This is a genomic window from Kitasatospora sp. NPDC101108 (assembly GCF_055584725.1).
The window spans coordinates 1-115,038 of record NZ_JBVJLM010000021.1 but is presented as its reverse complement, the minus strand read 5'-3'; the positions used below and the strand labels follow the sequence as shown (position 1 = coordinate 115,038).

Sequence of the window (115,038 nt, the reverse complement as noted above, 5' to 3'; positions counted from 1 at the left end):
GCGAGGTGACGCCGCGCGCGCCGCGCTGCACCGGCACCCGGCCGGGGACGCCGGAGGGCGCCGCCGGGTAGGCGGGCGCGCCGCCGAAGCGGCCGGTGCCCAGCTGGCCGTCGGCGAGCAGCGGGGCGTGCTTGCGGAAGCCGCCGACCAGCAGCGAGCGCCGGGTCTGCTGCCAGCCGCGCAGCGGGCGCAGCAGCGGCATGGACTGGTCGACGGCGCGCAGGCGGGCGCCGACCGCGCCGCGGCGCTCGGCCTCGTAGCCGTCCAGCAGGGAGCCGCCGGGCTGGGGGCCGCCGGAGTGGAGGTGCCAGGCGAGGGCGAGCCGCCAGGCGAGGTTGTCGGCGTCGCGCAGCCCGTCGGCGAGGTTCTGCATGCCGAGTGCGCCGTGCAGGTGGGCGGCGTCGCCGGCCAGGAAGCAGCGGCCGCTGCGGAAGCGGGCGGCGAGGCGCTGCTGGGCGGTGTGGTCGGCGGCGGCGAGCAGCTCGTAGCGGGGGAGTTCGCCGCACCAGCCGGTGAGGGTGGAGGTCACCCGGGTGAGCAGGGTGTCGCCGGTGACGATGCCGGGCCAGGTGGCGTGCGGGTCGACCGGTTCGGTGGGGGCGGGCCGGCCCGGGGGCAGCCGCCAGTCGAACCGCCAGACGCCGTCCGGCAGCGGGCGGGCGGTGGCCTCGCGGTCGCCGCGCCACGGGGGTTCGCGGTGCAGCCGGGCGCCGTCGAAGGGCAGGTCGACCCGGACGGTGGCGATGGCGTTGCGGTCGACGGCGGGGCGGCCGGGGAAGCGGATCTTCAGCAGCTTGCGGACGGTGGAGCGGGCGCCGTCGCAGCCGACCAGGTGGCTGCCGCGCCACCAGGTGCTGGAGCCGTCCTGGGTGCCGTGGGTGCGGACGCTGACGCCGTCCCGGTCCTGTTCGAGCTCGACGACCCGGTTCAGCGGGACCAGCCGCACCAGCGGGGTGCCGGTCAGGGCGTCCCGCAGGCCGCGCTGGAGGCGGTGCTGGGGGAGGTGGAAGGTGGGCGAGTCGGTGAGGTCGATCCGCAGCACCTCCTGGCGGCGGCGCCAGATGGCGAAGGAGTCCCACAACGCAGAGTCGGAGACGGCCCGGGAGTAGCCGATCCGGGTCAGGAAGGCGGTGGCGTCGGCGCTGAGGACGACGCTGCGGGGGCCCTCGGGGCAGAGCCCGGAGCCCTCGTCCAGGACGACGGTCGGCACCTCGTGCCGGGCCAGCGCGAGGGCCAGGGCCAGACCGACCGGTCCGGCCCCGACCACGATCACCGGGTCCATGCGGGGACCTCCGGGCGCGAACCGGCCCATGGGCCGGCGTCAGTTACCGCTGCCGCATATGCCGCGTGGATGCTCCCGGGAGGTGTCACGAACAGCAATGCAACAGTTCACCTGCGTGTCCGTCAAGCAGCAGCTGAAGTGCGCCGGTTCGCGCCGCGACGGCCGCGTGCTTCGATCCACCGCGCGAGCGCGGTCAGCAGCAGGCACAGCGCGATGTAGATCGGCGCGATCACCAGCACCACGGGGATGTAGGGGAAGCCCGCGGCGTTCATCGGCTGGCTGGCGATCTTCTTGCCCATGAACAGCAGCTCGTTGTACGTGATGATGTAGCCGAGCGAGGTGTCCTTGAGGGTGACGACCAGCTGGCCGATCATCGACGGCAGCATCGAGCGGACGGCCTGCGGCACCAGGATGGTGGACATCACCTGGGTCTTGCGCATCCCGAGGGCGTACGCCGCCTCGCCCTGGCCGCGCGGCACGGCGTTGACGCCGCTGCGGATGATCTCGGCCTGGACCGAGCCGTTGTAGAGCGTGAGGCCGAGGACCAGTGCCCACATCGGGTCCTTGGCGAAGAACGCGTAGTAGAGCGCGACGATGAGGATCAGCAGGGGCATCGCCCGGAAGAACTGGACGATCGCCGTGCAGACCCAGCGGACCGGCCGGTGGTCGGAGAGCGTGCCGGAGGCCAGCAGCGCGCCCAGGGTGAGCGAGAAGGCGGCCGCCAGGCCGAAGGCCTTCAGGGTGGCCAGCAGGCCGTCCACGATCATCTGCTGGACGAAGTTGTACTGGAACGGGTCCCAGAGGTCGGCGTCGAACTGGCCGTTGTCGGCGAGCGCGCTGACGGCGTACCAGAGGAGACCCGCGATGCCGAGCAGGGAGAGGACGCCGAACAGCCGGTAGCGGGCGCGGGTCCGGGGGCCGGGGATGTCGTAGAGGACGCTCGCCGAGCCCTGCCGCTGACGCTGGAGCATGCTCATGCGCCCACCTCGCTACGCTCGGCAGGGGCATTCGCCCACGCGCACCTCTTGATCATGTGCTCGCTGCGCTCGCTCATGCGCCCACCTCGCTACGCTCGGCAGGGGCATTCGCCCACGCGCACCTCTTGATCATGTGCTCGCTGCGCTCGCTCATCGGACCACCGCCAGTCGGGATTCCAGGAAGCGGAAGAAGGAGGCGACCGTCGCACTGATCAGCAGGTAGGCGCAGGCCACCCAGAAGAAGATCGAGAAGATCGAGTAGCCGCGCTCGGAGAAGGTCTGCTGGGCGCTGTACAGCTCACTGACGCTGAACGCGCCGGCGATCGCCGAGTTCCTGGGCAGCGCGATGAAGACGCTGCTCATCGGGCCCAGCACCGTCCGGGAGGCCTGCGGCAGGATCACCAGGGTGAGGGTCTGGAAGAAGTTCATGCCCAGGCTGCGGGCCGCCTCGGCCTGGCCGAGCGGCACGGTGTTGACGCCGGAGCGGATCACCTCGCAGACGAACGAGGCGGTGTAGCCGCCGAGCGCCAGCACCGCGAAGGTGAGGTGGCTGAAGTGCACCCCGAGCGGCGGCAGGCCGAAGGTGACGGCGAAGAACAGCAGGGTCAGCGGGGTGTTGCGGAACAGCGTCACCCAGGTGGTGCCGAAGGCGCGCAGGACCGGCACCGGGGAGACCCGGAAGGCCGCCAGCAGGGTGCCCAGCAGCAGGGCGAGCAGGGCGCTGAGCGCGCTCAGCTCGATCGTCTGCAGGAAGCCGTCGCGGAACAACGCGAAGTTGTCCTGCTCGAACAGGAACCCCATCCGGCGGCCCTCCTCTCACAGATGGTCGGGAAGCGGGGGTGGATCAGTAGCGGTCGAGGGTCGGGATCGCCGGGGCGGCCGAGCCGGACGCGCCCAGGGTCGCGTCGTAGGCCTTCTTCCAGTCGCCGTTGTCCTCGTGGGCCTTGAGGGCGTCGCTGATCGCGTCGCGCAGCGCCTTGTCGTCCTTGCCCAGGCCGACGCCGTAGTTCTCCTTGGTGAACGGCTTGCCGACCACCTTGAGCTTGGGTGCGTACTTGGAGGCGTAGCCCTTGAGGATCGCGTCGTCGGTGGTGACCGCGTCGACCTCGCCCGACATCAGCTTCTCGACGCAGGCCGAGTAGGTGTCGAACTGGGTGACCTTCGGGTTGTACGGCTGGATGTTCTTGATCGAGGTCGAGCCGGTGGCGGTGCAGACGTTCTTGCCGCTGATGCTCTCCGGGCCGGTGATCGAGGTGTTGTCGCTCTTCACCAGGAAGTCCTGGCCGGCGATGTAGTACGGGCCGGCGAAGGAGACCGTCTTCTTGCGCTCGTCGTTGATGCTGTAGGTGCCGACGTAGAAGTCGATCTGGCCCTTGGCGATGGCCGGCTCGCGCTGCGAGGACACCAGGGTCTGCCACTTGATCTGCTGCGGGGTGAAGCCGAGGTCGGCGGCGACCATCTTGGCGATCTCGATGTCGAAGCCGCTGCGGTCACCGCTGGCGACGTCCTCCCAGCCGAGGTTCGGCTGGTCGGCCTTGGCGCCGATGATCAGCTGGCCGCGCTTCTTGGCCTCGGCGATGACCGGGGAGTCGACCTTGGCGTCGGTCTTGACCGTGTAGGTCGGCAGCGCCGGGGCGTTGCTCGCGGTCGCCGCGTTGGAGGCGGGGGTGCCGTCCTTGCCACAGGCGGCGGTGGCGGTGAGCGCGACGGCACAGAGCGCGACGGCGAGGGTGCGGGAAGTCCTCATGGGGGTTGTACTCCTGGGGCTGGGCCACGGTGCGGACCGGGCTCTGGCGTCTGGAAGTCGTACACGGGCAGGGCCGTCCGGCGCCGTTGCCGGAGGCGGCCCCGCGTGGTCTCGAAGCGTCAGTGGTGCAGGATCTTCGAGAGGAAGTCCTTGGCGCGGTCGGAGCGCGGCGCGGTGAAGAACGCGTCCGGGGTGTTCTGCTCGACGATCTTCCCGTCGGCCATGAACAGCACCCGGTTCGCGGCGGAGCGGGCGAAGCCCATCTCGTGGGTGACGACGACCATCGTCATGCCGTCGGCGGCCAGCTGGCGCATGACCTCCAGCACCTCGTTGACCATCTCCGGGTCGAGCGCCGAGGTCGGCTCGTCGAAGAGCATCACCTTCGGCTTCATCGCCAGCGCCCGGGCGATCGCCACGCGCTGCTGCTGGCCGCCGGAGAGCTGGGCCGGGAACTTGTCCGCCTGCGCCCCGACACCGACCCGGTCGAGCAGTTCGCGGGCGGTCTTCTCGGCGTGCGAGCGGATCACCTTGCGGACCTTGACCTGGGCCAGGACCACGTTCTCCAGCACGGTCTTGTGCGCGAACAGGTTGAAGCCCTGGAACACCATGCCGACCTCGGCACGCAGCTTGGCCAGCTCCCGGCCCTCGGCGGGCAGCGGGCGGCCGGAGAGGGTGATCGTGCCGGAGTCGATGGTCTCCAGCCGGTTGATCGTCCGGCAGAGCGTGGACTTGCCGGATCCGGACGGACCGATCAGGACGACCACCTCGCCCTGCCTGATCTCCAGGTCGATGTCCTGGAGCACGTGCAGTGCGCCGTAGTGCTTGTTGACGTTGCTCAGCACGACCAGCGGGGCGGCTGCGGGGGTGGAGTCCTCGACCGGGCTCTCGGTCATCGCGCCTGCTCCCTAACTGTGTCGAACTGGGTCGTTTCGTGCCTACCCGGAAGTCCCAACTCCCTTGGACGGCAAAGGTGGTGCGAATCCGGGAGCCGCGACCGGCGGAGCCGCAGCCCCCGGTGGGGTGACCTTAGGAGCGCTGACGCTGCCCCGTCAGCCGATCTGAGCGGAACTTGAGGATCACGAAACGGCCACACGGTGCGTACGCACTGTTCGCGAGTGGGCCCGCGGGGCACGTCACAGCGGGGATCCGTGCCGGTGCTCGCCGTCCCCCACGGGCCCGGTACGCGGTCGAACCTGGCGCCGGGCCGCGCACTGGCCCATACTGCGCAGGACCGGGCCCCACCGAATCGGCCCGGCGACCACGTGGGGGAGGGAGGAGAACGGGATGCGACTGCTGCTCGTCGAGGACGACGAACGCGTGGCCGCGGCGCTGGTCGCGGTGCTCGGACGGCACGGCTTCCAGGTGCGGCACGCCCGCAGCGGGCACGAGGCGCTGGACGCCCTGGTGCCGGACGGCAACGAGCCGTACCGCGTCGTGCTGCTCGACCTCGGGCTGCCCGACCGCGACGGCTTCGAGGTGTGCAGCCGGATCCGGGCCGGCAGCGGCGTCCCGGTGATCATGGTGACGGCCCGCGCCGACGTCCGCTCCCGGATCCACGGCCTCAACCTGGGCGCCGACGACTACGTCACCAAGCCGTACGACATGGGCGAGCTGCTCGCCCGCATCCACGCGGTCGCCCGCCGCGGCGCCCAGCCGTCCTCGGTGGCGGCGCCCGCGCCCGACGCCGTACCGCAGCAGCGCGGCCCGCTGGAGTCCCGCGGCATCCGGATCGACCGGGAGCGCCGCCGGGTCAGCGTGGACGGCCGCGACGTGCCGCTCACCCGCAAGGAGTTCGACCTGCTGGCGCTGCTCGCCCAGAGCCCCGGCGTGGTCTACCGGCGCGAGCAGATCTTCAGCGAGGTCTGGCGCAGCGGCTGGGAGGGAAACGGCCGCACCCTGGAGGTGCACATCGGCTCGCTGCGCAACAAGCTCGCGCTGCCGGGCCTGGTCGAGGCCGTGCGCGGCGTCGGCTACCGGCTGATCCCCGACGGCCCGACCTCCACCGCGGCCGACCAGGCCCCGTCCGCCCCCGCGGCCGCCCAGGCCCCGTCCGCCCCCGCGGAGCACTGACCGCACGTGCGCACCCGCCTGCTCGGCATCCTGATCGCCCTCATGCTCTGCGTCCTGGCCGCCCTGGGGCTGCCGCTCGCGGCGGCGTTCGCGGCGGCCGAGCAGAGCAGGGTGGTGGTCGACCGGCTCGACGACGCCGCCCGCTTCGCCCAGGACCTGCCCACCTCCGGGGCCGCCGCCCTGGACTCCGCGCTCAAGGCCGACCCCGAGCCCGCCCCCGGCGACCTCAGCCGGCGGCACGCGATCGAGGCCGAGGTCCAGCGCTACTTCGACCTGTACGGCGTGCGCCTGGGCATCTTCCAGCGCGACGGCGCGCCGATCGCGGTCGCCCCGCGCGACTGGCGGGTGCCCGCCGTCGGCTGGGGCGCCCAGGCCTTCCAGGAGGCGCTGGACGGGCGGCGCAGCCACAACCCGCCACAGGTCTGGCCGTGGTCCGAGGAGCGGACGATCACCGTCGCCGCCCCGGTGGTGCGCGACGGCGACGTGGTCGCGGTGGTGCTGAGCGAGTCCCCCGCTGGGGCGCTGCGGGCCCGGGTGCTGCACAAGTGGCTGGTGCTCGCCGGCGGTGAGGCGGCCGCGATGGCCGTCGCCGTGCTGCTGGCCGTGCGGCTCACCGAGTGGGTGCTGCGCCCGGTGCGCACCCTGGACCGGGCCACCCACGACATAGCGACCGGCCGGATGGCCGCGCGGGTCGCACCCGGCGGCGGACCGCCCGAACTCCAGCGGCTGGCAAGGTCGTTCAACGAGATGGCGGACCACGTGGTGCACGCCATGGACCAGCAGAAGGCCTTCGTCGCGGACGCCTCGCACCAGCTGCGCAACCCGCTCTCGGCCCTGCTGCTGCGGGTCGAGGTGCTCGGCCTGGAACTGCCCGAGGGGCACGAGGAGGAGCTCGGCGGCGTGCGGGAGGAGGGCTCCCGGCTGGCCCGGGTGCTGGACGACCTGCTGGGGCTGGCCACCGCCGAGCACGCCCGCCCCGAACCCGAGCAGACCGATCTCGCCCAGCTGACCCTCGCCCGGGTGGACGGCTGGCGGCCGGTGGCCGAGCAACGCGGGATCGACCTGCGCTGGGACGGCCCGGCGCTGGCGATCGGCATGGTGGACCCGATCGGCTTCGGCTCCGCGCTGGACGCCGTCCTGGACAACGCGCTCAAGTTCGGCCCGTCCGGCAGCGAGGTGCGGCTGCGGGTCGCGGTGCGCCGGGACGAGGTCGCGGTGACCGTCAGCGACGCCGGGCCGGGGCTGACCGAGGACGAGCTGTCCCGGGCCGGGGACCGGTTCTGGCGCAGCGCGCGGCACCAGAACGTGGACGGCTCCGGGCTGGGCCTGTCCATCGCCCGCACCCTGCTGGCGGCCAGCGGCGGCACGCTCGGCTTCGCCCCGGTCAAGCCGACCGGGCTCGCGGTGACCCTGGCGGTGCCGCGGCCCGAACGACCGTGAGGCCCTAGGGTTTCACCGACCGGTAGTAGCGCGCCGCGCCCTCGTGCAGCGGGAGCGGGTCGGTGTAGACGGCGGTGCGCAGGTCGACCAGCTGGGCGGCGTGCACCTGGGCGCCGATCTGGTCCCGGCTGTCTATCACCGCCCGGGTCATGCCCTCCACCAGGCCCGGGTCCACGTCGTCCCGGGTGACCAGCAGGTTGGGCACGGCCATGGTGGCGACCGGGTCCTTGGGCTCGGCGTTCGGGTAGGTGCCCTTGGGCATGGTGGCCGCCCGGTAGGCGTCGACGCCGTCGCCCTCCGCCTTGTGCAGCGCCTCGGACAGGTCGGCCAGCGGGACGACCCGGATCCGGAAGTGCTCGGAGAGGTCGGTGAGCGCGCTGGTGGGCAGGCCGCCGGACCAGAAGAAGGCGTCCAGCTTGCCCTCGCGCAGCTCGTCCGAGCCGTCGCTGACGCCCGCCGGGACGGCGGTGATGTCGCGGTCCGGGTCCAGCCCGGCCGCGGTCAGCAGCCGCCTGGTCACCACGTTCACCCCGGACTTCGGCAGCCCGACGCCGACCCGCAGGCCCTTGAGGTCGGCGGTGCGGTGCACCGGGGAGTCGGCCGGGACGATCAGCTGCAGGTAGTCGTCGTACAGCCGGGCGATCGCCCGCAGCCGCTCCTTGCCGGGGCCCTGGTAGGTGGCGACCGCGTCGGCGGTGGCGATGGCGAAGGTGTCCTGGCCGTTGATCACCCTGGTCAGGTTCTCCACCGAGCCGTCGGTGCTGTCCAGGGCCAGCCGCACCCCCGGCATGGTCTGCGAGACGTGGGCCCGCAGCAGCTGCCCGTACCGGTCGTAGACCCCGCGCGGGACGCCGGTCGCGAAGCGGGTCTCCCCGCGCGGGTACCCGGGTGAGCGGCCCGCCGACAGCCACCAGCCGCCGAGGCCGGCCACCAGCAGCACCAGGACCAGCACCGTCCGCCACAACGGGCTGCGGGCCGCGCGGCGGACGGCGGCGCCGAGACGTGATGGTTCGGTGGGGGTCATGCAGGGATAGTGCCAGGCGCTCCGGCCGAACGGGAGGGGAACGGACCGGCGAAGCTGCGGGAGCCGACCGGCGAAGCCCCGGGACCGCCGCGGTGAAGCTCCGGAAAAACCGGCTCGCGGCTGCCCGTACCCTGGTCTGGTGAGCGGTGAGAGCGGATTGAAGAGCTACAAGGTCGTCACGCACGGCTGTCAGATGAACGTCCACGACTCCGAGCGGCTGTCCGGCCTGCTGGAGGACGCCGGGTACGTCAAGGCCGGCCCGGACGGCGACCCGGACCTGGTCGTGTTCAACACCTGTGCGGTGCGCGAGAACGCCGACAACAAGCTGTACGGCAACCTCGGGCAGCTCGCGCCGGCCAAGAGCCGCCACCAGGGCATGCAGATCGCCGTCGGCGGCTGCCTGGCCCAGAAGGACCGCGAGACCATCGTCAAGCGCGCCCCCTGGGTCGACGTGGTGTTCGGCACCCACAACATCGGCCACCTGCCGGCGCTGCTGGAGCGGGCCGCCGTCGAGCGCAGGGCCCAGGTCGAGATCCTGGAGTCGCTGGAGACCTTCCCCTCCACGCTGCCCACCCGCCGCGAGTCCGCGTACGCGGCCTGGGTCGCCATCTCGGTCGGCTGCAACAACACCTGCACCTTCTGCATCGTCCCCGCGCTGCGCGGCAAGGAGGAGGACCGCCGCCCCGGCGACGTCCTCGCCGAGATCGAGGCGCTGGTGGACGAGGGCGTCATCGAGGTGACCCTGCTCGGCCAGAACGTCAACGCCTACGGCTCCGACCTGGGCGACCGCGAGGCCTTCTCCAAGCTGCTGCGCGCGGCCGGCGGGATCGAGGGCCTGGAGCGGATCCGCTTCACCTCGCCGCACCCGCGCGACTTCACCGACGACGTGATCGCCGCGATGGCCGAGACCCCGAGCGTGATGCACCAGCTGCACATGCCGCTGCAGTCCGGCTCGGACCGCGTCCTCAAGGCGATGCGCCGCTCCTACCGGCAGGATCGCTTCCTCGGGATCATCCGCAAGGTCCGCGAGGCGATGCCGGACGCGGCGATCTCCACCGACATCATCGTGGGCTTCCCCGGCGAGACCGAGGAGGACTTCGAGGAGACGATGCACGTCGTCCGCGAGGCCCGCTTCACCAACGCCTTCACCTTCCAGTACTCCAAGCGCCCCGGCACCCCCGCCGCGGAGATGGCGGACCAGGTGCCGAAGGAGGTCGTCCAGGCCCGCTACGACCGGCTGATCGCGCTCCAGGAGGAGATCTCCTGGGACGAGAACAAGAAGCAGGTCGGCCGCACCCTGGAGGTCCTGGTCGCCGAGGGCGAGGGCAAGAAGGACGACCGGACCCAGCGGCTGTCCGGGCGCGCGCCCGACAACCGGCTGGTGCACTTCACGAAGCCCGAGGAGCCGGTGCGCCCCGGCGACATGGTGACCGTCGAGATCACCTACGCCGCTCCGCACCACCTGCTGGCCGAGGGCCCGGCCCTGGCCGTGCGCCGCACCCGGGCCGGCGACGCCTGGGAGAAGCGCCAGGCCAAGCCCGCCGACAAGCCGGCCGGCGTGATGCTCGGCCTGCCGAAGATCGGCGCCCCGGCCGAGCTGCCGCTGGCCGCCCCGGCGGGCGGCGCCTGCTGCGGCGACTGACGCCCGCGTCCTGACGGCGGCCCGGTGGGAGCACCTGCGCTCCCGCCGGGCCGCCGTCGTCCCCGGGCCCGGGTCGCGGGCGGAGGGCCTAGAGTGATCAGCATGCTGGTAGCCGCCGCCGTGTGCCCCTGTCCGCCGCTGCTCGTCCCCGAGGTCGCCGCCGGGGCCGCGCCCGAGCTGGACGCGCTGCGCGCCGCCTGCGACGAGGCGCTGGCGGCGCTGGTCGCCGCCGAGCCGCAGCTGGTCGTGGTGGTGGGCGCCGGGCCGGAGGCCGAGGTGTGGACCGAGGGCGGGGCCGGGTCCTTCCACCGCTACGGGGTGCCGCTGGTCGCCAAGCTGCCCGGGGCGCGGGTCGAGGGGCCGGAGCTGGCGCCCTCGCTGACCGTCGGCGCCTGGCTGCTGGAGCGCGCCGGGGTGACCCTGCCGACGCACGCCTGCGCGGTGCCCGCCGACGCCCCCGCGGACCGGATGCTCGGCCTCGGCCAGGGCCTGGCCGGCCTCGCCGACCGGGTCGCCCTGCTGGTCCTCGGCGACGGCAGCGCCTGCCGCTCGCTGAAGGCGCCCGGTTACCTGGACGAGCGGGCCGAGGGCTTCGACGCCGCGCTGGCCGCCGCCCTGGGCTCCGCCGACCTGCCGGCCCTCGCCGCCGTCGACCCGGCGCTGGCCGCCGAACTCAAGGCGGAGGGCCGGGCGCCCTGGCAGGTGCTGGCCGGCGCCGCCGAGGGCGCCGGCCTCACCGCGCGGCTGGGGTACCAGGACGCCCCGTACGGCGTCGGGTACTTCGTGGCGTCCTGGTCCTGATCGGCTACGGCTGCGGGGGCCGGGGGGTCTGACCCTCCTCGCCGCCCGGCCTCGGCTTGTGGGCGAAGTCGCCGACCGCGTCCTTGGCCTTGCCGGTGCCGTGCTCGATCTTTTCGCTGTACTTGCCCTTGGTGGCCTTGTCGATCGCGTCGCCGGCCTTGTCCACGAACTGGTCGATCTGGTCGCTGTGCTTGCCCGCGAGCTCGCTGGCCTTCTCCTTGAGCTCCTCGGCCTTGCCCTTGAGGTTGTCCATCAGACCCATGGCGATCTCCTTCGTTCCCTTTCCCCCTGCACAACGCACCCGACGGGTAAAGCGTTCGCAAAAGCGGCGGTCGACCGCGGAGACGGCCGGAGGCGGTCCGGGGAACAGTCATATCCTCGCGCAGTCGGGGGCGGGCGGCAGCCCGGTCCCGGCCGCCGCGGCGGTTTGCGAGACTGGAGCGGTGAGCAGCTCCCGTGTGATCAGCATCGTCGGCGCGACCGCCGCCGGAAAGTCCGACCTGGCCGTCGCCATCGCCCGCAGCCTCGGCGGCGAGGTGATCAACACCGACTCGATGCAGCTGTACCGGGGCATGGACATCGGTACCGCCAAGCTGACCATGGACGAGCGCGGGGGCGTGCCGCACCACCTGCTGGACGTCTGGGACGTCACCGAGGCCGCCAGCGTCGCCGAGTACCAGCGGCTGGCCCGGGCCGAGATCGACCGGCTGCTCGCCGCCGGGCGCACCCCCGTCCTGGTCGGCGGCTCCGGGCTGTACGTCCGGGCCGCGATCGACGAGATGGAGTTCCCCGGCACCGACCCCGGGGTGCGCGCCCGGCTGGAGGCCGAACTGGAGCAGGCCGGCCCGTACGCGCTGCACCGGCGGCTGGCCGAGCTGGACCCGGCGGCCGCCGAGGCGATCCTGACCGGCAACGGCCGGCGGATCGTCCGCGCCCTGGAGGTCATCGAGATCACCGGGCGGCCGTTCACCGCCAACCTGCCGAGCAACACCGCGGTGTACGAGGCGGTGCAGATCGGCGTCGCCGTCCCGCGCCCCGAGCTGGACGAGCGGATCACCCTGCGGGTGGACCGGATGTGGGAGGCCGGGCTGCTGGACGAGGTGCGGGAGCTGGAGAAGGCCGGGCTGCGGGAGGGCCGGACCGCCTCCCGGGCGCTCGGCTACCAGCAGGTGCTCGACCACTTCGCCGGCGAGTGCACCGAGGACGAGGCGCGGGCCGAGACCGTCCGCGCCACCAAGCGCTTCGCCCGCCGTCAGGAATCCTGGTTCCGCCGGGACGACCGCATCCACTGGCTCTCCCGGCCGGCCGGCACCGACCCGGTCGAGTTGCTGGACCGCTCCCTCGAACTGATCGGACGTCAGGGAGTTCCGGCCGCGTAGGACGGGTTCCGGCCAATTCGGCGGTGCACCTGCGCGCGCAGGTGACCGTGCAGAGCGCACCGGGGGTCACGGCCCGATCACGTGATGGCCACGGATCACCCGAGGACCCCGGTCAGGCCCCGAACGTCCCCTCTGGACATGCCATCATCGATGCCATAAGGGTCGGCCCGCGCGGGTCGACCGTGCCCGGCCGCGAGTCCGCTCGTGTCGAACTGTCAGGGGAGGCCGTGTGTCGACGGGTACCGGCCCCGAACCCGGCCAGAGCGGGAGCGTCACCGCACCGGCCGAGGAGTTCGACGAGTCGACGATGGGCGACCTCCCCGTGCTGACCGGCCTGGAGGCGCCGACCTCCTACGCCTCCGCGGTGCCCGCGCTGGACACCCGCACCCCGCCGGACGCCGCCGTGCACGAGCGGGAGATCCGGCCGCTGCGCCGGCTCCGCTGGTGGCAGACCCTGCCGATCGCGCTGCTCGGCACCCTCGGCTCGCTGATGTTCGCCTTCCCGCTCGCCTTCGGCTCCGCCGGGGCGCGGGCCACCATGATCGGGATGCTCGGGCTGCTGTTCACCGCCGCCTCGTTCGGCTGGGGTGCGATGGCCGCCCGGCACGCCGGCTACAAGTGGCCGGGGCTGCCGCGCCGGGGCTCCGGGCAGCGGGCCGGCTGGAAGGCCATCGTGGTCTACACCCTGATCGCGCTGGCCGCCTGCGCGCTCGCGGTCTGGCGGGTCGCCTACCTGCGCTGAGCCGGGCGGGGCCGCTTCCCGCCCGGTGGCGGGCGGGCGGGCATCAGTACCATCGGAGGGGTGAGCGCATCCTCTCCCCAGCAGACCTCCTCCCAGCGGGCCGGCCTCCCCTTCTTCAAGGGCCACGGCACCCAGAACGACTTCGTGATCGTGCCGGACCCGGACGGCGTGCTGGACATCGGCCCGGAGGCCGTCGCCGCGCTGTGCGACCGGCGGGCCGGCATCGGCGGCGACGGGCTGCTGCGCGTGGTGCGCGCGGCCGCCGACCCGGCCGCCGCGGACCAGGCCGACCGGGCCGAGTGGTTCATGGACTACCGCAACTCCGACGGCAGCATCGCCGAGATGTGCGGCAACGGCCTGCGGGTCTTCGCCCGCTTCCTGGTCGGGACGGGCCTGGCGAAGCCGGGTGAGCTGGCGATCGCCACCCGCTCCGGGGTGCTCACCGCGAAGGTCGCCGAGGACGCCGGGGACGGCACTCCCGGTGAGGTCACCATCGACATGGGCCGCGCCCGGCTGCCCGGCCCGGACGGCATCGAGGTCGCGGTCGGCGAGCGGCGCTGGCCCGCGCTGAACGTCAACATGGGCAATCCGCACGCGGTGGCCTTCGTGGAGAGCCTGGACCACGCCGGGGACCTGCACACCGCGCCGCTCACCAGCCCCGAGGGGGCGTACCCGGAGGGCGTCAACGTCGAGTTCGTGGTGGACCGCGGCCCGCGGCACGTCGCGATGCGGGTGCACGAGCGCGGCTCGGGCGAGACCCGCTCCTGCGGCACCGGCGCCTGCGCCGTCGCGGTGGCGGCCATCCGCCGGGACGGCGTGGACCCGGCGGTCACCGGCGAGGCGGTCTCGTACACCGTGGACGTGCTGGGCGGCCGACTGGTCATCACCGAGCACCCGGACGGCCGGGTGGAGATGACCGGACCGGCGGTGATCGTGGCCGAGGGGCGGCTCGACGAGCGCTGGTGGGCGGCCCTGACCCAGGCCTGACGGCCCGGTTTGCCCAGTTCGCGCGGTGACGAATCCCCCCGATCGGGTGATACCGCTCGCGGACGGGAATCACCGCGTCGCGGAACGTGCTCTGCTCGGTAGCATGGACCACCGGGTCGATCACCCCACGGGGAGGGGCAGCGCCCGGCGACGTTGCCGGAGGTGCCGATGACCATCGAAGCCGGGCAGCCCCCTCTCGCGGGGCAGCCGACGAGCGCACGGCAGGGCGGGGCCAGGAGGCCCCTCGGGGAGCTCGGCCGGGCCGCCCTCGGCCGGGCCGGGCGGGCCGCCTTACTGGCGACCGGGCGCCCGCCCGTGCCGGACGCCCTGGAACCGCTGGTCCGGGTGCACCGGCAGCACCATCCGCAGGCGGACCTCGCCCTGCTGGCCCGGGCGTACCGGCTGGCCGAGGCCAGCCACCGCGGCCAGAAGCGCAAGAGCGGCGAGCCGTACATCACCCACCCGCTGGCCGTCACCATGATCCTGGCCCAACTCGGCGCCGGGACGACCACCTTGGTCGCCTCGCTGCTGCACGACACGGTCGAGGACACCGAGTTGACGCTGGACCAGGTGAGCGCCGGGTTCGGCCCGGAAGTCGCCTACCTGGTCGACGGGGTGACGAAGCTGGAGAAGGTCGACTTCGGCGCCGCCGCCGAGGCCGAGACCTTCCGCAAGATGCTGGTCGCCACCGGGGACGACGTCCGGGTGATGGTGATCAAGCTCGCCGACCGGCTGCACAACATGCGCACCATCCGGCACATGAAGCCGGCCAGCCAGGTGCGGATCGCCAAGGTCACCCGGGACGTGCTGATCCCGCTGGCCGAGCGGCTCGGCATCCAGGTGCTCAAGGCGGAGCTGGAGGACATCGTCTTCGCCACCCTGCACCCCGAGGAGCACGCCCGCACCCGCGCCCTGATGGCCGCTCACGAGGCCGAGCCGGACGCCCTGCTGGAGCCCTTCGCCCGCCGGCTGGCCCGCCAGCTGGCCGAGGCCGGGATCGCCGCCGAGGTGACGGTACGGCCCCGGCACTGCGTCTCGCTGCACCGGGTGCTGGTCAAGCGGGCCGCCGCGCCCGGCCCGGACGGGCAGCCGCAGCGGCCGCAGCCGGCCGACTTCGGGCGGCTGCTGGTGGTGGTCGAGGAGAACGCCGACTGCTACGCCGTGCTCGGTGAGCTGCACACCTGCTGGACGCCGCTGCCGGGGGAGTTCAAGGACTTCGTCGCCGCCCCCAAGTTCAACCTCTACCAGTCGCTGCACACCGCCGTGGCGCTGGACGGCGCGGTGGTGGAGGTGCTGGTCAGGACCCGGCGGATGCACGAGGTGGCCGAGACCGGGGTGGTCGCGCTCGGCGACCCGTCCCGGGCCGGCGCCGCCCAGGACGCCGACGAGCTGGACCGCACCGACCCGGCCCGGCCGGGCTGGCTGAGCCGGCTGCTGGAGTGGCAGCAGGAGACCCCCGACCCGGACGCCTTCTGGTCCGCGCTCACCGCCGACCTGGCCGGCGACCGCGAGATCACCGTGGTGACGGAGAGCGGTGAAACGCTTCAGCTCAGGGCCGGGGCCAGCTGCGTGGACGCCGCCTACCTGCTCGGCGAGGAGACCGGCCACCGATGTATCGGCGCCCGGGTCAACGGCCGGCTGACCGCGCTGTCCACCGTGCTCCAGGACGGGGACGTGCTCGCGGTGCTCACCGAGGGCCCGCCGGCCGGGAGCGGCCAGCGCGGCGCCGAACCCTCGGGGCCCTCCCCGGAGTGGCTGGCGCACGCCCGCACCCCCGCCGCCCGGCTGGCCATCGAGCGCTGGCTCGCCGACCACCCGGCCCGGCTGCCGGTGGTGCGCACCGGACCGGCCGGCGGCCAGCCCGCCCCGCCCGCGCACCCGGCGGGCGAGCGGCGGTCCGCCCCGGTCGCGGTGGCCGACCGGCCCGGGGCGACGGTGCGGCTGGCCCGCTGCTGCACGCCCGTCCCCCCGGACGAGGTGGCCGGCTACCCGATCCGCGGCGGCGCGGTCGCCGTGCACCGCACCGGCTGCCCCGCCGGGCAGCGGCTGCGCGCGGACGGGCGCGCCGAGCTGGAGGTCCGCTGGCAGCCGGAGGACGCCCCCGCGGCCGGCCACCGGCCGACCCTGCTGCGGGCCACCCTGCGGGCCGAGGCGCTGAACCGGCCCCGGCTGCTCGCCGACCTCACCGCGGCGATCTCCGCCGAGGGCGTGGGCATCGTCTCCGCCGAGGTCGAGCCGCCGCAGGAACTGCGGGTCCGGCACACCTACACCGTCGAGCTGCCCGAGCCGGGTGCCCTGCCAGCCCTGATGCGGGCGATGCTCAGGGTCTCCGGGGTGTACGACGTGAGCCGTCCGCACGCCCCCGAGGGGACGCAGGCCCGGCACTCCGGTGGAAATGGGGGTGACCCGCCCCCGCCGGGCGTGGGACCATCATGGGGAATTCACGGTCGGTCCACGGCGTTCCCAGAGCACAGGGGCTCTGGCGGGACCCAAGGGCCTCCGCCGCAGCATTCCAGCGACCAAAGGACAGAATGACCTCCACGTTCGACACCCGCGACCACGCCGACGCCCCGCGCCGCCTCGACGGTCTGCGGGCGGAAGCCCTCATGGACGAGGACCTCGCGGCCATCGACGAGGACCTCGGCCACAACTACGACGGCGACCAGTACGACCGCAGCGAGCGCGCAGCCCTGCGCCGGGTCGCCGGCCTCTCCACCGAACTCGAAGACGTCACCGAGGTCGAGTACCGCCAGCTCCGTCTGGAGCGCGTGGTGCTCGTCGGCGTCTGGACCGACGGCACCCTGGAGGAGGCGGAGAACTCGATGGCCGAGCTCGCCGCCCTCGCCGAGACGGCCGGCTCCGAGGTCCTGGACGGCGTCATCCAGCGCCGCGACAAGCCCGACGCGGCCACCTACATCGGCTCCGGCAAGGCGCAGGAGCTGCGCGACATCGTCGCCTCCAGCGGCGCCGACACCGTGGTCTGCGACGGTGAGCTCACCCCCGGCCAGCTGATCCACCTGGAGGACGTGGTCAAGGTCAAGGTCGTCGACCGGACGGCCCTGATCCTGGACATCTTCGCCCAGCACGCCAAGTCCCGGGAGGGCAAGGCGCAGGTCTCGCTGGCGCAGATGCAGTACATGCTGCCGCGCCTGCGCGGCTGGGGTCAGTCGCTGTCCCGGCAGATGGGTGGCGGTGGCTCCGGCTCCTCGGGCGGCGGCATGGCCACCCGTGGTCCCGGTGAGACCAAGATCGAGACCGACCGGCGCCGGATCCGCGAGAAGATGGCGAAGCTCCGCAAGGAGATCGCCGACATGAAGAAGGGCCGCGACACCAAGCGCCAGGAGCGCAAGCGCCACCAGGTGCCGTCCGTGGCCATCGCCGGGTACACCAACGCCGGCAAGTCCTCCCTGCTCAACCGGCTCACCGGCGCGGGCGTGCTGGTGGAGAACGCGCTGTTCGCCACCCTGGACCCGACCGTGCGCCGGGCCCAGACCCCGAGCGGGCGGCTGTACACCCTGGCCGACACCGTCGGCTTCGTCCGGCACCTGCCGCACCACCTCGTCGAGGCCTTCCGCTCGACCATGGAGGAGGTCGCCGACGCGGACCTCATCCTGCACGTGGTGGACGGCTCGCACCCCGAGCCGGAGACGCAGCTGGCCGCCGTCCGCGAGGTCATCGTCTCGGTCGACGCGCAGAACGTCCCCGAGATCGTGGTGATCAACAAGGCGGACGCCGCCGACCCGCACGTGCTGCAGCGCCTGCTGCGCCGCGAGCCGCACGCCATCGTGGTGTCGGCCCGCAGCGGGGCGGGGATCGAGGAGCTGCTGAAGCTCATCGACGACGAGCTGCCGCGTCCGGCCGTCGAGGTGCGGGCCCTGGTGCCCTACACCCAGGGCGCGCTGGTCTCCCGGGTGCACAAGGAGGGCGAGCTGCTCGCCACCGAGCACACCGGCGAGGGCACGCTGCTGCACGCCAAGGTGCCGGCCGAGCTGGCCGCCGAGCTGGAGCACTTCACGGTCGCCCTGCAGGGCTGACCGGCCCGCTGGAGCAGCCCCCGGACGACTTTCGTCCGGGGGCTACTTCACGTTCTTGGCGAAGTAGTCGAAGGCCTGCTTCGCCTGCTCCTGGAGGGACGGCCCGGCCAGGTAGCCGGCCGGGTTGCGGTTGCCGATCGAGCTGACGCTGACCAGGTTGGGCTTGCCGTCCCTGGTGATGAACCAGCCGCCGCCGCCCGCGCCGCCGGTCATGGTGCAGCCGATCACGTACATCGGCGGGCGGGCCGGGTCGAAGGACAGCCGGCCCGGCGCGGCGGCGGAGTCGCAGCGCTGCAGCTCGGTGCCGTCGAAGGGCCGCTCGACCGGGTAACCGAAGACGGTGGCCGAGGTGATCCGCTCACGGGGGGCGTCGAACCAGACCGGGACGGAGCCGCCGACGGTCTCCTCCAGGGAACGGCCGGAGTCGGACTCCCCGCGCACCCGGACGATCCCGTAGTCGTACTGGTCGTGGGCGCCGACGCCGCCCTCCTGGAGCCAGGTCGGCGACACCAGCGCGCGCACCGCCGTCCAGCGGCCGTACGGGGCGGCCTGCCGGTCGTCGTACGGCTTGCCGCGGGCCGCCCGGCCGTCCCGGTTGAAGGCGGGCACGAAGACCAGGTTCTTGACCCAGCCGCCGCCCTTGCCGTCGTGCAGGCAGTGGGCGGCGGTGTAGACCAGGTCACTGCGGCCCGGGTTGAGCGGGTCGGAGACCACCGTGCCGGAGCAGACCGCGTCGCCCTGCGAGGTGGTCATCAGCAGCTTGCCGACCAGGGCGGCGTCCGGGCCGTACGGGTGCGGCTGCGGACGGGCCTGGACGGCGGCCGGCGGGGTGTCGCGCTGAACGGCGGCCGGGGAGGCGGCGCTCAGCGAGTACTCGGGGGTGGGCCGGGCCCTGGCGGCCTCCGTCCGGGCGGCCGTCCAGTAGCCGGGGGCCACCTGGTTGCTGAATCCGCTGTCGGCGACGTACCGGGCCCAGTCCTCCAGCTTCCAGCCGCTCAGGTCGCCCAGGCTGGTCGGCGCGGCCCTGGGCAGCGCCGCGGGCGGGGCGACCGGGGTGGCGGGGCCGTCCGGGCCGCAGGCGGCCGCGGTGAGCGTCAGGGCGGCGAGCAGCGCGGCGCCGGCCGTGGCGGCCCGCCGTGCCCTGGAGTTCCCGGCGCCGGTGTCGCTCGTGGTGCTGGTACCGCTGGTGGTGCTGGTGTTGCTCATGGTGCTGTCAATGCTGGTGGTGCGGATGGTGCGCAAGCTGAGGAGACTCCCGTGGTGGTGCCGGTCACTGCTTCCTGGAGATCCAGTCCAGGGCCTGCTTGGCGACCGTCTCCAGGTACGGGCCGCTCAGCGAGGTGTGCTCCTGGGTGCCGATCGAGGTGTTGCTGACCAGCGCGGTCCGGCCGTCCGGCATGGTGGCGAACCAGCCGCCACCGCTGGCGCCCTGGGTCATGTTGCAGCCGACGGTCAGCATGGACGGGCGCTTGGCGTCGAAGGACAGCCGGGTGGGCTTGCCCCCGTCGCACCTGTACAGCTCCTGGCCGTCGAACGGCTTGACCAGCGGGTAGCCGACGGCCGACACCTTGAGCTGGTCGCGGGGCGCGTCGAACCACACCGGGGCAGCCGAACCGACCGTCTCCTCCAGGGACTTGCCGGTGTCGTTCTGGTTGTGCACGCGCATCACGGCGAAGTCGTACTGGTTGGCGGCGTCACCGGTCGCGCCGCCCTCGACCATCCACTGCGGGGAGGTGACGACCTGGTCGGTCCACCAGGTGCCGAGCGGGGCCAGTTCGGACAGCGGGGCCTTCCTGCCGCCGCTGGAGGCACCGGAGTTGTTGTACGCGGGGACGAAGACCAGGTCCTTGTAGAAGTCGCCGCCCTTGCCCTGGTGGACGCAGTGGGCGGCGGTCCAGACCAGGTTGCTCCTGCCCGGGTGCTGCGGGTCGGCGATCACCGTCGCCGAGCAGTTGCCGCGGCCGCCCTGGGCGGAGAAGAACACCTTCCCGGAGGGCTGCTTGAGGTACGGGCGGGGCACCTGGACGGCCTTGACCACCGGCGGCTCCGGGTCGGTCACGCCGTTGTCGGCGGCCGGCTTGGCGGTCGGCGGGGCCGGGTCGGCGGGCTTGGCGTCGCCCATCTTGTCCGGGTTCCAGAAGTCCTTCACCACCGGGTTGTTGAAGACGTGCTTGGACGCCCACTGGTCCCAGTCGTCGAACTTCCACTTCTTCAGGTCGTCCCAGCTCTTCGGCAGGCCCTCCAGGAGACTGCTCGGCAGGCCGGACGGCAGGGTGATCCCGCCGATGACGCCGCCGCCCGGGCTCGTCGAGGCGCTCGCGTCCGTGGCGGGCGGCGGCGCCGCGGTCCGGTCGTCGCCCGCCGGGCCGTCCGGTCCGCAGGCGCTCGCGGCCAGCAGTGTTCCGGTGACCAGGGCGGCGGCCAGGGCCGACCGGTGGATCGATGGCATCTGTGCGCTTCCCCCTGTGCTCGGTGCGGACTTCGGTAGGCTCGCCGCCCTGGAGTCTTCCATCGACGGCAAGGACGGCGGCGGCCGCCCCCCGGGTTCCGGAACTGACCGGTGGTCACCGGTCCGTGACGCGTGGCCGTTCCCCTCGTTGGCACAGCAGGGCTGCAACGCCCGTTGGTGCACTATCCCCGGTCTTCACCCGGACGAGTGATCCATCCTTGTGATCTCCCGTCAGGGATAGGTAACCCTTACCTGACGCGACGGTGCGAGCGCCCGCCCACCTCCTCCGCCACCAGCGCGCGTCCGCACCTCCACGCGCACCAAGGAGCAGCCTTGAGCACCACCCTCACCGGAGCCCCGCCCGTACCGCCGCCGACGGCGGGCCGGGCCGCCCCGCCCGACCCGCTGCTGCACCCCGACCCCGCCGTCGCCGCCGAACAGGCCGCTCTGGAGGCGCTGTTGAGGTGCTGGACGCGGGAGACCGGTGCCCGCCCCGGAGCGGACGGCCGACTGCGGATCGACGTCCTGGGCGGTGCCGCCCGGCTCACCGCCCCGGTCCGCTACTGGTCGTCCGGCGGCTGGCACCGCTTCGGGCCGGCCACCCTCTCCGCCGGCGAGGGGACCGCGGCGGCCCCGGTGGACGCCGTCACCGCCGCCGCGCTGCTCGCCGCCGCGGCCGCCGAACGGCCCGACCCCGGACAGGTCGCCGACCTCGCCGCCCGGGTCGCCGACTCGGTGATGCGCACCGCCGAGATCCTCGCCCACCGCCGCACCGGCGCCGAACCCGGCGGGCCGGAGAGCTCCCACTTCCTCTCCGCCGAACAGTCCCTGCTGCTGGGCCACCCGCTGCACCCCACCCCGAAGAGCCGCGACGGCCTCGGCCCGGCCCAGAGCGCCGCCTACTCGCCCGAACTCCACGGTTCCTTCCAGCTGCACTGGTTCGCCGTGGACCGCGCACTCCTCGCGACCGGCTCGGCCGTCGCCCGGAGCGCCGACCGACTCACCGCCGCCCTGCTCGGCGGCGGTGCCGCCCTGCCGCCCGGCACCGCCGCCCTGCCGCTGCACCCCTGGCAGGCCCGCGAGCTCGCCCACCGCCCGGCCGTCGCCGCCCTGCTCGCGGACGGACTGCTGCACGACCTCGGCCCGGCCGGCGAACCCTGGTACCCCACCTCCTCGGTGCGCACCGTCTACCGGCCCGGCACGCCGTGGATGCTCAAGCTCTCGCTCGGCCTGCGGATCACCAACTCCCGCCGGGAGAACCTGCGCAAGGAACTCCACCGCGGCCTGGAGGTGCACCGGCTGCTGGAGAGCGGGCTCGCCGCCGAGTGGCGCGCAGCCCACCCCGGCTTCGACATCGTCCGCGACCCGGCCTGGATCGGCGTCGACCACCCCGACCTCGGCGACCCCGGCGGCCTGGACACCGTGCTGCGCGCCCAGCCCTTCGCGCCCACCGAGCGCGCGCTGTGCGTGGCCGGGCTGGTCGCCGAACAGCCGCGCGGCACCGGTACCACCGTGCCGTCCCGGCTCGGCGACACCCTGCGCTCGCTCGCCGCCCGCACCGGCCGCCCGCTGCCCACCGTCGCCGCCGAATGGTTCCTGCGCTACCTGGACGCCGTCGTGCTGCCCGTCCTCTGGATGGACGGCCGGGGCGGCGTCGCGCTGGAGGCGCACCAGCAGAACAGCATCGTCCTGCTGGACGCCGAGGGCTGGCCCAGCGGCGGTCGCTACCGCGACAACCAGGGCTACTACTACCGGGAGAGCGCCGCCGAACGGCTCACCGCGCGACTGCCCGGACTCGGCGCGCAGAGCGACACCTTCCTGCCCGACGCCGTCATCGACCACCACTTCGCCTACTACCTCGGCATCAACCACGTGCTCGGGCTGATCGGCGCGCTCGGCTCCCAGGGGCTCGCCGACGAGAGCGTGCTGCTGGCCGGGCTGCGCCGGTTCCTGGCCGGCCCGCGGGCCGCCGCCACCGGCTCGGCGCTGCCCGCCCTGCTGCTGGACGCGCCCGTCCTGCCCTGCAAGGCCAACCTGCTCACCCGGATCAACGGCCTGGACGAGCTGGTCGGGCCGGTCGCCACCCAGTCCGTGTACGTGGACATCCCCAACCCGGTGGCGAGCGGCTGATGCTGGACGACCTGCCCGGGTGGGGCGAAGTCCCCACCCCGGCCGGCCGGTTCCGGCTCAGCCCGGTCCGGCTGCCGGCCGACCTGGAACTGCTCACCGGCTGGATGAACGACCCCGAGATCGACGAGTTCTGGGCGCTCGCCGGGCCGCCGGCCGTCACCGAGCGGCACCTCCGGGCCCAACTCGACGGCGACGGGCGCAGCGTGCCCTGCCTCGGCCTGCTCGACGGCGCCCCGATGAGCTACTGGGAGGTCTACCGCGCCGACCTCGACCCGCTCGCCGCGCACTACCCGGCCCGGCCGCACGACACCGGCGTGCACCTGCTGCTCGGCCCCGCCGCCAGCCGGGGCCGGGGCCTCGGGGCCCAGCTGCTGGCCGCGCTCGCAGAAATGATTCTCCGCCGACTGCCCGACTGCGGACGGGTGGTGGCCGAACCGCACGTCCGCAACCGCCGCTCGGTCCGCGCCTTCGAACGGGCCGGGTTCCGGGCCGTCGCCGAACTCGACCTGCCCGGCAAGCGCGCCGCCCTGATGATCCGTGACCGCGACGCAGGGCCTGTCCTGCAGGCCCGACTCCCCGCCTAGGAAACGCCAGTGGACACCCTCCTCCCGCACGACCCCCCGTACGACCTGCTCGGCGTCGGCATCGGCCCGTTCAACCTCTCGCTCGCCGCCCTCGCCGATCCCGTACCCGGCCTGCGCACCCTCTTCTGCGACCAGCGCCCGGAGTTCCGCTGGCACCACGGCATGCTGGTGGACGGCGCCCGGATGCAGGTGCCCTTCCTCGCCGACCTGGTCTCACTGGTGGACCCCACCAACCCGTGGTCCTTCCTCAACTACCTGCGCGCCCAGGACCGGCTCTTCCCGTTCTACTTCGCCGAACGCTTCCAGCTGCCCCGCCGCGAGTACGACCACTACTGCCGCTGGGCCGCCGAACGGCTGCCCAACTGCCGCTTCGGCACCGAGGTCACCGCCCTGCACCGGGAAGGCGCGCTGTTCCGGGTCGAGCTGAGGGACACCGCGACCGGGCGGCGCACCGAGGCCAGGGCCCGCAACCTCGCGCTCGGCGTCGGCACCCGGCCCGTGCTGCCCGACGCCTTCGCCGCCCTGGCGGACCACCCGCGGGCCTTCCACTCCGCCGAGTACTTGGACCGCCGCGCCGACCTGGCCGGCGCCCGGGACATCACCGTGATCGGCAGCGGCCAGTCCGGCGCCGAGGTCTTCCTCGACCTGCTCCGCCGCCACGAGGGCGACGGCATCCGGCTGCGCTGGCTCACCCGCACCAGGGCGCTCGCCCCCATGGAGTACTCCAAGCTCGGCCTGGAGCACTTCACCCCCGACTACACCCGCTACTTCCACGGCCTGCCCGGGCCCGTCCGGGACGCCCTGGTCACCGCCCAGTGGCAGCTGCACAAGGCCGCCAGCGCCGAGACCCTCGCCGAGATCCACGACCACCTCTACGAGCGCACCATCGGCCGCCCGATCGACGCCGCCCCGGTCGAGATCACTCCCGGCACCGCCGTCACCGACGCCCGACCCGGCCCCTGCGGCGGCCTCGAACTCCACTGCCGGCACACCGACTCCGGCGCCGAGCACGTGGTGCGCACCGACGCCGTGGTGCTCGCCACCGGCTACCGCGCCGCCCGCCCGGCCGCCCTCGAACCGCTCGCCCACCTGATCGACTGGGACGAGTCCGGGCGCTACCGGGTCGACCTCGACCACCGGGTCGCCACCCGGCCCGGGCTCACCGGCGGGCTCTACGTGCAGAACGCGGAGCTGCACACCCACGGCGTCGGCACCCCCGACCTCGGCCTCGGCGCCCACCGGGCCGCCGTCATCCTCAACGCCGTCACCGGGCGGACCGTCCACCGGCTGCCCGACCGCACCGCCTGGACCGGCTTCGCGCCGCCCGTCCCCGCCGCCCCCACCCGCTCGGCCGCCGGCGCCGTTCCGACCGGCGCTGTTCCGACCGGCGCCACCGCCCGGCCCGAACACCCCGCCCCCGTCGTCCCCCGCCCCCAGGAGCTGACCCGTGCCGCAACCGTCGGCCGCTGAACCGCCGCTCTACCTGCCCCCGCACCTCACCGCCGGGCACTGGCAGCGGGCCGGCCGCGCCCTGCTGGCCAAGATGCTCGGCGAGTTCGCCTACGAGGAACTGCTCAGGCCCGTCCCGGGCGCCCTCGACGGCGAGTACCTGCTGAAACTGCCCGAGGCCGAGTACCGCTTCGCGGCCCGGCGCGGCGCCTACGACAGCTGGCAGGTCGACCCGGAGTCGATCCGCTGCTCCCGACCGGACGGCCTGGACCCGCTGCGCTTCCTCCCGTACGCCCGGGAGACCCTCGGGATGCGCGGCGAGACCACCGCCCACCTGATCCGTGAACTCTCCGCCACCCTGACCGCCGACGCCCGCCAGCTCGCCACCGCGCTCACCGCCGCCGAACTCGCCGACCTCGACCACCCCGCGCTGGAGGGCCGGCAGGGCGGCCACCCGTGGATCGTCCCCAGCAAGGGCCGGATCGGCTTCTCCGGCACCGACGCCGCCCGCTGGGCCCCGGAGGCCCGCAGCCCCCGGCCGCTGCCCTGGATCGCCGTCCACCGCCGGCTCGCCCAGTACCGCGGCGTACCCGGCCTGGAGCACCCCGAGCAGCTGTACGCCCGCGAGCTGGACGACGTCGACGCGCTGCGCGCCCCGCTCGGCGCCGACGCCGACGACTACCTGCTGCTGCCCGTCCACCCCTGGCAGTGGGACGAGACGGTCCTGCCGCTGTTCGCGCCCTGGATCGCCTCCGGCGAGATCGTCCCGCTGGCCTCGGACGGCGACCCACGGCTGCCCCAGCAGTCCATCCGCTCCTTCTTCAACACCGCCCACCCCGAGCGCTGCACGGTCAAGCTGCCGCTGTCCATCCTCAACACCCTGGTCTGGCGCGGACTGCCGGTCGAACGGACCCTCGCCGCGCCCGCCGTCACCGCCTGGCTGCACCGGCTGCGCGACGCCGACCCGTACCTGCGGGACGAGTGCCGGGTGATCCTGCTCGGCGAGATCGCCTCCGTCACGGTCGACCACCCCGTCTACCGGGAGATGCCCGAATCCCCGTACCAGTACAAGGAACTGCTCGGCGCGATCTGGCGCGAACCGCTCGGCCCCTTCCTCGCCCCGGACGAACGCGCCCGCACCCTCGCCGCCCTGCTACAGACCGGCTCCGACGGGCGCGCGCTCGCCGCCGAACTGATCACCCGCTCCGGCCTCACCCCCGCCGAGTGGACCGGCCGGCTGTTCGCCGCGATGCTGCCGCCGCTGCTGCACTTCCTCCACCGCTACGGACTCGTCTTCTCCCCGCACGGCGAGAACGCCATCGTGGTCTTCGACGACCGCGGCACCCCGACCCGGCTCGCGGTCAAGGACTTCGTCGACGACGTCAACCTCAGCGACCAGGATCTGCCCGAACTGCGCGACCTGCCCGCGGAGGTCGCCGACGTACTGCTGCGGGACGACCCCCAGGGCCTGTGCCAGTTCATCCACTCCGGGCTGTTCATCGGCGTCTTCCGCTACCTCGCCCCGCTGCTGGAGGCGCAGACCGGACTGCCCGAGACCGAGTTCTGGGCCCTGCTGCGCGCCGAGATCCACCGCTACCAGGACCGCTTCCCCGAGCTGCGCGAGCGCTTCGAGCTGTTCGACCTGTTCCGGCCCCGGATCGACCGGCTCTGCCTCAACCGCAACCGGCTGATCATGGACGGCTACCAGGACCGCCCGCACCGCCCGCACGCCGTCCGGCACGGGACGGTGCCGAACGCCCTGGTCGCCGTGGAGGTCCGGGTTCCGGTCGAGCGGGACCGGATTGTCACCCCCGCCCCGTAGGGTGGAAGGGTCATGACGAACGACTCCGAATCCCACGACTTTGAATCCCAGGGGGCGACGGACCTCGGCGACGAGGCCGAGGACGCCGTCGCCGTCCCGCGCTCGCGGATCCCCGAGCTGCTCCACGCCGCGGTCGAGTCCGTCGGCGGCGTCGAGCGCCCCGGCCAGGTGCGGATGGCCGAGGCCGTCGCCGACGCCGTCGACCACGGCGAGCACCTGCTCGTCCAGGCCGGCACCGGCACCGGCAAGTCCCTCGCCTACCTGGTGCCGGCCCTCGCCCACGGCGACCGGGTGGTGGTCGCCACCGCCACCCTGGCGCTGCAACGCCAGCTGGTGGAACGGGACTTGCCGCGCACGGTCGAGGCGCTGCACCCGGTGCTGCGCCGCCGCCCGCTGTTCGCGATGCTCAAGGGCCGCTCCAACTACCTGTGCCTGCACCGCGCCAACGAGGGCACCCCGAGCGACGAGGGCGAGGGCCTGTTCGACCCGGTGGACGCGCTCGGCGGCCCCGCGGGCAAGCTCGGCCAGGAGGTGCTGCGGCTGCGCGACTGGGCGGAGGAGACCGAGACGGGCGACCGGGACGACATGAGCCCCGGCGTCTCGGACAAGGCCTGGGCGCAGCTGTCCGTCACCTCCAAGGAGTGCCTGGGCGCCACCCGCTGCGCGTACGGGCAGGAGTGCTTCGCGGAGAAGGCCCGGGAGCGGGCCAAGCTGGCGGACGTCGTGGTCACCAACCACGCGATGCTCGCGATCGACGCGATCGAGGGCGCGCCGGTGCTGCCCGAGCACGGGCTGCTGATCGTGGACGAGGCGCACGAGCTGGTCAACCGGGTCACCGGCGCGGCCACCGCCGAGCTGACCGTCGGCGCCGTCAACCGGGCGGTGAAGCGGGCGGCCCGGCTGGCCAACGAGAAGGCCGTGGACCTGCTCCAGGCCGCCGCCGAGAACTACCACGGCCTGATGGAGACCGCCCAGCCCGGCCGGGTCGAGGAACTGCCCGAGTACCTGGCGTACGCGGTCACCGCGATCCGGGACGCCGCCCGGCAGGTGATCACCTCGCTCGGCGAGACCAGGGACAAGGGGCTCAGCGACGAGGACGCGGTTCGCAAGCAGGCGATGGCCTCGGCCGAGACCCTGCACGAGACGGCCGAGCGGCTGCTGGAGGACTCCGAGTACGACGTCGTCTGGATCGAGCGCAGCGACCGCTACGGGCTGGGCACCGCCTCGCTGCGGGTCGCGCCGCTGAGCGTCTCCGGGCTGCTGCGGGAGGGGCTCTACAAGGAGCGCTCGGTCGTGCTCACCTCGGCCACCCTCAAGCTGGGCGGGGACTTCAACGGCGTGGCCGGCTCGCTCGGCCTGCCCAAGGAGACCAGGCTGCCGGACCGGCGCACGCCCGGCGACAATCCGGAGCCGGGCTTCGGGGAGGACGCCGTCCCGTACTGGCGGGGGATCGACGTCGGCTCGCCGTTCAAGTACCCCAAGCAGGGCATCCTGTACGTCGCCAAGCACCTCGCCGACCCCGGGCGCGATCCCGAACGGCCGGACATGCTGGACGAGTTGGAGGAGCTGATCGGCGCGGCCGGCGGGCGGACGCTCGGTTTGTTCTCCTCGATGCGCGGCGCCCAGGCGGCCGCCGAGGCGATGCGGGAGCGGCTGGACCACCGGATCCTGCTCCAGGGCGAGGACACCCTGGGCGAGTTGATCCGGGACTTCGCCTCGGACGCGACCACCTGCCTGTTCGGCACGCTCTCGCTGTGGCAGGGCGTGGACGTGCCCGGCTCGGCCTGCCAGCTGGTCGTGATGGACCGCATCCCCTTCCCGCGGCCGGACGACCCGCTGATGAGCGCCCGTCAGAAGGACGTCGAACAGCACGGCGGGAACGGCTTCATGGCCGTCGCGGCGACGCACGCGGCGCTGCTGATGGCGCAGGGCGCGGGCCGGCTGGTGCGTGCGGCGGACGACCGGGGCGTGGTGGCGGTGCTCGACCCGCGGGTGGAGACCAAGCGGTACGGGGGCTTCTTCCGGTCCTCGATGCCGGAGTTCTGGTACACCACGGACCGCAACCAGGTGCGCCGCTCACTGGCGGCGATCGACGCGTCGGCGCCGCCGGTGCGGCCGGTGGCCAAGCGGGGCTGAGTGGGCTGAGCGGGGCGAGTGGGGCTGAGGGGGCTGAGTGGGGCTGAGCGGCCCTCGCGGCCTCGGCCCTCCGGGCGTTGCCCCGGGAACGCCCGGAGGGGCTCCCCGCCGTGGCGGTGGAGCCCCTCTCCGGTGGGTGGGTTGCGCGGGCGTCGTCAGAGGCGGCGCAGGACGGCGACGACCTTGCCGAGGATGGTGGCGTTGTCGCCGTTGATCGGCTCGTAGGCCGGGTTGTGCGGCATCAGCCAGATCCGGCCGTCCTCGCGCTTGAGCCGCTTGACGGTGGCCTCCCCGTCGATCATCGCGGCCACGATGTCGCCGTTCTCGGCGACCGGCTGGCGGCGCACGGTGACCCAGTCGCCGTCGCAGATGGCCGCCTCGATCATCGAGTCGCCGCGCACGGTGAGCGCGAACAGCTCGCCCTCGCCGACCAGCTGGCGGGGCAGCGGGAAGACGTCCTCGACCGTCTGCTCGGCCAGGATCGGGCCGCCGGCGGCGATCCGGCCGACCAGCGGCACGTAGGAGGTGGAGGGACGGCCGGCCGTCTCGGCGGTGTTGGGGCGGGCGACCTCGACGCCGCGGACCTCGTAGGCGCGCGGGCGGTGCGGGTCGCGGCGGAGGAAGCCCTTGCGCTCCAGGGCCATCAGCTGGTGGGCGACCGAGGAGGTGCTGGACAGGCCCACGGCCTGGCCGATCTCGCGCATGGACGGCGGATAGCCGCGGCGCTGGACGGAGTCGCGGATGACCTCGATCACCCGGCGCTGGCGCTCGGTGAGGCCGGCCTCGTCGGTGCGGATGCCGGGTGGGCGGCCGGGCATCGCGCGGGCCGGGGAGGCGTGGGTGTCGTCCATCGCGGGGGAGTGTTCGATCGGCTGGTCGGGGACGCGGCCGGTGGTGGAAACGGCCGGGCCGGAGAGGCGGTGGTCTTCGCTACGGTCCATGCTGATGTCCACGCTCTGCTGATTCGTGGTGCGCTGCCCCACCTTGAACTGGGAGTGTTCCTGCACCGGGATGGTGTTGCTTTCGATGGTGTTCACGGCGGCCCCTCTCGACGGCTGTCCTCTCCCTTTTCCAGCCCAACGCACCTCCTATCGAAAGGTTGCGCCAAACACACGTTCGAGTGAATTATTCGGGAGTTGGCTGACTCGATCAAGGCTTTGTTGTACATCGAGCAATTGTTCGACCGGATGTCGACCCCGGAAGTCTAATCGGCGTCGACACGCCATGGGTGTCGCATCCCCCGAAGACCTACATGTAGTGGCTAGAGTCCTCTCCGTGCCCAGTACTAGTGGTCGCGTCGCATGATCAGCTTGCCGAGGCCGGGGGCGCATCGCATAGACTCAACCGGTCCGCACGTCCTGCCAGGGAGGGATCCCCAGGTGCACTGCCCCTTCTGCCGGCACTCCGACAGCCGCGTTGTCGACAGCCGGACCACCGAGGACGGCAGCTGCATTCGCCGTCGTCGACAGTGCCCGGACTGCGGCCGCAGATTCACCACCGTGGAGACGGCCGCGCTCATGGTCGTCAAGCGCAGCGGCGTCACCGAACCCTTCTCCCGCCAGAAGGTGATCACCGGAGTCCGCAAGGCCTGCCAGGGCCGCCCGGTCACCGAGGACGCCCTCGCCCAGCTCGGGCAGCGGGTCGAGGAGTGCGTACGCGCCAGCGGCAACGCCGAGCTGACCACCCACGACGTCGGGCTGGCCATACTCGGCCCGCTGAAGGAACTCGACCTGGTCGCGTACCTGCGCTTCGCCAGCGTGTACCAGGCCTACGACGGACTTGAGGACTTCGAGGCCGCCATCGCGGAACTCCGCGCCGAGCGGCCCGCCACCGAGGCGGACGGCGCCTGCGTGCCCGTTACCGCCGCCGCGCCCTAGGAGGCGCGCCGGGCCCCCTCGGGCCCGCCACGAGCCAACGCGACGACGGTCCCCAGCGGGCCGTCAGCACCACAGGCCCCGCGTGGGCCCACGCGTGCCCGAAAACGGGGCACGGAACACTACAAACCGTGCGTGAGCGGGCGGGGTCCCCCCTGCCCGCACACCGGAAGAACGAACCAGCGGTGCCCGGATTTTTCGGGGCACTTCGGGCGTTTGCCCAGGAGGAGGAGCGAGAAGTGACAGACACCACGAGCGGTTCCGCACGCGGGTCGAAGTCCGAGAAGGCCGCGGCCAAGGGCGCCAAGGCCCCGAAGGGCGGTCTCCGGATGGAGCGCATCTACACCACCCCTGGCGTGCACCCGTACGACGAGGTCCGCTGGGAGCGGCGCGACGTCGTCATGACCAACTGGCGCGACGGCTCGATCAACTTCGAGCAGCGGGGCGTGGAGTTCCCGGACTTCTGGTCGGTCAACGCCGTCAACATCGTCACGTCCAAGTACTTCCGCGGCGCCGTCGGCACCCCGCAGCGCGAGTGGAGCCTCAAGCAGATCATCGACCGCGTGGTGCTCACCTACCGCGCCGCCGGCGAGAAGCACGGCTACTTCGCCACCAAGGACGACGCCGAGATCTTCGAGCACGAGCTGACCCACGCCCTCCTCCACCAGGTGTTCAGCTTCAACTCGCCGGTCTGGTTCAACGTCGGCACCAAGCAGCCCCAGCAGGTCAGCGCCTGCTTCATCCTGTCCGTCGACGACTCCATGGAGTCGATCCTCGACTGGTACAAGGAAGAGGGCATGATCTTCAAGGGCGGCTCCGGCGCCGGCCTCAACCTCTCCCGCATCCGCTCCTCCAAGGAGCTGCTGTCCTCCGGCGGCAACGCCTCCGGCCCGGTCTCCTTCATGCGCGGCGCCGACGCCTCGGCCGGCACCATCAAGTCCGGTGGCGCCACCCGCCGCGCGGCCAAGATGGTCGTGCTCGACGTCGACCACCCGGACGTCGAGGCCTTCATCGAGACCAAGGTGAAGGAGGAGGAGAAGATCCGCGCCCTGCGCGACGCGGGCTTCGACATGGACCTCGGCGGCGACGACATCGCCTCCGTCCAGTACCAGAACGCCAACAACTCGGTCCGCGTCAACGACGAATTCATGACCGCCGTCGAGAACGGCACCGAATTCGGCCTGCGCGCCCGGATGACCGGCGAGGTCATCGAGACCGTCGACGCCAAGAAGCTGTTCCGCAAGATGGCCGAGGCCGCCTGGGCCTGCGCCGACCCCGGAATCCAGTACGACTCCACCATCAACCACTGGCACACCTGCCCGGAGTCCGGCCGCATCAACGCGTCCAACCCGTGCTCGGAGTACATGCACCTGGACAACTCCAGCTGCAACCTCGCCTCGCTGAACCTGATGAAGTTCCTGCGCGACGACGACAGCTTCGACGCCGCGGCCTTCGCCAAGGTCGTCGAGCTGGTCATCACCGCGATGGACATCTCCATCTGCTTCGCCGACTTCCCGACCGAGAAGATCGGCGAGACCACCCGCGCGTTCCGCCAGCTCGGCATCGGCTACGCCAACCTCGGCGCCCTGCTGATGGCCACCGGCCACGCCTACGACAGCGAGGGCGGCCGCGCCCTGGCCGGCGCCATCACCTCGCTGATGACCGGCACCGCCTACCGCCGCGGCGCCGAACTCGCCGGTGTGGTCGGCCCGTACGACGGCTACGCCCGCAACGCGGCCGCCCACCAGCAGGTCATGAAGCAGCACGCCGACGCCTCCCTGGACGCGGTCTCCTTCGACGACCTGGACGCGCCGGTCTGGCTCGCGGCCAACAAGTCCTGGCAGGACGTGCTGCGCATCGGCGCGCAGAACGGTTTCCGCAACGCCCAGGCCTCGGTGCTCGCCCCGACCGGCACCATCGGCCTGATGATGGACTGCGACACCACCGGCGTCGAGCCCGACCTGGCCCTGGTCAAGTTCAAGAAGCTGGTCGGCGGCGGCTCGATGCAGATCGTCAACGGCACCGTCCCGCGCGCCCTCAAGCGCCTCGGCTACCAGGACGAGCAGATCGAGGCGATCGTCGCCCACATCGCCGAGCACGGCAACGTGGTGGACGCCCCCGGCCTGAAGACCGAGCACTACGAGGTGTTCGACTGCGCGATGGGCGAGCGCTCCATCTCCCCGATGGGGCACGTGCGGATGATGGCGGCGATCCAGCCGTGGATCTCCGGCGCCATCTCCAAGACGGTGAACATGCCGGCCGGCGCGACCGTCGAGGACGTCGAGGAGATCTATTTCGAGGCGTGGAAGATGGGCGTCAAGGCGCTCGCCATCTACCGCGAGAACTCGAAGGTCGGCCAGCCGCTCTCGGCCAAGAAGAAGGACTCCGAGGGCAAGGCCGAGGAGACCGCCGCCGTTCCCGCCGCGGTCGAGAAGGTCGTCGAGTACCGCCCGGTCCGCAAGCGCCTGCCCAAGGGCCGTCCGGGCATCACCACCTCCTTCACGGTCGGTGGCGCCGAGGGCTACATGACCGCCAACTCCTACCCCGACGACGGCCTCGGCGAGGTCTTCCTGAAGATGTCCAAGCAGGGCTCGACCCTCGCGGGCATGATGGACGCCTTCTCCATCGCCGTCTCGGTCGGCCTGCAGTACGGCGTGCCGCTGGAGACCTACGTCTCGAAGTTCACCAACATGCGCTTCGAGCCGGCCGGTCTGACCGACGACCCGGACGTGCGGATGGCCCAGTCGATCGTCGACTACATCTTCCGCCGCCTGGCGCTGGACTTCCTGCCGTTCGAGACCCGCTCGGCGCTCGGCATCCACTCCGTCGAGGAGCGCACCCGCCACCTGGAGACGGGCTCCTACGAGCCGCTGGAGGCCGAGGAGCTCGACACCGAGTCGCTGGCCCAGTCCGCCCCGGTCGCCGCGGCCAAGCCGGCCCCGGCCGTCGAGGCGCCCAAGCCGGCCCCGAAGCAGGCCCACAACTCCACGGAGCTGATGGAGATCCAGCTCGGCCTCAACGCCGACGCGCCGCTCTGCTTCTCCTGCGGCACCAAGATGCGCCGCGCCGGCAGCTGCTACCTCTGCGAGGGCTGCGGCTCCACCAGCGGCTGCAGCTGATCGCCGGACCGACCCCGCGCGGGTGAGCCACCGCTGAGGCGGGGCGAGGACTTGACGTCCTCGCCCCGCCTCTTCGCGTTGCCCGCGGGAGCCGATGTCACGAATGCGGGCGGTGTCCGGTCAGTAGGGGCGACGGCGTGTTCCGAGAGGAGTGGTGCGGTGATGGCGACGGTGCTGGTGACCGGGGCGACGGGGACGTTGGGCCGGGAGGTGGTGCGGCTGTTGGTGGCGCGCGGGGTGGCGGTGCGGGGGCTGAGCCGGCGGGCGCGGGCGGCGGGGGACGGCGTCGAGTGGGTGGTCGGGGACCTGGTCACCGGGGAGGGGATCGCGGCGGCGGTCGCCGGGGTCGGGACGGTGGTGGACTGCGCGACCACCCAGGGGAGGAAGGACGTGCCGGCGTTCGGGCGGCTGGTGGCGGCGGCCCGGGAGGCCGGGGTGCGGCACCTGGTGTACGTCTCGATCGTGGGGATCGACCGGGTGCCGATCGCGTACTACCGGGCGAAGCTCGGCTGCGAGCGGGTGCTGCGGGAGTCGGGGCTCGGCTGGACGGTGCTGCGGGCGACGCAGTTCCACGACCTGCTGCTGAAGGCCTTCGACCTGAGCGCGAAGCTGCCGGTGTTCCCGGTGGTGAGCGGCGCGCTGATCCAGCCGGTGGAGGTCCGGGAGGTGGCGGAGCACGTCGCCGGGCTGGTGGGGCGGGAGCCGGCCGGGTTCGCGCCGGAGGTGGGCGGGCCGCGGGTGCGGTCGTACCGGGAGCTGGCCGAGGCGTACCTGCGGGCGTCGGGCCGGCGGCGGCCGGTGCTGCCGCTGCGGATTCCGGGGGCGGTGGGCCGGGCGCTGCGGGCGGGTGGGCTCACGGCGCCGGAGCGGGCGGTGGGACGGGGGACGTTCGAGGAGGCGCTGGCCCGGCGGTTCGGGTGAGCTCCGCGGCTGAGCTCCGCCGCCCGTGGCCGGCAGCTCGTGGCCGAAGCTCCGCAGCTGTCAATCAGGGTTGACATTTCCTCGGATGTCAACCAGAGTTGACGGCATGAGCGAGAGCGGAGAGCTCGCGGCCGCCGCGAGCAGTCGTGACCCCGCCGTGGGGCTCCGGGCGGTCCGCGCCCTGCGTGATCTGGCGGACCGCCTGGAGACCCTGCAGGTGGAGAACGCCCGGTCGCAGGGCTGGTCCTGGCAGGACGTCGCGGTCTGCCTCGGGGTCACCAGGCAGGCGGTGCACAAGAAGTACGCACGGCGGACGCCCGGCAAGGGCGAGGACGGGGGCTGAGCGGTGTTCGAGCGTTTCACCGAGGCGGCGCGGCAGGTCGTGGTCGGCGCGCAGGAGGAGGCGAGGGGGTTGCGGCACGGCTACGTCGGGACGGAGCACCTGCTGCTGGCGCTCCTGGCCCGGCCGGACGACCGGGCGGCCGCGGTCCTGACGGGGATGGGCCTGGACCACGAGGCGGCGCGCCGCCTCGTGGTCCGGCTGCTCGGGCCGGGGGACGACGCCCAGGTGCTGGCCTCGATCGGCGTGGACCTGGACGCCGTCCGGGCCGCCGTGGAGTCGGCCTTCGGGGAGGGCGCGCTGGACCCGCCGGCGGACGAGGAGCCCAGGCGGCGGAGCTGGTTCCGGTCCGGCGGGTCGAAGCCGGCGCGCAGCCCATTCGGCCCGGGGGCGAAGAAGGCGCTGGAGCTGTCGCTGCGCGAGTCCCTGCGGCTGAAGTCGGGGGAGATCGCGGTGGGCCACCTGCTGCTCGGGGTGCTCCGGGTGGAGGACGGCCTCGGGCTGCGGGTGGTCACCGACCACGGGCTGGACCCGGCGGCCGTGCGGCGGGCGGTGGAGGCCGGACTGTCCTGAGCGACCCCGGTCAGCGGAATGAAGGAGATTGGCTGTCAACTAGCGGGTTGAGGCCAATGTCTGAATCGATATGATCGGCCGAAAGCGTGAACCGATCAGCCGCCCGTCGACGTTTCGCGACGTCGCCGGGCGGTCTGGTATGCGCCCGACCAGCTGTCGGCGGCCGCGACCGTCGCCGACCCGCCGCCCGCGCCGCCGCCCGCCGACGTTGCCGAGGACCGCACCGATGAGAGAAGCCACCAGCCCCGACGGTCGGCCGCGCCGCCGACCGGCGCCACGCACCGCCGCCCTGACCGCGGCCGCCGTCCTGCTGGCGATGGTCGCCGCACCGGTCGGGATCGCCCGGGCCCTGCACGCGCACCAGCCGCTCACCGCCGTCGCCGTGGCCGCCGTGGCGGTGCTCTGGCTGATCGCGGTGGGCGTCGCCGCGACCGGCGCCGAGCGCGCCCGCCGGCTCGCCGAGGAACTGGCCGCGCAGCACGAGGAGACCCGGGCCGCGCTGGTCGCCGCCGGCACCGCCCGGCAGGCCGAGACGGCCGCCCTGGACCGGGCCGCCGCCGCGCTCGCCGAACGGGACGCCGCCCGGGCCGAGCAGGCCCGCGCCGAGGCAGAGCTCGCCGCCGCCCACACCGAGCTGGCCGGACTGCGGATCCGGCTGGACACCGAGCGGGCCGAGGCGGAGTCGGAGCGGGAGCGGGCCGCCGCCGAGCGGGCCGAACTGGAGCGGATCCCCGAGGCCGTACTGCCCGAGGTGGTGAAGAAGCTGCGCGGGGGCGCGGCCGTGGACAGCGCGCTGGCTGCCCACCGCAAGCACCCCCAGTACGCGCTGCTGCGCGCCGTCGGTGAGGAGATCGGCCGGGGCGAGCGGCTGCGGGCCGCCGCACTGGCGGTCTGCGCGACCGCCGCCGGCCGGGTCCAGGCCCTGGCCACGAGCATGCACGCGGAACTGCGCGAGATGCAGCACCGGCACGACGAGGAGGTCCTCGGCGACCTGCTGCGACTCGACCACTCGACCGCCCAGGCGGGCCGGATGGCGGACAGCATCGCGGTCCTCACCGGCGCCCGCTCGGGCCGCCGCTGGGCCAAGCCGATCGCGGTGGAGTCGGTGCTGCGCGGCGCGCTCGGCCGGATCAGTGCCTACCAGCGGGTGCGGCTGCACAACGCCAGCACCGCCGCGGTCGCCGGCTTCGCGGCCGAGGGCGTGATGCACGCGCTGGCCGAGCTGCTCGACAACGCCACCAACTTCTCCGCTCCGCCGTCCGAGGTGCACGTCTACGTCGAGGAGGTGCCCGCCGGTCTGGTGGTCACCGTCGAGGACAGCGGGCTGGGCCTGGGAGACAGTTGGCTGCGCCGGGCCGAACGCGCCGTCTCCGCCGAGCCGCTGGACCTCGCCACGCTCTCCGCGGGTACCCGGCTGGGCCTCGCGGTGGTCGGCGTGCTGGCGCGCAAGCACGGCCTGCAGATCTCCTTCCGGCCGTCAGCGCGCGGTGGCACCGGTGTGGTGATGCTGATCCCGCAGCAGCTGGTCACCCACGTCGCTCCGGCCCCCGCCGCAGCTCCCGCCACGGCGCCCGCGCCCGCGGCGGAGGCCGTGCGCCCCGCGCTCACCCCCGCCCGCCCGGCGCCCGCCTCACTGCCGCCCGCTCCCGGCGCGCCCGACGCCGCACCGGCTCGGGTGCCGACCGCCGTACCGGCCGGCGCGGCCGTCCCGGCACCCGCCGTCCCCGCCCAGGCCCCGGCCGCGCCCGCTCGGATGACCGACAGCGGCCTGCCGCAGCGCCGCCGCGGGCAGACCCTGGCCACCACCACCTCCGCCGCGGCCCCGGTCGCCAAGCCCGTACGGACCGACGCGGCCCGCGCCGCCGCCCGCTTCGGCGCCTTCCGCCGGGCCGCCCAGCCGGCGCTGCCCGCCTCCGGGCCGACGCCGACCGCCTCCGGGCCGACGCCGACCGCGGACACCGACCCCACGCCCGACGCCTCCCCCGTCACCGAGAAGGACACCTGATGAGCAGCGCCCCCGACCGCGACCTCGACTGGCTGTTGGAAAACCTGCTGGCGGCAACCCCCGGCACCCGGCACGCCCTGGTTCTCTCCGCCGACGGCCTCAAGCTCTGCCACACCGCCGGGCTGAGCGCCGACCAGGCCGACCAGCTGTCCGCGATCGCCTCCGGTCTGCAGAGCCTGGCGCACGGCGCCTCGATCGAGTTCGGCGACGGCAGCGGCGGTGTGCGGCAGTCGATGACCGAGTTCCACGGCGGCATCCTGTGCATCGTGGCGGCCGGTGAGGGCGCCCACCTCGCGGTGGTCACGGACGACGACGCGGACGTGGGCGTGGTCGGCCACAACATGCACGGCCTGATCGAGCAGATCGGCATCCACCTCAGCGCGCCCGCCCGGGGCTCGGACTCCGGCGAGGCCGCCGCGCAAGAGAGCGCCGGGATATGACCGGCGGGCCGGTGCTGCCGGGCCGGGACGACGACCCGGACCGCCTCTACACCATCACCGGGGGCCGCAGCCGCGCCCCGGAGAACGCCTTCGACCTGGTCACCCTGATCGTCGCCGAGCGGCAGCCGGCGCCGGGGATGCAGTCGGAGCACGCCCGGATCCTGCGGATGTGCGAGGCCCCGACCGCCGTCGTGGAGGTGGCGGCGGAGCTGTCGCTGCCCGTCTCGGTGGTGAAGATCCTGCTCGGCGACCTGCTGGAGTCCGGGGCGGTCACCGCCCGCCATCCCCGGTTCGCGCCGAACAAGGCCCGGCTGCCCGATCTCGACACGCTGAAGCAGGTGCTGCATGGCCTCCAACGGCTCTGACGTCCCGCCGGTGGGGCGCACCCCGCTGCGGGCGACCGCCGACAACGCGCTGAAGATCGTCGTGGTCGGCGGCTTCGGGGTGGGCAAGACCACCCTGGTCGGCTCGGTCAGCGAGATCCGCCCGCTGAACACCGAGGAGGTGATGACCCGGGCGGGGGAAGGCATCGACCCGGCCGGCAGCTGGGGCAAGCGCTCCACCACGGTCGCCTTCGACTTCGGCCGGATCACCCTGTCCGAGCGGCAGGTGCTGTACCTGTTCGGCGCGCCCGGGCAGGAACGTTTCTGGTTCCTCTGGGACCGGCTGTTCAGCGGCGCCCTGGGAGCGGTCGTCCTGGTGGACACCCGGCGGCTGGAGGACTCCTGGTACGCGATCGACCGGCTGGAGCACCACGGCACCCCGTTCATCGTCGCCCGCAACAACTTCGGCGAACCCGGCCACACCCTGGAGCAGGTCCGTGAGGCCCTGGACCTGCCGCCCGAGGTCCCACTGGTGGACTGCGACGCCCGCGACCGGGAGTCCGGCAAGCGGGTGCTGATCGAACTGGTCCAGCACCTGGCCGCCCTGGCCGGGGCCGAGACCCCGTTGACGTACGAGGAGAGCACCCCGTGACCGAGCCCGCCGTCACCCCGCCCCCGGGCTGCCCGGCGCACGCCGGCGCCACGCCGCTGTACGGGCCGCGCTTCCAGACCGACCCGGCCCAGCTCTACCGCGAGCTGCGCGCCGCCCACGGGCCGGTCGCCCCGGTCGAGCTGGCCGGCGGCGTGCCCGCCTGGCTGGTCATCGGCTACCGGGAGCTGCAGCAGGTCACCGGCCAGCCGCAGCTGTTCGGCCGGGACTCCAGCCGCTGGCACGCCTGGGACACCCTGCCGGCCGACTGGCCGCTGAAGCCGATGATGGCCCCGGTGCCGTCGGTCCTCTACGCCGAGGGCGAGGAGCATGTCCGCCGGTCCCGGGCCGTCACCGACGCGCTGGCCGGGATCGACCCGTACGAGCTGCGCAAGCACTCCGAGGAGATCGCCGACCGGCTGATCGACGAGTTCGCCGGGCGCGGCGAGGCCGACCTGGTCGCCGAGTACGCGCACCGGATGCCGTTGCTGGTGCTGTGCCGGGTCCTCGGCCTGGACGAGGAGCAGGCGCCGCAGCTGATCGCGGCGCTGCTGGCGATGCTGGACGGCGGCGCGGACGCCCCGGCCGGTGCCCAGCGGCTGCTGGAGCTGATGCTCGCGCTGGTCGAGGAGAAGGCCGAGCACCCGGGTGCCGACGTGACCTCGCGGATGCTGGAGCACCAGGCCGGGCTGACCCACGACGAGGTGATGCGCGACCTGCGGGTGCTGTTGATCTCCGGCCACCAGCCGAGCTCGTACTGGATCTCCAACGCGCTGCGCCTGATGCTCACCGACGAGCGCTTCGCCGCATCGCTGGCGGGCGGACGGCGCAGCATCAGCCAGGCGCTCAACGAGGCGCTCTGGGAGGACACGCCGGTCCAGATCTTCGCCGGTCGCTGGGCGGTGCGGGACACCCAGCTCGGCGGCCAGCGGATCGGCGAGGGGGACATGCTGCTGCTCGGCTTCGCCGGGGCCAACGCGGACCCGGCGGTGCGCCGGCCCGACGGCCGTCCGGCCGAGGGCAACCGGGCGCACATGAGCTACTCGTACGGCGAGCACGGCTGCCCGTTCCCGGCCCAGGAGGCGGCCGAGGTGATCGCCACCACCGCGATCGAGGTACTGCTCGACCGGCTGCCGGACCTGCGGCTGGCGGTGGCCGAGCACGCCCTGGTCTGGCGGCCCTCGGCCTGGGTGCGCGGGCTGGTCGCGCTGCCCGTCTCGTTCACCCCGGGCTACTGACCACCGGGCCCACGCCCGAGTCGACCCGATGTCCCCGTACGCGAAGGAGAGTTGCCGCCGATGACCGCTGCCCCGGCCCCGATCGCCCTCGACCCGCTGGCCCGCGACAACGCCGCCGAGGGCGCCCTGCTGCGGGCCGCCGGCCCGGCGGTGCCGGTGGTGCTGCCCGGTGGGGTCTCCGCCTGGGCGGTGACGCGGCACGCGGCCGCGCGGGACCTGCTCACCGACACCCGGCTGGTGAAGGACGCCCGGCACTGGGCGGCCTACCAGCGCGGCGAGGTGCCGAAGACCTGGCCGCTGATCGGCCTGGCGGTGCCGGGCCCGAGCATGGTGACCACGGACGGCGCCGAGCACCGCCGGCTTCGGGCGCTGGTCGCCCAGGCCTTCACCCCGCGCCGGGTCGAGCTGATGCGGCCGCGGGTTGAGGAGACCACCCACGCGCTGCTGGACGTTCTGGCGGCGGGGGAGCCGGTGGTCGACCTCAAGACCGCCTTCGCCTTCCCGCTGCCGATGACGGTGATCTGCTCGCTGCTGGGCGTCCCGGAGTCGGACCACGGTCTGCTGCGCGACCTGTACGAGCGGTTCTTCGGCATCAAGCCCGACCCCGAGGGCATCCAGGCGACCGTCGCCGGGCTGAACGCCTTCGTCAACGGCCTGGTGGCGCAGCGCCGTTCGGCGCCGGGCGACGACCTGGCGAGCGTGCTGCTGGCGGCGGACACCGAGGGCGGGGCGCTCACCGACGCGGAGGCGGCGGCCACCCTGCGGGTGATCATCGCGGCCGGCCACGAGACCACGGTCAACCTGATCGGCAACGCGGTGCGGGCGCTGCTGGCGCACCCGGACCAGCTGGAGCTGGTGCGTTCGGGCCGGGTGTCCTGGGACGCGGTGGTCGAGGAGTCGCTCCGCTGGACGCCGCCGACCAGCAACTTCCTGTTCCGCTTCGCGGCCGAGGACATCGAGGTCGGCGAGCTGGTGATCCCGGCGGGCGAGCCGGTGCTGGTCTCGTACAACGCGATCGGCCGGGACCCGCTGCAGCACGGGGCGACGGCGGAGCTGTTCGACATCACCCGGGACCCGGCCCGGCACCTGTCGTTCGGGCACGGTCCGCACGTCTGTCCGGGCTCGCCGCTGGCCCGGCTGGAGGCGGGGGTCGCGCTGCCGGCGCTGTTCGAGCGCTTCCCGGGGCTCTCGCTGGCGGTGCCGGACGGCGAGCTGCGACCGAGTCCGTCGCTGGTGGTGAACAGCCTGCTGGAGCTGCCCGTCCGGCTGTGGTGACGACGCGTCAGCGATGAAGCCCCGTCCGGGCTCCGGGCGGGGCTTCGGCGTTCGGCCCCCCGGTCGTTCCTGCGGTCGTTCCTGTGGTCGTTCCTGTGGTCGTTCCTGTCGTCGTTCCGCCGGCCGTCGGGTTTCGGGGGTCTTGGTGGGGGCACCGGTCGGTGAAGGTCGACCATGGACCTTGGCGGCGGCCGACGGCTGCGTTAACGTCGTCCAATCGGTTCGGCCGACCGACCCTCCCGGCTACCCCTGCCCGCCCATCTCCGGTACAGCGCGATGTCGTTCAGCCCACCCCAGGCAGCACGCCCTGGCGAGGAGGACCGCATTGACCCTCAACCCGACCGCGCCGACCCCGAGTTCCCGCCGCCGACTGGTCGCCGCACCCGCTCTGCTGGCGGCACTGGCCCTGACCGCGGCCTGCTCGAACAGCTCCGGCGGTTCGGGTGGCGGCGGTGGAGCCGCCCAGACGCTGACCGGTGACTGTGCCAAGTACCAGCCCTACGCGGGCCATTCGGGCACCACGGTGACGATGTTCGCCTCCATCCTCAGCCCGGAGTCGGACAACCTGGAGAAGTCCTGGGCCGAGTTCAGCAGGTGCACCGGGATCAAGATCAGCTACGAGGGGTCCAACGACTTCGAGTCCCAGCTGCCGGTCCGGGTGGCCGGCGGCAACGCCCCGGACTTCGCGATCATCCCGCAGCCGGGCCTGCTGGCCCAGATGGTCAAGAGCGGCAAGGTGGTCAAGCCGCCCGCCCAGACCGTCGCCAACCAGGACAAGTGGAGCCCGGTCTGGAAGACCTACGGCTCCGTCGACGGCACCTTCTACGCGGCCCCCATGAGCGCCAACATGAAGTCGCTGGTCTGGTACTCGCCGAAGGCCTTCGCGGCGGCCGGCTACCAGGTGCCCAAGACCTGGGCGGACCTGATGGCGCTCAGCGACCGGATCGCCAAGGCGGGAGGCCCCAAGCCCTGGTGCGGTGGCATCGCCTCCGGCACCGCCACCGGCTGGCCGGCCACCGACTGGCTGGAAGAGGTGGTGCTGGGCACGTACGGCGGCGACGTCTACGACCAGTGGGTCGGCCACCAGGTGAAGTTCTCCGACCAGAAGATCACCACGGCGATGCAGACCGTCGCCGACTGGATGCTCAACCCCGCCTGGGTGAACGGCGGTTACGGCGACGTCAAGTCGATCGCCACCACCACGTTCCAGGACGCGGGCGCACCGATCCTCACCGGGAAGTGCGCGATGCTCCAGCAGGCCTCCTTCTACGAGGCGCAGTGGCCCAAGGGCACCAAGGTCGCCCCGGACGGCGACGTCTTCGCCTTCCACCTGCCCGCGGTCAACCCGGCGATCGCCAACCCGGTCGAGGGCGGCGGCGAGTTCCTGGCCGCGTTCTCCGGCAAGCCCGAGGTGCAGGCGGTGCAGAACTACCTGTCCAGCTCGGACTGGGCGAGCAGCCGGGTGAAGACCGCGAGCGGCTGGGTCTCGGCCAACCAGGGCGTGGACAAGAGCCTGTACACCGATCCGATCGACAAGCTCTCGGCGGAGGCGCTGACCGACCCGAGCGCGACCTTCCGCTTCGACGCCTCCGACATGATGCCGGCGGCCGTCGGCTCCGGGCAGGAGTGGAAGTCGCTGACCGCCTGGTTCGCGGAGGGGCAGTCGGTCCAGAAGGTCGCGGGCGACATCGACGCCGCCTGGCCGAAGTAGCCCGGCTCGCCCGGCCCGCCCCGCCCGCCCGGGGTCGGCCCCTGGGCCGGCCGTCAGGCCGGGCCTCGGGGCGGGTGCTCGTCGTCGGGGCGGAGTGCGCATACCGGAACCACCTGTCGAGGGCGGTGCGGGACCACCCACCCGCACCGCCCGCCCCCTTCCCACCGGACCCGAAGGGACGTGCAGCCATGTCCGTATCCGGCTCACCGCCGGCCGCCGGCCCCCTGGCCGTCGGCGCCTGGGGTGACGCGGCGGTCAAGTTCGGCAACAGCATCGGCGCGATCGCGGGCTTCCTCGGCATCCTGCTGGTGGTCTTCCTGGCGGCCGGCCGGGCCCGCGGCCGCCTGGCCCGACCCCTGGCCGTGCTGGTCTTCCTCGGGCCGGCGGTGCTCTTGCTGGTCGTCGGCCTGGTGGCACCGCTGATCCGCACCGTGTACCTGAGCCTGCACGACGCGGACGGCGGCAAGTTCGTCGGCGGCGAGAACTTCGGCTGGGCGTTCACCACCGACTCGGTGCAGAAGGTGCTGGTCAACACCCTGCTGTGGCTGGTGGTCGCCCCCCTGGTGGCGACCGGCCTCGGCCTGGTGCTGGCCCTGCTGGTGGACCGGATGCGCGGTCAGGCCGTCTACAAGTCGCTGATCTTCATGCCGATGGCGATCTCGCTGGTCGGCGCCTCGATCATCTTCAAGTTCGTCTACGAGGCCCGCGGCAAGGGCCAGCCGCAGATCGGCCTGCTGAGCCAACTCGCCCATGCGGTGGGCTGGTCGGACCCGCCGAACTGGCTGCTCACCCAACCGCTGAACACCTTCCTGCTGATGGCCGTCATGGTCTGGGTGCAGACCGGGTTCGCGATGGTGGTGCTGTCGGCGGCGATCAAGGCGATCCCGGATGAGGTGGTGGAGGCGGCCCGGTTGGACGGCGCCACCGGGGTGCGGCTGTTCTGGCACGTCACCGTGCCGATGATCCGCACCACGGTGATGGTCGTGCTGACCACCGTCATGATCATCACGCTCAAGGCCTTCGACATCGTCCGCACCATGACCGGCGGCAACTTCGGCACCCAGGTGCTGGCCAACGAGATGTACTCGCAGTCCTTCGTGCAGTTCGACGACGGGCGGGGCGGCGCCCTCGCGGTGCTGCTGTTCCTCGCGGTGCTGCCGCTGGTGGCCTACAACATCGTCCAGCTGCGGAGGGAGCGTGAGGTGCGGTGAGCGGTCGGGAAGCGGTGGGTGACGGGAACGCGGTGGGTGACGGGAGCACGGTGGGCGACCGGGGCTCGGCGGGTGACGGGAGCACGGTGGGCGAACGGGGCTCGGCGGGTGTCCGGGGCCCGGTGGGTGGCGGGGGGACCGCCCGTCACCGGAACCCGGTGCGGAAGCCCTTCAGCAGCCCGCTGGCCTCGGCGTTCGTGATCGCCATGACGGTGCTCTGGACGATCCCGACCCTCGGGCTGCTGGTGACCTCACTGCGCCCCAAGCAGGACGTGACCACCGACGGCTGGTGGAACGCCCTGATCCACCCGGACTTCGGCCTCGGCAACTACCACGCGGTGCTCTTCGAGGGCGGCTCCGGCGGCTCCACCGGGCTGATGCCCTTCCTGGTGAACTCGCTGGCGATCAGCATCCCGGCCACCTTCTTCCCGCTGGTGCTGGCGGCGATGGCGGCGTACGCGCTGGCCTGGGTGCGCTTCCGGGGGAGCGACGTGGTGTTCTTCACGGTGTTCGCCCTTCAGGTGGTGCCGCTCCAGATGGCACTGATCCCGCTGCTGCGGCTGTTCTCCAGCGGCGCCCACCTGGGCTCGCTGACGCTGATCCCCGCGGTGGACCTGAAGGGGAGCTACGCGCCGGTCTGGCTGGCGCACACCATGTTCGCGATGCCGCTGGCGGTGTTCCTGCTGCACAACTTCATCGCCCAGCTGCCCCGCGACCTGATGGAGGCGGCGGTGGTGGACGGCGCCTCGCACTTCAAGATCTTCCGGTCGATCGTGCTGCCACTGTGTGCGCCGGCCCTGGCCTCCTTCGCGATCTTCCAGTTCCTGTGGGTCTGGAACGACCTGCTGGTCGCCCTCACCTTCGCGGGCGGAACGCCGGAGGTGGCGCCGATGACGGTCCGGCTGGCGCAGCTGTCCGGTTCGCTCGGTGGGCGCTGGGAACTGCTCACGGCCGGGGCGTTCCTGTCGATCACCGTGCCGCTGATCGTCTTCTTCAGCCTGCAGCGGTACTTCGTCCGGGGGCTGCTGGCCGGCTCGGTGAAGGGGTAGCCGGGGCGGTTGCCGGGCGGACGCCCCGGCGGGCGCTGGACAGTCGCGGGGCGGTCATGGAGGGGGAGAGCCTGGTCAGACCATTCTGAACATGTTCAGAAGATTCTTTTGAACTTGTTCAGAATGGTCTACAGTCGGCTGCGGCGAAGGCGTTGACGCGTCCGCCGGCGGACCGCCCGGAGGGTGGCTTCCGCGTGCCCGCCGACCACCGAGGGGGACCCATGACAGGCCCGTCCACGCCTGCCCCGACCGATCCGCAGCCCACCTCCGACCCCCAGGGGTCGGGGGACCCGTACGCGTCCTACGCATCCGACCCGTATGCGCCGTACGCGTCGGCGGAACCGCACGGGCCGTACGCGCCGTACGCACCGGCCGCTTCGCACGGGCCGCACGGGCCGCACGGGCCGTACGATCCGCCGGAGGCGTCCGGGCCGACGTTCGCCGAACGGCTTCACGGCACCGACCCCGAGCAGCGGGCGGCGGCCACGCCGCGGGTCCTTCTGTTCGCCCTGGTCACCGGTCTGCTGGCGGCCTGGCTGCTGTACGACGGGGTAGGTGCCAACCTGCTGATCTGCGGTGCCGCCACGGCCGCCGTCGCGGGTGCTGTCGCCCGCGCGGCCGGTCGCCGGATCCGGCCCTGGACGGCTGTCTGGAGCCTGCTGGCCCTCGCCCTGCTCGCCGTGCCTGCCTGCTGGGACGCGGGCTGGCCCGCGCTGCTGGCCTCCGGTTGCGCGTTGGGCCTGGCCTCGCTCGCCCTGCACGGCGGCCGCCGCTGGTCGGGGGTGCTGCTCGCGCTGCCGGCCGTGCTCTGGCAGGCGGTACCGGGCGTGGGCTGGGTCTGGGACGCCATGGAGGGGCGCGCGCTGCCCGGCCGCGGGCGGATCGTCCCGGTGCTCAAGGCGCTCGCGGTCGCCGTCGCGCTGCTGGTCGTCTTCGGCCGGCTGTTCGCGAGCGCCGACCCCGCCATGGCTGACCTGCTGACCGACCTGAGTCCCACTGTCGACGTCCGGCAACTTCCCCTGCGCGGGCTGCTGTTCGCGATCGGGACGCTCACCGCTCTGGGCTTCGCCCACATCGGGGCCGGCCCGCGCCGCTGGGACCGGCTGGCGGTGCGCCCGGGGCGGGAGCGCCGACGGCTGGAGTGGGCGCTGCCCCTGGTCGCGCTCAACCTGATGTTCGGCGCCTTCGCGGTGATCCAGGCCGTCGTGGTGCTGGGCGGTGCCGACGCCGTTCTGAGCAGCACGGGCATGAGCCGCTCCGCGTACGCCCGGCAGGGCTTCTGGCAGCTGAGCGTGATCACCGTGCTGACCCTGGTCGTGGTGGCCGTCGCCAAGCGCTGGGCGCCGCGCACCACCCCGGCCGACCGCCGGCTGGCGCGGATCCTGCTCGGGCTGCTCTGCGTGCTCGCGCTGGCGGTGGTCGCCTCGGCGCTCGGCCGGATGTGGTTCTACGTGGACGCCTCCGGGCTCACCCGGCTGCGGCTGTGGGTGCTGGTGGTCGAGGTCTGGTTGGGCGTCGTCTTCCTGCTGCTGATCACCGCCGGGCTCACCCGCCGCACGGGCTGGCTGCCGCGTGCCGTCGTCCTCAGCGGCATGCTCACCGTCGCGGTGTACGGGCTCATGGGACCGGACGCGATCGTCGCGGAGCAGAACGTGGCCCGGTACGAGCGTTCGCAGCAGATCGACCTGCGCAACGTCCGTGAACTGTCGGCGGACGCGGTGCCCGCCCTCGACCGGCTGCCCGAGCCGCAGCGGAGCTGCGCGCTGCAACTGATCCGGGTCGACCTGGACCGCGACGTCCGGCCCTGGTACGCGGCCGGGACCTCGGTCCTGCGAGCCCGGGGGGTCCTGGCCGACCGGCCGCTGATGGAGGGGCCGGTGCGGGGGCGCGGCGCCTGCGAGTGGGCCGGGCTGGTGTCCGGGGGCGGCTGGTAGCGGTAGCCCTGGTCGGGGAGCGGGAGCGGGAGCGGGAGCGGGAGCGGGAGCGGGAGTGGGGCGGGGCCCGGGCCGCGGAGGGGGAGCGGGCCGCGGAGGGGGAGCGGCGAGGGGGAACGGCCGGGCCGGCCGGGAGCGCGTTGCTCCCGGCCGGCCCGTGGTGGTTCAGCGGCGGATCAGTGCATCGCGATGCCGGCGGAGTCACCGCTCGGCAGGTCGCCGGGCTTCGCCTTGATGGCGAACAGTGCGACCAGCAGCGCGACCCCGGCGAGCGCCGCGCCCACGATGAAGCCGTGCGAAATGCCCTGGGCGAGCACCGAGTTGGCCGCGTCGGAACCCGGCGGGAAGTCGCTCTTGGCGTGGTAGTAGGCCAACTGGTCCGGCGAGGCACTCTGCAGGAAGCTCGGCAACTGCGCCTTGAACTCGGGCACGGCGTAGTGCGCGAAGACCGTGGTCAGGATCGAGAGGCCGAGCGAACCCCCGATCTGCTGCATCGAGTTGAGCAGGCCGGAAGCGGCACCGGTCTCCTCGCCCGGCACGCCCGCGACCGAGAGCAGCATCACCGGGACGAAGATCAGGCCCATGCCGAAGCCGAAGATCACGGTGGGGGCGAGCACGCCGTCCAGGTAGCCGCTGTCCTTGTGGATCTGGGTCAGCCAGGTGAGGCCGACGGTGACCAGCAGCGCGCCGCCCGCCATGAACGGCTTCGGGCCGTACTTGGCCTGCAGGCTCGACGCGACCTGCGCGGCGATGATGATCGACACGCTGATCGGCAGGAACGAGACGCCCGCCTTGAGCGGGCTGTACCCGAGCGGCCCCTGCACGAACAGGACGACGTAGAAGAAGATGCCGAACATGGCCGCGGCCAGGCAGAGCATCATCACCAGGCCGCCGGTGCGGTTGCGGTCGGCGAACAGGTGCAGCGGGGTGATCGGCTGGTCGGTGCGCCGCTCGATCACGAAGAACGCGGCCAGCAGGATCGCCCCGGCGGCGAAGGAGCCGAGCGTCAGACCGTCCGACCAGCCGTCCGAGGCGGCCCGGATGAAGCCGTAGACCAGGCCGACCAGGCCGAGCGTCGAGGTGAGCGCACCGGGGATGTCGAACCGGCCCGGGTGGCGCTCGGACTCGGTGATGTAGCGCGGCGCGGCGATCGCGATCAGCACGGCGATCGGCACGTTGACGAAGAACACCCAGCGCCAGTCGAGGTACTCGGTGAGCACACCGCCGGCCAGCAGGCCGATCGCTGCGCCCGAACCGGCCACCGCCGAGAAGACGCCGAACGCCTTGTTGCGCTCCGGTCCTTCCTCGAAGTTGGTGGCGATCAGGGCGAAAGCGGTCGGTGAACAGATCGCGCCGCCGATGCCCTGGAGCGCGCGGGCGGCCAGCAGCAGCGTGCTGTCCTGGGCGAGGCCGCCCAGCAGCGAGGCCAGGCCGAACAGCAGGGTGCCGAAGATGAACACCCGGCGGCGGCCGAGGATGTCGCCCGCCCGGCCGCCGAGCAGCAGCAGCCCGCCGAAGGTCAGCGTGTAGGCGTTGATGACCCACGACAAGTCGGTGGTGGAGAAGTTCAGCGCGTCCTTGATGTGCGGCAGAGCGATGTTCACGATGGTCGCGTCGAGCACCACCATGAGCTGGGTGGCCGCGATGACTGCCAGGGTGATGCCCTTCCCCCGGCTCTGGCCGTCCTTCGGTGGCGCGTTCTTGCTGAGTGTGTCGGAGATAGCCACGAATGTGCCCCCTGCTGGCTACGTGCTTGGGTGCTTGGGTGCTTGGTTCTGCCGCGGATCTGCTGGCGCGAACATGCCGCTGCGCGGTGGCGCGGCCTAGGAAGGAACGGTGCCGTTCACTAATCTGGACGATATCCTGGCGCGGATAGTGAACGCAAGCGTTCCTTACGGAGGTTGGCGATGGATCGGTTGGTGCGGCGCCTGACGGCGGACCGGGCGTCCGGTCGGGCGGCCGCCCGACCGGCGGAGGAGGCGGATCCGCCGTTCCCGGTGCGGGTGGGGCCGGGGGTGTCCGGGGCGCCGGGGTCGTGCGGGGTGCCGGCGACGTCCGCCGCGCCTGCGGATCCCGGCGTGGCGGTGGAGCCTGCGGTGCCCGCGGGTTCCGGCGTGGCGGCGGAACCCGAGTCCCGTTGTTCGATGCGGGCCGCCCGGGAGGCGCTGGTGCGACCGGTGCGGCGTCGGGGGAAGGAGTTGGAGAACGCGATCTTCGAAGCCGCGCTCGACCAGCTCACCTCCGGCGGGTACGCGCGACTGACGATGGAAGGCGTCGCCGCTGCGGCGCGAACCGGGAAGGCCGCGCTCTACCGGCGCTGGGCGTCCAAGGTTGAACTCGTCATCGACGCCCTGGACTCCACTCTCCCACGCCCTCACGGGGTCCCCGATCTCGGGTCCGCCCGTGCCGAATTGCTGCAGCTCATCGAGCTGTTCACGGACGCGATCGGCTCCCGCTCGGGCGCCGCCCTGCACGCACTGATGGCCGAGCTGTCCCAGCAACAGGCCGAGGTGTTCAAGGACTTCATCGTGCAGCGGGTGATCGGGCCGACCAAGGACACCATCCTGGACATCCTCCGTCGCGGCGTCGCGCGCGGGGAGGTCAGGCCCGACGCGGTCTCCCCGCTGGTTGCCGACGTCGTCCCGGCGATGCTGATGTTCCAGGTCAAGGTCTTCGACGGGGGGCTGGCCCCCGACTTCGCGGTCCGGCTGGTGGACGACGTGCTGGTCCCGATGGTCCGGCAGCCGTAGCCGGGCGCCGGCGGGCGTGTCTGGGTGGTCCTCCCGGGAGGCAGGTGGGCGGCAGGTGGCCGGGTGGGTGGCCGCTGCGTGGGCGGCCGTCCCGGGCGGCCGTCCCGGGCGGCCGTCCCGGGCGGCAGATGGGCGGCAGGCGGGCAGGTGGGTGGGCGGCGTCCGGGAGGGTCCGTGAGCGGGCTTAGGCTGGAGACTGCCCCACTGGAGCGGGCTGCCTCGCCCGAACCGGGCTGTCCTGCCCGACGGGGCTGCTTTGCCGAACGGAGTCCGTGATGCCCATCGTCCCGCCGACGCACTCCGTCGAACGCTCGCTGCGCCGGGCGGGCGCCAAGATCGTGGTCGGGCTGGACGAGGTGGGGCGCGGCGCATGGGCCGGACCGGTCACCGTCGGCGCGGCCGTCACCGGTCTGCGCAGGGCGCCGGAGGGGCTCACCGACTCCAAGCTGCTCACCGAACTGCGCCGCCAGGCCCTCGCGCCGGTGCTCGCCGAGTGGGTTACCGCGTACGCACTCGGTCACGCCTCGCCGCAGGAGTGTGACGAGCTCGGCATGACGGCGGCGCTGCGGCTGGCCGCCGTCCGCGCGCTGGAGGCGCTGCCGGTCGAGCCCGACGCGGTGATCCTGGACGGCAAGCACGACTACCTCGGCGGCCCGTGGCGGGTGCGCACGGTGATCAAGGGCGACCAGTCCTGCATCTGCGTCTCCGCCGCCTCGGTGCTCGCCAAGGTCCACCGCGACGGACTGATGGCCGAATTGGGCGGAACCTGCCCGGAGTACGGCTTCGCGGACAACGCCGGATATCCCTCCCCGGTGCACCGCGCCGCACTGGAGGAGTTCGGCCCCACCGAGCACCACCGGCTCTCCTGGGCGTACTTGGACGCACTGCCGAAGTGGCGCCACCTGAAGCGCGGTCGGGACGTCGTGGGTGCGGCCGAGGGCTCCGCCGACGAACAGTTGACGCTCGGTTTCTGACAGTCCGTCTGGAATTGCCCCGGGCGGGAGCGGGGAGGCCCGGTGCCCAAGGGGTGGGGCGCCCGTGCGCGTTCGACCGGCATTTGATAGATATCCGGGTATGCCTGTCTTCCCCGAGGAGCCGGAGATTCACGAGAGCCTCCCGGGCCCCGGCGTTCCCTTCCCCCGCGAGTCGGACGCACAAGCCCTCCATGCGACTGTCACCGGCAGCGCACCCGCCAGCGCACCCGCCACCACCGCCGCCGCACCGCTCCCGGTGCCCGGCCCCCGTCCGGCGCCCCCGCGTCCGGCACCGCCGCGTGCCGACCGCCCGGGCCCGCCGCGGCTGATCCCCAAGCCCGGTCCGGCGCCGCGCCGCCCGGCCCCGGCCCCGGCCACGCCGCAGGTCGAGGTCCAGCGCGTCGCCGCCACCCCGGCCCAGGCGCTGGAGCGCGCCGATGACGCGGTCGACCGCCTGCTGGACTCGGGCCGCGACCCGGGCGACATCCTGGTGCTGACCGTCGGTGAGGCGCACCCCTGGCAGCAGCACGAGCTCTCCTTCGGCGAGGAGCGCTACTGGGCGCAGCTCACCGAGGGCGGGGACGTGTTCTACGCCGACGCCGCGCTGACCCGGCCGGTCCGCCGCGAGGTGGTCGTCCTGGTGGTCAACGGCGGTTCGGCCGCCCGGGCCGCCGAGGCGTACACCGGGGCGCTGGGCCGCGCGACCTCGCTGCTGGTGGTCTGCGGGGAGGCCGGCCCGGCCGCCGCGGCGGCGGTCGGTGCCGCACCGGGGCGTCCGGTCAAGGCCTGACCGGAGGTCCGGCAGTCGTCTTCGCTCCGGGCCCGGCGCCTCACGGCGCCGGGCCCGGAGTCCGTCCGCAGTGCGCCGACCGGCCGCGCTGTCCCGTTACGCGGTCCTGGTGCGCGGTCCTGTTGTGCTTTGCCGCAGCCCTTTCCCGTGCTCATGGCTGTGCCCGTAGCGGAAACCGGCGCCCGGGTCGGGTGGCCGGACCGGGCGTCCGGGCCGGGCGCCCGGTGCGCGAGCTGGTCGTTCGGGGCGGCGCGTTCCGGGCCGCTCAGCGCGTGCCGGTGCGGCGGTTCGGTTCGACGGCCGTGACCCGCGAGGGGACCCACGGGGGCTCGGACTGCTGGGAGCGCAACGGAGCGTCGGCCCGCTTGGCCTGCTCGGCCGCCTGCTGCCGGGCGCGCTGGCTGCGCGGGGTGTCGTCGAGCGCCGATCGCGGCGGCAGTTCCGTCACGGTGTGCACCGGCCCGTCCGCCCACGAACCCGCGTGCGGATTGCGCCCGCCGCGTCCGTCGCCGAGGATCTGCCAGCCCGCCGGGGTGAGCCCGATGTACGAGCCGCAGCGCAGCCCGTGCAGCCCGGCCGCGTCCCGGAGCGCCCACATCCAGGCGCCGTCCTGCTCCGTCCAGCCGGGCGCGCCGTCGCGGCAGCGCAGCAGCACGGCCGTCCGGGTCGGCGTGAGCAGTCGCAGGTCGTGCGGGGTGACCCGGCGCAGGTGCGTCAGCAGGGCGTTCCGGTGCTGCCAGCCGTCGGTGTCGTGCGGCCAGGGCGTGAAGGAGGCCGAGGCGGCGAGGTGGTGGAGCGCGTCCAGGACGGCGACCACGACCGTGCCCGGCTGGGGCAGGTGACGCTGGTGCAGTTCCAGGACGAACTCGCGCGGATCGCGCAGCAACGGGATCCCCGAGGCGGTCCAGGTCTCCAGGTCCAGCAGCCGTCTGGGCGCCGAACTCCTGGAGAGGGGATGTTGACCTCGGCCGATACCGTTGATCACGATCCTCCTTCCTGGCCCGCGGGCAGGCGGGTGCCTGGGTACGCCGAAGGGCGGGTCCAGCGGACCGGGTTTCGGGTACCTCCCAATTCTCGGGGTAACGGGGCCGGAGCGGCAATGATGAAATGACGAACGCCATCCGATAGCCCATGGTCTGCCGGATATGTTCCACGGAGGCCCCGGCGCGCTCCGGGTGCCACCCGGCCTTGATCCGCACTGCGCCAAGGTCACGGCGAGCTGTCGTCGGCATGGTGGCCACTCCTTTCTCGGGTCGGGTCTCCGGTGTGATCGAAATCGCCCCGCCAACTCCTTTCTGTTGGGCCGTTCGAGTGAAGGCGGTTGCGGGTGCGGCGGCCGGTCGCCGCCCGCTCACCCCTGTACGGCCAGGACCAGGGGCAGCACCGCTCCGGCCCCCGCCCGACGCAGCAGCCGGGCGGCCACGGTGACCGTCCACCCCGAGTCCACGAGGTCGTCCACCAGCAGCACCGGCCCGGCGGCGGCCGCCACCGCCTGTTCCAGCTCCGGCGGCAGGACCAGCGCCCCGGCCAGCGAGTGGAGTCGCTGGGCACTGTTGCTGCGGGCCCCGTGCGGGGGCCGCCCGCCGGCGTACTCGATCCGGCCGAGCAGCGGCAGCCGTCCGATCTCGGCGATCCGCGCGCCGAGGCTGCCGACCAGCTGGGGGCGGGTCGAGGAGGCCATGGTCACCACGCCGACCGGGCGGTCCAGCCGGGTGCCCTCCGCCGTCGCGGGTCCGGCCCAGCCGCCCGGGCCGCGCGCCCAGTCGGCGAGCACCGCCACCAGCGCGTCCACCGCCTCGCCGGGCACGGGCACGTCCGGCGCCTGCTCGGCGAGCAGGGTGCGCAGCCGGTTGCCCCAGCCGATGTCGGACAGCCGGCCGAGCGCCCGGCCGGTCTCCGCCTGCTCGCCCGCCGGGATCCGGCCCTTCAGCGGCACCCCGAGCGCGTCCATCCCGGTGGGCCAGAGCCGGCGGGGCTCGAAACTCACGCCCGGGCGGCCGAGCGCGGCCCGGGCCGCGGCCAGCGTCGCTTCGGAGACCTCCGGCGTGTGCAGCGGCCCCGCGCAGTTGTCGCACCGCCCGCACGGCGCGGCCTGTTCGTCGTCCAGCTGGCGGCGCAGGAACTCCATCCGGCAGCCGGTGGTCGCGGCGTAGTCGCGCATCGCCCGCTGCTCCGCCTCCCGGGAGGCGGCGACCTTCGCGTAGCGGGCCGTGTCGTACTCCCAGCTCTGCCCGGTGGCCGTCCAGCCGCCCTTGACCCGGCGGACCGCGCCGTCCACGTCCAGCACCTTGAGCATGGTCTCCAGCCGGGCGCGGCGCAGGTCCACCCTGGGCTCCAGGGCGGCGGTGGACAGCGGGCGGCCGGCCTCGGCGAGCGCGTCGATGGTGCGCCGCACCTGCTCCTCCGGCGGGAAGGCGAGCGAGGCGAAGTAGCGCCAGATCGCCTCGTCCTCGCGCCCGGGCAGCAGCAGGACCTCGGCCCGGTCCACACCACGCCCGGCCCGGCCGACCTGCTGGTAGTAGGCGATCGGCGAACTGGGCGAGCCCAGGTGGACCACGAAGCCGAGGTCGGGCTTGTCGAAGCCCATGCCGAGCGCGGAGGTGGCGACCAGCGCCTTGACCCGGTTGGCCAGCAGGTCGGCCTCGGCGGTGCGGCGCTCGGCGTCCTCGGTGCGGCCGGAGTAGGAAGCTACCGGGAAGCCGCGCTCGCGCAGGAAGGCGGTGACCTCCTCGGCGGCGGCCACCGTCAGGGTGTAGACGATGCCCGAGCCGGGGAGCCGGTCGAGGTGGTCGGCCAGCCAGGCGAGCCGGTGCGCCGGATCGGGCAGGGCGAGCACTCCCAGGGTGAGGCTCTCCCGGTCGAGCGGACCGCGCAGCACCAGGGCGTGCTCGTCGGTGGTGCCGGTGCCGAGCTGCTCGGCGACGTCCGCGGTGACCCGCGCGTTGGCGGTGGCGGTGGTGGCGAGCACCGGGACGCCCGGCGGCAGGTCGGCGAGCATGGTGCGCAGCCGGCGGTAGTCGGGGCGGAAGTCGTGGCCCCAGTCGGAGATGCAGTGCGCCTCGTCGACCACCAGGAGGCCGGTGGAGGCGGCGAGCTTCGGCAGCACCTGGTCGCGGAAGTCCGGGTTGTTCAGCCGCTCGGGGCTGACCAGCAGGATGTCGACCTTGCCGGCGGCGACCTCGGACTGGATCTCCTCCCACTCCTCGGTGTTGGCCGAGTTGATGGTGCGCGCGTGGATGCCGGCCCGGGCCGCCGACTCGACCTGGTTGCGCATCAGGGCGAGCAGCGGGGAGACGATCACCGTCGGCCCGGCGCCGCCGGCGCGAAGCAGGGCGGTGGCGATGAAGTAGACCGCGGACTTTCCCCAGCCGGTGCGCTGGACGACCAGGGCGCGGCGGTGGTCGACCACGAGGGCCTCGATGGCCGTCCACTGGTCCTCGCGCAGGCTGGCGGCGGGGCCGGCCAGCTCGCGCAGGACGGCCTCGGCCCGCGCCCGGACCCCGGCGCGGTCGGCGGTGGCGATGGTGTGGATGTCGGGCTGCTTCATGGCGTCGATGTAACCCCATGCCGCCGACAAGGGGCGAATGCGGGCTGGGTGCTGCCGGGGAAGGTGGAGTGTATTTCATCCGGAGATCAGCTGAACGGATGTCAAAATCCGCTCTTCCGAGTGAGTGTCGTGTGCTCCGAATGGATGAAGGAAAATCCGGAGGCCGAGTTATCCACAGGAAAGAAGAAAATTCCGGGGCCGCCGTCGGGGAGCGCGCACTCTTACGGCCATGAACGCGATGAACAACGAACACATCACCCTGTCCCTCGGCCCGGCTTCCGGGCAGCGGCCGATCGTCATGCGCGGCCCGGCCGACATGGCTGAACTGTTGCCCTACTTCCTGGGGTTCTACCCCGACGACAGCATCGTCGCGGTCGGCCTCCAGGGCCCCGGCCTGCACCAGGGCGGGGTCATCCGGGCGGACCTCCCGGTCTCGCCCGCGGAGTGGCCCGCCGCGGCGGAGGAGACGGCCGCGCTGCTGGTCGCCCTCTCCGAGCGGCACGGTGGCCGGCCGCTCCAGGTGCTGCTCTACCTCTGCCAGGATCCGGCCACGGCGCACGCACCGCCGCCGGTGGAGCGGCTGCGGCCGCTGGCCGACGACCTGCGTGCGGCCTTCGGACGCAGGGGAGTGGCGGTCAAGGAGTCGCTGTGCGTCTCGGACGACCGCTGGTGGTCCTTCCTCTGCCGCCGACAGGGGTGCTGCGATCCGGCGGGCAATCCGGTGCGGCGCGGGCCCGATCCGGGACCGGCGGCCGCCGCCGCGACGGTGGCCGGCCTGGTGCCGCGCGGCAGCCGGAAGGCGATCGTCGGGGCGCTGGCCCCGATCGGCCCGCCGGACGACGAACCGCAGCGCGAAGCGCTCGTGCGGACCGAGCCGCTCGCCGGGGGCGTCTCCCGGGAGAAGGGCCTCGAACTGCTGGAGCAGGCCTTCGCGGAGTTCGCGGCCGGAGCCAGGGAACTCGACGAGGAGCGGACGGCCCGGCTGCTGTTCGCCCTGCGGGACCGCCTCATCCGGGACCGCGGCGTCGAGTACGTCCGGCCCGCCGAGCTCGCCCCCGCCGAGCGCCTCTGGCGCTTCCTCGCCCGCCGCGCCGTGCCGCCGTACGACGGTTGCGCGGTGGCCCCGCTCACCCTGCTGGCCTGGGCGTCGTGGGTCGCCGGGGACATGGCCACCGCCCGGGTGGTGCTCGGCCACGTCCTGCGGCTCTCCCCGGACTACCTGCTGGCCGAGCTGCTCTACGAGTCGATGAACGACGGCATGACGCCCGGTGCGCTGCTCGCCGCCGTCGAGGCCCAGCGGCGACGCCGCGAGGAGCGCGCGGCCACGGCGCAGTCCGGGCCCGAGCCGGAGTCCGCCCCGGAGCCCGGGCCCAGGGCCGGTGGCGAGCCGGTGCCGCCGGGGTCCGGTCAGGCCCCGGGCGGCGGGCGCCGACGGCGGCGGGGCGGTCGGCGCAGGGGCGGGTCCGCACCCGTGGTCCCGGCCGACCACGCTCCCGGTAGCCCGGGCAATCCCAGCGGTTCCTCCGCTCCCGGGGAACCGGGGCCGCAGCGGAGCGGCCCGGGGCCGGTCGCCCTGCTCCCGGTGCCCGGGTGCGGTCCGGTGACCGGGGCGAAGCCCGCCCGGGGCGTGCGGCTCGGCCGGGCGGGGGCCTGCGCCTCGGCCGCCTTCCGGTCCGGCACCGGGCTCCACCGCTGTCGGACCGGAAGGCATGCGGCGAGAGGAGCACACCGTTCCCACTGAACCGCTCGCCGCCCCACCGGTCGGAAGGCCGCTACGCCTCGCCGTGCGCCATCTTGATCAGTCGGTCCAGCACCTTGCCGCCGCTCACCCGCAGACCGTCGTGCTCCCACTCGTTGGTGATCCAGGTCCGCAGGCCGCGCACCGCGCGGGCGGTCGCCAGCGAGTCGGCGGTGTCCACGTACATGTCGTCGTGGTACACCGCCGCCACGACGGGCACGGTGTTGGCGGCCAGGCGCGCCGGGTCGTAGAGGTCGGGCCAGTCGGTGCGGGCGGCGAGCAGGTCCGCGGTCTCCCGCACCGGGCGCAGCGCCGGGTCGGTGTCGAACATCCAGGGGTAGATCATCTCCCCGGTGAACAGCACCGGAGCGTCGGTCTCCAGTGCCGCCCGGGCGTCGAACTCCGGGAACTCCTTGCGGACCCGCTCGGCCGACCAGGCCGTGCCGCCCTGGTCCACCGAACGCTGGCCGTAGATCGACTCGTGCAGCACGGCGTACAGCGGGCCCTCGACGAAGGAGAGCCGGGCCTGGACACCGGCCAGGAAGGTGTCGGAGAGCTCGGCCCCGGCCGGGCCCTCCACCCAGGCCTCCTCCAGCAGGTAGTGGAGGGCGCCGGAGCCGCTGCCGCCGCCGAGCATCATCCCGAGGGCCTGGAAGGCCTCGACGGTGAGCAGCCCGCCGTCCGGCAGGGTGGCGGGGGAGTCGGCGAGGTGGGCGACGATCCGCCGCACGGCCTCGACGTCCTGTGGGAAGCGGCGGTAGTGGTCCTCGTTCTTGCGGACGACGCGCGGATAGGCGGCGCGGTAGACGTCGTCGGCCGAACTGCGGAGGCCGGCGAGGCCGCCGGTGATGAAGGCCTCGGTCAGGCCCTCGGGGGCGAACGAGAGGTAGGTGAGGGTGCAGAAGCCGCCGAAGCTCTGGCCGAGCACGCTCCAGCGCTTGTCGGCGCCGAGCAGCCGGTGCCGGATCAGCTCGGCGTCCCGGACGATCGAGTCCGCGCGGAAGTGGGCCAGGTAGTCCGCCTGCTCCTGCGGGCCGCCGCGGCGGGCGAGGGTCTGGCGCGTCGCCGGCGTGGACCGCCCGGTGCCGCGCTGGTCGAGCAGCAGGACCCGGTAGTCGTCCAACGCGCGATCCAGCCAGGCGTCCCGGCCGAGCGGGCGGGCGGCCTTGCCGCCGGGGCCGCCCTGGAGGAAGAGCAGCCAGGGCAGGTCGTCCCGCTCGCGGCCCGATGCCACCACCTCGCGGGCGTACACCTCGATCTGCTCGCCCTCGGCGGAGGTGTGGTCGAGCGGGACCTGGAAGGCGTGGTCGGTCGTGACAATCCCGGGCAGTCGGCTGACGGTGGACATGCAACTCCTCGGTCTCTGCTGGTCACAGCGATTGCGTCGCGGTCCACGGGGTCACCGGGTACGGGCGCCGCGACCCCCGCACCGTATCCTGGCGCGGTCGAGCACCGGTTCGACCGCCCCCGTTCACCGAATCGGGCGGCGCCGGAGCCGGGCGGGGGGACGCGGACGGCCGGGGGACATGGCGGCACATCCCGCGACGGTCCGACGGAGGCGGCACGACCGCCCGGCGGGCCGAGCGCGAGCACCGGCGGCCGTGCCGGGCGTGACCTGGTGGCGGTGCGCGGCGTTCACCCCGGGGGCCCTGCGCGCGGGCGGCGTCCAACCGTAGTCCGGTCCCGGGTGGCCGCCCGGCGGCGCGGACCGTCCCGAGGGTGACCGCCGGCCCGTCGGGCGCGGGTCGCGAGGCAGGGCGCCACGGGCAGGCCGTCACAGGAGGGCGTCACCGGCAGGCCAGGGTGCGGGACCTGACGAGGTGCCGGGCACGACGACGTGCCCGACGCGAAGGCGCGGCTGCGGTACCCGCCCGGTACCGCACACCGCATGGCACGGCCCACCGCCGGGTACGGCCAGACTCGGCACACCGGCCGACGGGGCGAGCCCCGCCGGCCGGGCACCATCAGCACGCGATCGAGCATGCTCGCGGCCCACCGGCCTGACCGGCCACCGGACCGCCGAGGGGAGGAGAGTCCGGTGACCGCCATGAGGCCACTACAGGCCGCGCCGGCCGAGAGCGTGGTCGGCGCGCCCAGACCGGTCGGCCGCCCCGACCAGGGACCGGCGGGGCCCGCAGGCGCACCCATCGGCCCCGGACGGCCCATGGCCCCGCCGCGCCCTCAGCCTCCCGCCGTCCACCACGCGCTGCTCTGCGTCAACGCCCCCGCGATGGCCGCCTCCGGCCCGGACGGCCAGCTGCGCGGCCACGGCCTGCACGGCTTCTACCGCAACGGTGTCCGGGTGCTGGCCCGGATGGAACTGCGGCTGGGCGGCATGGAGCCGCTGCCGCTCCAGGGAACCCTGACCAGCTCCGCCCAGGCCCGTTTCCTCGGCGCTGTCCGCGTCCCCGGCGACCTCGACCCGGATCCGGCGCTCACCGTCGAGCGGCTGCGCCACGCGGACGGGGTGGAGACCGTCACCGTGCGCAACACCGGCGCCCGGCCGGCCCGGTTGCCGCTGGAGATCGCCCTCGGCACCGACCTCGGCCCGGTCGGCGAGATCGCCGCCGGACACCGCCCGCCCGACCTGCCCGGGCAGGTGCAGTCCGCCGGGCTGCGCTGGTCCGGCCCGGTGCACAGTGCCGTGGTCAGCGCCAAGCCCTCCCCGCACGCGGTCCTGGCCGGGGCCGGGGTGCTCCGCTGGGACTTGGAGGTCCAGCCCGGCGCCCGTTGGTCGGTCGAACTGCGCGCCGAGCTGGAGAGCGCCCCCGGCGGCCCGCGCCCGCCCGCCGGGCGTGGCACCGGCGTCCCGCTGCCCTGGGCCGAACCGGAGGTGCGCAGCGACGACCCGCGCGCCGCCCTGCTGGTCGACCGCTCCCTGGACGCCCTCGGCGGGCTGCTGTTCGCGGACCCGGACCGCCCGACCGACCTCTACCCGGCCTCCGGCGCACCCTGGCGCTTCGGCCTCGCCCCGGCCGACGCGCTCTGGGCCGCCAGGCTGACCCTCCCGCTCGGCACCCGGCTCGCGGCCGGCACCCTGCGCGCGCTGGCCCGCCGCCAGCAGCTCACTCCGGTCCCCGGCCGCACCGAGGGCCTGCTGCCGGGCGCCCTGCGGCACGGCGGCCCCGAACTGCCACCCACCTGCACGGCCACCGAGGCCACCCTGCTGTTCGTCACCGTGCTGGCCGAGGCCTGGCGTTGGGGCCTGCCCCGAGGGGAGGTCGTTGAACTGCTCCCGGCTGCCGAGCGGGCGCTGGCCGCGCTGCGCGAGGGTCTGGTGGACGGCTTCGTCACCGATCTGAGCCGACCGGCGCAGGACCGGGCCGCCCACCCGGTGGCCGCCCGCGCCGAGGTCCAGGCGCAGGCCCACCGCGCGGCACTGCACGGCGCCGAACTCCTGGATGCCTTCGCCAGACCGGGAGCCGAGGAGTGGCGGGACTGGGCCGCCGAACTGCGCGGCCGCTTCCGCGCGCGCTTCTGGGTCGACGACCTCTCCGGCGGCCGTCCCGCCGCAGGACTGGCCCCAGGCGGCCAGCCGCTGCCGGCCCTCGCCTCCTCCCTCGTGCACCTGCTCGACACCGGGCTCGCCGTCGACGGCGGCCGGCACGAAAGCCTGCTGGACCGCGAACAGACCCGGCTGTTCGCCCAACGCCTGGTCACGCCCGAACTGGACAGCGGCTGGGGCCTGCGAACGCTCAGCGCCAAGTCCCCCCGCTTCAACCCGTTGGGCCACCGTGGCGGCGCGGTGCGGATCCACGAGACGGCGCTGGCGATCGCCGGACTCGCCGAGGCCGGTCACGAGAACGAGGCCGGCACCCTGCTGGAGGGCCTGCTCGCCGCCTCCGCGCACTTCGACGGGCGACTCCCGGAGATGTACGCCGGGGACCAGCGCGCCCTCGGTTGCCCCCCGGTGCCGCACCCGGCCGCCTGCCGTCCGGCGGCGGTCTCCGCGGCCGGAGCCGTTCACGCGGTGTTCGCGCTCGCCGGAGTCCGACCCGACGTCCCGGGCGGCCGTGTCCTGGTCCGCCCGGCCAGCACCGCCCCGCTCGGCGAACTCGAACTGACCGGCCTGCGGGTGGCGGGCGAGCCCTTCTCGGTCCGGGTGAGCCGGATCGGGGTCGCGATGGTGGAGGAGGCGTCCGCCGAGCTGCAGCTGGTCGCTCGCTGACCCCCGGGCCCGGCCGCAGGCGCCCACGTCGCGCGCCGCCCGGGCCCACGGCCGCCCGTGCGCGAACCGTGCCGGGCGGCCACGGTCACCGGGGCTGAGCGCTCCGTGCGCGGGCCTGTGCTTATCGTCAGAGAGACGACTATGATCGTCGCCATGTCGCGCTACGATCCGTCGGCCTTCCCCCCGTTCGCTGTCACGGTTGACCTGGTGGTTCTGACGGTGCGCGACCACTCGCTCTGCGCCCTGCTGGTCAGACGGGGTGAGCCGCCCTACCAGGGGTACTGGGCGCTGCCCGGCGGCTTCGTCCGCCCGGACGAGGGCCTGGCCGAGGCGGCCTCCCGTGAGCTTGCCGAGGAGACCGGCCTGCGCGCCCACTCCGCCCCCGGCCACGAGGCGGTCGGCCCCGGCGCGGCCGGTGCCCACCTGGAGCAGCTGGCCACCTACGGCCACCCGCAGCGCGACCCCCGGATGCGCGTGGTCAGCGTCGCCTACCTGGTGCTCGCCCCCGACCTCCCGACCCCCCGGGCCGGCGGCGACGCCAGCAGCGCCCGCTGGGCCCCGGTCAGCGAGCTCCTCGGCGAGAGCCCGGCCGACGGAGTCCCGCTCGCCTTCGACCACGGTCTGATCCTCGCCGACGGAGTGGAGCGCGCCCGCTCCAAGATCGAGTACTCCTCCCTGGCCACCGCCTTCTGCCCGACCGAATTCACGGTCGGCGAGCTGCGCCGCGTCTACGAGGCGGTCTGGGGCGTCGTCCTCGACCCACGCAACTTCCACCGCAAGGTCACCGGCACCCCCGGGTTCCTCCTCCCCTCCGGCGGTACGACCACCCGCCAGGGCGGCCGCCCTGCCCAGCTCTTCACGGCCGGCGGTGCGACCGTCCTCAACCCGCCCATGCTCCGGCCCGACTCCTGAGCGCCTGGAGGGCGGGGCCCTTCCTCACCCGCACCCGGCTTCGCCCGGGGCGCGGCCGAACGGGCTCCTGCGCGGGGGCGGAGGTGAGGGCACCGGCCGCACAGTGGCGTTGGACGCTTCGGCCACCGGACCGAAGGCCTTCGACCCCGGGAGACCCGTGATGGCCACCAACGACGACTGCGTCAGGCAGCGGAACCTCATCGAGAGCCAGGTGGCGGACTTCAGGAGACTCAGCGCGACCGTCGCCACGACCGAGCGGCAGCTGGCCGCACTGAAGGCCGAGCCGCACCTCAATCCGGGCGCGATCATCTCGGTGCAGGAGACTCTGAGCGCCGAAGAGGAGCAACTGGCCGAGATCGCCGTCGCGGGCAAGGCCGCCGTCGAGGAGTTCCAGGGGGAGTGCGTCGGCCAGACGCTGCCGCCCGGTGCCGCGGAGTTCCTGCTGACCGGTCCGTCGACCCCGGGCCGGTTCGACGACGGCCCGCGGAGCACGCCGGCCCCGTGAATCGCAGGATCGGATTGTCCCCTGATCGGGTGAGGTGGGCGGGCGGCGGGCCCGTGGCGGTTCGGTAATGCCCGGAATCGGCGCTGCTGACCCCTAATGTGCTGGCGTCGAGCAGGTCGGCCGAGGGCATGGGAGCAGCCAGCGATGATCCAGATCACCGGACTGACCAAGGTCCGCCGCAAGGGCGCACCGCCCGCCGTTCTCGATTTGACCTTCGACGCCAGGCCCGGCATGGTGACCGTGCTGCTCGGCGACGAGGGGGCCGGCAAGTCCACCGCGCTGCGGCTGATGCTCGAACTCGAACGCGGCCAGGGCATCACGCTCTTCGACGGCCGCCCCTACCGCCGGATCCGCCACCCCGAGCGCGAGATCGGCGTGCTGCTGCCCGGGCCGGGGGAGGGGATCGCGGCGGTGGCCGGAAATCCGGGGCGCAAGGCGCGCGGCCACCTGCGGATGCTGGCCGCGGCCGTCGGTGTCCCCGTGCGGCGGGCCGACGAGCTGCTGGAGCAGACCCGGCTGGCCGCCGTCGCCGAGCAGCGGCTGCGCACCTTCTCGCCGGGCATGCACCGTCGGCTCTCGCTGGCCGCCGCGCTGCTCGGCGATCCCGGCACCCTCCTGCTGGACGCGCCCACCGAAGGCCTGTCCCCGCGCAACGTCGAGTGGTTCCACTCCTTCCTGCGCTCCTTCGCCGTCGCGGGCGGAACGGTGCTGGTGACCACCCGGACCCCGCAGGAGGCCGCGCAACTCGCTGACCGGGTGGTCACCTTGGACCTCGGCCGCCTGGTGGCCGACCAGCCGGTCGCGGAGTTCTGCCGGACCAGGCTCAGCCCCGAGGTGGCGGTTCGGGGGCCGCAGATGGCCCGGCTGGCCGACCTGCTGGTCAGCCAGGGCGCCGAGGTGCGCCCGGACGGCGGCGCGGGCCTCGCGGTGGCGGGCATCGGCCGCACCGAGATCGGCGAACTCGCCTACCGCAACGGGATCCTGCTCCACGAACTGGCCGACCGGGTGGTCGAGCAGCCGGTGCCCCGCGCCGCCCTGCCCGTCACCGCCGGACGCTCCGGACACCTCCGCCTCCGGCCGGAATCCGAGTCGGCGCACGAGTCCGCACCTGGGACGGCGCACGAGTCCGCGACCGGGACGGCGCACGGGTCGGCCGACGTGTCCACTGCCGAGGTCGTGCCGCCGACCCCGGGGTCGAGTACCGCACCGGAATCCCGGCCCACGCTCGCCGGACCCCACGCCCCCACCGTTCCCGAGCCCGCCGCGGAGGGCCGAACCCGCGACGACGCGGCGGCCCGGTCCACCCGCGCGCTGCCCGTCGTCGCCGTGCCGGCCGCCCTGCCCGCCCTCGCCGCGGCCCCGAAGCCGGATTCCGCCCCCGCGGCCGACCGGTTCTTCCGCGACCACCCGACTCCCGTCGCCCGCCCCGCCCGGTCCGCCGAACCCGTCCGCACCGGTCCCGCCCGCACCGAACCCGTCCGCACCGAGTCCGCGCACCCGCAGCGCCGCGAGAGCGCCGCCGACCTGCTCACCGACGACACCGTCCGCCTCGGCCGGATCACCACCGGCAAGGCCACCGCCACCCCCGACGACCACCGGAGCGAGTGAACCGTGCGTGTCCTGGCCTACGAGCTGCGCCGCCTGCGCGGCCTGCGTTCCACCTGGCTGCTGCTCTCCGCCGTGCTGCTCTGCGATGTCGTCGTGGCCGCCGTCCTGGCGAGCCAGGCTCCGGCCGGCCCACTGGCCGCCCCGGCCGGGGTGCGGCTGCTGACCGCCGCCGTCCCGCTGATCCCGCTGCCCTTCGCGGCGCTCGGCGCCGGACTGCTGGGCGCGCTCTCCTACGGGCACGAGGTGCGCCACCCGGGGTTGGCGGCCTCCCAGGTGACGTACTCGCGCCGGGTGCGGCTGCTGCTGGCCAAGCTGCTGGTGGTCGGCCCGGTGGCGGCGCTGCTGGCGCTGGTGACCCTGGTGCTCGACACGGTGGCCGTGCACCTCGCGCTGCCGGCCGGGGTGACGGCGGCGGCCAGGACGGATCCCGGGGCGCTGTCCGGCGAGGTGTCGGAGGCACTGGGTGCCGTCGGGCTGAGCGGTCCGGCCGACCTGCCGGGCGTGTTCGCCCCGGTGGCGCTGGTGGTGGGTCACGGGGTGCCGGCCGCGCTGCTGGCCTTCGTCCTGCTGGCCGTGGCGGCCGCCTGGACCGGCGTGCTGACCGCCTCGCTGACCCGCAGCGCCGCCGGCGGAGTGCTGCTGCTGTGCGCGCTGCCGCCGCTGCTGGAGTTCGGCGCCGCCCTGCTGCTGCGTCGGACCGGCCGTCCGTGGCCGACCAGGGCGGCGGAGCTGCTGCCCTTCCAGTCCGGCATCGAGTGGGCCTACGGCTGGGTGTACGGCGGAGCGCGCGAGGCCACGGCCGGGAGCGCGGCGCTGACGGACCCGGCGCTGCTGGCGGCGGTCGCGGCCCCCGCGGCGGCCCTGCTGCTGGCGGCCCTGCTCGTCCAGGCCCGCCGCCGTTCGCTGTAGACCCACCCGGACCGCCCGGGGCCGACCCCGGCAGTCGCCGCACCTCGCACCGGGGCCCGTCGCGTCTCGCGGCGGGCCCCGGTGGGGCGCCCCGGCGCCGCGCGCTGTCCCGAAGCAGCAAGATCGACCAGCAGTGACCGTAATGAGCGGTTCTTCCTGATAAGAAGTCAATTATCCAGTCACGGTCGATCACCCTTTCGTGTGCTTTTCACGAGAATTCTCAAGCTGCGCCTGTCGATCGCCGACAAAGGAGGCGTGAGTACCCTTGCGCACCCCCCCATGACCCCCGCCCGTTCCGCCGATGGGCCCATCCACGGCCCCGGCGATCTGGACCGCTTCTCGTACGCCGACCGGCCGACCCCGCCGGCGCCCCGCTGGGAGGGCGCCGAGTCCGACATCGGCCGGGTCGGCCGCAAGACCACCAGCAGCCGTGGGCGCGGTCTGCACGGCCAGCTGGTCCAGCAGCTCGGGCAGATGATCGTCTCCGGCGACCTCGGCGCCGACCGTCCGCTGGTGCCCGAGGAGATCGGCCAGCGGTTCGAGGTCTCCCGGACCGTGGTCCGCGAGTCGCTGCGCGTGCTGGAGGCCAAGGGCCTGGTCAGTGCCCGCCCGAACGTCGGGACCCGGGTCCGCCCGGTCGGCGACTGGAACCTGCTGGACCCGGACATCATCGAGTGGCGCGCCTTCGGCCCGCAGCGGGACGAGCAGCGGCGGGAGCTGTTCGAGCTCCGCTGGGCGATCGAGCCGCTGGCCGCCCGCCTCGCCGCCGGCCACGGCCGGGAGGACGTCCAGCAGCGGCTGGTCGAGCTGGTCGAGATCATGGGCCACGCCGCCGCCCAGGCGGACCTGTCCACCTACACCCGCGCGGACGCCGAGCTGCACGCCCTGGTCCTGCAGATGGCCGGCAACCGGATGCTGGAGCACCTGTCGGGGATCGTGTCCTGCGCGCTGCAGGTCTCGGGCGGTCCGGCGATCTCCTGCGAGCGCCCCTCCGAGTCCTCGGTCAGCCTGCACGCCCGGCTGGTGGACGCGCTGGGCACCGGCGACGGCACCGCGGGCGAGGCCGCGATGCGGGCGCTGCTCACCGTCCACCCCGAGATCGAGCCCTCCGTCCCAGCGCCCCGGGAGCACTGAGCGGGCTGTTCTCGGCGAGCGGGCGCGCCGGGCGCGGTCCCGCTCCTCCAGGGCCCTCCGGCCGCACCGCGCGGCGCAGTCGGAGGGCCTCTGCGCGGCGTCGACCGCCCGGGCCGGCCGTCCGGCCGCCTTCCCGGCGCGTCGGACCCCGCGACTGCGCCGGGCCACTGCCCCCTGCCACTGCGCCGGGCCACTGCCCCGCGCCCCTGCGCCGGGCCCCTATCCCGCGCCACTGCGCCTGGCGACTGCCCGCGCCGACACCGCCCGCCAGCGCGACTCGTTCATGACAACCGATTTCGCCGAGAGTGCGCGATGATGGATCCCGGCCCCGGGGCCGCGGGCGCCGAGCGGTGTGACCCGCGACACGAAGGCCATGCGTAACACTTGACGAGTAGCAGCGATGTGTCCTGAGCGGAAGCAGCTCCGGAATACTCCAACATGTCAGAATGCTGTGTTGGTCCGCGGCGCTGCTGCCGTCCTGCAAACCCAGTCCTCAAGCCCGAGTCGGTCGGAATCGACACCGCGCGTCCGGCGCGCGATCTCCTTCCCCGCCCGCTCGGGCGGCCGGTACGGGTTCGAGTCCACTCATCGTCCGAGAGGTTGTTCGTGTCGGCCAGCACATCCCGTTCGCTTCCCCCCGAGATCGCCGAGTCCGCGGCTCTGCTGGCGCTCATCGAGCGGGGCAAGGCCCAGGGGCAGATCGCCGGTGACGACGTGCGCCAGGCGTTCGAGGCGGACCAGATCCCGGTCACCAAGTGGAAGAACGTCATGCGCAGCCTCAACCAGGTGCTGATTGAGGAGGGGGTGGACCTCATGGTCAGCGCGGCCGAGCCGGCCGGCGCCAAGCGCAAGAGCGTTGCTGCCAAGAGCCCCACCAAGCGCACCGCCACCAAGGCTGTCACCACCCGGACCCCGGCCGCTCCGTCGGCCCCGACCAAGCCGCCCGTGCGGATCGCCCCCGGCGCCCCCGTCGCGGCTCCGGCCGTCGCGGCCGCCGCTGCGGCGCCCGCCCCCACGGTGTCCGCCGAGATCACCGTCGAGGAGACGGCCGGCGTCGTCACCGAGGTGAAGTCGGTCGCGGCGAAGAAGGCCGCCCCGGCCAAGAAGGCCGCGGCCAAGAAGACCGCCGCGCCCGCCAAGAAGACCGCCGCCAAGAAGACCACCGCCGCCAAGGCCGGCAAGGGTGGCGACGAGGAGCTGCTCGGCGACGAGGAGCTGCTTGAGGACGTCGCGCTGCCCGGCGACAAGACCGAGACCGAGGCCGGTCCGGAGGAGGAGTCGGAGGGCTTCGTCCTCTCCGACGACGACGAGGACGACGCGCCGGCCCAGCAGGTCGCCGTCGCCGGTGCCACCGCCGACCCGGTCAAGGACTACCTGAAGCAGATCGGCAAGGTCCCGCTGCTCAACGCCGAGCAGGAGGTCGAGCTTGCCAAGCGCATCGAGGCCGGCCTGTTCGCCGAGGACAAGCTCTCGGCCGCCGACAAGCTCGCCCCCAAGCTCAAGCGCGAGCTGGAGATCATCGCCGAGGACGGCCGCCGCGCCAAGAACCACCTGCTGGAGGCCAACCTCCGACTGGTGGTCTCGCTTGCCAAGCGCTACACCGGCCGCGGCATGCTGTTCCTGGACCTGATCCAGGAGGGCAACCTGGGTCTGATCCGTGCGGTCGAGAAGTTCGACTACACCAAGGGCTACAAGTTCTCGACCTACGCGACCTGGTGGATCCGTCAGGCGATCACCCGCGCCATGGCGGACCAGGCCCGCACCATCCGCATCCCGGTGCACATGGTCGAGGTCATCAACAAGCTGGCCCGCGTCCAGCGCCAGATGCTCCAGGACCTGGGCCGCGAGCCCACCCCGGAGGAGCTGGCCAAGGAACTCGACATGACCCCCGAGAAGGTCATCGAGGTCCAGAAGTACGGCCGCGAGCCGATCTCGCTGCACACCCCGCTGGGCGAGGACGGCGACAGCGAGTTCGGTGACCTGATCGAGGACTCCGAGGCGGTCGTCCCGGCCGACGCGGTCTCCTTCACCCTGCTCCAGGAGCAGCTGCACTCGGTGCTGGACACCCTCTCCGAGCGCGAGGCCGGCGTGGTCTCGATGCGCTTCGGTCTGACGGACGGTCAGCCGAAGACGCTGGACGAGATCGGCAAGGTGTACGGGGTCACCCGTGAGCGCATCCGCCAGATCGAGTCGAAGACCATGTCGAAGCTGCGCCATCCGTCCCGCTCCCAGGTGCTGCGCGACTACCTGGACTGATCGACGGCAGTACGCGACGAAGGCCCGGAACCGCACGGTTCCGGGCCTTCGGGCCGTTCGGGGGCGGTTCGTCAGCGTCCGGGTGGCCCGCGTCGCCCGTCCGGGTGGCGGCGCTGCGGGAAGGAGTCGCGCAGTGTAGTCGAGCACCTACGCTGTGCCGGTTGCCTGCTGCCGAGCCTTGTGGAGTCAAGGTGCTGACCGACCCGGACCGAGCCGACCTGCCGACCCCCGCCCCTCGCCGGGCCGCCCCGACCGCCGTGCCGACCGCCATCCCGACCGCCGTCCCGTCCGCGGCCAGGGCGGCGGCCAGGACGGACCGCCGTCGGCGCAGGGGCGCCCTGCTGGCGCTGCTCGCCGCCGTCCCGCTGCCGCTGGCCGCCCTCGGCACGGCCGCCCCCGCCGAGGCGCAGCGCCGGGTGGTCGGGGGAGACGCCGTGAGCACCGCCGACCGCCCGTGGATCGTGGCGCTGGCCAGCCGCCAGCAGTTCGGCAGTGGGCGCTCCGGTCAGTTCTGCGGCGGCGCGCTGGTCACCCCGACCAAGGTGGTGACGGCCGCGCACTGTTTCTACGACGAGTCCAAGAGGGGCCGGGTGGACCGGCCCGGCCTCAAGGTGATCGTCGGGCGGGACGACATGCGCGGCTCGGCCGGCCGCGAGGTGGCCGTCCAGCAGATCTGGATCCACCCCGACTACGACTTCACCGCGAACATGAACGACGTGGCGGTGCTCACCCTCGCCGAGTCCCAGGGCGCCCGGCCGGTGGTCGAGATGGTCGGCCAGGGCGACAGCGCGCCGTACGCGGCCGGGACCGATGCGCAGGTCTACGGCTGGGGTGACACCAGCGGTCGGGGCGACTACTCACCGGTGCTGCGCGGGGTGGACGTGCACATCGTCCCGGACCAGACCTGCGCGCACGCCTATCCGGGCGGGCCGGACGGCAAGTTCGACGCCCGGGGCATGGTCTGTGCGGGCGAGGAGAAGGGCGGCAAGGACGCCTGCCAGGGCGACAGCGGCGGCCCGCTGGTCGTGGCCGGTCGGCTGGCCGGGCTGGTGTCCTGGGGGACGGGCTGCGCCGAGGCCGCCCACCCCGGGGTGTACACCCGGCTGTCCTCGGTCACGGACGCGTTGCGCTCCGCGCTCTGAGCATTGCTGTGGGTGATGGCGCGGTGACGTTCTGACGCCGCGTCGGTGGAAAACAGCGAAGCCGGGTGGCCGGCCCCGGAGGGGCCGACCACCCGGCTCCCCGGTCGCGCGCCGTGCGCGACCGGACACAGCTCGACGCCGGCTGGTTGGGCGCCTGTGATCAGCGCTCGTCGTCGACGGCCGTCGCGGTGGTGCTGGTGGTGAGACGGCCGCTCTCGTCCTGTATCTCCACGGCGATCTTCTTGAGCTCGGGCTCGAACTTCCGGCCGTGGTGGGCGCAGAAGAGCAGCTCTCCGCCGCTGGCGAGTACGACGCGCAGGTAGGCCTGGGCGCCGCAGCGGTCGCAGCGGTCAGCCGCGGTCAGCGGGCTCGCAGGGGTCAGAACAGTAGTCACGTCGCCTCTTCTCTAGCTCGACGAGCTGTCGTACCAGGGTCAACATCCAACCAGGCCGAAAACGTTCCCGCTCGTGGCTTTTCTTCTCTGAGGATTCTGCTGTGTTGATGAGGACGTGCCCCGGGGGCCGGTGGTTCATGCGTGCCGAAAACCCGGGATCCGCCCATCGCTCGAACGTCCGATCGGGACCGGGGTCGAGGTCCGCGTAGCATAATCCTCTGCCGGGTTGGAGCATAAGCCCCGTCCCGGGCCCCGGTAGCCTGCATAACGGCAGTTCCGGAGCCTGAGCCGGACCCCACGATCCGCCAGGACCGGTGGTACCGGGAGGAGATGGCGCCCCCGGGGCCCACGGCCGGGTGCGGTCCTTGTTCGCGCAGCGCGTACAAGCTGCGCCGGGCCGGCCCGCCGTGCTGTGCACCCGTCGCAGGGGTGCGAGCACACGGAGCGACGACTGTCGGTGCGGCGTGCTGCACTGGCGGATGGTCCGGATGCGTCCGGATGTGACCGATGAGACAGAACTTCACCGAGGAGAGTGCCGCGTGAGTGCCGAAACGACCGTGCCGTCCGCGCTGCTGGCCGGCGACGACGGTTCCAACTACACCGCGCGGCACCTGCTCGTCCTGGAGGGCCTGGAGGCCGTCCGCAAGCGCCCCGGCATGTACATCGGTTCCACCGACAGCCGCGGTCTGATGCACTGCCTCTGGGAGATCATCGACAACTCGGTCGACGAGGCGCTGGGCGGCTACTGCGACCGCATCGAGGTCCTGCTGCACCCGGACTCCTCGGTCGAGGTCCGCGACAACGGCCGCGGCATCCCGGTCGACGTCGAGCCCAAGACCGGGCTGTCCGGTGTCGAGGTCGTGATGACCAAGCTGCACGCGGGCGGCAAGTTCGGCGGCGGCTCGTACGCGGCTTCCGGCGGCCTGCACGGTGTCGGCGCCTCGGTCGTCAACGCGCTGTCCGCCCGCCTGGACGTCGAGGTCGACCGCGGCGGCCACACCCACGCGATCAGCTTCCGCCGCGGCACCCCCGGCATCTTCACCGAGGCCAGCCCGGACGCGCCCTTCGAGCCCGCCAACGGCCTCACCCGGACCCGCAAGGTGCCCAAGACCCGCACCGGCACCCGGATCCGGTACTGGGCAGACCGGCAGATCTTCCTCAAGGACGCCAAGCTCTCCCTGGAGAACCTGCACAACCGTGCCCGGCAGACCGCCTTCCTCGTCCCCGGCCTGACCATCGTCGTGCGTGACGAGCGGCTCACCGAGAGCGAGCAGGTCGAGGAGTCGGTCTTCCACTACGACGGCGGCATCGCCGAGTTCTGCGAGTTCCTGGCCCCCGACAAGCCGGTCAGCGACGTGCTGCGGCTGCGCGGCGAGGGCACCTTCAAGGAGACCGTGCCGGTCCTGGACGACCTCGGCCACATGACCCCGACCGAGGTCACCCGCCACCTCGGCGTGGACATCGCGCTGCGCTGGGGCACCGGCTACGACACCACCCTGCGCTCCTTCGTCAACATCATCGCCACCCCCAAGGGCGGCACCCACGTCACCGGCTTCGAGCGCTCGCTGGCCAAGACCGTCAACGAGGTGCTGCGCTCCAGCAAGCTGCTGCGCGTCGCCGAGGACGACATCACCAAGGACGACGCCACCGAGGGCCTCACCGCCGTCGTCACCGTCCGGCTCGCCGAGCCGCAGTTCGAGGGCCAGACCAAGGAGGTGCTCGGCACCTCGGCGGCCAACCGGATCGTTGCGGCCGTCGTCGCCAAGGAGCTCAAGGCCTTCCTCACCTCGGCCAAGAAGGACCAGAAGCAGCAGGCCCGGGCCGTGCTGGAGAAGGTCGTCGCCGCGGCCCGCACCCGGGTCGCCGCCCGGCAGCACAAGGAGGCCCAGCGCCGCAAGACCGCGCTGGAGACCAGCTCGCTGCCGGCCAAGCTGGCCGACTGCCGCAGCGACGACGTCGAGCGCAGCGAGCTGTTCATCGTCGAGGGTGACTCCGCGCTCGGTACCGCCAAGCTCGCCCGCAACTCCGAGTTCCAGGCGCTGCTGCCGATCCGCGGCAAGATCCTCAACGTCCAGAAGGCCTCGGTGAGCGACATGCTCAAGAACGCCGAGTGCGCCGCGATCATCCAGGTGATAGGGGCCGGTTCGGGCCGCACCTTCGACATCGACCAGGCCCGCTACGGCCGGGTGATCTTCATGGCCGACGCCGACGTCGACGGCTCGCACATCCGCACCCTGCTGCTGACCCTCTTCCACCGCTACATGCGGCCGATGGTCGAGCAGGGCCGGGTCTTCGCCGCCGTCCCGCCGCTGCACCGGATCGAGCTCACCAACCCCAAGCGCGGCCAGGAGAAGTACCACTACACCTACTCCGACGCCGAGCTGCGCTCCACTCTGCTGGAGTTCCAGCGCAAGGGGCAGCGCTGGAAGGAGCCGGTGCAGCGGTACAAGGGCCTGGGCGAGATGGACGCCGACCAGCTGGCCGAGACCACCATGGACCCGCGCCACCGCACCCTGCGCCGGATCAACCTGGGCGACCTGGAGCAAGCCGAGAAGATCTTCGACCTGCTGATGGGCAACGACGTCGCCCCGCGCAAGGAGTTCATCGTGGACTCGGCGGCCACCCTGGACCGCTCCCGCATCGACGCCTGACGCACCCGGCGCGCGAGGGCCCTCCACCCACGGGTGGAGGGCCCTCGCGCAGCCGGTTCCACCCGGGCTCCACCCCGGCGCCGATCAGCGGGGAACGGTGGATCCGTAGCGTCGGAGAGGTCAGCGAAAGCCTCTCCCCGGGACGGAGAACCTCCCATGTCTGCCGTAGCAAACCTCCTCGTGATCGCCGCGGTGGTGGTCCTGGTGGTCCAGCGCCAGATGCGCGTCCAGCGCCTGGACACGGAGCGCCGCTTCTGGCTGCTGCCGCTGATCCTGGGCGTGCTGGCGCTGCGCGATCCGCAGATCATCGACCACCAGCACGCCGTGCTGTCGGCCACCCTGCTCGCGGCCGGACTGGTCGCCGTACTCGCCATGGGAACGGTCTGGGGCTGGACCGTCCGGATCTGGCGGGCCGACGACGGCAAGGTCCTGGTCAAGGGCACCAAGGCCACGCTGGCCGCCTGGGGCGGGATGCTCGCCGTCCGGATCGGCCTGTACGCGATCGGCTCGGCCCTCGGCGTCCACCAGGCGGGCAGCTCGCTGATGCTCGGCATGGCGGTCCTGCTGCTGGTCCGCTCGCTCGTGGTCAACTGGAGGGCCCGGACGCTGGATCCCGCGCAGGCGAGCGCCGTACTGCACTGACGGACCGCACCGATCGATCGCAGTGAGCACCGAGGAGGCACCCGTGGCCGGGTGGTACTGGACCCGCTGGCCGTCCCGGGAGGGGATGGAGCGCGACGCCGAGAGCCGGCCGCGGCGGGTCCTCACCGTGCTCGGCCGGCTCGTCCTGCTGGCCGTCGTCGGCTGGGGGACGTTCGCCGACGGCAGGTACACCGGCTGGGCGGTGGCGGCCGCGGCGGCCGGACTGGCCGCGGTCGCCACCCTCTGCGTGGGGTTCCTCCAGGCCAGCAGGGAGCAGCGCCCGGTCGCCTCCTACCTGTTGGCCGCCGTCCTGGTCGGGGCCGCCTGGCTGGCCGACTGGGGGAGGGCCTACACACTCGCCGACCTGGTCTGGGTGGGACTGGCCGTGATCGCGCTGGTCCGGCTGCCACCCGCGCCCGCGCTGGTCGTCGGCACGGCCTCGCTCGGCTCGTACACCGCGGCCAGCTGGGCGAGTTGGCTCAGCATCGTCGCCACCATCGGCGGGACCGCCCTGCTCGGGTTCCTGCTGCGGCTGGACATCGAGGCGCGCGGCACCGCCCGCCGGCTGCTGGTCCAGGAGCGTGCCGCCCGGGCCGCGGAGGCGGAGAGCGCGGCGCTCGCCGAACGGGCCAGGATCGCCCGGGAGATCCACGACGTGCTCGCCCACAGCCTCTCCGCGCAGCTGGTCCACCTGGAGGCGGCCCGGCTGATGCTGGACGCCGGGACGGACCGCGAGCAGATCCGCGAACGGGTCGTCGCCGCACGGCGGATGGCGCAGGACGGGCTGGTCGAGACCAGGCAGGCACTGTCCGCGCTGCGCGGGGAGTTCACACCGGTCGGGGAGTTCCTGGTGGAGCTGACCGGGCGGGAGCGGGCCCCGTTCATCGTCACCGGCACGCCCCGGCCGCTGGCCGCCGAGGCCGGTCTGGCGGTGCGGCGCACGGCGCAGGAGGCGGTGACCAACGTGCGCAAGCACGCGCCGGGCGCCCGGTGCTCGGTCGAACTGCGGTACCTGGACGACGCGGTGGAGCTGGAGGTGCGCAACGCCCGGGCGCCGCGCGGCCAGTCCGCGGGCGAGCCCGGCGAGCCGTCCCCGGGCGGGTCGCCCTCCCGTGTCCTGGCCGACAGCGGCAGCGGGTACGGTCTGCTGGGGATGCGCGAACGCGCGGAACTGCTCGGCGGCACGCTGCTGGCGGGCCCGGAGGACGGAGGGTGGCGGGTGTTGCTGCGGGTGCCGGCATGACGGCCGCGGTCACCAGGGTGCTGGTGGCGGACGACCAGACGGTGGTGCGCGAGGGCATCGTGATGCTGCTGGGGCTGCTGCCCGGCATCGAGGTGGTCGGCGCGGCGGCGGACGGGGAGGAGGCCGTCGCCCTGGTGGAGCGCCATCACCCGGACGTGGTGCTGATGGACCTGCGGATGCCGCGCGTCGACGGCGTCGAGGCGACCCGGCGGATCCGGGCCGCGCACCCGGGGACCGAGGTCGTGGTGCTCACCACCTACGCCGACGACGAGTCGCTGTTCCCGGCGCTGCAGGCCGGGGCGCGCGGGTACCTCACCAAGGACGCCGGCGGCGAGGAGATCGCCAAGGCCATCGCGGACGTCCGCTCGGGTGCGGCCGGACTCTCGCCGCAGGTCCAACTCCGGCTGCTGGAAAGGCTTTCGGAGGCTCCGTCGAAGTCCTCGTCGCCGGGCGTGCCGGGCGTTCCCGGTGCCCCGGCCGGGCCGGGTGCCAGCCGGGCCGGGGAGCTGCCGGACGGACTGACCGTCCGGGAGGCGGAGGTGCTCGCACTGATCGCCGAGGGGCTCTCCAACGCCGAGATCGCCCAGCGGCTGTTCGTCAGCCAGGCCACCGTGAAGACGCACATCAACAATCTGTTCGCCAAGACCGCGGTGCGGGACCGCGCGCAGGCGGTCGCGTACGCCTTCCGACACGGAATCACCGGTACGCAGCAGTAGTCGGATGAGCGTCCGTCAGATGATCGATCACCTCATCGAGTGAAGGTATCTGCAATGGTCAGGGACGGTGTCCGGCGCCCTCCATGATGGTTCGGGTCAGAACGCCCGGCCCGGCCCAGGAGCAGCAGTGCCACAGCAGCAGACCAGCAGTCCCGGCCAGGGGCAGCGATTCGACTGGTGGGCCGCTCAGGCCACCGCCACCGCTTCCGAGCAGGCTGCCGCGCCCCGCCGAACGGCCGTACCGGCCCAACCGGGGCCCGTCCGTCCGGCCGCCGCCGAGTCGACCGCCGCCACCGAGCCGGTGGCCGCCCCGCCCGTCCCGCAGACGGCGCCCGCAATGCCGCCCTTCGCCCCGCCCGTCGTACCGCCGGTACCGCCGCTTCCGGCGGCCGCCCCGGCCCCGGTGGCCCAGGAGCCGGCGCCGGTGAGCACCGCCGACAGCACCGAGGTCTACCGGAGCGTCCAGGCCAGCGCGGCCTTCCAGGACATCCGGCGCAGCTACCGCACGTTCGTCTTCCCGACCTGCGCCGCCTTCTTCGTCTGGTACCTGCTGTACGTCGCCGCCGACGCCGCCGTGCCCGGCGCGATGCGCAGCCCGGTGGCCGGCCCGCTCAACGTGGCCTGGCTGCTCGGCCTGCTGCAGTTCGCCTCCACCTTCCTGCTCACCTGGCTCTACGCCCGCAACGCCCGGACCAAGCGCGACCGCGTCGCCCTGGGCCTGCGCTGGGACACCCAGGACCAGCTGCGATGACGGCCACCACCGGCGTGATGACCACCGCCACCCCGCCCCCCGTCGCCCCCACCGGCCAGCACCACAGCCTGGCGGTCGTGCTGTTCGCCGTCATCGTCCTGGTCACCCTCGGCATCACCCTCTGGGTCGGCCGCCAGGGCAACGCCGCCGAGGACTTCTACGCCGGCGGGCGGGACTTCACCCCGCTGCAGAACGGCTTCGCGCTCTCCGGCGACTACCTCTCCGCCGCCTCGTTCCTCGGCGTCGCCGGGCTGATCGCCCTGTACGGCTACGACGGCGTGCTGTACAGCATCGGCTTCCTGGTCGCCTGGCTGGTCGTGCTGATGCTGGTCGCCGAACTCGTCCGCAACGCCGGCCGGTACACCCTCGCCGACGTCCTCGCGCTGCGGCTGCGCAGTCGGCGGGTGCGGGCGGCGGCCGGCGGTGCCAGCGTCGTGGTCACCCTGCTCTACCTGGTCGCCCAGATGGTCGGCGCCGGCTCGCTGGTCGCCCTGCTGCTCGGCACCGACAGCGCCCAGGCCCGGACCTGGACCATCATCGCGGTCGGCGCCCTGATGATCGTCTACGTCACGATCGGCGGCATGCGGGCCACCACCTGGATCCAGATCGTCAAGGCCTTCCTGCTGATCGCCGGCTCGGTGCTGCTCACCGTGCTGCTGGTGGTGCGCTTCCACGGCGACCTCTTCGCGCTGATGCGCCAGGCCGCCCAGCACAGCGGGGCCGGGCACCGCTACCTCGAACCCGGGCTCAAGTACGGCGCCAGCTTCACCAGCCGCCTGGACTTCTTCAGTCTCGGCCTGGCCCTGGTGCTCGGCACCGCGGGCCTGCCGCACATCCTGTCCCGCTTCTACACCGTGCCCACCGCCCGGGCCGCCCGCCGCTCCACGATGTGGGCGATCGGCCTGGTCGGCGGCTTCTACCTGATGGCCATCGCGCTCGGCCTGGGCGCCACCGCGCTGATCGGCTCGGCCGAGGTGCGGCACGCCAACTCGGCCGGGAACACCGCCGTTCCGCTGCTCGCCCTGGTGCTCGGCGGCGGCAACGGCAGCACCGGAGGGGTGGTGCTGTTCGCGCTGATCTCGGCGATCGCCTTCGCCACCATCCTCGCCGTGGTCGCCGGACTGACCCTGGCCTCCTCCGCCGCCTTCGCCCACGACATCTGGGCGGGCGCCTGGCGCAGCGGCCCGCGCCGCCGCCGCGGGGGAGAGGCCGCCGAGAAGCCCAGCGAACAGCAGGAGGTGGTGGTCGCCCGCTTCGCGGCCGCCGGCATCGGCGCGGCGGCGATCGTGATCAGCCTCTACGCCCAGCAGCTGAACGTCGCCTTCCTGGTCGGCCTGGCCTTCGCGGTGGCTGCCTCGGCGAACCTGCCGGTGCTGCTCTACAGCCTGTTCTGGTCGCGGTTCACCGCGCGGGGAGCGGTCTGGTCGGTGTACGGCGGACTCGTCCCGGCGATCGTGCTGGTCTTCTTCTCGCCGGTGGTCTCCGGCTCCAAGGTGGCGCTGTTCCCCGGCGTCGACTTCCACTGGTTCCCGCTGGAGAACCCCGGCATCGTCTCCATCCCGCTCGGCTTCCTGGCCGGGTGGATCGGGACGCTCACCTCGCCCGAGCCCGCCGACGCGGACCGCTTCGCGGAGCTGGAGGTGCGCGCCCTCACCGGTGCGGGCGCGGCCTAGGGCCGCGCCCCGGGAACCCCGGCGGGCTTGGGGCCGCCGGGGTTCCCGCACGTCCGGGGCGGGTTGCGCCGCGCGTCCGGGGGCGGACGCCCTACGCGCTCCGCGCGGCCAGCCCGTAGCGGTGCTCGGGGCGGCCGGTGTCGCCGTAGCGCAGGGTCAGCCGCAGCCGGCTGTCCCGTTCCAGCTGCTTGAGGTAGCGCTGGGCGGTCGAGCGGCTCAGGCCGGTGGCGTCGGCGACCTCCTGGGCGGACAGCGGCCGGCCCGCCCGCCGCAGCACGCCCAGCACCAGGTCGGTGGTGGGCGCCGAGTGGCCCTTCGGCAGCGCCCCGGTGGGCGCGCAGGCGCTGCGCAGGGTCGCGAACAGCCGGTCGACCTCGTCCTGGCCGGCCTCCCGGGCGGGCGCGGCCAGCGCGTGCCGCAGCTGGGCGTAGGAGACCAGCTTGTCCCGCAGCCCGGCGAAGGTGAACGGCTTCACCAGGTACTGCAGCGCGCCGTGCTGCATCGCGGCGTGCACGGTGGAGACGTCCCGGGCGGCGGTCACCATCATCACGTCGCAGGCCACCTGCCGTTCCCGCAGCCGGCGCACCAGGGCCAGGCCGGTCTCGTCCGGCAGGTGGTGGTCGAGCAGCAGCAGGTCGACCGGGCGGCGCTCCAGCGCGGCCAGGGCCTCCCCGGCGCTGTGGGCGGTGCCGGTGACCCGGAAGCCCGGCACCTTGGCCACGTACGCGGCGTGCACGTCCGCGACCCGGAAGTCGTCGTCCACCACGAGTACGTCGATCATCACGCCTCCACGAGCTGAGCGGTGAGCAGGGCCTCGGGGAGCTCCACGGTGAACCGGGCGCCGCCCAGCGGGCCGGTGTCGAGCACGATCCGGCCGCCGGTCCGTTCGACCAGCCGCCGCACCATCGCCAGGCCCAGCCCGCGCGGACGGTGCGCGGGCGCGTCCTTGCTGGTCCACCCCTCCTCGAAGACCTGCTCGCGCAGTTCCTCCGGCACGCCCGGGCCGCTGTCCGCGACCTGCAGCAGCAGGGTGGAGCCGGCCGCCGCCAACGTCACCTCCAGCCGCCCGCCCCCGCCCGGCACCAGCGCGTCCACCGCGTTGTCGATCAGGTTGCCGAGCACCGTCACCAGCGCCCGGGCGTCCACCACCGCGTCGGGCAGGTGCGCCGCGGGGGACAGGACCAGCCGCACCCCGCGCTCGCCGGCCACCGCGGTCTTGCCCGCGAGCAGCGCCGCCACGTGCGGGTCCTGCACCTGCTCGGCGATGCGGGCGGCGACCACGGCGTGCGAGCCGGACTGCTCCGAGATGAAGGCCACCGCCTGCTCGTGGCGGCCGAGTTCGAGCAGGCCGAGCAGGGTGTGCATCCGGTTGGCGTGTTCGTGGTCCTGGGCGCGCAGCGCCTCGGTCAGGCTGCGGGTGGTGTCCAGCTCGCGGACCAGCGACTCCAGTTCGGTGCGGTCGCGCAGCGTCACCACCGCGCCCTCGGTGGTGGCCGTCCGGTTGACCACCAGGACCCGGTCGTCCCGTACGGCGGGCAGGTCGGCGCCGGTGATCCGCCCGGTCAGCACGTCGGCCAGCCGGCCCGGCGGCAGCACCTCGGCGATCGGGCGGCCGGTGCAGTCCTCGGGCAGGCCGAGCAGCCGGACGGCCTCGTCGTTGGCCAGCCGGATCCGGCCGCGCTCGTCCAGCGCCACCATGCCCTCGCGGATGCCGTGCAGCATCGCCTCGCGCTCGACCAGCAGCGCGGAGATGTCGGCGAGCGCGATGTTGTGGGTGCGGCGCTTGAGCCGGCGGGCCAGGACGAGGGTGGCGGCCGTCCCGGCCGCCAGGCCCGCGCCGGCGCACAGCAGGATGCCGGTGAGCATCTTCAGCAGGCGGCGGCGGATCGAGTCGTCGCTGATGCCGACCGACACTTCGCCGACGATCCGGCCGTCCGCCGTCCGCAGCGGCACCTTGCCGCGGGCGGTGCGGCCCAGGGTGCCCTCCTGGATCGCGGTGACGCTGCGGCCGCCCAGCGCCGGCTCGGGGTCGGTGCTGACCCGCTGGCCGATCCTGCCCGGGTCGGTGTGCGAGAGGCGGATGCCGTCCAGGTCGGTGACCACGACGAAGCTGGCGCCGGTGGCCAGCCGGATCTGTTCGGCGTTGCGCTGCGCGGTGACGACGTCGCGGGTGTCGGCGGCCCGGGCGATCGTCTCGTCGGTGGCGGTGGCCTGGGCGATGGACAGCGCCCGCTGCATCGCGTCGTGGTCCAGTTCGCTGCTGACCGGGGCCAGGAAGAGCCCGGCGGTCACGGCGGCGACACCGAAGGTGACGACGGTCTGGCTCAGCAGGAGCTGGGCGAAGACCCGGCGGGGCCAGTGGGGGAGCTTCATCCGGGCCTCCTCTCGGGGTGGTGCGGGCGGGGGGTACCGGGGGTCGGGACACCCTATGTTTCCGGCGTGTTTCTGTCAGCCCGCGTCCCGCAGTTGTAGCGGAAGCAAAACGAGCAGAACACCCCTCAAGGCGGAGAAGTCGCACTACGCGGAGAAGGCTCCCGCCGAGGCCGGGCCCGCTCCTACCTTTCCGGGGCAAGCACTGACCCGGGAGGAACGAATGCGTGAGCGAGCGCAGCGAGTGAACCATCGAGAGGTGCCACCGGCGCGAAGCGCCCGCCGGGCGAAGCGAGGTGGGGAATGAGCACCCCGGCGATCGAGCTGACGGGCGCGACGAAACGCTTCCGCACCCCCTCCGGGGCGCTGCACACCGCCGTCCGCGATCTCGACCTGACCGTCGCCCAGGGCGAGTTCGTCGCCGTCGTCGGCCCGACCGGCTGCGGCAAGTCCACCACGCTGACCCTGGTCAGTGGCCTGGAGGAGCCCACCGAGGGCGACGTCCGGGTGTACGGCCGGCCCGTGCGCGGGATCGACCCCAAGGTCGGGTTCGTCTTCCAGCAGGACGCCGTCTTCCCCTGGCGCACCGTGCTGTCCAACGTCATGGCCGGGCCGCGCTTCCGCGGCGTGCCCGCCGCCGAGGCCAAGGAGCGGGCCCGGGACTGGCTGGGCCGGGTCGGCCTGGCCGCCTTCGAGGACCGCTACCCGCACCAGCTGTCCGGCGGCATGCGCAAGCGCGTCGCGCTCGCCCAGACCTTCGTCAACGACCCGACCATCCTGCTGATGGACGAGCCGTTCTCGGCGCTGGACGTGCAGACCCGTGCCCTGATGTCCGACCAGCTGCTGGAGCTGTGGGCCGGGACGGGCTCGTCGGTGGTCTTCGTCACCCACGACCTCGACGAGGCCATCGCGCTCGCCGACCGGGTCGTCGTGATGACGGCCGGGCCCGCGACCGTCAAGGAGATCTTCACCGTCGACCTGCCACGACCGCGCACCGTGGAGGCCGTCCGGCTGGAACCGAGGTTCGTCGAGCTGTACCGCGAGATCTGGGCCTCGCTCGGCGAAGAGGTGCGCATCACCCGGGAGAGAGGAGCGGGTCGTGCCGCTTGAGACCGCGTCCGAGACCGCCGCGACCGCGGCCGGGAAGTCCCCGGCCACCGGAACGCGCACCGAGGCCCGCGAACGGGCCGCCCGCAACCGGAAGTTGACCGTCCACACGGCCCGGGCCGCAGTGCTGGTCGCCTTCCTCGGGCTGTGGGAGGTGTGCGCCCGCACCGAGGTCATCGACCCGTTCAACTTCTCGCAGCCGTCGAAGATCTGGGACCAGATCTGGCAGTGGATCACCCACGGCACCGCCCAGGGCTCGCTCGGCGAGCAGATCGGCTACACCCTGTACGAGGCCCTCAGCGGCTGGGTGATCGGCGTGGTCTGCGGTGTGCTGCTGGGCATCGCGCTCGGCCGGGTCCGCTTCCTGGCCGATGTGTTCGGGCCGTACGTCAAGGTGCTCAACGCCATCCCGCGCATCGTGCTCGCCCCGATCTTCCTGATCTGGTTCGGCCTCGGCCCGGCCTCCAAGGTCGCCTCCGCGGTGGTGCTGGTGTTCTTCCCGGTGTTCTTCAACGCCTTCCAGGGCGCCCGCGAGGTGGACCGCAACCTGGTTGCCAACGCCCGCATCCTGGGCGCCGACAACCGCAAGGTCACCCTGCAGGTGGTCATCCCCGCCGCCACCACCTGGATCTTCACCAGCCTGCACGTCAGCTTCGGCTTCGCGCTGATCGGCGCGATCGTCGGCGAGTACATCGGCGCCACCAAGGGTCTGGGCCTGCTGGTCGCCGCCGCCCAGGGCACCTTCAACGCGGCCGGGGTGTACGCCGCCATGACCATCCTGGCGGTCGTCGCGCTGGTCACCGAGGGGTTGCTGACCTTCGCCGAGAAGAAGCTGTTCCGCTGGAAGCCGGCCGACGCCGGCGACGGCCGCTGACCGTCCCCGCCTGCCACGCGGCTGAACTCCCGCCGCCTGCCTGCCACTCGGCTGAACTCCCCGCCGCCGTCGGCAGAGCGGCTGAACTCCCCCCGCCCGTAAGAAGAGAGAGGCTCCCCCTGTGATGCGCAGATCAGCCGTCGCCGCCCTCGCCGCCGTCCTGCTCCTCCCGCTCTCCGCCTGTGCCAACGACGCCGCCAGCTCCGCCCACGGCGCCGCCGCCCCGGCCGGCAAGCAGGTCGACGGACCCAAGGTCAAGATCATGGTCGGCGGCCTGGACAAGGTCATCTACCTGCCCGCGATGCTCACCCAGCGGCTCGGTTACTTCGCCGACGCCGGTGTCAACGTCGAGCTGCTGACCGAGCCGGCCGGTGTCAACGCCACCACCGCGCTGCTGGCCGGCGACGTCCAGGGTGCCGTCGGCTTCTACGACCACACCATCGACCTGCAGGCCAAGGGCAAGCACGTCGAGTCCGTGGTGCAGTTCGCCCAGGCCCCCGGCGAGGTCGAACTGGTCTCCACCAAGCAGGCCGACGCCATCAAGTCCGGCGCCGACTTCAAGGGCAGGAAGCTCGGCGTCACCAGCATCGGCTCCTCCACCGACTTCCTCACCAAGTACCTCGCGGTCAAGAACGGCGCCTCCGTCAGCGACTTCAGCCCGATCGCCGTCGGCGCCGGCCAGACCTTCGTCGCCGCTCTCCAGCAGGGCAGCATCGACGCCGGGATGACCACCGACCCGACCGTCGCCAACGTCCTCGACAAGGGTCTCGGCAAGGTCCTCTACGACATGCGCACCCCCGAGGGCTCGCGCCAGGCGCTCGGCGGGCTCTACCCGTCGTCCTCGCTGTACATGAGCACCGAGTGGGTGGAGAAGAACAAGGACACCACCCAGAAGCTCGCCAACGCCTTCGTGAAGACCCTCAAGTGGATGTCCACCCACACCCCCGAGGAGATCGCCGCGCAGATGCCCGCCGACTACGCCCAGGGCGGGGCCGCGCAGTACGCGGCGGCGATCAAGTCCACCCTGCCGATGTTCACCACCGACGGGGTGATGCCCGCCGACGGGCCCAGGACCGTGCTCGCGGTGCTCGCCGCCTTCCACCCGGACGTCCAGGGCAAGGAGGGGACGATCGACCTGTCCCGGACGTACACCACGGAGTTCGTCGGCAAGGCCACCACCGGCTGATCCGGATCCCAGGATCCTCGGTCACCGGGTCACCGGTCACGGGTCACCTGATCATCGGGTCATCGGGTCATCGGGGCACCGGGTCATGGGATCCCCGGCCCGGCCGCGGTCCCGCGCTCACCCCCACGGGCGCGGGGCCGCTACACGCCCCGGACCGACAGCACGTCCATCCGTGACGGCGTCCCCGCCGCCTTGCCGCAGCTCTCCGGACGCGGCGGCTCGCTCACCGTCTCGATCACGTCCACCTCCCACGCCCGGCCGTCCCGGTGCACCACCCGCACCAGCCAGCGGCCCTCGCCGTCCGGCCGCTGGGCCACGGTCAGCGCGTCCACCCGGGTCTCGCCGGTCGCCAGCCGCACCGCGTGCTCGGCCGCCTGCCCCGGCCGCTCCCAGCCGGAGCAGCCCCGCGACCACTCCGGCACCATGTGCCCGGCCGCGGTCGCCGCCAGCACCTCCTTGGCGCTCTCCGGCGTCAGCCGCCCGTACGCGTAGCCGTACGGCAGCACCAGCATCGTGGGCGCGAAGCGGTGCCCGCCCAGGTGGGTCACCTCCCACACCTCGCTGTGCCCGGCCGCCGCCAGCTCCGCCGCGAGCGGACGGCCCAGCAGCGCGCAGCAGCGGTCCCGGCGGCCGTTGGTGCACACCAGCGCCATCGGGCCGCCGACGTGCTCCGCCCCGAAGCCCGTGTGGTCACCGGCGCCCAGCGCCGCGAAGTCCAGTTCCAGCAGCTCCGCCGGGTCCGCCACCTGGGCCCGGCGCACCCAGCCACGGCCCGGCACCGTGTGCGCGACGACCACCCCGTGCCGCGCCGTCGGCAGGCAGTCCGCGTGCCGGCCCGGCCGCCGGACCAGCGCCACCCGCACGCCCGTACCGGCCGTGGCGGCCTCCAGTGCCCGCCCGGTCGCCCGGTCGAGGTGGCTCTCGCCCAGTGCCTTCGCGCCCCACGGGCCGTTCTGCTCCACCAGCAGCCAGGTGGTCGCCACCGCGGCGGTCGCGGCCAGCGGCTCCGCAAGTTCACGCGAAAGGGTCGTACAGGTGCTCATCTAGGCAAGGCTACCCTCAGCGGTTCGTCCCGGCCCGGGGGCCTGCGAGGAGCCCGGAACCGCCCGGAACGGGAACCTCCGGGCAGGCCGGAGGGCGGGGCGCCCACGCGCACCCCGCCCTCCCGAACCCTTGCTACGCCGGGCCGGCGACCACCGCGATCGGAGTCGTCACCGGAGTGCCCGAGCCGTCCCGGCGCGGATCACGCTCCGGCAGGTCGACCGGCGCCCCCTTGGCGGTGGCGGCCCGGGCCGGGGCGGCACCGACCCAGGCGAACGCCAGGCCGTCCTCGCCGCGCAGGAAGCGCTGGCAGCGCACGCCACCGGTCGCCCGGCCCTTGCGCGGGTACTGCTCGAACGGGGTGACCTTCCAGGACGTCTGCTCGACACCCGACAGCGTGCCCGAAGCCGCCGCCACCGAGACCACCACCGCGTCCGCGGCCGGATCCACCGCCGTGAACGACAGCACCCGGGCGCCTTCCGCCAGCTTGACGCCCGCCATGCCACCCGCCGGACGGCCCTGCGGACGAACCTGGCCCGCCGGGTAGCGCAGCAGCTGCGCGTCCGAGGTGACGAAGACCAAGTCCTCCTCACCCGTGCGCAGTTCGACCGCGCCCACCAGCTCGTCGCCGTCCTTGAGGGCGATGACCTCGAACTCGTCCTTGTTCGCCGGCCACTCCGGCACCACCCGCTTCACCACACCCTGCACGGTGCCCAGCGCCAGCCCCGGCGAGGACTCGTCCAGCGTGGTCAGCGCCAGCACCCGCTCCCCGGGCTCCAGCCGCAGGAACTCGTTCACCGCGGCCCCGCCCGCCAGCGTCGGCGAAGGCGTCGGCGGCAGCGCCGGCAGGTCGATCACCGGCAGCCGCAGCACCCGGCCCGCCGACGTCACGACGCCCACGTCCGCCCGCGCCGTCGCCGGCACCGCCGACACGATCACGTCGTGCTTCGCCCGCTTCTCCGACAGCTCGAACGGCTCACCGTCGGCCGTCCGCGCCAGCAGCCCCGTCGAGGACAGCAGCACCCGGCACGGGTCGTCCGCGACCTCCAGCGGCACCGCCAGCGCCGCCGACGGAGCCGCCCCCGCCTCCAGCAGCACCGTCCGCCGCTCCGTCCCGAACTGCTTGGACACCGCGCCCAGTTCGGACGACACCACGCTGCGCAGCTTGCTGTCCGACTCCAGGATCTCGGTCAGCTCCGCGATCTCCGAGGTCAGCTTCGCCTTCTCCTGCTCCAGCTCCACCCGGTCGAACCTGGTCAGCCGGCGCAGCGGGGTGTCCAGGATGTACCCGGTCTGCGTCTCCGACAGCGAGAAGCGCTCCATCAGACGCTCCTTCGCCTGCTGGGCGTTGTCACTCGACCGGATGATCGCGATGACCTCGTCGATGTCGACCAGGGCCACCAGCAGACCCTCGACCAGGTGCAGCCGCTCCTCCCGCTTGCGGCGGCGGAAGTCACTGCGCCGGCGCACCACCGTGAACCGGTGGTCGACGTAGACCTCCAGCAGCTCCTTCAGGCCCAGGGTCAGCGGCTGCCCGTCCACCAGCGCCACGTTGTTGATGCCGAAGGTCTCCTCCATCGGCGTCAGCTTGTAGAGCTGCTCCAGCAGCGCCTCCGGCACGAAGCCGTTCTTCACCTCAATCACCAGCCGCAGCCCGTGCTCGCGGTCGGTCAGGTCCTTGACGTCCGCGATGCCCTGCAGCTTCTTCGCGTTGACCAGGTCCTTGATCTTCGAGATGACCTTCTCCGGGCCGACGTTGTACGGCAGCTCGGTCACCACGATGCCCTTGCGGCGCGCCGTCACCGATTCCACCGTCGCCGTCGCCCGGATCTTGAACGTGCCGCGGCCCGACTCGTACGCGTCCCGGATCCCCGACAGACCCACGATCCGCCCGCCCGTCGGCAGGTCCGGGCCGGGCACGAACCGCATCAGCGTGTCCAGGTCCGCGTTCGGGTGCTTGATCAGGTGCCGGGCCGCCGCCACCACCTCGGACAGGTTGTGCGGCGGCATGTTCGTCGCCATGCCCACCGCGATGCCCGTCGCGCCGTTCACCAGCAGGTTCGGGAACGCCGCCGGCAGCGCCAGCGGCTCCTGCTCGCTGCCGTCGTAGTTCGGCCCGAAGTCGACCGTGTCCTCGTGGATCGACTCCACCATCGCCATCGAGGCCGCCGTCAGCCGCGACTCCGTGTAGCGCATCGCCGCCGGCGGGTCGTCGTTGCCCAGCGAACCGAAGTTGCCGTGCCCGTCGATCAGCGGCAGCCGCATCGAGAACGGCTGCGCCATGCGCACCACCGAGTCGTAGATCGACGCGTCACCGTGCGGGTGAAGCCGACCCATCACCTCGCCCACCACACGGGCGCACTTCACGTGCGCGCGGTCCGGACGCAGGCCCATCTCGTTGGCCTGGTACAGGATCCGGCGGTGCACCGGCTTCAGACCGTCCCGCGCGTCCGGCAGCGCACGCGAGTAGATCACCGAGTAGGCGTACTCCAGGAAGGAGCCCTGCATCTCGTCCACGACGTCGACGTCGAGGATCCGCTCCTCGAAGTCTCCGGGCGGCGGGGTCTGCGAACTGCGGCGGGCCATCGCGGCGGGGCTCCCTTACGTGTCGCTGGCTGTGTCGTCGGTCGGTCGTCGGCCGTCGGTCAAATCGTCGGACGGACGTCGCCGTCCTGCTTCGCCGTCCTGCCGCCGCGACCCGTCAACCGGGCGCGGTCAACAGGGCGCGGCGCCCCCATTGTGGACCCTCGCGCCGACACTCCCGGTCAGCGGCCCTCTTCCGCCCCTGGCGAACGCCGCTTCCGCGCGGGCACGAACACGCTCCCCGCGCGTTGCACCACAATGGGGGACGCCACACGAACCCCGACATCGACGACGGGAAGGACCCGAGCGCATGGCCAACCCGGCCCCCGCCTCCAGCCGAGGCATCGCCATCACCGAGCACCGCCTGGCCAACGGCCTGCGCGTCGTCCTCTCCGAGGACCGCCTCACCCCGGTCGCCGCCGTCTGCCTCTGGTACGACGTGGGCTCCCGCCACGAGGTCAAGGGCCGCACCGGCCTGGCCCACCTCTTCGAGCACCTGATGTTCCAGGGCTCCGCCAACGTCTCCAACAACGGGCACTTCGAACTCGTCCAGGGCGCCGGCGGCTCGCTCAACGGCACCACCAGCTTCGAGCGCACCAACTACTACGAGACCATGCCCGCCCACCAGTTGGAGCTCGCCCTCTGGCTGGAGGCCGACCGGATGGGCTCCCTGCTCGCCGCGCTCGACGAGACGTCCATGGAGAACCAGCGCGCCGTCGTCAAGAACGAACGCCGCCAGCGCTACGACAACGTCCCGTACGGCACCGCCTTCGAGAAGCTCACCGCGCTCTCCTTCCCCGACGGCCACCCGTACCACCACACCCCCATCGGCTCCATGGCCGACCTCGACGCCGCCACCCTCGACGACGCCCGCGCGTTCTTCCGCACCTACTACGCGCCCAACAACGCCGTGCTGTCCATCGTCGGCGACATCGACCCCGAGCAGACCATCGCCTGGGTCGAGAAGTACTTCGGCTCCATCCCCGCCCACGACGGCAAGCAGCCCCCGCGCTCCGGCGAACTCCCCGACACCATCGGCCGCGAACTCCGCCAGAACCTCACCGAGGACGTCCCCTCCCGCGCCCTGATGGCCGCCTACCGCCTGCCCCAGGACGGCACCCGCGAGGCCGACGCCGCCGACCTCGCCCTCACCATCCTCGGCAGCGGCGAGTCCAGCCGCCTCTACAACCGGCTCGTCCGGCGCGACCGCACCGCCGTCGCCGCCGGCTTCGGCCTGCTGCGCCTGGCCGGCGCCCCCAGCCTCGGCTGGCTCGACGTCAAGACCTCCGGCGACGCCACCATCGCGCAGATCGACGCCGCCGTCGACGAGGAACTCGCCCGCTTCGCCGCCGAGGGCCCCACCGCCGAGGAACTGGAGCGCGCCCAGGCCCAGATCGAGCGCGAGTGGCTCGACCGGCTCACCACCGTCGCCGGCCGCGCCGACGAACTCTGCCGCTACGCCGTCCTGTTCGGCGACCCCAAGCTGCTCAACGAGGCCCTCCCCAAGGTGCTCGACGTCACCGCCGAAGAGGTCCAGGCCGTCGCCCAGGCCCGGCTCCACCCCGAAAACCGGGCCGTCCTCGTCTACGAGCCGACCGCGACCGCCGACGACGCTTCCGACGCCGCTTCCGAAGAGGAGGGTGCCGCCGTATGAGCACCGACTACGTCCCCGCGATGACCTTCCACCCCCAGCCCCGGCCCGGTACCCCCAGCCCGTGGGCGTTCCCCGCCCCCGAGCGCGCCGCCCTCGGCAACGGCATCACCGTCCTGCACTGCCACCGGCCCGGCCAGCAGCTGGTCGCCGTCGAGGTCCTCCTCGACGCCCCGCTCGCCGCCGAACCCGAGGGACTCGACGGCATCGCCGCCATCCTCGCCCGCGCCCTCAACGAGGGCACCGACACCCTCACCGCCGAGGAGTTCGCCGGCGAGCTCGAACGCGCCGGCGCCACCCTCGACGCCCACGCCGACCACCCCTGCATCCGGGTCGCCCTGGAGGTCCCGGCCTCCCGGCTCCAGCGCGGCCTCACCCTGCTCGCCGACGCCCTGCGCGCCCCGGCCCTGCCGGCCGAGGAGATCGAGCGCCTCGTCGCCAACCGCCTCGACGAGATCGTCCACGAGCAGGCCAACCCCGCCCGGCGCGCCGCCAAGGCCCTCTACGCCGAGCTCTTCGACGCCGCGGACCGCCTCTCCCGGCCCCGCAGCGGCACCGCCGACACCGTCAAGTCGATCGACCGCGCCGCCGTCAAGGCCTTCTACGACGCCCATGTGCGCCCCGCCACCACCACCGTCGTGGTGGTCGGCGACCTCACCGGCGTCGACCTGCCCGCCCTGCTGGAGAGCACCCTCGGCACCTGGACCGGCTCCGCCGCCGAGCCCTCCGTCCACGCCCCCGTCACCGGCGACGACCGCGGCCGCGTCGTCATCGTCGACCGGCCCGGCTCCGTCCAGACCCAGCTGCTGATCGGCCGGATCGGCCCCGACCGCCACGACCCGGTCTGGGCCGCCCAGATCCTCGGCACCTACTGCCTCGGCGGCACCCTCACCTCCCGCCTCGACCGCGTCCTGCGCGAGGAGAAGGGCTACACCTACGGCGTCCGCGCCTTCGCCCAGCCGCTGCGCTCCGCCGCCGACGGCAGCGGGCGCGCGCTGCTCGCCATCAGCGGCTCGGTGGACACCGCCTCCACCGCCCCCGCGCTCGCCGACACCTGGACCATCCTGCGCACCCTCGCCGCCGAGGGCCTCACCGACGCCGAGCGCGACGAGGCCGTGCAGTTCCTGGTCGGCGTCGCGCCGCTGAAGTACGAGACCGCGGGCTCGGTCGCCGGCACCCTGGCCGACCAGGTCGAGCAGCACCTCCCGGACGACTACCAGGCCGAGGTCTACCGGCAGCTGGCCGAACTGCCCACCGCGGCGGCCACCGAGGCCGTGGTCGCGGCCTTCCCGCCGGACCGCCTGGTCACCGTCCTGGTCGGCGACGCCGCCGAGATCGCGGACGACGTGCGGGCGCTCGGGATCGGTGAGGTCACCGTCATCAGCTGACGCCTGCGGTTGCTTCTCGTCCGGCCCGGTGGAGCCTGCCCGCTCCGCCGGGCCGGACGCGTATTTAAATCCGTTGCGGGTCCCGGTGGTTCCGTGGATAGATGTTCCCCGACGCACCACACGTGCGAACTGCGAACTGCGACGAACGAAGGGAGGCGGTCACCATGCGGGTCGAGCGAGAGATACGACGACGCTCCCCAAGGCCGTTCCTCCCCTGTTCCGCTCCGGCTGCCTGAGCGCACCCGCCCCTGAACTTCCCCGAGCCACGCCGGGATTCTTCGCGCGGCACCCCATTTCTCGTGAATTCCCCGACCCATGGAGGTCGTTCAACCATGACGTACACCGAAGTGCCCGGAATCCGGGTGCCGATCCGGATGTGGACCGACCCGGCGACGGTCGAGGGCGCGGCCCTGCAGCAGCTGCGCAACATCAGCTCCCTGCCCTGGCTGCACGGCCTCGCCGTGATGCCGGACGTCCACCTGGGCAAGGGCGCGACCGTCGGCTCCGTCATCGCCATGAAGGGCGCGGTCTGCCCGGCGGCGGTCGGCGTCGACATCGGCTGCGGGATGAGCGCGGTGAAGACCTCCCTCACCGCCAAGGACCTCCCGGACGACCTCTCCGGCCTGCGCAACAAGATCGAGCAGGCGATCCCGGTCGGCCGCGGCCTCCACACCGACCCGGTCGACCCGACGAAGCTGTACGGCTTCCGCGCGGCGGGCTGGGACGACTTCTGGCAGCGCTTCGACGGGGTGGCGGAGGAGGTCAAGTGGCGCCGCGAGCGGGCGATGCAGCAGATGGCGACGCTTGGTGGAGGAAATCATTTCATCGAACTGTGTGTCGATACGACTGACGCGGTCTGGCTGATGTTGCACTCCGGCTCCCGCAACATCGGCAAGGAGCTGGCGGAGCACCACATGGGCGTCGCCCGTTCGCTGTCGCACAACCAGGGCCTGGTCGACCGGGACCTGGCGGTCTTCCTCGCGAAGACCCCGGAGATGGCCGACTACCGCCAGGACCTTTTCTGGGCGCAGGAGTACGCGAAGCACAACCGCGCCCTGATGATGGCGCTCTTCCAGGACGTCGTCCGGCGCGAGTTCACCAAGGCGGGAGTCACCTTCGACGAGGTGATCAGCTGTCACCACAACTACGTCGCGGAGGAGCGCTACGACGGCGTCGACCTGCTGGTGACCCGCAAGGGCGCGATCCGGGCCGGCTCCGGCGACCTGGGGATCATCCCGGGTTCGATGGGGACGGGGTCCTACATCGTCCGCGGCCTGGGCAACGCGGCTTCGTTCAACTCCGCCTCGCACGGCGCCGGCCGGAAGATGAGCCGCAACGCCGCCAAGAAGCGGTTCACCACACGTGACCTGGCCGAGCAGACCGCGGGCGTGGAGTGCCGCAAGGACAGCGGCGTGGTGGACGAGATCCCGGGCGCCTACAAGTCCATCGAGAAGGTCATCGAGCAGCAGAAGGACCTGGTCGAGGTGGTCGCGCACCTCAAGCAGGTGGTCTGCGTCAAGGGCTGAGTCCAGGCCTCCCGAGGAGCGGATCGGGGTGCCGCCACGATGTGGCGACACCCCGATCGGGCAGTTGCCCGGGGTCAGGCGGCGGCGGGGAGCTCGTCGAGGCCCTCGGAGACGAGCTTGGCGAGGCGGTCGAGGGCGTCGTCGGCGTCGGGGGCGTCGGAGGCCAGGATGACCTCTTCGCCGCCCTGGGCGCCCAGGCCGAGAAGGCCGAGCATCGAGGCTGCGTTGACCGGGTTGCCGCCCGGCTTGGCGATGGTGATCGGCACGCCGGTGGCCGTAACGGCCCGGACGAAGATGGAGGCGGGACGGGCGTGCAGGCCCTCGGCCCAACCGATGGTGACGCGGCGCTCAGCCATGAGACGTGCCTTTCCGGTGAAGCTGGTCACGGCCGTGCTCGGGGGAGCGGGGGGAACGACCGTGTTGTCTAGACCAGTGTTGCACGCAGACAACCCCTTCCAGGCGCGGCGTTCGGGACTTGTGATTGTTTCTTTTCGGGGCATAAGGCCCGGCCAGTGGCCCTGTCCACCCTGCCGTGAGCACGCGCCCGGCGCCATTCGGCCCGTCGCCGGATAACCTGACGAATGTGGAAGACCCCGCGGTGGCGAACTCCGCGCAACCCGACTATCCGCAGCACTGGGAAGCCGACGTCCTGCTGCGCGACGGCGGCACGGCCCGGATCCGGCCGATCACTCCCGACGACGCCGGGCGGCTGGTCGAGTTCTACGAGCAGGTCTCGGACCAGTCCAAGTACTTCCGCTTCTTCGCCCCCTACCCGCGGCTGTCCGACAAGGACGTCCGCCGCTTCACCCACCACGACTTCGTGAACCGGGTCGGCCTCGCCGTCGTGGTCCGGGACCACTTCATCGCCACCGTGCGCTACGACCGGATCGATGCCGAGGGGCGCCCCTCCGAGCACGGCACCGACGCCGAGGTCGCCTTCCTGGTCCAGGACGCCCACCAGGGCCGCGGGGTCGCCTCCGCCCTGCTGGAGCACATCGCCGCGGTCGCCCAGGAGCGCGGCATCCGCCGCTTCCAGGCCGAGGTGCTGCCGGAGAACCGCAAGATGGTGAAGGTCTTCACCGACGCCGGTTACACCCAGCGCCGCAGCTTCGCCGACGGCGTGGTGCACCTGGAGTTCGACCTCGAACAGACCGACCGCTCGCTCGCCGTGATGCGCGCCCGCGAGCACCGCGCCGAGGCCCGCTCGGTGCAGCGGCTGCTGACCCCGCGCTCGGTGGCCGTGATCGGCGTCTCCCGCAACCCGCAGACCGTCGGCCGGGCCCTCCTGCGCGACCTGCTCGGCAGCTTCGACACCGAGTTCGGGAGCCGGTACGACCCCAAGCGGGCCCCGCGTGCCGTCTACGCGGTGAACCGCGGCGCCCCGCCCGGCACCGAGCTGGACGGCATCCCGGTGCACCGTTCGATTCTGGACATTCCCGGGCCGGTCGACCTCGCGGTGATCGCCGTTCCCGAGAGCGCCGTCCCGGCGGCCGTCGCCGAGTGCGGCGCGCACGGCGTGCAGGGCCTGGTGGTGGTCACCGCCGGCTACGCGGAGACCGGTCCGGAGGGCCGCGACCGCCAGCGCGCCCTGGTCCGCCAGGCCCGCGCGGCGGGGATGCGGGTGATCGGCCCGAACGCCTTCGGCCTGATCAACACCGACCCCGACCACCAGCTGAACGCCTCGCTCGCCCCCCACCTGCCCGACCGCGGCGGCTTCGGGATCTTCTGCCAGTCCGGGGCGATCGGTGTTGCCCTGCTGGAGTCCGCCCACCGGCGCGGCCTCGGCATCTCCTCCTTCGCCTCGGTCGGCAACCGCTCGGACGTGTCCGGTAACGACTTCCTGCAGTACTGGGCCGAGGACGACGCCACCGAGGTGGTGCTGCTCTACCTGGAGTCCTTCGGCAACCCCCGCAAGTTCACCCGGATCGCCCGCCGCCTGGCCACCGCCAAGCCGGTGGTGGTGGTCAAGGGCGCCCGCCACACCGGCAGCCTGCCGCCCGGCCACGCCGTCCCGGCCACCGCCACCGGCCTGCGCGACGCCACCGTCGACGCGCTGTTCGAGCAGGCCGGGGTGATCAGGGTGGCGACCATCACCGAGCTCTTCGACACCGGCGAGCTGCTCGCCCAGCAGCCGTTGCCGCCCGGCGACCGGGTCGCCGTGGTCGGCAACTCCGACTCGCTCGGCCTGCTCACCTACGACTCCTGCCTGAGCGCCGGGCTGCGCCCGTGCACTCCCGTCGACCTCACCACCGCCGCCACCGGCGAGAACTTCCGGATCGCCCTGGACGTCGCGCTCGGCGACCCGAACGTGGACGCGGTGATCGCCGTCGCCATCCCGCCGATCGGCACCTCCGCGCACGCCTTCATGGGCGGCCGACTGGCCGGCCCGGACGACCCGGAGATGGGCTCGGACGACCCGGAGATCGCCACCGCCCTGCTCGAAGCGGGCGAGCGCGCACGGGAGTTGGGCAAGCCCCTGGTGCTGGCCCACCTGGCCCTGACCGACCTGCCCAGCCGGCTGCGCCCCGGCGGCATCCCGGCCTACGCGGCGCCCGAGCGCGCCGTGCGCGCCCTCGCGCACGCTGTGCACTACGCGCAGTGGCGCCGCCGCACCGCCGAGGCGGAGGAGACGGCGCGCGTCCCCGAGCTGGACCGGATCGACGAGCCCGGCGCCCGCGCCCTGGTGGAGGCGGCGCTGAGCACCCGGGCCGCCGTCGCCGCGCGCACCCAGCCCGGCGGCGCCCGGATCACCCTGCCGGACACCGAGGCCCGGGCGCTGCTGGCCCGCTACGGCATCGACGTCTCGCCCACGCTGCCCGCCCCGGACGAGGAGGCCGCCGTCCGGGCCGCCGAGCAGCTCGGCTACCCGGTGGCCCTGAAGGCGACGGCCCCGCACCTGCGCCACCGCCCCGACCTGGGCAGCGTCCGGCTGGACCTCACCGGCGAGCCGGGCCTGCGCCGGGCCCACCGCGAGCTGGACGCCCTGCTCGGCGGCGCGGCCGGGGCCGAGCTGGTGGTGCAGCGGCTGGCCCCGCGCGGGGTGGACACCGTGATCGGGGCCACGGTCGACCCGGCGGTCGGCGCGATCCTCTCCTTCGGTCTGGCCGGGGCCCCGGCCGAACTGCTCGGCGACGTGGCCCACCGGCTCGTCCCGGCGACCGACCAGGACGTCGCCGGACTGATCCGCGAGGTGCGGGCGGCGCCGCTGCTGTTCGGCTGGCGCGGCGCCGAGGCGGTGGACACCGACGCCCTGGAGGAACTGCTGCTGCGGGTGTCGCAGCTGGTGGACGACGTCCCGGAGATCGCCTCGGTGGACCTCGAACCGGTGGTCGTGGCCCCGCACGGACTGGCGATCCTGGGAGCGCGGGTGCGGGTCGCGCCGCTGCCCGTCCGCAGCGATCTGGGCCCGCGCGCGATGAGCACGCTGTAACCTTCCTTGGTTGCGCCTGCCCGTTGGCGCTGATGTCCGAAGCTCGGCGCCGTGCCGCCCGCTTCGTCGGCGGACCATGCCAGGATGGAGTTATGGCGAAGACCGGTACCACCACCACTCAGGACCTGCGCTCGGCGATCGAGCGCAGCGGCTACTACCCGGCCCTGGTGTCCGAGGCGGTGGAGTCCGCGGTGGGCCCGGAGCCGATCAGCTCCTACCTGGTGCACCAGGAGACGACCTTCGACTCCAACGAGGTGCGCCGGCACGTGACGGTGCTGGTGCTGACCCCGACCCGGTTCGTGGTGAGCCACACCGACGAGCAGTCCGGTGACGCCGGCAGCCCCGCGGTGCCGTTCGCGACGACCTCGACGGAGAGCGTCCGGCTGGACCGGATCGGCTCGGTCGTGGTGAGCCGGATGGTGGCGAACCCGGAGACGTACACGCCCGGCACCCTGCCGCGCGAGGTGGTGCTGACGATCGGCTGGGGCGCGGTGCAGCGCCTGGACCTGGAGCCGGCCGGCTGCTCGGACCCGAACTGCGAGGCCGACCACGGCTACACCGGTTCGGCGACGGCCGACGACCTCTCGCTGCGGGTGAGCGAGGCCGGGGACGGCCCGGAGACGGTGGCCCAGGCCCTGGTGTTCGCCCGGGCGCTGTCCGACGCGACGATCGACAACGGCCCGCGGGTCTGAGCGCAGGCCGAACCCCGGCAGACGTCTGCCGCTTCCGTCCGCGTGCCCCTTCGCGCCCCCGCCCGCGTTTTCCGACCGCTACGAATCCGGTTCCATGTCCTTCGCACCCTCCGACGGCTACGACGCCTTCGAGATCCTCGACCCGGCCGCCGCCCCGGCGCCCCCGTACGGCAGCGGCTCGCTCTGCGACCTGCTGCCCTCGGTGGCGGCGGGCATGGGCGTCCCCGGGTTCACCGCGACGCTGCCCATCGCCCCGGCCGACCGGGCGGTGGTGTTCCTGGTGGACGGCCTGGGCTGGGAGCTGCTGCTGCGCCACCCCGAGTACGCGCCGTTCCTGTCCTCGCTGGCCGGGAGCTCGATGGGCGGCACCGGCCGTCCGCTGACCGCGGGCTTCCCGTCCACCACGGCGACCTCGCTGGCCTCGGTCGGCACCGGCACGCCGCCGGGCCTGCACGGCCTGGCCGGGTACACGGTGGCGGTTCCGGGCGCCGACTACCTGATGAACCAGCTGCGCTGGCAGCCGCACACCGACCCGCAGGCCTGGCAGCCGTACCCGACGGTCTTCGAGCAGACCCACCGGGCCGGGGTGGCGACCGCCCAGGTGTCCTCCCCGCTGTTCGCCCAGACCCCGCTGACCAGGGTGGCGCTGTCCGGCGGCAGCTTCCTGGGCCGCACCACCGGCGAGGAGCGGATGGACCTGGCCGCCTCCTGGCTGGCCGAGCACGACCGGGCGCTGGTGTACACGTACGTCAGTGAGCTGGACGGCGCGGGCCACCGGTTCGGCGTGGACTCCGACGAGTGGCGGATGACGCTGGACGCGGTGGACCGGCTGGCCCGCCGGCTGGCCGAGCAGCTGCCGCCGCGCTCGGCGATGTACGTGACCGCGGACCACGGCATGATCGACATCGCGCCCGAGGACCGGATCGACTTCGACGAGGACTGGGAGCTCGGCGCGGGAGTCGCCCTGCTCGGCGGTGAGGGCCGGGCCCGGCACGTGTACGCCGTGCCGGGTGCCGCGGCCGACGTGCACACGGTCTGGAGCGAGGTGCTGGGCGACCGGATGTGGGTGGCCTCTCGCGACGAGGCGATCGCGGCGGGCTGGTTCGGCCCGACCGTCGACGAGCGGGTGTACCGCCGGATCGGCGACGTGGTCGCCGCGGCACGCGACGACATCGCGGTCATCGCCTCCCGCAACGAGCCCGGCGAGTCCGCGATGATCGGGCTGCACGGCTCGATGACGCCGGTCGAGCAGTTCGTGCCGCTGCTCGAAGTCCGGGGCTGAGCCGGACCCTTGACCTCCCTGTGCCCGAACCCCCCTGATGTGAAAGGCCTTTGCCCCACCCATGGCTGAACTGGTGTTCTTCTCGGGCACGATGGACTGCGGCAAGTCGACGCTGGCGCTGCAGATGGACCACAACCACACCGCGCGCGGTCGGCAGGGCATCATCCTGACCCGCAACGACCGGGCCGGCGCGGCCACCCTCTCCAGCCGGCTGGGTCTGCAGGCCGCCGCGGTCGAGGTGACGGACGACTTCGACTTCCACGCGCACGTGGTGCACCGGCTCTCGGCCGGGGGCCGGGTGGACTACCTGATCTGCGACGAGGCCCAGTTCTTCGCCGCCGAGCAGGTCGACCAACTGGCCCGGGTGGTGGACGAGCTGGACATCGACGTCTACACCTTCGGCATCACCACCGACTTCCGCACCCGGCTGTTCCCGGGTTCGCAGCGGCTGATCGAGCTGGCCGACCGGGTGGAGGTGCTGCAGGTCGAGGCGCTGTGCTGGTGCGGCGCGCGGGCGACCCACAACGCCCGTACGGTCGGCGGGGTGATGGTGGTCGAGGGCGCCCAGGTGGTGGTCGGCGACATCTCGGTGAGCGAGGACGAGATCGGCTACGAGGTGCTGTGCCGCCGCCACCACCGCCGCCGACTGACCGCCGCGACCGCGCGCGTCTCGGTGCTCTCCCCGGACGTGCTGCCCTTCGAGGACCAGCAGGCGTAGGGCCCGTCCGCAGGAGGACGGGCCCCGCTCACGGAACCGTTGCTAGGCCGAGGCTTCGAGCACCGAGAAGTGCCCGCCCTGCGGGTCGGCCAGCCGGGCGGCGCGGCCGCGGTCGGTGTCGTGCGGTTCGACCAGGACGCGGCCGCCGAGTTCGACGGCGTGACGGGCGGTCAGCGCCGCGTTCCGGACCGCGAAGTGGGTGCGCCAGCGCGGCGGGTGGCCGCGCAGGTCGGCGTGGTGGCGGATGCCCGCGACCGGGCGCCCGTGCACCAGCAGGGCGGAGCCGCCGACGGCGGGCCGCACCGGCCGGTCGAGCACCGAGCCGTAGAAGGCGGCGGCGCCGTCGGCGTCCGGGGTGAGCAGTTCGGCCCAGGCGGGACCGCCGGGTTCCGTCCCGGCCTCCCGGCCGAGGTGCTCCTCGCCCTGCCAGAGGCCGAAGACGGCGCCGGAGACGTCGGAGGCGATGGCCATCCGTCCGGCCCGTTCGGCCTGCAGCGGGCCGACCGCGACGGTTCCGCCGCACTCGCGCACCAGTTGGGTAGTGCGGTCGGCGTCGTCCACGGCGAAGTAGGTGGTCCACTGCACCGGGAAGCCGGTGGCGGTGGGGACGCCGAGCCCGGCGACGGGTGCGCCGTCGAGCTCGGCCCGGACGTAGGCGCCGAGTTGGCCGGGCCCGGGGGAGTACGTCCAGCCGAGCAGTTCGCCGTAGAAGGCGCGGGCACCGGGCAGGTCGTGGGTCAGCAGGCTGACCCAGCAGGGCGTGCCCTGGGCCAGTCGGAGTTCCACCGCGGGCAATACGGGCCTCCTCACGGGTGGTTGGCGCACGGAAATCCGCGGGCGCGAGGGTGATGCTTCCACTCTGGGGCGCGCCCAACCCTCGACCCGCGCGGAAAGTCCGGCAAAGAGCGCACAAAGTGCGGTTGTTCGGGCGTGTCCTGCCGATTCCTGCCGGATCAGGACCCCGCAGCGGACCGCAGGGCTCTCGCCCCGAGGGCGCGCTGCGCGACAATGGCCGTCATGACGACCTTCAACGACGGTTCCCCGCTGATCTCCGCGGCCGAACTGGGGGAGGCGCTCGCCTCCGAGCGTCCGCCGGTACTGCTGGACGTGCGCTACCAGTTGGTCGGCGCCGCACCGGGCGGTCCGACCGCGGCCGAGGAGTACCGGGCCGGGCACCTGCCCGGTGCCCACTTCGTCGAGCTGGACCGGGACCTCGCGGCCCCGCCCGGCGCCCCCGGCCGGGGCGGCCGCCACCCGCTGCCGGACCCGGAGCAGTTCGGTGCGGCGATGCGCGGCTTCGGGGTGAGCGCCGGGCGGCCGGTCGTGGTGTACGACGGGGCGGCCTCGATGGCGGCGGCCCGGGCGTGGTGGCTGCTGCGCTGGGCCGGGCACCGGGACGTCCGGGTGCTGGACGGCGGTTTCGCCGCCTGGCAGGCGGCCGGGCTGCCGGTGACGCAGGAGCTGCCGGAGCCGGCGGAGGGCGACTTCAAGCCGGTGCCGGGGCAGTTGCCGACGGTCGACGCGGACGGCGCCGCGGACTGGGCGCGCGGCGATCTGCTGCTGGACGCCCGGTCGGGGGAGCGCTACCGGGGCGAGACCGAGCCGGTGGACCCGCGGGCCGGCCACATTCCGGGCGCGGTGTCGGCGCCGACCTCCGAGAACGTCCGCCCGGACGGGCGGTTCCGCCCGGCCGCCGAACTGCTGGCCCGGTTCCGGGCGTTCGGCGCGGGGGAGCGCAGGGCCGCGGTGTACTGCGGTTCGGGCGTGACGGCGGCGCACCAGATCCTGGCGATGGAGGTCGCGGGTCTGGACGCCACGCTGTACCCGGGCTCGTGGAGCGAGTGGTCGAGCGACGAGAGCCGCCCGGTGGCGGTGACCGGCCGGCCGGGCTGAGTCCGGACGCGTCGAAGGGGCGGGAGGCCGGGCCTCCCGCCCCTTCGACGTTCGTCGGGGACTACTCCTGCTTCTTGCGCCGGCTGCCGAAGACGATCTCGTCCCAGCTGGGCACGGTGGCCCGGCGGCCGGGCCGGACGCCGTCCGCCTCGGCCTGCCGGTCGGTGGTGCCGACCAGGCGCTCGCGGTGCGGGGCGACGGCGCGCGGCATCAGGATGTCGGCGTAGGCCGAACCCGCGCCGACCGCCGGGGCGGCGGCCGCGGCCGGCTCCTCGCTCTCCTCGGCGACCTCGGCGGGCACCGGTTCGATCGGGGTGGGGCCGCCGACGGCGAGGTCGCCGCGGAAGGCGGGGACCACGTCGAGCAGGCTGGTCAGCGAGTCCCGGCCCTCGGCGGTGGCCTCCCGCGACTCGCGGACCTCGCGGGCCGACATGATGCGGTCGGCGGAGGGCCGGTCGATCATCGGGCGGGGCGGCCGGTCCTGGGGGAGCCGGGCGATCCGCGGGATGAACGGGAAGACCGAGTCCTCCTCGCGCTCGACCGTCTCGCCGATCAGCGCGCGGGCCTCGTCGTCGTTGGGCTGGACCAGGCGCCGGGGCGGGTCGTACGTCCAGGACGCGCTGCGGCCCTCGCCGTCGGCACGGTAGGAGAGGATGACCTCCCAGGTGCCGTCGTCGCGCCGCCAGGAGTCCCAGCGCTCGGTGTCCTTCTCGGCGCCGCGCAGCGCGAGCCGCTCGGCCACGGCCTCGCCGAGCTGCGGTCCGGGGGACTCGCCGTTGCGGCGGATGGCGGTCTTGCGGGCGCGTTCGGCCATGAAGGCGCGCTCGGCGAGGACCGGTCCCTCGAAGCGGCGGACGCGGTCGACGGAGATGCCGGCGGCCTGGGCGACCTCCTCGGCGGAGGCACCGGCTCGTATCCGCGCCTGGATGTCCCGGGGGCGGAGGTGGCTCTCGACCTCGATCTCGATCTGGCCGAGGCGCGGCCGGTCGCCGCGGATGGCGGCGCGCAGCCGCTCGTCGATGGGGAGGGTGTACTCCGTGCTGTCGGCAGCCTTGAGCACCAGCCGTGTGCCGTCGTTGCTGACGGCCACAACCCGCAGTTCGGGCACGGTTACCTCCCGGGTGGTGCCTGCCGACGTCACCTGCGTCGCTGCTCCCGTACTGAGTGTGGCCTGCCCACTCGCGACTGGCCACAACCTTGCTGAGTTCCCCGGCGTGTCGGGCATACGCCCGGGCACACCAATGTGGCACGGTTGCCTTTTTGCCACGTCATGCGTCGACGTCGCGCCTGGGTGTCCCGGCCGTCTCGCACGCGGAGTGTTCGCGACGATCCGGGACCGGCGTCGCCGTGCGTGCCCGTTCAGTGGCTCTTCGTCAAGCTGTCGGTGTAGGCACAGTCGACAAGTCGACCCAAGGCTCGGGCTTTACGAACAGTACTCCATTCGTGGCATCCGGAGGGGCGGCTCGCCGCTCAAGTCTCCCGCGATTCACGGGAATCTCAAGAGCGCGCGCCCCCAATGGCGGACCACCACCGGATGAACGGTGATCATCTTCACACAATCCGGGCGCGCAGAACCGCATTTTCGTCCCTTGTGTCCTTCTTTGGGCAAGATGGAGTGGCTTGTTCGAGTAAGAGTCGTACGGACCGAGGGATGTTGATGCCGGAGCGGAGCCCCGCCGAGGAGGGCGGCAAGGAGGAGCGCAAGCGGATCGATCTGAGTGTGGCTCAGGTGTCGGCGAGTGCGCTGGCCGCGGTGGTGGGCGCGCTGCTCGCCTCCGAACTCGGCGTGTACGGCACGATCATGGGCGCGGCGGTGGTCAGCATCGGGGCCACCACCGGCGGCGCGGTGTTCCAGCACGTGTTCAGGCGGACCGGCCAGCAGCTGCGCGAGGCGGCGGACCGCGGGCCGAACCGGACCCTGAACTCCCTGCGCCAGGTGCCGGTGGAGCCGGAGCGTGCCGAGCCGGTGCCGGCCGGTCCGCCGGTGATCACCTCGGAGTGGAACGAGCCGCAGGTGGTGCGGGCGCGCCGGCGCTGGGGCTGGCGGACCTACGCGGCGGTGTCCGGGCTGGTGTTCGTGCTGGCGATGACGCCGATCCTGGCGTTCGAGCTGGCCACCGGCCGGCCGGTGGCGGCGACGGTGCAGGGCGAGTCCGGCAAGGGGACGTCCTTCGGCGGCGCGGTGAAGCCCAGGTCGTCCACGCCGCAGGACGCCCCGGCGGACCGGCCGGCCACCGGGGGCGGCGGGCGGGGCCCGGCGGCCACGCCCTCCGGCGGCGCCTCGGCCCCGGCGACCACCCGGCCGAGCCGGGAGCCGGGCCCGACGCCGAGCGGCGGCGCCGGGGAGCACGGCGGCGCGGCCTCCCCCTCGGCCGTCCCGAGCGCGACCCCCTCGGCCGGTGCCTCCCCGTCGGCGGGTGGCGGCACCGGTCCGACGGGCGGGCCCACGTCGCGCCCGCCGGTGCCCGGCGACGTCCCGGCGCGGGCGCCGGCGACCGCGCCGCCCGCCGCCGGTACCCCGGGGAGTTAGGGCGGGTCCGGCCTAGGCCCCCAGCACGCGCCGCAGGTAGTCGTTGCCGAAGAGGCGCTGCGGGTCGACCTCGTCGCGCAGCGCCGTGAAGTCGCCGAAGTGCGGGTAGACGCCGGCCAGGTACTCGGCGTCGCGGGTGTGCAGCTTGCCCCAGTGGGGGCGGCCCTGATGGGCGGTCATCAGCTGTTCCACGCCGGTGAAGTAGCCCTGGTCGCGGGTGCCCCGGTAGAGGTGGACGGCGATGTAGGCGCTGTCCCGGCCGGAGGCGGTGGACAGCCAGAGGTCGTCGGCGGGGGCGAAGCGCACCTCGACCGGGAAGCTGACCTTCCAGTCGGAGCGTTCGACCAGGGCCTTCAGTTCGCGCAGCACCTCGGCGACGGCCGCGCGCGGGACGGCGTACTCCATCTCCACGAAGCGGACCCTGCGCGGGCTGGTGAACACCTTGTGGGAGGTGTCGGTGTAGCTGCGGTCGGACCAGGCGCGGCTGGCGAGCGAGGCGATGGCGGGGACGGCGCCGGGGAAGCGGCGGCCGACCCGGCAGGCGCCCTCCCAGACGGTGTTGGAGAGGAAGTCGTCCTCCAGCCAGCCCTTGAACCGGGGCAGCGGGGCGGCCGGCCCCTGGCTGCGGTTGTTGCGCTTGGTGGAGCAGCGGTCGGTGTGGGGGAACCAGTAGAACTCGAAGTGCTCGTTGACGGCGGTGAGGTCGTCGAGGCGTTCCAGCACCTCGTCGAAGCCCATCGGCTGCTCGTGCGCGGTGAGCAGGAAGGCCGGTTCGACGCCGAAGGTGAGGGCGGTGATCACGCCGAGGGCGCCGAGGCCGAGCCGGGCGCCCTGGAAGAGCCGAGGGTTTTCGGTGGGGGAGCAGCGCCGGACGGTGCCGTCGGCGAGGACGATCTCCAGGGCGCGGATCTGGGCGGCGAGGGAGCCGGAGTCGCGGCCGGTGCCGTGGGTTCCGGTGCTGGTGGCGCCGGCGACGGTCTGGACCTCGATGTCGCCCATGTTGGTGAGGGAGAGGCCCTCGGCGGCGAGGAGCCGGTTGAGGCGGCTCAGCGGGAGGCCGGACTCGACGGTGACGGTGCCGGCCTCGCGGTCGATCTCGCGGACGGCGGTGAGCGCGTGGGGGCGGACCAGCAGGCCGTCGCCGGGTGAGGCGATCGCGGTGAAGGAGTGCCCGGAGCCGGCGGCCTTGACGCTGCGGCCCTGTTCGGCGGCGCGCAGGATCTCCTTGGCCAGTTCCTCCGCGGTGCCGGGGGTGGCGGTGCGGGCCGGGTGGGCGCTCTGGTTGCCGGCCCAGTTGGTCCACCGGGTGCGGGTCGCGGTGCTGGCCTGGGGCATTGCGCTGCCTCCTGCTCCGTGGCCGAACGGGGTCGGCGCGTCAGGGGCGGCGGGGCCGCCCTCAGGGCCCGGGGAGACCGGTCCTACCCACGGGTAGAGCCGTGGGTAGGGCGAGAGATTAGTCAGTTCACCGTTCGGCGTCTACGGGTCGACCGGCCTATCCGGCGGAGGATTCGGAGGCCGCTCCGGCGGCCACCTCGGCGGGCTGCTCGGTGGTGAGTCCGGCGCGCAGGCGGCCGAGGCCGGCCAGGGCGGCGAGGACTCCGAGCAGACCGGCGGCCAGCGGCACGGTGTAGCCCGCGGCGGCGCCGGAGCCGTCGACGACCCAGCCGGCGGCGGAGGAGCCGACCGCGACGCCGAGGGCGAGCCCGGTGGTGGTCCAGGTCATGCCCTCGGTGAGCTGGGAGGCCGGGACGAGCCGTTCGACCAGCGCCATCGCGGTGATCAGGGTGGGGGAGATGGCGATCCCGGCGACCAGCAGTGCGGCGCCGACCGCGGCCAGCCCGCCGATGCCGTTCACCGTGTGGGCGACCAGCAGCAGCGGCACCATGCTGAGCGCCATGAACAGCACACCGAGGAAGAAGCGCAGGGCCATCGAGCCGGTCGGCTTGAGGGCGCCGAACACCACTCCGGCGAGGCAGGAGCCGACCGCCCACAGGGCGAGGATCACGCTGGAGACCGACTTGTGCCCCTGGGCCTCGGCGTAGGCGACGGTGACCACCTCGACCGAGCCGAAGATCGTGCCGGTGGCGACGAAGGTGAGGATCAGCACCTGCAGGCCGCGGTTGAGGATGACCGAGCTCCCCTCGTGCCGGGCGGTCTCGTGGACCGGCGGCTCGGTGGAGCGCTGCCCGGCGAACAGGAGCACGCCCACGGCGAGGAAGATCCCGGCGAGCAGCACGCCGGCCTCGGGGAAGACGGAGGTGGCCAGGCCGATGGAGAGGATCGGGCCGACGATGAAGCAGACCTCGTCGACGACGGCCTCGAAGGAGTAGGCGGTGTGGAGCTTGCCGGCGTCCTCGCGGTAGAGGTGCGCCCAGCGGGCGCGGACCATCGCGCCGGTGCTCGGCATGACGCCCATGCCGGCGGCGAAGACGAACAGCGTCCAGTCCGGGGCGTTGAGCCGGGCGCAGAGCAGCAGGCCGACGACGGAGCCGACGGTGAGCGCCATGGCGGGGACGATGATCTTCGCCTGGCCGAGCCGGTCCACCAGCCGGGAGACCTGGGGCCCGAGGATCGCCGCGGAGACCGCCAGGGTCGCCGAGACCAGGCCGGCCACGCCGTACGAGCCGCGCAGCTGGGACAGCATGGTCACGATGCCGATGCCGGTCATGGAGATCGGCAGTCGGGACACGAAGCCGGTGGAGGAGAAGGCCACGGTGCCGGGCGCGGCGAATATTCGGCGGTAGCTGGACAGCACGGGAGCTCCGGGCGGGGGGTAAGGAACAAGGCTGGTGAACACAGCTTACGTACGTTGGCAAACGGTAATTTCCGGACACCCACGCAGCCCCGGCGCCGGCCCCCGGCCCCTCAGTGGCAGGATCGGTCCCATGTCCGACGCGCGCAAACCCTCCTCCTCCGGCGCCGCCCCGTACGACGCCCTGCTGCTCCTCTCCTTCGGCGGCCCCGAGGCCCCGGAGGACGTCGTCCCGTTCCTGGAGAACGTCACCCGGGGCCGCGGCATCCCCAGGGAACGGCTCAAGGAGGTGGGCAGGCACTACTTCCTGTTCGGCGGGGTCAGCCCGATCAACGAGCAGAACCGCGAGCTGCTGACCGCCCTGCGCAAGGACTTCGCCGAGCACGGGCTGGACCTGCCGGTCTACTGGGGCAACCGGAACTGGGCCCCCTACCTGGTGGACACCCTGCGGGAGATGGCCGCGGACGGCCGCCGCCGGATCGCGGTGCTCGCCACCAGCGCCTACGCCGGGTACTCGGGCTGCCGCCAGTACCGGGAGAACCTGGCCGACGCGCTGGCCGTCCTCGCCGAGGAGGGCCGCCCCGCGCTGACCGTCGACAAGCTGCGGCACTTCTACAACCACCCCGGCTTCGTCGAGCCGATGATCGACGCCACCGTCGCCGCCCTGGCCGAACTGCCCGAGGCCGTCCGGCCCGGCGCCCGGCTGGCCTTCACCACCCACTCCATCCCGGAGGCGATGGCCGAGACCTCCGGCGCCCCGGACGACCCGGCCCGCGGCACGCCCGGCGGCGCGTACGTCGCCCAGCACCTGGAGGTGGCCCGGCTGATCGCCTCGGCCGTCGCCGAGCGCACCGGCGTGGAGGACCGGCCGTGGGAGCTGGTGTTCCAGAGCCGCAGCGGCGCCCCGCACATCCCGTGGCTGGAGCCGGACATCTGCGACCACCTGGAGGCGCAGCACGCCGACGGCGCGCCGGCCGTGGTGATGGTCCCGATCGGCTTCGTCTCCGACCACATGGAGGTCAAGTACGACCTCGACACCGAGGCCGCCGCCAAGGCCGCCGAACTCGGTCTGCCGGTCGCCCGGGCGGCCACCGTCGGCGCCGATCCGCGGTTCACCGCCGCGGTTCGCGAGCTCGTCCTGGAGCGGGCCGCCACCGAACGCGGCGAGGGCGTGACCCGCTGCGCCCTCGGCGCCCTCGGCCCCAGCCACGACGTGTGCGCGGTGGCCTGCTGCCCCAACCCGCGCGCCCCCCGCCCGGCCGCCGCCGAGCGCTGATACCAGGAGGAGAACCCCGTGCCCACCCCCGCCCCGCCCGCCGACGGACTGCTCGACGACCTGCTGGACGTCGCCCTGGACGCGGCCCGGCAGGCCGGCGCCCTGCTGCGCGACGGCCGCCCCGCCGACCTCGGCGTGGCCGGCACCAAGAGCAGCCCCGTCGACGTGGTCACCGAGATGGACCTCGCCTCCGAGAAGCTCATCGTGGAGCTGATCGCCGACCGCCGCCCCGAGGACGGCTACCTCGGCGAGGAGGGGGCCGAGCGCCCCGGCACCAGCGGGGTGCGCTGGGTCGTCGACCCGCTCGACGGCACGGTGAACTACCTGTACGGGCTGCCCTCCTGGGCGGTCAGCGTGGCCGCCGAGGTGGACGGCCGGGCCGCCGTCGGGGTGGTGTACGCCCCCGCGCGCGGCGAGCTGTTCCACGCCGTGTTGGGCCGCGGCGCCCGCCTCGACGGCCGGCCGGTCTCGGCCCGCCCGGCCCCGCCCTGGGGCCAGGCGCTGATCGCCACCGGCTTCAACTACGTCCAGCCGGTGCGGGTGCGCCAGGCCGAGGTGCTGCTGGCGCTGATGCCCGAGGTGCGGGACGTCCGCCGGGGCGGCGCGGCCGCGGTGGACCTGTGCGACGTGGCCGCCGGACGGCTGGACGGCTACTACGAGCGCGGCCTCGCCCCCTGGGACCGGGCGGCCGGCTGCCTGATCGCCACCGAGGCCGGCGCCCTGGTCGGCGGCCGCCCCGGGCACGGCCCGGACGGCGAGCTGACCGTGGCCGCCGCCCCGGGAGTGTACGAACCGCTGCAGGAGCGGCTGGCCGCGCTGCGCGCCTGGGCGGACTGAGGCGCGCAGCGCCGATCGGGCCCCCGGACCCGGCCCCGGACAAGCGAAGAGCCCTGGCACACGGGGGATGCCAGGGCCTGGGGTTTCGCACGGCCCCCGCAGGGCCGCTGGTGCCGGAAACCGGCGTCGGGTCAGGCGGCGGTGCGGTGGCGGTCCAGCACGGTGTCCACACCGTGCTCGGCGGCGAGACGACGGAGATCGTCCAGCTCGGACTGCTCCACCTCGGCGAGGAACTCGTCCCCGGCCTCGATCGCGCGGTGCAGGTCCTGCTCGGCGTTGGCTATGCGCTGCAGGATTCCGGCCTTGAAGGCGTCCATACGGGCCCCCTTACTGTGTCGGACGTGCACGGTCGTGCGCTCTCCGCCCCGAGGAGGGTCCAGCCGGTGAATGCGCCCGGTCCGACAGGTGGTGGATCTCCGGTCGAGCGCGGAGACGGCCTTCGGCCGCTCCCGGTGACGCCCCAACCCCAGGGCCGGCGCGGATGAACGCACGGCGGGTGGGTGCGATCGGCCGTCAGCCAGATCGCGGGTGTGCAGCTGTCCTCCCCGCCCCGGGGGCCCGGAAACCTCCGGACTGAAGAAAGTTGCCGCTGTCACGGTCCAAGCGGAGCGTTCCCGGCACGAACGGTCACCGCCGCGGCCTCGGGTTCCCTGCCCGAGGGGCAGCTTATCGCTGCTTTACCGCAGGACCAGGCAGGATGGAGGCACCGTCGGAGCCGTGCGTCCGCTTCCGGGGCCGGCCTGGAGAAGGGACAACGACCGTGCGGGTTCTCGTCGTCGAGGACGAGCAGCTGCTTGCCGAGGCCGTCGCGACCGGCCTGCGCCGCGAGGCGATGGCCGTCGACGTGGTGTACGACGGGGAGGCCGCGCTCCAGCGCATCGCGGTCAACGACTACGACGTCGTGGTCCTGGACCGCGACCTCCCACTGGTGCACGGCGACGACGTGTGCCGCAAGGTGGTCGAACAGGGCCTGGCGACCCGGGTGATCATGCTGACCGCCTCCGGCGACATCAGCGACCGGGTCGAGGGCCTGGAGATCGGCGCCGACGACTACCTTCCGAAGCCGTTCGCCTTCAGCGAACTCGTGGCCCGGGTGAGGGCGCTGGGCCGCCGCGCGACCATCCCACTGCCTCCGGTGCTGGAACGGGCCGGCATCTCGCTCGACCCCGGCCGGCGCGAGGTGATCCGCGAGGGCCGCACCGTCCAGCTCGCCCCCAAGGAGTTCGCCGTCCTGGAGGTGCTGATGCGGGCCGGCGGCGCGGTCGTCTCCGCCGAGCAGCTCCTGGAGAAGGCCTGGGACGAGCACACCGACCCCTTCACCAACGTCGTGCGGGTCACCGTGATGACGCTGCGCCGCAAGCTCGGCGACCCGCCGGTGATCGTCACCGTGCCCGGTTCCGGCTACCGGATCTGACCGGAATCCGCCCCTGGAATCCGCCCCCACGGAATCCATCCCCCGGGATCCGCCCCCCAGAGGATCCCCGCCGTACCAGCGCCCGCCCCGGCGGACGCCCCGAGAGGACCATCATGACCACCCCGCCGCGTCCGGCCGGCGGGCCCTCCGGCGCGCCCGCCGGCGGCCCGCGTGCCGTACCGCCCAAGCCCGTGCACCCGCCCCGTGCGCCCCGAGAGGGCCAGCAGGAGACCTACGTGCCCGGTGACGGGCTGCTCGCCTGGCTGCCGTTCCGCCCGACGATCCGGATGCGGCTCACCCTGCTGTACGGCGGGATGTTCCTGATGGCCGGCGTGCTGCTGCTGCTGCTGATGTACTTCTTCGTCCGGCAGGCCCTGGACTACGTCGCGCCGCCGCAGATCAACTTCACCGTGGTCACCCCCAACGGCGTCTCGTCCAACTTCATGGTCAACGGCACCCAGATGTCCAGCGACCAGCTCAACGCGCTGCTCGCCAGCCGGCACGAGGCGGCTTCCGGCGCCGCCCTCAACGCGCTGCTCCGCAAGTCGCTCACCGTCCTGGTCTGCCTCGCCGTGATCGCCTTCGCGGCCGGCTACGCGATGGCCGGCCGGGTGCTGCGCCCGCTCGGCCGGATCACCCGCACCGCCCGGGACGTCGCCTCCTCCGACCTGCACCGCCGGATCGAGCTGGACGGGCCCGACGACGAACTCAAGGAGCTCGCCGACACCTTCGACGACATGCTGGACCGGCTGGACCGCTCCTTCGACTCCCAGCGCCGCTTCGTCGCCAACGCCTCGCACGAGCTGCGCACCCCGCTCGCGATCAACCGCACCCTGCTGGAGGTCCAGCTCTCCGACCCGGCCGCCTCCCCCGACCTCCAGCAGCTCGGCAAGACCCTGCTGGCCACCAACGAGCGCAGCGAGCAGCTGGTCGAGGGCCTGCTGCTGCTGGCCCGCAGCGAGAACGAGCTGACCGACCGCCGTGCGGTGGAGCTGTCCGAGGTGGCCACCCGGGCGCTGGAGCAGACCCGGGGCGAGGCCGACAAGCGCGAGGTCGAGCTGCGTTCCAAGCTCGCCCCGGCGGTGGTCGCGGGCAACGGCGTGCTGCTGGAGCGGCTCGCGCTGAACCTGCTGCAGAACGCCGTCCGCTACAACACCTCGGGCGGCTGGGTCGAGCTGGCCACCGCCACGGTGCCGGGCGGCGGCGAGCTGGTGGTCTCCAACACCGGCCCGGTGGTGCCCGGCTACGAGCTGGAGCACATCTTCGAGCCGTTCCGCCGGATCAAGGGAGCGGACCGCACCCGCAGCGACAAGGGGGTCGGACTGGGCCTGTCCATCGTCCGCTCGGTCGTGCGCGCCCACGGCGGCACCATCGAGGCCACCCCGCGCGCCGGGGGAGGACTCACCATGCGGGTGCGGATCCCCTCGCCGTAGCGGCCCCTCTGCGCCGTTCCGCGCCGTAACGGCCCCGGACGGCGACGCGTTCCGTGGGCAACCGTTTCCAGCCGCCCCCGGCAGGCCTGTCAAGACGACATAAGGCCTGGCGGGGGCGGCTTGTCATTTCCGGCCCGGGCAACTTACGGTGTCGTAACCTACGCAACCGTAAGTGCGCCTGCCGGTCCGCCCGTCGACAGCTCCGCGCGACGGTTGCCCGCCCCACGCGCCCGTCCCGCGCGTATCCCGTCCCCCAGGAGCACGACCGTGACCATCGCCCCTGTGCAGAGCAGCCCCTCGCTCGGATCGAGCGGCTGGACCGACACGCGACTGATCCTGGCCCTCGAAGAGGTCGTGGAGCAGGAGCTCAACCGCCACCTCGGCGTGGCCAAGGAGTGGATGCCCCACGAGTTCGTGCCGTGGAGCCAGGGCCGTGACTTCGACGGCGTGCTGGGCGGCGAGGCGTGGAACGTCCAGCAGTCGCAGGTGACCCCGCTCGGCCGGGTGTCGCTGGTGGTCAACCTGCTGACCGAGGACAACCTCCCCAGCTACCACCACGAGATCGCGACCATGTTCGGCCGCGAGGGCGCCTGGGGCACCTGGGTGCACCGCTGGACCGCCGAGGAGGGCCGGCACGGGATAGCCATCCGCGACTTCCTGCTCGCCACCCGGGCCGTCGACCCGGTCGAGCTGGAGCGGGCCCGGATGTCGCACATGTCCGAGGGCTTCGAGTCCGACAACTCGCACAGCATGCTGCACTCGGTCGCGTACGTGGCCTTCCAGGAGCTCGCCACCCGCATCTCGCACCGCAACACCGGCAAGTACGCCGGCGACCCGCTGTGCGACCAGCTGCTGGCGAAGATCGCCAACGACGAGAACCTGCACATGGTCTTCTACCGGAACCTGCTGAAGGCCGCCCTGGAGATCGCCCCGGACCAGGCCATGCGCGCCATCGCCGACGTGGTCACGAACTTCCGGATGCCGGGCCACGGCATCCCCGGTTTCGAGCGCGCCGCCGCGCAGATCGCCCTCGGCGGGGTCTACAACCTGCGCATCCACCACGACGACGTGCTGCAGCCGGTGCTGCGCCACCTGAAGGTGATGGAGTTCGGCGGCCTGGGCCCCGAGGGCCAGCTGGCGCAGAACGAGCTGGGCGTCTTCCTGGACGGCCTGGACTTCCAGGCGCGCAAGTTCGAGGAGCGCCAGGCCGCGTTGCTGGCGCGCCGGGAGGCCCGCCGCAACGCCGGCTAGCGGTCCTCGGGGGCGCTCCCGCAGATCGGTCGCGCCCCCTGACCGAGGGGGTGGAGTGGGTGGATTTTCCGGGTTTTGTCCCGGAAGATTCTGAACGTGACCAAGGTCACACCGTGTCGCTCCGCGATGTCGGCCAACGCCGGAGAGTGATCACCTCGTCAGGGGCGCCGATCGCCGTCCGTGACCGGAATCCGGACCGCCGACGAACCGCGGGGTTGGTCGTCATCCCTGGTGGGCAAGGGATTTCCCGGACGCCGCTAAGGCTTCCGCTCACTGTGAGTCGCTGGAAGGACGGTCGTTCGGCGAGTCGGCGATGGCCCAGCGTGAGGCCCTCCGCGCCCTGCGGGATCACCCCAACGGAGCCCTGGCTGAGTGTCGATTGAGTAACAGGGCTTGAAGTAAGGCAAAATCTCCGCCTCGGGTCGGGCACAAGACCGACCCCCCATGCGTTACGTGCGCTGGAGATACCGCACACACCGCACAACCCGGAGGGGGAGAGCGAAAAATGGCAACCGACTACGACACCCCACGCAAGACCGACGACGAGCTCAACGAGGACAGCATCGAGGAGCTCAAGGCTCGTCGGAACGACAAGGGCGGCAGCTCGGTCGACGTCGACGAGTTCGACGCCGCCGAGGGCATGGAGCTCCCCGGCGCCGACCTCTCGAACGAGGAGCTCGCGGTTCGGGTGCTGCCCAAGCAGGCCGACGAGTTCACCTGCATGAGCTGCTTCCTGGTCCACCACCGCAGCCAGCTGTACAGCGAGAAGAACGGCAACCCGATCTGCCGGGACTGCGGCGCCTGAGCACCGCAGCGGACAGCGCCAGGAACCCGTGGCTCCCGCGGGACCGGCACAACGCTCCTTCCGGCCCCGGGCAGCGGGGCCGGACGGCAGGTCCGCGGACCGTCCGGAAGGGCGGACCCGGGAGGACGGAGTCGGTCGGCCGCGCGCCGGCCAGGACAAAGTCGTAGGGACGGTCCCGCAGCAGCGGAACCGTCCCTCTCGGTCTTTCCGGGGCCCTCGTGGTGGGCCTGTCAGGTCCGGGCGCCGCGCCGGGCCTCCTCCAGCGCCTCGGCCAGCTTCATCGGCGAGCGGGTCGACAGATAGAGGTAGGGCGTCGGGTCGGCCGGGTCGCTCACCTCGACCCGCAGCGCGGTCGGGACGTAGCTGCGCAGCAGCATGAAGGCGCGGGGATCGGCCTTCGGACCGCGCCAGGCCGCAGCCTCGGCGGGGCTCAGCGCCTGCGCGGCGCCCAGCGCGTCCACCGGGATGCGGGCCGGTCCGGCCACCAGCGAGCCCTGCACCACGCGGATCCGGGCCGAGCCGTAGCTGCTGATCGCCACCGCGCCGGCGGCGATGCCGACCACCAGGCCGACCAGGGCGGCCGGACCGCTGACCCGGATCAGGATCAGTGCGAGGGTCAGGCCCACTGCGACCGGGAGCAGCCACCAGGAGCGCGGCACCGTGAGGCGTTCGTCGTACATGCCCTCCATTGTGGGCGCCCTGACGCCCGGCGCGGGACGCCACCCCCACCGGAGGCCTTGCTACCCCTGGGTAGGCTGCGGGCCGTGACCGGTACGACCACCCCCACCACCCCCACCGTCCGGTCGGCGCCCGCGTTGCCGCCGACCCCGACCACGCCGCCCCCGGACGCCGTGATCCCCGAGCGCCATCCCCAGGCGCCCGCCCCCGGCACCCGCCTCGGCTCCCACTACGAGCACTGCTTCGGCTGCGGTCCGCAGCACCCCGGCGGTCTGCGGATCGACGCGGTCGCGGGCGAGGGCCTGGACGTCACGGCCGAGCTCACCGTCCGGGACGTCCACCAGGGCGGCCCCGGGCTGGCGCACGGCGGGCTGCTCACGACGGCGATGGACGAGACCCTCGGCACGCTCAACTGGCTGCTGCACGCGCCCGCCGTGACCGGCCGGCTGGAGACCGACTTCCTCAGCCCGGTGCCCGTCGACTCGGTGCTGCACCTGCGCGCCTGGATCACCGGGGTGCACGGCCGCAAGATCTACAGCGCCGCCGAGGCGCGGATCGGCGGGCCGGACGGACCGGTCGCCGTGCGGGCTCAGGCGCTCTTCGTCCAGGTGAAGCTGGAACACTTCACCACGCACGGTCGTCCCGAGGACATCGAGAAGGTCCTCGACGACCCTGATCTGATGAAGCGCGCACGAGCCTTTGAGGTGAACCCTTGAGCGAGACCCCCCGCCCGCAGCTGGACGTCCTGATCACGCGCATCGACCCCGAGCTGCCGCTGCCCGAGTACGCGCAGCCCGGGGACGCCGGCGCCGACCTGCGGACCACGGTCGACGCCGAGCTGGCCCCCGGCGAGCGGGCGGTGCTCCCCACCGGCGTCGCCATCGCGCTCCCGGACGGCTACGCGGCCTTCGTCCACCCCCGCTCCGGGCTGGCAGCTCGTTGCGGAGTTGCCCTTGTGAACGCCCCGGGGACGGTCGATGCCGGGTACCGTGGAGAGATCAAGGTGATCGTCGTCAATCTGGACCCGCGCGAGGGGGTCAGCTTCCGCCGAGGGGACCGGATCGCCCAGCTGGTCATCCAGCAGGTCGAGAGGGCCCGCTTCCACGAGGTGGCCGAGCTGCCCGGGTCGGCACGCGCCGCGGGCGGGTTCGGGTCGACCGGTGGCCACGCCGCGGTCTAGCATTCCCGCGGCCTCGCAGGAAGCCGAGCAGGTATTCGCATCGGTCTTGGACCGGGAAGGACAGTGACCGTGTTCCGTCGTCGCCAGAAGAGCGAGGACGCTGTCGAGCAGCTCGCCGACGACGCCATCAGCGCCGACGAGCCGGCCGATGACGTCGAAGGTTCCGCCGAGAGCGAGAACGTGACCGAGCTGGACCCGGCCGACAGGGTCGGCCTGCCGCCGGCCCCGCGGCCGGACGGCCCGTGGGACCACAGTGAGCTGGAGACCCCGGAGGAGGGACGAGTCGACCTCGGGGGTCTGCTGGTCCCCGGCGTCGAGGGAATGGAGCTGCGCGTCGAGGTCGCGGGTGACGCGATCGTCGCGGCGACCCTCGTGCTCGGCAACAGCGCCATCCAGCTCCAGGCCTTCGCGGCCCCGAAGTCGGAGGGCATCTGGGGAGAGGTTCGCGAGGAGATCGCCAACGGCATCACCTCGCAGGGCGGCCTCGTCGAGGAGGAGGAGGGCCCGCTCGGCTGGCACCTCCGCGCCCAGGTCCCCGTGCAGCTCCCGGACGGCACCCAGGGCGTGCAGCTGGTGCGCTTCGTCGGGTGCGACGGCCCGCGCTGGTTCCTGCGCGGTGTGATCTCGGGCCAGGCCGCCGTGCAGCCCGAGATGGCCGGCATCCTGGAGCAGGTCTTCCGGCAGACCGTCGTCGTGCGTGGCGAGAGCCCGATGGCTCCGCGCGACCCGATCGTGCTGAAGCTTCCCGAGGACGCCCAGATGGTCGCCGACGGTGGCGGGGCTGCTGCCACCGCCGGCGAGGGCGAGGGCCGCTACGGCTCGCTCGACCCGTTCGCCCGCGGCCCGGAGATCACCGAGGTCCGCTGACCCGGCTCGTTCACCGTGCGTCCGCATCGCCTCCGTCCGGGACCCCGGGCGGAGGCGATTTGCATGTGGCGGGCCGGTGCCCGTACAGTTCCGGAGTCGCCGCGGGAGACCGGGGCGACAAAGCGGAAAGCGAATCCGATGAATGAAACTCCGGAAACGGAGCGGAAAACATCTGATAAGCTGGAAACACGAAAGAACGAAGCGCCCGGAGGGCCCGCTGGAAGGCGGCCCGAAGGAAGCGTCCGTTCCTTGAGAACTCAACAGCGTGCCAAAAGTCAACGCCAGATATGTTGACATCCCCGGCCTCGATCGCATGATCGGGGTTGGAGATTCCTTTTGAAATAACACTAGCGAGGACGCAGTGCGCGGGGCCGCCCTATTCCGGTGGTTGCCGTGCCGCTCAACGCGGGTGTC

At 73.3% G+C, this 115,038-nt stretch carries 94 protein-coding genes (1 of these 94 only partly in view); 68 read left to right on the top strand and 26 right to left on the bottom strand.

The window, feature by feature from the left end:
* The 5 genes from ACZ6Z8_RS32185 to ACZ6Z8_RS32165 all read right to left on the bottom strand — a co-directional run.
* On the bottom strand, positions 1–1,282 hold the 5' portion of the coding sequence (locus ACZ6Z8_RS32185) for an FAD-dependent monooxygenase (RefSeq protein ID WP_465613560.1). It extends 437 nt beyond the left edge of the window; only the first 1,282 of its 1,719 coding nucleotides appear in the window; the start codon lies at positions 1,280–1,282; its stop codon lies off the left edge, out of view.
* Positions 1,283–1,404: 122 nt separating this feature from the next.
* Positions 1,405–2,259: an amino acid ABC transporter permease gene (locus ACZ6Z8_RS32180; RefSeq protein ID WP_465613559.1), complete on the bottom strand. Its 855-nt coding sequence runs from the start codon at positions 2,257–2,259 to the stop codon at positions 1,405–1,407.
* Positions 2,260–2,409: 150 nt separating this feature from the next.
* Positions 2,410–3,060, bottom strand: a complete 651-nt coding sequence (locus ACZ6Z8_RS32175) for an amino acid ABC transporter permease (RefSeq protein ID WP_402827532.1) — start codon at positions 3,058–3,060, stop codon at positions 2,410–2,412.
* Positions 3,061–3,103: 43 nt separating this feature from the next.
* Positions 3,104–4,006, bottom strand: coding sequence for a glutamate ABC transporter substrate-binding protein (locus ACZ6Z8_RS32170; protein WP_465613558.1), 903 nt, complete (start codon positions 4,004–4,006; stop codon positions 3,104–3,106).
* Positions 4,007–4,125: 119 nt separating this feature from the next.
* On the bottom strand, positions 4,126–4,899 hold the full coding sequence (locus tag ACZ6Z8_RS32165; protein ID WP_402827526.1) for an amino acid ABC transporter ATP-binding protein: 774 nt from the start codon (positions 4,897–4,899) through the stop codon (positions 4,126–4,128).
* 391 nt (positions 4,900–5,290) lie between these two features.
* On the opposite strand from ACZ6Z8_RS32165, the gene ACZ6Z8_RS32160 reads away from it, so the two are divergent.
* Together ACZ6Z8_RS32160 and ACZ6Z8_RS32155 are read left to right on the top strand one after the other, a co-directional pair.
* Positions 5,291–6,076 (top strand): response regulator transcription factor, encoded by a 786-nt coding sequence (locus ACZ6Z8_RS32160; protein ID WP_465613557.1) that lies wholly within the window; start codon positions 5,291–5,293, stop codon positions 6,074–6,076.
* A 6-nt stretch (positions 6,077–6,082) separates the two neighbouring features.
* The gene (locus ACZ6Z8_RS32155) at positions 6,083–7,516 is read left to right on the top strand and encodes a sensor histidine kinase (protein WP_465613556.1); all 1,434 of its coding nucleotides are present in this window, start codon (positions 6,083–6,085) and stop codon (positions 7,514–7,516) included.
* A gap of 4 nt (positions 7,517–7,520) precedes the next feature.
* Here the strand turns inward: ACZ6Z8_RS32155 and ACZ6Z8_RS32150 are convergent, their stop codons facing one another.
* Positions 7,521–8,540, bottom strand: a complete 1,020-nt coding sequence (locus ACZ6Z8_RS32150) for a TAXI family TRAP transporter solute-binding subunit (protein WP_465613555.1) — start codon at positions 8,538–8,540, stop codon at positions 7,521–7,523.
* Between the two features lie 139 nt (positions 8,541–8,679).
* On the opposite strand from ACZ6Z8_RS32150, the gene miaB reads away from it, so the two are divergent.
* Complete coding sequence (miaB, locus tag ACZ6Z8_RS32145; RefSeq protein ID WP_465613554.1) at positions 8,680–10,182, top strand: tRNA (N6-isopentenyl adenosine(37)-C2)-methylthiotransferase MiaB; 1,503 nt, start codon at positions 8,680–8,682, stop codon at positions 10,180–10,182.
* Between the two features lie 102 nt (positions 10,183–10,284).
* The gene (locus ACZ6Z8_RS32140; protein WP_465613553.1) at positions 10,285–10,983 is read left to right on the top strand and encodes a class III extradiol dioxygenase subunit B-like domain-containing protein; all 699 of its coding nucleotides are present in this window, start codon (positions 10,285–10,287) and stop codon (positions 10,981–10,983) included.
* Positions 10,984–10,987: 4 nt separating this feature from the next.
* Here the strand turns inward: ACZ6Z8_RS32140 and ACZ6Z8_RS32135 are convergent, their stop codons facing one another.
* Positions 10,988–11,245, bottom strand: coding sequence for an antitoxin (locus tag ACZ6Z8_RS32135; RefSeq protein ID WP_465613552.1), 258 nt, complete (start codon positions 11,243–11,245; stop codon positions 10,988–10,990).
* A 181-nt stretch (positions 11,246–11,426) separates the two neighbouring features.
* Between ACZ6Z8_RS32135 and miaA the strand changes: the two genes are divergently transcribed.
* The 5 genes from miaA (at position 11,427) to hflX (ending at position 18,125) form a co-directional block, all read left to right on the top strand.
* Positions 11,427–12,362 (top strand): tRNA (adenosine(37)-N6)-dimethylallyltransferase MiaA, encoded by a 936-nt coding sequence (gene miaA / locus ACZ6Z8_RS32130; RefSeq protein WP_465613551.1) that lies wholly within the window; start codon positions 11,427–11,429, stop codon positions 12,360–12,362.
* Positions 12,363–12,591: 229 nt separating this feature from the next.
* The gene (locus ACZ6Z8_RS32125; protein WP_402827505.1) at positions 12,592–13,104 is read left to right on the top strand and encodes a hypothetical protein; all 513 of its coding nucleotides are present in this window, start codon (positions 12,592–12,594) and stop codon (positions 13,102–13,104) included.
* A 60-nt stretch (positions 13,105–13,164) separates the two neighbouring features.
* Positions 13,165–14,091, top strand: a complete 927-nt coding sequence (dapF, locus tag ACZ6Z8_RS32120; RefSeq protein ID WP_465613550.1) for a diaminopimelate epimerase — start codon at positions 13,165–13,167, stop codon at positions 14,089–14,091.
* Positions 14,092–14,259: 168 nt separating this feature from the next.
* On the top strand, positions 14,260–16,626 hold the full coding sequence (locus tag ACZ6Z8_RS32115; RefSeq protein WP_465613549.1) for a RelA/SpoT family protein: 2,367 nt from the start codon (positions 14,260–14,262) through the stop codon (positions 16,624–16,626).
* Positions 16,623–18,125 carry a GTPase HflX gene (gene hflX, locus ACZ6Z8_RS32110; protein WP_402827496.1) on the top strand — a complete coding sequence of 501 codons (1,503 nt, stop codon included), beginning with the start codon at positions 16,623–16,625 and terminating at the stop codon, positions 18,123–18,125. The genes ACZ6Z8_RS32115 and hflX overlap by 4 nt, the downstream gene beginning before the upstream one ends.
* 42 nt (positions 18,126–18,167) lie before the next feature.
* Here the strand turns inward: hflX and ACZ6Z8_RS32105 are convergent, their stop codons facing one another.
* Together ACZ6Z8_RS32105 and ACZ6Z8_RS32100 are read right to left on the bottom strand one after the other, a co-directional pair.
* Entirely contained in the window at positions 18,168–19,331 is a 1,164-nt protein-coding gene (locus ACZ6Z8_RS32105; protein ID WP_465613548.1) for a trypsin-like serine peptidase, read from the bottom strand.
* Positions 19,332–19,395: 64 nt separating this feature from the next.
* Positions 19,396–20,574, bottom strand: a complete 1,179-nt coding sequence (locus ACZ6Z8_RS32100; protein ID WP_465613547.1) for a trypsin-like serine peptidase — start codon at positions 20,572–20,574, stop codon at positions 19,396–19,398.
* A 333-nt stretch (positions 20,575–20,907) separates the two neighbouring features.
* On the opposite strand from ACZ6Z8_RS32100, the gene ACZ6Z8_RS32095 reads away from it, so the two are divergent.
* From ACZ6Z8_RS32095 to ACZ6Z8_RS32075, 5 genes are read left to right on the top strand one after another with little or no spacing between them, the layout of a single operon-like run.
* Positions 20,908–22,704 carry an IucA/IucC family protein gene (locus ACZ6Z8_RS32095; protein ID WP_465613546.1) on the top strand — a complete coding sequence of 599 codons (1,797 nt, stop codon included), beginning with the start codon at positions 20,908–20,910 and terminating at the stop codon, positions 22,702–22,704.
* Entirely contained in the window at positions 22,596–23,288 is a 693-nt protein-coding gene (locus ACZ6Z8_RS32090; protein ID WP_465613572.1) for a GNAT family N-acetyltransferase, read from the top strand. The genes ACZ6Z8_RS32095 and ACZ6Z8_RS32090 overlap by 109 nt, the downstream gene beginning before the upstream one ends.
* 9 nt (positions 23,289–23,297) lie before the next feature.
* Positions 23,298–24,758, top strand: a complete 1,461-nt coding sequence (locus tag ACZ6Z8_RS32085) for a lysine N(6)-hydroxylase/L-ornithine N(5)-oxygenase family protein (RefSeq protein WP_465613545.1) — start codon at positions 23,298–23,300, stop codon at positions 24,756–24,758.
* The gene (locus ACZ6Z8_RS32080; RefSeq protein ID WP_465613544.1) at positions 24,736–26,559 is read left to right on the top strand and encodes an IucA/IucC family protein; all 1,824 of its coding nucleotides are present in this window, start codon (positions 24,736–24,738) and stop codon (positions 26,557–26,559) included. The genes ACZ6Z8_RS32085 and ACZ6Z8_RS32080 overlap by 23 nt, the downstream gene beginning before the upstream one ends.
* 12 nt (positions 26,560–26,571) lie before the next feature.
* Positions 26,572–28,695: an ATP-dependent DNA helicase gene (locus ACZ6Z8_RS32075; RefSeq protein ID WP_465613543.1), complete on the top strand. Its 2,124-nt coding sequence runs from the start codon at positions 26,572–26,574 to the stop codon at positions 28,693–28,695.
* Positions 28,696–28,850: 155 nt separating this feature from the next.
* On the opposite strand, the gene lexA is transcribed toward ACZ6Z8_RS32075, so the two are convergent.
* Positions 28,851–29,546: a transcriptional repressor LexA gene (gene lexA / locus ACZ6Z8_RS32070; protein ID WP_465613571.1), complete on the bottom strand. Its 696-nt coding sequence runs from the start codon at positions 29,544–29,546 to the stop codon at positions 28,851–28,853.
* 528 nt (positions 29,547–30,074) lie between these two features.
* Between lexA and nrdR the strand changes: the two genes are divergently transcribed.
* From nrdR to ACZ6Z8_RS31995, 15 genes are all read left to right on the top strand, one after another.
* Positions 30,075–30,572, top strand: coding sequence for a transcriptional regulator NrdR (gene nrdR, locus ACZ6Z8_RS32065; RefSeq protein ID WP_465613542.1), 498 nt, complete (start codon positions 30,075–30,077; stop codon positions 30,570–30,572).
* Between the two features lie 236 nt (positions 30,573–30,808).
* Positions 30,809–33,688: a vitamin B12-dependent ribonucleotide reductase gene (locus ACZ6Z8_RS32060; protein ID WP_465613541.1), complete on the top strand. Its 2,880-nt coding sequence runs from the start codon at positions 30,809–30,811 to the stop codon at positions 33,686–33,688.
* A 162-nt stretch (positions 33,689–33,850) separates the two neighbouring features.
* Positions 33,851–34,609, top strand: a complete 759-nt coding sequence (locus ACZ6Z8_RS32055; RefSeq protein WP_465613540.1) for an SDR family oxidoreductase — start codon at positions 33,851–33,853, stop codon at positions 34,607–34,609.
* A gap of 106 nt (positions 34,610–34,715) precedes the next feature.
* Positions 34,716–34,952, top strand: coding sequence for an RNA polymerase subunit sigma-70 (locus tag ACZ6Z8_RS32050; protein ID WP_465613539.1), 237 nt, complete (start codon positions 34,716–34,718; stop codon positions 34,950–34,952).
* Positions 34,953–34,955: 3 nt separating this feature from the next.
* Positions 34,956–35,522 (top strand): Clp protease N-terminal domain-containing protein, encoded by a 567-nt coding sequence (locus ACZ6Z8_RS32045; protein WP_465613538.1) that lies wholly within the window; start codon positions 34,956–34,958, stop codon positions 35,520–35,522.
* Between the two features lie 226 nt (positions 35,523–35,748).
* A complete protein-coding gene (locus ACZ6Z8_RS32040; protein ID WP_465613537.1) occupies positions 35,749–37,527 on the top strand; it encodes a sensor histidine kinase in 1,779 nt (592 codons plus the stop codon).
* On the top strand, positions 37,527–37,967 hold the full coding sequence (locus ACZ6Z8_RS32035; RefSeq protein ID WP_030285355.1) for a roadblock/LC7 domain-containing protein: 441 nt from the start codon (positions 37,527–37,529) through the stop codon (positions 37,965–37,967). Before ACZ6Z8_RS32040 ends, ACZ6Z8_RS32035 begins: the two co-directional genes overlap by 1 nt.
* Complete coding sequence (locus ACZ6Z8_RS32030) at positions 37,964–38,332, top strand: DUF742 domain-containing protein (protein ID WP_402827457.1); 369 nt, start codon at positions 37,964–37,966, stop codon at positions 38,330–38,332. The genes ACZ6Z8_RS32035 and ACZ6Z8_RS32030 overlap by 4 nt, the downstream gene beginning before the upstream one ends.
* Positions 38,313–38,942 (top strand): GTP-binding protein, encoded by a 630-nt coding sequence (locus tag ACZ6Z8_RS32025; RefSeq protein ID WP_465613536.1) that lies wholly within the window; start codon positions 38,313–38,315, stop codon positions 38,940–38,942. Before ACZ6Z8_RS32030 ends, ACZ6Z8_RS32025 begins: the two co-directional genes overlap by 20 nt.
* Entirely contained in the window at positions 38,939–40,177 is a 1,239-nt protein-coding gene (locus ACZ6Z8_RS32020; RefSeq protein WP_465613535.1) for a cytochrome P450, read from the top strand. The genes ACZ6Z8_RS32025 and ACZ6Z8_RS32020 overlap by 4 nt, the downstream gene beginning before the upstream one ends.
* A gap of 60 nt (positions 40,178–40,237) precedes the next feature.
* Complete coding sequence (locus ACZ6Z8_RS32015) at positions 40,238–41,452, top strand: cytochrome P450 family protein (protein WP_465613534.1); 1,215 nt, start codon at positions 40,238–40,240, stop codon at positions 41,450–41,452.
* 325 nt (positions 41,453–41,777) lie between these two features.
* The gene (locus ACZ6Z8_RS32010; RefSeq protein ID WP_465613533.1) at positions 41,778–43,163 is read left to right on the top strand and encodes an ABC transporter substrate-binding protein; all 1,386 of its coding nucleotides are present in this window, start codon (positions 41,778–41,780) and stop codon (positions 43,161–43,163) included.
* Between the two features lie 188 nt (positions 43,164–43,351).
* Positions 43,352–44,374 (top strand): carbohydrate ABC transporter permease, encoded by a 1,023-nt coding sequence (locus tag ACZ6Z8_RS32005; protein ID WP_465613532.1) that lies wholly within the window; start codon positions 43,352–43,354, stop codon positions 44,372–44,374.
* A gap of 158 nt (positions 44,375–44,532) precedes the next feature.
* On the top strand, positions 44,533–45,423 hold the full coding sequence (locus ACZ6Z8_RS32000) for a carbohydrate ABC transporter permease (protein WP_465613531.1): 891 nt from the start codon (positions 44,533–44,535) through the stop codon (positions 45,421–45,423).
* 221 nt (positions 45,424–45,644) lie between these two features.
* The gene (locus ACZ6Z8_RS31995) at positions 45,645–47,357 is read left to right on the top strand and encodes a DUF4153 domain-containing protein (RefSeq protein WP_465613530.1); all 1,713 of its coding nucleotides are present in this window, start codon (positions 45,645–45,647) and stop codon (positions 47,355–47,357) included.
* 176 nt (positions 47,358–47,533) lie between these two features.
* Here the strand turns inward: ACZ6Z8_RS31995 and ACZ6Z8_RS31990 are convergent, their stop codons facing one another.
* Positions 47,534–48,985, bottom strand: coding sequence for an MFS transporter (locus tag ACZ6Z8_RS31990; RefSeq protein WP_465613570.1), 1,452 nt, complete (start codon positions 48,983–48,985; stop codon positions 47,534–47,536).
* Between the two features lie 450 nt (positions 48,986–49,435).
* Here ACZ6Z8_RS31990 and ACZ6Z8_RS31985 point away from each other — a divergent pair, with 450 nt between their 5' ends.
* The 3 genes from ACZ6Z8_RS31985 (at position 49,436) to ACZ6Z8_RS31975 (ending at position 51,871) form a co-directional block, all read left to right on the top strand.
* Positions 49,436–50,107: a TetR-like C-terminal domain-containing protein gene (locus ACZ6Z8_RS31985; RefSeq protein ID WP_465613529.1), complete on the top strand. Its 672-nt coding sequence runs from the start codon at positions 49,436–49,438 to the stop codon at positions 50,105–50,107.
* Positions 50,108–50,382: 275 nt separating this feature from the next.
* Positions 50,383–51,081, top strand: a complete 699-nt coding sequence (locus ACZ6Z8_RS31980; protein ID WP_465613528.1) for a ribonuclease HII — start codon at positions 50,383–50,385, stop codon at positions 51,079–51,081.
* A gap of 100 nt (positions 51,082–51,181) precedes the next feature.
* Positions 51,182–51,871, top strand: coding sequence for a hypothetical protein (locus tag ACZ6Z8_RS31975; protein WP_465613527.1), 690 nt, complete (start codon positions 51,182–51,184; stop codon positions 51,869–51,871).
* A 265-nt stretch (positions 51,872–52,136) separates the two neighbouring features.
* Here the strand turns inward: ACZ6Z8_RS31975 and ACZ6Z8_RS31970 are convergent, their stop codons facing one another.
* Together ACZ6Z8_RS31970 and ACZ6Z8_RS31965 are read right to left on the bottom strand one after the other, a co-directional pair.
* The gene (locus tag ACZ6Z8_RS31970) at positions 52,137–52,796 is read right to left on the bottom strand and encodes a hypothetical protein (protein ID WP_465613569.1); all 660 of its coding nucleotides are present in this window, start codon (positions 52,794–52,796) and stop codon (positions 52,137–52,139) included.
* A 426-nt stretch (positions 52,797–53,222) separates the two neighbouring features.
* A complete protein-coding gene (locus tag ACZ6Z8_RS31965; RefSeq protein ID WP_465613526.1) occupies positions 53,223–55,418 on the bottom strand; it encodes a RecQ family ATP-dependent DNA helicase in 2,196 nt (731 codons plus the stop codon).
* 229 nt (positions 55,419–55,647) lie between these two features.
* On the opposite strand from ACZ6Z8_RS31965, the gene ACZ6Z8_RS31960 reads away from it, so the two are divergent.
* The gene (locus ACZ6Z8_RS31960) at positions 55,648–57,159 is read left to right on the top strand and encodes a DUF4192 domain-containing protein (protein ID WP_465613525.1); all 1,512 of its coding nucleotides are present in this window, start codon (positions 55,648–55,650) and stop codon (positions 57,157–57,159) included.
* A gap of 31 nt (positions 57,160–57,190) precedes the next feature.
* On the opposite strand, the gene ACZ6Z8_RS31955 is transcribed toward ACZ6Z8_RS31960, so the two are convergent.
* On the bottom strand, positions 57,191–58,504 hold the full coding sequence (locus ACZ6Z8_RS31955) for an alpha/beta fold hydrolase (protein WP_465613524.1): 1,314 nt from the start codon (positions 58,502–58,504) through the stop codon (positions 57,191–57,193).
* Between the two features lie 699 nt (positions 58,505–59,203).
* On the opposite strand from ACZ6Z8_RS31955, the gene ACZ6Z8_RS31950 reads away from it, so the two are divergent.
* The 8 genes from ACZ6Z8_RS31950 to ACZ6Z8_RS31915 all read left to right on the top strand — a co-directional run bounded on the left by ACZ6Z8_RS31950 (position 59,204) and on the right by ACZ6Z8_RS31915 (position 69,790).
* On the top strand, positions 59,204–61,324 hold the full coding sequence (locus ACZ6Z8_RS31950; protein WP_465613568.1) for an amylo-alpha-1,6-glucosidase: 2,121 nt from the start codon (positions 59,204–59,206) through the stop codon (positions 61,322–61,324).
* 153 nt (positions 61,325–61,477) lie between these two features.
* Positions 61,478–62,236 (top strand): NUDIX hydrolase, encoded by a 759-nt coding sequence (locus ACZ6Z8_RS31945; protein WP_465613523.1) that lies wholly within the window; start codon positions 61,478–61,480, stop codon positions 62,234–62,236.
* A gap of 160 nt (positions 62,237–62,396) precedes the next feature.
* A complete protein-coding gene (locus ACZ6Z8_RS31940; protein WP_465613522.1) occupies positions 62,397–62,741 on the top strand; it encodes a hypothetical protein in 345 nt (114 codons plus the stop codon).
* A gap of 144 nt (positions 62,742–62,885) precedes the next feature.
* Complete coding sequence (locus tag ACZ6Z8_RS31935; RefSeq protein ID WP_465613521.1) at positions 62,886–64,349, top strand: ABC transporter ATP-binding protein; 1,464 nt, start codon at positions 62,886–62,888, stop codon at positions 64,347–64,349.
* Between the two features lie 3 nt (positions 64,350–64,352).
* Positions 64,353–65,258 (top strand): hypothetical protein, encoded by a 906-nt coding sequence (locus ACZ6Z8_RS31930; RefSeq protein ID WP_465613520.1) that lies wholly within the window; start codon positions 64,353–64,355, stop codon positions 65,256–65,258.
* A 201-nt stretch (positions 65,259–65,459) separates the two neighbouring features.
* Positions 65,460–66,392: a FadR/GntR family transcriptional regulator gene (locus tag ACZ6Z8_RS31925; RefSeq protein WP_465613519.1), complete on the top strand. Its 933-nt coding sequence runs from the start codon at positions 65,460–65,462 to the stop codon at positions 66,390–66,392.
* Positions 66,393–66,992: 600 nt separating this feature from the next.
* A complete protein-coding gene (locus tag ACZ6Z8_RS31920) occupies positions 66,993–68,648 on the top strand; it encodes an RNA polymerase sigma factor (protein WP_465613518.1) in 1,656 nt (551 codons plus the stop codon).
* A gap of 338 nt (positions 68,649–68,986) precedes the next feature.
* On the top strand, positions 68,987–69,790 hold the full coding sequence (locus ACZ6Z8_RS31915) for a S1 family peptidase (RefSeq protein ID WP_465613567.1): 804 nt from the start codon (positions 68,987–68,989) through the stop codon (positions 69,788–69,790).
* A 160-nt stretch (positions 69,791–69,950) separates the two neighbouring features.
* Here the strand turns inward: ACZ6Z8_RS31915 and ACZ6Z8_RS31910 are convergent, their stop codons facing one another.
* Positions 69,951–70,184, bottom strand: a complete 234-nt coding sequence (locus tag ACZ6Z8_RS31910) for a DUF7455 domain-containing protein (RefSeq protein WP_030285403.1) — start codon at positions 70,182–70,184, stop codon at positions 69,951–69,953.
* A 539-nt stretch (positions 70,185–70,723) separates the two neighbouring features.
* Here ACZ6Z8_RS31910 and ACZ6Z8_RS31905 point away from each other — a divergent pair.
* From ACZ6Z8_RS31905 to ACZ6Z8_RS31880, 6 genes are all read left to right on the top strand, one after another.
* The gene (locus tag ACZ6Z8_RS31905; RefSeq protein WP_465613517.1) at positions 70,724–72,835 is read left to right on the top strand and encodes a DNA gyrase/topoisomerase IV subunit B; all 2,112 of its coding nucleotides are present in this window, start codon (positions 70,724–70,726) and stop codon (positions 72,833–72,835) included.
* Between the two features lie 156 nt (positions 72,836–72,991).
* Positions 72,992–73,477 carry a DUF1453 domain-containing protein gene (locus tag ACZ6Z8_RS31900; protein WP_465613516.1) on the top strand — a complete coding sequence of 162 codons (486 nt, stop codon included), beginning with the start codon at positions 72,992–72,994 and terminating at the stop codon, positions 73,475–73,477.
* A gap of 85 nt (positions 73,478–73,562) precedes the next feature.
* Positions 73,563–74,720, top strand: coding sequence for a sensor histidine kinase (locus tag ACZ6Z8_RS31895; protein WP_465613566.1), 1,158 nt, complete (start codon positions 73,563–73,565; stop codon positions 74,718–74,720).
* A complete protein-coding gene (locus ACZ6Z8_RS31890) occupies positions 74,717–75,436 on the top strand; it encodes a response regulator (RefSeq protein ID WP_465613515.1) in 720 nt (239 codons plus the stop codon). Before ACZ6Z8_RS31895 ends, ACZ6Z8_RS31890 begins: the two co-directional genes overlap by 4 nt.
* 127 nt (positions 75,437–75,563) lie before the next feature.
* Positions 75,564–76,187: a DUF485 domain-containing protein gene (locus tag ACZ6Z8_RS31885; RefSeq protein ID WP_465613514.1), complete on the top strand. Its 624-nt coding sequence runs from the start codon at positions 75,564–75,566 to the stop codon at positions 76,185–76,187.
* The gene (locus tag ACZ6Z8_RS31880; protein WP_465613513.1) at positions 76,184–77,860 is read left to right on the top strand and encodes a solute symporter family protein; all 1,677 of its coding nucleotides are present in this window, start codon (positions 76,184–76,186) and stop codon (positions 77,858–77,860) included. Before ACZ6Z8_RS31885 ends, ACZ6Z8_RS31880 begins: the two co-directional genes overlap by 4 nt.
* Positions 77,861–77,951: 91 nt before the next feature.
* Here ACZ6Z8_RS31880 and ACZ6Z8_RS31875 read toward each other — a convergent pair whose 3' ends face one another.
* Positions 77,952–78,641: a response regulator gene (locus tag ACZ6Z8_RS31875; RefSeq protein ID WP_465613512.1), complete on the bottom strand. Its 690-nt coding sequence runs from the start codon at positions 78,639–78,641 to the stop codon at positions 77,952–77,954.
* Entirely contained in the window at positions 78,641–80,233 is a 1,593-nt protein-coding gene (locus tag ACZ6Z8_RS31870; protein WP_465613511.1) for a sensor histidine kinase, read from the bottom strand. Before ACZ6Z8_RS31870 ends, ACZ6Z8_RS31875 begins: the two co-directional genes overlap by 1 nt.
* Positions 80,234–80,533: 300 nt before the next feature.
* Here ACZ6Z8_RS31870 and ACZ6Z8_RS31865 point away from each other — a divergent pair, with 300 nt between their 5' ends.
* From ACZ6Z8_RS31865 to ACZ6Z8_RS31855, 3 genes are all read left to right on the top strand, one after another.
* A complete protein-coding gene (locus tag ACZ6Z8_RS31865) occupies positions 80,534–81,340 on the top strand; it encodes an ABC transporter ATP-binding protein (RefSeq protein WP_402827381.1) in 807 nt (268 codons plus the stop codon).
* Entirely contained in the window at positions 81,330–82,211 is an 882-nt protein-coding gene (locus tag ACZ6Z8_RS31860; protein ID WP_465613510.1) for an ABC transporter permease, read from the top strand. Before ACZ6Z8_RS31865 ends, ACZ6Z8_RS31860 begins: the two co-directional genes overlap by 11 nt.
* Positions 82,212–82,335: 124 nt before the next feature.
* A complete protein-coding gene (locus tag ACZ6Z8_RS31855; protein WP_465613509.1) occupies positions 82,336–83,397 on the top strand; it encodes an ABC transporter substrate-binding protein in 1,062 nt (353 codons plus the stop codon).
* A gap of 140 nt (positions 83,398–83,537) precedes the next feature.
* Here the strand turns inward: ACZ6Z8_RS31855 and ACZ6Z8_RS31850 are convergent, their stop codons facing one another.
* Together ACZ6Z8_RS31850 and ACZ6Z8_RS31845 are read right to left on the bottom strand one after the other, a co-directional pair.
* Positions 83,538–84,440, bottom strand: a complete 903-nt coding sequence (locus ACZ6Z8_RS31850) for a sucrase ferredoxin (RefSeq protein WP_465613508.1) — start codon at positions 84,438–84,440, stop codon at positions 83,538–83,540.
* 133 nt (positions 84,441–84,573) lie between these two features.
* Positions 84,574–87,024 carry a DNA gyrase/topoisomerase IV subunit A gene (locus ACZ6Z8_RS31845; RefSeq protein ID WP_465613507.1) on the bottom strand — a complete coding sequence of 817 codons (2,451 nt, stop codon included), beginning with the start codon at positions 87,022–87,024 and terminating at the stop codon, positions 84,574–84,576.
* A 307-nt stretch (positions 87,025–87,331) separates the two neighbouring features.
* Here ACZ6Z8_RS31845 and ACZ6Z8_RS31840 point away from each other — a divergent pair, with 307 nt between their 5' ends.
* The 3 genes from ACZ6Z8_RS31840 to ACZ6Z8_RS31830 all read left to right on the top strand — a co-directional run bounded on the left by ACZ6Z8_RS31840 (position 87,332) and on the right by ACZ6Z8_RS31830 (position 91,586).
* Entirely contained in the window at positions 87,332–88,675 is a 1,344-nt protein-coding gene (locus ACZ6Z8_RS31840) for a M16 family metallopeptidase (protein ID WP_465613506.1), read from the top strand.
* A 20-nt stretch (positions 88,676–88,695) separates the two neighbouring features.
* Positions 88,696–90,060: a M16 family metallopeptidase gene (locus ACZ6Z8_RS31835; RefSeq protein WP_465613565.1), complete on the top strand. Its 1,365-nt coding sequence runs from the start codon at positions 88,696–88,698 to the stop codon at positions 90,058–90,060.
* Positions 90,061–90,392: 332 nt separating this feature from the next.
* Entirely contained in the window at positions 90,393–91,586 is a 1,194-nt protein-coding gene (locus ACZ6Z8_RS31830; protein ID WP_465613505.1) for an RtcB family protein, read from the top strand.
* A gap of 74 nt (positions 91,587–91,660) precedes the next feature.
* Here ACZ6Z8_RS31830 and ACZ6Z8_RS31825 read toward each other — a convergent pair whose 3' ends face one another.
* Positions 91,661–91,942, bottom strand: a complete 282-nt coding sequence (locus ACZ6Z8_RS31825; protein WP_396536559.1) for an HPr family phosphocarrier protein — start codon at positions 91,940–91,942, stop codon at positions 91,661–91,663.
* A 227-nt stretch (positions 91,943–92,169) separates the two neighbouring features.
* On the opposite strand from ACZ6Z8_RS31825, the gene ACZ6Z8_RS31820 reads away from it, so the two are divergent.
* From ACZ6Z8_RS31820 to ACZ6Z8_RS31805, 4 genes are all read left to right on the top strand, one after another.
* Entirely contained in the window at positions 92,170–95,016 is a 2,847-nt protein-coding gene (locus ACZ6Z8_RS31820) for a bifunctional acetate--CoA ligase family protein/GNAT family N-acetyltransferase (protein WP_465613504.1), read from the top strand.
* A 92-nt stretch (positions 95,017–95,108) separates the two neighbouring features.
* Positions 95,109–95,708: a DUF5998 family protein gene (locus ACZ6Z8_RS31815; protein ID WP_465613503.1), complete on the top strand. Its 600-nt coding sequence runs from the start codon at positions 95,109–95,111 to the stop codon at positions 95,706–95,708.
* Between the two features lie 94 nt (positions 95,709–95,802).
* Positions 95,803–96,990 (top strand): alkaline phosphatase family protein, encoded by a 1,188-nt coding sequence (locus ACZ6Z8_RS31810; protein WP_465613502.1) that lies wholly within the window; start codon positions 95,803–95,805, stop codon positions 96,988–96,990.
* 61 nt (positions 96,991–97,051) lie between these two features.
* On the top strand, positions 97,052–97,708 hold the full coding sequence (locus tag ACZ6Z8_RS31805) for a thymidine kinase (protein WP_465613501.1): 657 nt from the start codon (positions 97,052–97,054) through the stop codon (positions 97,706–97,708).
* 42 nt (positions 97,709–97,750) lie between these two features.
* On the opposite strand, the gene ACZ6Z8_RS31800 is transcribed toward ACZ6Z8_RS31805, so the two are convergent.
* Positions 97,751–98,494 (bottom strand): VOC family protein, encoded by a 744-nt coding sequence (locus tag ACZ6Z8_RS31800; RefSeq protein WP_465613564.1) that lies wholly within the window; start codon positions 98,492–98,494, stop codon positions 97,751–97,753.
* 231 nt (positions 98,495–98,725) lie between these two features.
* Here ACZ6Z8_RS31800 and ACZ6Z8_RS31795 point away from each other — a divergent pair, with 231 nt between their 5' ends.
* The gene (locus ACZ6Z8_RS31795; protein WP_465613500.1) at positions 98,726–99,601 is read left to right on the top strand and encodes a sulfurtransferase; all 876 of its coding nucleotides are present in this window, start codon (positions 98,726–98,728) and stop codon (positions 99,599–99,601) included.
* Between the two features lie 61 nt (positions 99,602–99,662).
* On the opposite strand, the gene sepH is transcribed toward ACZ6Z8_RS31795, so the two are convergent.
* Positions 99,663–100,742, bottom strand: coding sequence for a septation protein SepH (gene sepH / locus ACZ6Z8_RS31790; RefSeq protein ID WP_465613499.1), 1,080 nt, complete (start codon positions 100,740–100,742; stop codon positions 99,663–99,665).
* Positions 100,743–101,258: 516 nt separating this feature from the next.
* Between sepH and ACZ6Z8_RS31785 the strand changes: the two genes are divergently transcribed.
* The gene (locus ACZ6Z8_RS31785) at positions 101,259–102,131 is read left to right on the top strand and encodes a hypothetical protein (protein WP_465613498.1); all 873 of its coding nucleotides are present in this window, start codon (positions 101,259–101,261) and stop codon (positions 102,129–102,131) included.
* A 12-nt stretch (positions 102,132–102,143) separates the two neighbouring features.
* On the opposite strand, the gene ACZ6Z8_RS31780 is transcribed toward ACZ6Z8_RS31785, so the two are convergent.
* Positions 102,144–103,466 carry a D-arabinono-1,4-lactone oxidase gene (locus ACZ6Z8_RS31780; RefSeq protein WP_465613497.1) on the bottom strand — a complete coding sequence of 441 codons (1,323 nt, stop codon included), beginning with the start codon at positions 103,464–103,466 and terminating at the stop codon, positions 102,144–102,146.
* Positions 103,467–103,623: 157 nt separating this feature from the next.
* A complete protein-coding gene (locus ACZ6Z8_RS31775; protein WP_465613496.1) occupies positions 103,624–104,886 on the bottom strand; it encodes an MFS transporter in 1,263 nt (420 codons plus the stop codon).
* A gap of 130 nt (positions 104,887–105,016) precedes the next feature.
* Here ACZ6Z8_RS31775 and ACZ6Z8_RS31770 point away from each other — a divergent pair, with 130 nt between their 5' ends.
* Both ACZ6Z8_RS31770 and ACZ6Z8_RS31765 read left to right on the top strand, forming a co-directional pair.
* A complete protein-coding gene (locus ACZ6Z8_RS31770) occupies positions 105,017–106,159 on the top strand; it encodes a ferrochelatase (protein WP_465613495.1) in 1,143 nt (380 codons plus the stop codon).
* 18 nt (positions 106,160–106,177) lie between these two features.
* Positions 106,178–106,996, top strand: a complete 819-nt coding sequence (locus ACZ6Z8_RS31765) for an inositol monophosphatase family protein (RefSeq protein WP_465613494.1) — start codon at positions 106,178–106,180, stop codon at positions 106,994–106,996.
* A 131-nt stretch (positions 106,997–107,127) separates the two neighbouring features.
* On the opposite strand, the gene ACZ6Z8_RS31760 is transcribed toward ACZ6Z8_RS31765, so the two are convergent.
* On the bottom strand, positions 107,128–107,313 hold the full coding sequence (locus ACZ6Z8_RS31760) for a hypothetical protein (RefSeq protein WP_030285471.1): 186 nt from the start codon (positions 107,311–107,313) through the stop codon (positions 107,128–107,130).
* A gap of 443 nt (positions 107,314–107,756) precedes the next feature.
* Here ACZ6Z8_RS31760 and ACZ6Z8_RS31755 point away from each other — a divergent pair, with 443 nt between their 5' ends.
* The 4 genes from ACZ6Z8_RS31755 to ACZ6Z8_RS31740 all read left to right on the top strand — a co-directional run bounded on the left by ACZ6Z8_RS31755 (position 107,757) and on the right by ACZ6Z8_RS31740 (position 111,899).
* Positions 107,757–108,410 (top strand): response regulator transcription factor, encoded by a 654-nt coding sequence (locus ACZ6Z8_RS31755; RefSeq protein ID WP_030285473.1) that lies wholly within the window; start codon positions 107,757–107,759, stop codon positions 108,408–108,410.
* Between the two features lie 113 nt (positions 108,411–108,523).
* Positions 108,524–109,843: a sensor histidine kinase gene (locus tag ACZ6Z8_RS31750; RefSeq protein WP_465613493.1), complete on the top strand. Its 1,320-nt coding sequence runs from the start codon at positions 108,524–108,526 to the stop codon at positions 109,841–109,843.
* Between the two features lie 267 nt (positions 109,844–110,110).
* Positions 110,111–111,094, top strand: coding sequence for an acyl-ACP desaturase (locus ACZ6Z8_RS31745; RefSeq protein ID WP_465613492.1), 984 nt, complete (start codon positions 110,111–110,113; stop codon positions 111,092–111,094).
* Positions 111,095–111,599: 505 nt separating this feature from the next.
* Positions 111,600–111,899, top strand: a complete 300-nt coding sequence (locus ACZ6Z8_RS31740; RefSeq protein WP_030285479.1) for a DUF4193 domain-containing protein — start codon at positions 111,600–111,602, stop codon at positions 111,897–111,899.
* Between the two features lie 230 nt (positions 111,900–112,129).
* Here ACZ6Z8_RS31740 and ACZ6Z8_RS31735 read toward each other — a convergent pair whose 3' ends face one another.
* Positions 112,130–112,579 (bottom strand): DUF3093 domain-containing protein, encoded by a 450-nt coding sequence (locus ACZ6Z8_RS31735; protein WP_465613491.1) that lies wholly within the window; start codon positions 112,577–112,579, stop codon positions 112,130–112,132.
* 135 nt (positions 112,580–112,714) lie between these two features.
* Here ACZ6Z8_RS31735 and ACZ6Z8_RS31730 point away from each other — a divergent pair, with 135 nt between their 5' ends.
* The 3 genes from ACZ6Z8_RS31730 (at position 112,715) to ACZ6Z8_RS31720 (ending at position 114,624) form a co-directional block, all read left to right on the top strand.
* Complete coding sequence (locus ACZ6Z8_RS31730) at positions 112,715–113,293, top strand: PaaI family thioesterase (protein WP_030285483.1); 579 nt, start codon at positions 112,715–112,717, stop codon at positions 113,291–113,293.
* A complete protein-coding gene (gene dut / locus ACZ6Z8_RS31725) occupies positions 113,290–113,757 on the top strand; it encodes a dUTP diphosphatase (RefSeq protein ID WP_465613490.1) in 468 nt (155 codons plus the stop codon). Before ACZ6Z8_RS31730 ends, dut begins: the two co-directional genes overlap by 4 nt.
* A gap of 69 nt (positions 113,758–113,826) precedes the next feature.
* Positions 113,827–114,624 carry a DUF3710 domain-containing protein gene (locus ACZ6Z8_RS31720; RefSeq protein ID WP_465613489.1) on the top strand — a complete coding sequence of 266 codons (798 nt, stop codon included), beginning with the start codon at positions 113,827–113,829 and terminating at the stop codon, positions 114,622–114,624.
* The last annotated feature ends 414 nt before the right edge of the window (positions 114,625–115,038 follow it).

Excerpts from the sequence above, each read along its gene's own strand:
- ACZ6Z8_RS31870 (WP_465613511.1), bottom strand. The coding sequence starts at position 80,233 with ATGAAGCTCCCCCACTGGCCCCGCCGGGTCTTCGCCCAGCTCCTGCTG.
- ACZ6Z8_RS31980 (WP_465613528.1), top strand. The coding sequence starts at position 50,383 with ATGCCCATCGTCCCGCCGACGCACTCCGTCGAACGCTCGCTGCGCCGG.
- ACZ6Z8_RS31840 (WP_465613506.1), top strand. The coding sequence starts at position 87,332 with ATGGCCAACCCGGCCCCCGCCTCCAGCCGAGGCATCGCCATCACCGAG.
- ACZ6Z8_RS31960 (WP_465613525.1), top strand. The coding sequence starts at position 55,648 with ATGAACGCGATGAACAACGAACACATCACCCTGTCCCTCGGCCCGGCT.
- ACZ6Z8_RS31990 (WP_465613570.1), bottom strand. The coding sequence starts at position 48,985 with ATGGTGGTGCTCGACGCGACCATCGTGAACATCGCTCTGCCGCACATC.
- ACZ6Z8_RS31850 (WP_465613508.1), bottom strand. The coding sequence starts at position 84,440 with ATGAGCACCTGTACGACCCTTTCGCGTGAACTTGCGGAGCCGCTGGCC.
- ACZ6Z8_RS31975 (WP_465613527.1), top strand. The coding sequence starts at position 51,182 with ATGCCTGTCTTCCCCGAGGAGCCGGAGATTCACGAGAGCCTCCCGGGC.
- ACZ6Z8_RS32170 (WP_465613558.1), bottom strand. The coding sequence starts at position 4,006 with ATGAGGACTTCCCGCACCCTCGCCGTCGCGCTCTGTGCCGTCGCGCTC.
- ACZ6Z8_RS31855 (WP_465613509.1), top strand. The coding sequence starts at position 82,336 with ATGCGCAGATCAGCCGTCGCCGCCCTCGCCGCCGTCCTGCTCCTCCCG.
- ACZ6Z8_RS32100 (WP_465613547.1), bottom strand. The coding sequence starts at position 20,574 with ATGCCATCGATCCACCGGTCGGCCCTGGCCGCCGCCCTGGTCACCGGA.
- ACZ6Z8_RS32040 (WP_465613537.1), top strand. The coding sequence starts at position 35,749 with ATGAGAGAAGCCACCAGCCCCGACGGTCGGCCGCGCCGCCGACCGGCG.
- ACZ6Z8_RS32075 (WP_465613543.1), top strand. The coding sequence starts at position 26,572 with ATGACGAACGACTCCGAATCCCACGACTTTGAATCCCAGGGGGCGACG.
- ACZ6Z8_RS31845 (WP_465613507.1), bottom strand. The coding sequence starts at position 87,024 with ATGGCCCGCCGCAGTTCGCAGACCCCGCCGCCCGGAGACTTCGAGGAG.
- ACZ6Z8_RS31805 (WP_465613501.1), top strand. The coding sequence starts at position 97,052 with ATGGCTGAACTGGTGTTCTTCTCGGGCACGATGGACTGCGGCAAGTCG.
- ACZ6Z8_RS32140 (WP_465613553.1), top strand. The coding sequence starts at position 10,285 with ATGCTGGTAGCCGCCGCCGTGTGCCCCTGTCCGCCGCTGCTCGTCCCC.
- ACZ6Z8_RS31735 (WP_465613491.1), bottom strand. The coding sequence starts at position 112,579 with ATGTACGACGAACGCCTCACGGTGCCGCGCTCCTGGTGGCTGCTCCCG.
- ACZ6Z8_RS31785 (WP_465613498.1), top strand. The coding sequence starts at position 101,259 with ATGCCGGAGCGGAGCCCCGCCGAGGAGGGCGGCAAGGAGGAGCGCAAG.
- ACZ6Z8_RS32015 (WP_465613534.1), top strand. The coding sequence starts at position 40,238 with ATGACCGCTGCCCCGGCCCCGATCGCCCTCGACCCGCTGGCCCGCGAC.
- ACZ6Z8_RS31835 (WP_465613565.1), top strand. The coding sequence starts at position 88,696 with ATGACCTTCCACCCCCAGCCCCGGCCCGGTACCCCCAGCCCGTGGGCG.
- lexA (WP_465613571.1), bottom strand. The coding sequence starts at position 29,546 with ATGGACGACACCCACGCCTCCCCGGCCCGCGCGATGCCCGGCCGCCCA.
- ACZ6Z8_RS32005 (WP_465613532.1), top strand. The coding sequence starts at position 43,352 with ATGTCCGTATCCGGCTCACCGCCGGCCGCCGGCCCCCTGGCCGTCGGC.
- ACZ6Z8_RS31795 (WP_465613500.1), top strand. The coding sequence starts at position 98,726 with ATGACGACCTTCAACGACGGTTCCCCGCTGATCTCCGCGGCCGAACTG.
- ACZ6Z8_RS32050 (WP_465613539.1), top strand. The coding sequence starts at position 34,716 with ATGAGCGAGAGCGGAGAGCTCGCGGCCGCCGCGAGCAGTCGTGACCCC.
- ACZ6Z8_RS32165 (WP_402827526.1), bottom strand. The coding sequence starts at position 4,899 with ATGACCGAGAGCCCGGTCGAGGACTCCACCCCCGCAGCCGCCCCGCTG.
- ACZ6Z8_RS31945 (WP_465613523.1), top strand. The coding sequence starts at position 61,478 with ATGTCGCGCTACGATCCGTCGGCCTTCCCCCCGTTCGCTGTCACGGTT.
- ACZ6Z8_RS32025 (WP_465613536.1), top strand. The coding sequence starts at position 38,313 with ATGGCCTCCAACGGCTCTGACGTCCCGCCGGTGGGGCGCACCCCGCTG.
- ACZ6Z8_RS31810 (WP_465613502.1), top strand. The coding sequence starts at position 95,803 with ATGTCCTTCGCACCCTCCGACGGCTACGACGCCTTCGAGATCCTCGAC.
- ACZ6Z8_RS31950 (WP_465613568.1), top strand. The coding sequence starts at position 59,204 with ATGAGGCCACTACAGGCCGCGCCGGCCGAGAGCGTGGTCGGCGCGCCC.
- hflX (WP_402827496.1), top strand. The coding sequence starts at position 16,623 with ATGACCTCCACGTTCGACACCCGCGACCACGCCGACGCCCCGCGCCGC.
- ACZ6Z8_RS32135 (WP_465613552.1), bottom strand. The coding sequence starts at position 11,245 with ATGGGTCTGATGGACAACCTCAAGGGCAAGGCCGAGGAGCTCAAGGAG.
- ACZ6Z8_RS31780 (WP_465613497.1), bottom strand. The coding sequence starts at position 103,466 with ATGCCCCAGGCCAGCACCGCGACCCGCACCCGGTGGACCAACTGGGCC.
- ACZ6Z8_RS31815 (WP_465613503.1), top strand. The coding sequence starts at position 95,109 with ATGGCGAAGACCGGTACCACCACCACTCAGGACCTGCGCTCGGCGATC.
- ACZ6Z8_RS31890 (WP_465613515.1), top strand. The coding sequence starts at position 74,717 with ATGACGGCCGCGGTCACCAGGGTGCTGGTGGCGGACGACCAGACGGTG.
- ACZ6Z8_RS31750 (WP_465613493.1), top strand. The coding sequence starts at position 108,524 with ATGACCACCCCGCCGCGTCCGGCCGGCGGGCCCTCCGGCGCGCCCGCC.
- ACZ6Z8_RS31770 (WP_465613495.1), top strand. The coding sequence starts at position 105,017 with ATGTCCGACGCGCGCAAACCCTCCTCCTCCGGCGCCGCCCCGTACGAC.
- ACZ6Z8_RS32115 (WP_465613549.1), top strand. The coding sequence starts at position 14,260 with ATGACCATCGAAGCCGGGCAGCCCCCTCTCGCGGGGCAGCCGACGAGC.
- ACZ6Z8_RS31935 (WP_465613521.1), top strand. The coding sequence starts at position 62,886 with ATGATCCAGATCACCGGACTGACCAAGGTCCGCCGCAAGGGCGCACCG.
- ACZ6Z8_RS31875 (WP_465613512.1), bottom strand. The coding sequence starts at position 78,641 with ATGATCGACGTACTCGTGGTGGACGACGACTTCCGGGTCGCGGACGTG.
- ACZ6Z8_RS32175 (WP_402827532.1), bottom strand. The coding sequence starts at position 3,060 with ATGGGGTTCCTGTTCGAGCAGGACAACTTCGCGTTGTTCCGCGACGGC.
- ACZ6Z8_RS31830 (WP_465613505.1), top strand. The coding sequence starts at position 90,393 with ATGACGTACACCGAAGTGCCCGGAATCCGGGTGCCGATCCGGATGTGG.
- ACZ6Z8_RS31895 (WP_465613566.1), top strand. The coding sequence starts at position 73,563 with ATGGAGCGCGACGCCGAGAGCCGGCCGCGGCGGGTCCTCACCGTGCTC.
- ACZ6Z8_RS31880 (WP_465613513.1), top strand. The coding sequence starts at position 76,184 with ATGACGGCCACCACCGGCGTGATGACCACCGCCACCCCGCCCCCCGTC.
- ACZ6Z8_RS31995 (WP_465613530.1), top strand. The coding sequence starts at position 45,645 with ATGACAGGCCCGTCCACGCCTGCCCCGACCGATCCGCAGCCCACCTCC.
- ACZ6Z8_RS32180 (WP_465613559.1), bottom strand. The coding sequence starts at position 2,259 with ATGAGCATGCTCCAGCGTCAGCGGCAGGGCTCGGCGAGCGTCCTCTAC.
- ACZ6Z8_RS32160 (WP_465613557.1), top strand. The coding sequence starts at position 5,291 with ATGCGACTGCTGCTCGTCGAGGACGACGAACGCGTGGCCGCGGCGCTG.
- ACZ6Z8_RS31900 (WP_465613516.1), top strand. The coding sequence starts at position 72,992 with ATGTCTGCCGTAGCAAACCTCCTCGTGATCGCCGCGGTGGTGGTCCTG.
- ACZ6Z8_RS31865 (WP_402827381.1), top strand. The coding sequence starts at position 80,534 with ATGAGCACCCCGGCGATCGAGCTGACGGGCGCGACGAAACGCTTCCGC.
- ACZ6Z8_RS32035 (WP_030285355.1), top strand. The coding sequence starts at position 37,527 with ATGAGCAGCGCCCCCGACCGCGACCTCGACTGGCTGTTGGAAAACCTG.
- ACZ6Z8_RS32055 (WP_465613540.1), top strand. The coding sequence starts at position 33,851 with ATGGCGACGGTGCTGGTGACCGGGGCGACGGGGACGTTGGGCCGGGAG.
- ACZ6Z8_RS31825 (WP_396536559.1), bottom strand. The coding sequence starts at position 91,942 with ATGGCTGAGCGCCGCGTCACCATCGGTTGGGCCGAGGGCCTGCACGCC.
- ACZ6Z8_RS32030 (WP_402827457.1), top strand. The coding sequence starts at position 37,964 with ATGACCGGCGGGCCGGTGCTGCCGGGCCGGGACGACGACCCGGACCGC.
- ACZ6Z8_RS31740 (WP_030285479.1), top strand. The coding sequence starts at position 111,600 with ATGGCAACCGACTACGACACCCCACGCAAGACCGACGACGAGCTCAAC.
- ACZ6Z8_RS31965 (WP_465613526.1), bottom strand. The coding sequence starts at position 55,418 with ATGAAGCAGCCCGACATCCACACCATCGCCACCGCCGACCGCGCCGGG.
- ACZ6Z8_RS31760 (WP_030285471.1), bottom strand. The coding sequence starts at position 107,313 with ATGGACGCCTTCAAGGCCGGAATCCTGCAGCGCATAGCCAACGCCGAG.
- ACZ6Z8_RS32105 (WP_465613548.1), bottom strand. The coding sequence starts at position 19,331 with ATGAGCAACACCAGCACCACCAGCGGTACCAGCACCACGAGCGACACC.
- ACZ6Z8_RS31940 (WP_465613522.1), top strand. The coding sequence starts at position 62,397 with ATGGCCACCAACGACGACTGCGTCAGGCAGCGGAACCTCATCGAGAGC.
- ACZ6Z8_RS32150 (WP_465613555.1), bottom strand. The coding sequence starts at position 8,540 with ATGACCCCCACCGAACCATCACGTCTCGGCGCCGCCGTCCGCCGCGCG.
- ACZ6Z8_RS31955 (WP_465613524.1), bottom strand. The coding sequence starts at position 58,504 with ATGTCCACCGTCAGCCGACTGCCCGGGATTGTCACGACCGACCACGCC.